Below are 91,994 nucleotides of genomic sequence, written 5' to 3'. Positions count from 1 at the left end.
GTTCGGTCCCTATCCGTCGCAGGCGCAGGAAACTTGAGGGGAGCTGTCCCTAGTACGAGAGGACCGGGATGGACAGACCGCTGGTGTACCAGCTGTTCCGCCAGGGGCACCGCTGGGTAGCCAAGTCTGGAACGGATAAGCGCTGAAAGCATCTAAGTGCGAAGCCGACCCCGAGATAAGGTTTCCCACCCGGCGCTCAACTTAACCGATCGAAGAGTGAGAAAGAGGCGGCAGACTAAGGAGCAGGAGTGAAGAAAAGGACGGGACAGCGGAAGGGACAGACATCATCCTCCATCTCACCTGGTCGGTGAAGCTGAGTGTCGGGGTAAGGCCTCTGGGAGATGACCAGGTAGATAGGCCGGGAGTGTAAGAGGGGTAACCCTTTAAGCTGACCGGTACTAATAGGCCGAGGGCTTGCAAAAGGGCGCCGCCAGCCGCCTCTGCCTGGTAAAAGGCTTTTGAAAGGCGAGGGAAGTATTTCGAGAAAGCGGTTGCAAGGAGAATCCTGGTGGCAATAGCGGAGGGGAAACACCCGTATGTTTCCGTAAGCCACACCCCTTTGAACCAATTTGGGTCGGAGGGGCTGTGTTTACGGAAACCCATTCCGAACACGGCAGTTAAGCCCTCCAGCGCCGATGGTACTGGGTTTTCCCGGGAGAGTAGGTCGCTGCCAGGAAGTTATTTTGAGGGAGCACCATAATGGTGCTCCCTCTTCGCGTCTGACGGCATTACTGCTGATAGGTTGAAAGAAACCTTCTTGTAAGCCGCCCCACTATTATCACCTCAGGGGCCGGAACGGTCAGGAGTGGCGGAGCGAACAGCACGCAGGAACGCCCAGGAAACCGGCTATAGGATCACATCGTATAGCAGGAATTACTCACCCTTAAGCGAAAGCCTTTTAAAAAAACTTGGAGTGGATAAAATTGCAGGAAAAGATATTGGTCATTCCCAGGACAGCATTGGGAAAAAAACGATTTTTTCAAGGATTTTTGAGAGATGAAAATGCCGCTTTCTTGAAACACATCCTAAACGAAAGCTTCTTCACCGGTAGAGATCAGGCAGAGTACGACAGAAGATATAAACAGCTCATTAATTATATCGTCGTGCGACACCGCGATCGCATCTTTATCTACCAAAGAATAAAGGAAACAAAGGAAAAAAGGCTTCTTAACAAATACTCATTCGGTTTAGGTGGACATATTAATCCTGCTCCTCTAAATGACTTTCGAGAACTCATCAATTTCAACTTTAAGAGAGAACTGCGAGAAGAGATCTTCTTCAAAGGTCATTACTCTTATCGCTATCTGGGCCTGTTGAATGATGAAAATACTGATGTGGGACGATATCACATCGGGATCGTCTTTTTTGTATCCTGTTCATCCCAGCTAATCACTGTTAGAGAAAAGAATAAGCTGTCCGGGGGACTGATTCCTGCAGAACGGCTGGATTTCTACAGACCTCTGTTGGAAACCTGGTCCGCCCTGCTTCTTCCAGAAATCACCTGTCTTCTCAAACAGTGAATGGTGTTGCAAATGTAAGGCAAATTGCGACGGCTATTTTTTGGTATAATAAACGGAAAGGAGTGAAACCCTTGCAGCAAAAAGATGCGAAGCTTTTTTTCATAGCCACATGGGGCTGCCAGATGAATTCACATGACTCAGAAATCATGCGGGCCATTCTCGAGAAGAACGGCTATCAATGGACCGAACGACAGGAAGAAGCGGACATTTTTATTCTCAACACCTGTTCGGTAAGGAGACATGCCGAGCAAAGGGCAATCGGTTTTCTGGGAAACCTGAAGAATCTAAAGGAAAGAAATCCAGAACTGATTATTGCCGTCGGCGGTTGTGCTCCCCAAAATCCTGAGGTAAGGGAGTACCTGGAGAAGAAGGCGCCGCACGTCGATATCATTTTTGGAACCCGCAATTATCATCGGCTTCCTGAATTTTTGAATAGGGTGATGGTGAAAAGATCCAGAGTTATTGCTCTAGACGGAGAAGATGAAGATCTTCCCGGTCTGCTACCGGCACATCATACAAGCACTGTTAAGGCATATGTAACCATCATGTACGGATGCAACAACTTTTGTTCCTACTGTATTGTCCCTTATACCCGGGGAAGGGAGAAGAGCCGTCCTCTGGAGGAGATTTATCAGGAGGTACAGGAACTGGCAGCAAAAGGGTACAAAGAAGTAATGCTTCTCGGCCAAAATGTAAATTCATACGGAAAGGATCTGCCGGGTGCAATTAATTTCGCAAAACTATTGGCTCACCTCGATAAAATACCGGGACTGGCCAGGATCCGCTACATGACCTCCCACCCCAGGGACTTCGACGATGAGCTGATTGAGACAATTGCCGCTACCCGAAAGGTATGCGAGCATTTTCACCTTCCTCTCCAGGCGGGGAGCAATAGAATTCTGCAATTGATGAACAGAGGCTATACAAGAGAAAAATACATCCAGTTGACAGATAAAATTAAAAACAAAATTCCTGGAGCGAGCATCACAACAGATATCATTGTGGGTTTTCCGGGAGAAACGGAAGATGATTTTTTAGATACGCTTGATCTGGTGCAAACTGTGCGTTTTGATGCTGCCTATACTTTTATGTATTCGCCCCGCCGGGGAACACCGGCAGCGGAGATGGAGAATCAGGTACCTTCTGAGATTAAGAAAGACCGTCTTAACCGGCTCGTTGATGTGCAGAACAGGATCACCCTTGAAAAAAACAAACTCCTGGAAGACCACGTCGTCGAAGTGCTGGTAGAGGGAAGAAGTAAAAACAATCCGGAGCGCTGGAGCGGCAGAACGAGGACCAATAAAATAGTGGTCTTTGAAGGGGAAGAAAATGAAGATTTAACTGGCCAGATAGTAGAGATTGTCATCTCCTGTGCCCAAACATGGACTCTCTTCGGGACTCTAAAAACTGTATCTGCGAAAAAGGAATCTTCTTCCCAGTCTCGAATCTAACTTATAGAAACTATGGGAGGTGGATCTTAGTGTCTGTTATCGAGAAAGCTCAGGAGTTGGGGTATGCTCTCCGGGACACGGAAGAAGCAACTATTTTACAGGCGGCGGAGATCAATCTGGAACGGGATCTGGAATCACGAAATTTGATCAGTGAATTTCAGCAGCGATTCGAAATGATCAAAAAAGCACAGGATGCCGGAGAAGAAGTCAGCGATGAAGAATGGGAGTCCTTCAATCAACTCCAGCAAAAAGTGAAGGAAAACAAAAATATTCAGGCCTATTTTGCAGCTCAGAAACGCTTCCAGTCACTGCTGCAACAGGTAAATACCATTATCAACAAGATCCTGAGAGGGGAATCCTGTTCTTCCGGTTGCTCCGGCGATTGCTCAGGCTGCATGTAATCTGTCGAGGTGTGGGAAAGTGGGCAATACAACACCCTTAATGAATCAGTATCAATCGATCAAAAATAAATACCCTGATTGCCTGCTTTTCTTCCGCCTGGGGGATTTCTATGAGCTGTTCGGAGAGGATGCCATCAAGGCATCCAAAGAACTGGAAATAGTTCTTACCAGCCGCGGCGTTTCCAAAGATAAAAAAGTGCCCATGTGCGGCGTGCCTTATCATGCGGTAGATGGTTACCTCAAGCGCCTACTGGAAAAAGGCTATAAAATAGCCATCTGTGAACAGCTGGAAGAAGCAAAGCCGGGAAAAGGAATCGTTAAGAGAGATGTCGTTCGGGTGATTACCCCTGGAACAGTTCTCGAACCGGCTTATCTCGAGCAGGGAGAAAACAATTATATTATTTCCCTATACCGGAAAAAAGAAAGCATAGGTTGTGCCTGGAGTGATATCAGTACGGGGAAATTTCAGATGACCCAGTTTTCCGAAACAGCAGCGGCTGAATATCTGCGCGACCTCCTCAGCCGTTTACAACCGGCGGAATGCATCATTCGCAGCGACCAGGCAGCGTTTTTCGAACCATTGATGGAGGACTACTGGGAAAGCAAGGGCTTGAACATAACCAGGTTGAATAAGGAAATTAACGGTCAGGTCGCTTGGGAGCTTGTCACCAGGCAGTTTGGGCAGGAGAATCTGATCGGCATCGACCGTGATGCCTTCGAAACGGGGCTGGTTTCGGCAGCAAACCTTCTTTCTTACATTATGGAAACCCAGAAAACGAGCACCCTCCCTTTTAAGGACCTGTCGGTATACACGCCCAAGAGTTGCATGTATATCGACGCCATGACCAGAAGAAATATGGAGCTTTTTAGAACTCTCCGGGATGGAAAAAGGGAGGGCAGCCTCTTTTGGGCATTGGATCGTACCTTAACCGGTATGGGAACGCGACTGTTACGATACTGGTTAGAGTCCCCCTTGCTGGATATCGAGGAGATTGAGGCAAGGCAGGAAGCTGTCGAAGAACTCGCAGGCAGCTTTTTTTTACGCAATGAGCTGCAAGAATGTCTGAAAAAGATCTATGATCTAGAACGGATCATCAGCCGGGTCGACTGGCAGCTGGCCGGCCCCAGGGATCTGTTGGGTCTGGCCAAATCTTTACAGGTAATACCCGATCTTAAAGAAATTTTGGGCCAGGCGAAGAGCAAAATGCTTCGAGAAGCTGGAGTAGAACTGGACCCCGTGGCCGACATCAAGGAAATGCTATTCTCCGCCCTGATAGATGATCCGCCAGCTAATCTGAAAAACGGTGGTATCATCAGAACGGGTTATCACCCCGAAGTTGATAAACTGCGGAATATGATCGCCGAAGGTGAAGACTGGATCCGCAAGCTGGAGGCAAGAGAGCGCGTTCGCACCGGCATCAAGTCTTTGAAAATAGATTACAACAAGGTCTTCGGTTACTATATTGAGGTGACAAAACCCAACCTGCACCTCGTCCCCGGTGATTATATCAGAAAGCAGACGCTAACTCAGGCTGAACGGTTTATCACCACGGAACTCAAGGAGCAGGAGGCGCTCTTTCTCGGTGCTACAGAGCGCCTACAGGACCTGGAATATCAAATCTTTCTAGATATCCGCCGTCAGGTAGGTGAAGCCTCCGAGAAGATCCGCAGAAACGCCGGAATCATTGCCCGTATCGACTGCCTGGTGTCATTTGCGGAAACGGCCGCGCGCTACCATTATACAAAGCCAAAAATCAACAATTCTGGAGTTATCAGAATTAAAAACGGTCGCCATCCGGTCTTGGAGCAACTCCTTCCGGAAGGCAGTTTCGTACCCAACGATCTGGAAATCGGCGAGGATGCCGACCGAATTCTGATCTTAACCGGCCCCAACATGGCCGGGAAGTCAACGTATATGCGGCAGATGGCCCTGATTGTTCTGATGGCCCAGTGCGGGTCACTCGTTCCTGCCGATGAGGCCGAAATCGGCATCGTCGATCGTGTCTTCGTGCGCGCCGGAGCATTTGATGATTTGGGAAAAGGGCAGAGCACCTTTATGATGGAGATGAACGAGGTTTCTTATATCGTCCATCATGCCACAGAGAGGAGTTTCATTGTGCTCGATGAGATCGGGCGCGGTACAGGCACCTTCGACGGTATCGGTATCGCCTGGGCGATCATAGAATACATCCATGATAAGATCGGGGCGCGGACAATCTTTGCGACCCACTACCACCAGCTGACACAACTGGCGGATATATTGCATGGGGTTGCCAATTGCTCCGTCGCCGTTCAAGAGGAGGGACAGAATATCGTTTTCCTGCATAAGGTGGTGCCCGGCGGTACAGATAAAAGCTACGGCATCCAGGTTGCCCGTCTGGCCCACCTTCCTGAGGAACTGGTCCAGCGCGCCCAGGAGGTTGCCGCCTCTATGGAGGGCGGGAGCGGTAATAAATCGGGCAAAAGGACAGAGGACGTAAGATCCGCACCGGTTCAACTGGTGCTCTTCGACGAGAGAAGTGCCATCCTTAAAGAACTACAAAACCTCAATCTAGTCCAAATGACACCATTGGAGGCGTTGAACACCCTTTCCAACTGGCAGCAACGGCTTGCTCAGACGAAAGAAACCGGCCACTTCAGAAAAAGAGGTCGCAGAGAACAATAAATAAGTTTTACAGGCGGGTGATCACAATTGCTTATCGGTCTGGATGTAGGCGGCACCTATACGGATGCTGTTCTACTTGAAGGAAGAGAAATAATCAAAAAAGTTAAAACTCCAACCGACTATGAGAAGCTGTTGAACTCTCTCCTGGCCGCTCTTGATCCCTTGCTTGAAGAAGCAAAAGGGAGGGCTATCGAGCGCATTGTCCTGAGTACTACCTTGATAACCAATTTAATCGCCACCAGGAGGATCGAACCGGTCGCCCTGGTGTTGATCCCGGGGCCAGGCCTCAATCCAGATACGTTCGACTATCAGGTTCCCCTTACCATTTCACTATCCGGAGCAATCGATTATCGTGGAAGAGAGATCGAACCCCTGAACGAACAGGAGCTTAAAGAGTGCATGGAAAAGATCAAGGATTCGGGGGTACGACGTATTGCCGTAGTAGGCAAATTTTCTCAACGCAATAATAAACATGAACAAAAAGTCGCTACTTACCTGCAGGAACATATTCCGGACCTGGAGGTCATCATGGGACACCAGGTTACAGGACGGCTCAACTATCCCCGGCGTGTTTACACTACACTCCTGACATTGGCCACCCAAAGGCGCTTTCGGGAGTTTTATTCCGAAGTGCAGGAACTGTTGCATCGGAGAGGGATTAAAGCCCCCCTTTACATCTTAAAGGCTGACGGAGGGACGCTGCCCTTAGAGCAGTCGGCAGCTAAACCGGTTGAAACCATCTTTTCCGGACCGGCAGCCAGTACAATGGGTGTACTCGCCCTTACGCCCAGAAAACAGACATCGGTAGTAATTGATATCGGCGGTACGACAACAGACCTGGCTTTGATTCTCACAGGAACTCCGCTCCTGGCTTCCAAGGGAGCGCGGATCGACGATCAACTGACACATGTCCGAGCCTTTGCAACGAAATCGGTGGCCGTCGGAGGGGACAGCTGCCTTCGGGTGCGAAACGGAAGCCTGGAGATCCTGCCTTACCGGGAGGGGCCTGCCTACTGCCTTGGCGGCCCTCAGCCGACTCCGACCGATGCCATGAGGGTAGCAGGGCTGACGGACATCGGAGATAAGGACAAGGCCATTGACGCCATGAAGATCCTCGGGAAGGACCTGGGTCTTTCGGTCAACCGGACTGCGGAGTTAACTTTAAAGATGATGGTCAGGCGTATCACAGCGGAGATCAATTCGATGTTTTTGGCCTGGGAACAGGAGCCGGCATACCGGATCTGGGAACTGCGGCAGAAAAGAAAGGTGCGTCCCCAGAACCTGGTAGGAATAGGTGCCGCCTCTCCGGCGCTGATTCCTCTTTTAAGCAAAGAAATGGATTGCCGCCCCGTGATTCCACAGCATGCAGAAGTGGCCAATGCGATTGGAGCCGCGCTGGCAAGGGTAAACCTCCGCTTGACTTTCCACTTCGATACAGAGAGAAATTTCTATTTCATTGAAGAAAACGGGGTTCAAGAAAGAATTCCGGAGCCGCTGCATTCCCTGCAGGACGCCGAAAAATTTGCGCTGGGCAGGCTCAAAGAGGAGGGTAAAAAATTGGGCATCATTACAGATGACGAACCGGAAATCATCTACAGTGAATTGTTTAACATGGTGCGCGGATGGAGAACCACAGGGCGCCTGATCGATGTTTGCGTTCAGTTTCCAACAGGTGTCCTCGTTGAGTGGGAAGAAGGAGGGAATTGAAGTGTCACGGAAAACGGGCCTTGTTTTTTTCCCTGCTTTTGATTGGGCGATAACCCCCACCCATCCCGAACGGGAGGAAAGGTTGCTCTACACCAGGGACCAACTCTTTGAAGAGGGGGTCATGGACCTTCCTGAAATCGTAGAGTATAAACCGCGGAATGCTGACTACAAGGATATAGCCAGGGTTCATTTCTGCGTTCCCGATATATCTGCGCAGATAACCGAGGCGCATTTGATCGCCGCCGGAGGCACTTTGGTTCTAGCGGACGCCTTCATGAACAAAGAGATCGACAACGGTTTTGCGCTGGTCAGGCCTCCGGGACATCACTCCATGCGCGTTGTGCACGGCAACAGGGGGTTCTGCAACATTCACAATGAGGCCATTATGATCGAGTACCTCCGTAAGAACTATGGCCTGCAAAAGATCGCCATCGTCGACACAGATGTCCACCACGGGGACGGAACCCAGGACATCTACTACCACGACCCCGATGTGCTCTTTATATCTTTTCATCAAGATGGGCGTACCCTTTACCCCGGTTCAGGGTTCTGCAATGAGCTGGGAGGCCCTACTGCTTATGGAACAACCATCAACATACCTTTACTGCCGAACACCACCGACGAGGGAATCCACTATGTTTTGGATCAGCTGGTTCTTCCACTCCTCGAAGAGTTTCAGCCCGACATCATTATCAACTCCGCCGGCCAGGATAACCATTACACAGATCCTCTGGCAAACATGCGCTTTACAGCGCGGGGATATGCCCGGTTAAACGAAAAGCTCAAACCTGACCTGGCAGTGCTCGAAGGAGGTTATGCCATAGAATCTGCCTTGCCTTATGTAAACATGGGAATTATTCTGGCGATGGCCGGGATTGATTACTCCTGGGTGCGGGAACCGGACTACCGCCCGGAAAATTTCCGAGAAACTCCTGAACATATGGCTTATCTCAAAGGTTTGGTCGAACACCTACAGGATGCCTGGCACAACCGGGAGGAAATGGCTGCTGCCGGCTTTCCCTGGGATGAAGAGTTTTTTGAGAGCAGCAGGATGATCTACTACGACACGGACAATATCAGAGAACAGCAGCAGGAAAAGATCCGGTTGTGCAAAAGATGTCCCGGGTATCAAGTCATCCGGTCGCGCGGATTGTACCCCAGCGGCCGCATCCGTACAATCCAGGCGATTGTTCTGCATCGACGGGCCTGCCCTTCCTGCCAGGAAGAGGCTCGGGAGCTATATCGAGAAAGGATAGCGGATCCAGAGGGTCTGGATATCATTTATCTACAAGATAAACCACAGGACCGCTACCACCAGTTTACCGTCTCCGGAGAATCCGAGTTGCAGTATTAGTTTAGATTCGGCAAGGTGAGATCTGTGGGAATAATCAAGCTTCTGGCGCCGGAGGTGGTCAATCAGATCGCCGCCGGTGAGGTTGTTGAAAGGCCGGTATCGGTTGTCAAAGAACTCCTGGAAAATGCCATCGATGCCGCGGCCACACAGATAACTGTTGTAATTGAAGATGCAGGCTTAAAGGAAATCAGAGTTATCGATAACGGTATGGGAATGACCGGTGAAGATGCCGAACTAGCCATCGCCAGGCATGCTACAAGTAAAATCAGAAACGCTGGGGACCTCGACCGGGTGGCAACTCTGGGTTTTCGCGGAGAAGCGCTGGCGGCCATTGCCTCCGTTTCTCGCCTTACCCTGATCACGAGAACAGCGGAGATGATAGCAGGCACCAGGATTGTGGTTGAAGGTGGGGAGAAAAAACAGGTAACTTCCATCGGATGCCCTCATGGCACCCAGGTCATAGTTCGTGACCTGTTCTTCAACAGTCCGCCACGCCGCAAGTTCTTAAAAAGCATCCAAGCTGAAAAAGCTGCAGTAGCAGATCTGCTCAGCCGTTTTGCCCTCGGCTACCCGGAGATCGCTTTGAATTTTTACTCCGGAAAAAGACTTTCCCTGGCAACTCCGGGACAGGCAGAACCGATTGAGATAGCCTGTATTCTCTACGGAAAAGAAGCAAAAGATAATTTCTTGGAGATATTTTATGAAGGGGAAGGGGTTCGGATTCGGGGTATTGTCTCTAAGCCGCAATTTACCCGAGCCAGCCGCCACTATCAAACCTTCTTCGTCAACAGGCGCCTTGTTCGCAACTATCATCTCAGTCGCGCCCTCGAGAGTGCGTATGAGGGGCTGGTTACCAGCGGCCACTATCCATGTGTCGCCATATACCTGGATCTGGAACCGAAGACGATTGATGTCAACGTTCATCCTACCAAAAGCGATATTCGCTTTGCCGACCCGGCCCTGGTTGCCAGGGCGCTGTATAGAGCGGTAAGGAACACCCTGGCTAATTATCAAACACAGCGTCGGTTGTCGCATCAGCTCCTTGTAGAACATAAAAATCACAGCAGTGTACATTCCTTACCTGGTAACGGTTTTAACAACTGGCGGAATGAAAGTGCTGTTTGTGAAAGTGCTCCCCTTTTTTATAAGCCGGAGTCTGAATGCCGGCAGCCGTTCTTTCGGGAAATGCGGCTGATCGGGCAGGCTCAGGGGTTGTATATCATCGCTGAAAAGGGCGATAACATTTTCATTATCGACCAACACGCGGCGCACGAAAGGATTCGCTATGAAGAGATCATGAAGAACATGGAGCGCAAAGAGTATTTTGCCCAAAAGTTGAGCGTTCCCCAGGAGGTGAGGCTAAGTCCGGAGGAGAGAATTATCTACCTGGACAACAAAGACCTCTTGAAAGGCGTCGGCTATGAGTTGAAAGAAGCCGGTACTAGCAGTTTTCTAATCATATCTGTCCCGCCCGGTTTAAACGATGATCCCGGGCAGCTCTTCAGGGAAATGCTTGAGGTATTACGGCAAGAACGGGGCATCCGGGAGAACCCCATGAAGTTTTACGAGAAGGTGGCGATGATGTCTGCCTGTAAAAGCGCTGTCAAAGCAGGAGATATTTTAACTACTGGAGAGATGCGCGCCATACTCCAACAATTGGATGATACTGCAAACCCGGATAACTGCCCCCACGGGAGGCCTACTTATATCAGATTAGCAAAAAGCGAACTGGACAAGAGATTTTTCCGTTGACTTGGAGATGGATATAGATGTCCACACCTCTCATTGTAATAGCCGGGCCAACGGCGGTGGGTAAATCGAAAATTGCAGTCGAGCTCGCTCTTCGATTAAACGGGGAGATAATATCTGCCGACTCGGTGCAGTTATACAAGTATTTTCGGATCGGTACTGCCAAGCTGACACCGGAAGAGCAAAGGGGTGTACCTCACCATCTTCTTGACATATTAGAGCCAGATGATAATTTTTCTGTAGCCGATTTTCAGAAGCTGGCGCGTCAAAAGATCGAGGATATCCACGGCAGAGGAAAGCTCCCCTTTCTGGTGGGAGGCACTGGTCTATACATCCAGGCAGTTATCGATCCTTATCATTTTCCCGAAATGAAGGGGCAGGAAGAAATACGCCGAAAATTGCGGACAATATGGGAGGAGGGGAAAGGTACTGAACTGTACAGGAGGCTTCAAGAGGTCGACCCTGCTGCTGCTGCTCGAATCCACCCCAATGATTTTCGTCGCATTTCCCGAGCCCTTGAAGTCTTCTACCTGACCGGAAAACCGATATCGAGTTACGCCCAGAAAAAAAACACCACCACCTCTTACCATTTGGCGATGGTGGGTTTGATCAGCAGCCGTGCGGAGCTCTACAAAAGGATTGAAAAAAGGGTCGATCAAATGTTTGCTCAAGGTCTGGTCCAGGAGGTGCAGTCGTTGCTGGCCAAGGGTTATGACCCGAGGCTAAAGCCGTTTCAATCTCTGGGCTATAAACAGGTTGTCAAATATTTAAGCGGAGTATACGATCTGAACACAGCTATTCAAGAGACCAAAAAGGCGACCAGGAATTATGCGAAAAGGCAGTTGACTTGGTTCCGCAGAGATCCACGCATCCGCTGGTTTTCGCTTCAGGGTGCGGACTACCAGAAAGTAGTCAAGAGAATAGAAGATTACATATGCAGGAGAATTCGAGTTCATGTAGAATAGCTTGTGGTAAAGAATAGAAAATGGAGGCAATTTCAAAATGGGCAAACAACAGATTATCTTGCAGGACTTCTTCTTGAATCAGATTCGTAAAGAAGGAATTCCTGTGACTATTTACCTGATCAACGGATTTCAACTAAAGGGGACACTTCGAGGCTTCGATAATTTCACCGTTATCCTGGAGAGTGAAGGAAAGCAGCAAATGGTGTACAAACACGCCATCTCCACGGTAATGCCATTAAAAGCTCTCAATCTTACATTTGATTCCGCCTCCGGTCAGGATAAAGAAGTAGTGTCCATTATGATGGTGTAAAATTGATGGCTTGAAGCAGGAGAGCCACCCCTCCCTCTGGTAGATAAGAAGTGGCTTAATCTTAATCATCAGGAGGGAGAAAAGATGGCTCACTACCAGGTTACCGTAGACTGTGATCTCTTGCAAGGATTATTTATTCGGGATGATGGATTGGCTCGGTTGGTGGAGAACATCGTGAATCAGATACTCGATGCTCAGGCTACCGAACAACTCAGGGCCAAGCCATACGAACGTACCGAAGAGCGGCAGGGGTACCGCAACGGGTATCGGGATAAGCTGCTCAAGTCTCGCGTAGGAGAACTTACGCTTATGGTTCCCCGTCTCCGGAGCGGGCACTTCTCCACGGAGCTTTTCGAGCGGTACCAGCGGAGCGAGCAGGCGCTCTTGCTGGCCATGGTCGAGATGGTCGTGAACGGCGTATCCACCAGGAAGGTAAGGGCGGTTGTTGATGAACTATGCGGCACGGAGTTCTCCAAATCCACCGTATCCAGCCTGTGCAAAAGACTGGACGACATCGTAAAGGAGTGGAACGAGCGAGATTTGAGCAGCCAGGAATACCCATTTCTCCTGGTAGATGCCATTGTCATCCGGGTGCGTAAAGGCGGCCGGGTACGGCTTTCAAGCGTACTTCTCGCTACAGGGATCAACCGGGAGGGATACCGGGAGATTTTAGGGCTTATGCTCGGGGATAGCGAATCAGAGGCTGCTTGGTCGGAGTTCTTCGGCCGGCTCAAGGAGCGCGGTCTCAAGGGAGTGGACTTGGTTGTTTCGGATGATCACAAGGGCTTGATCAATGCGATAGAAACCCACTTCCAAGGAGCGACATGGCAGCGGTGCCAGACCCACTTTATCCGGAACATCCTGGACGCCTGTCCTAAGAGCCTCCAGGGCGACCTGCACGGGCGACTGCGGTTGATCTTCGACGCGCCGGATATGGAGACGGCCAGGCGGTTGCTGAACGAAACGATAGAGGCCTTTGGCGCCCGGGCGCCAAAGGCGGTAGAGCGACTTGAAGCTGGTTTCGAGGACGCAATGGCGGTGATGGCACTACCAGGGCGCTACCGGAAGCGGCTGCGCACCACCAATGGAGTCGAGCGGCTCAACCAGGAGATCCGCCGGCGGGAGCGGGTGATCCGAATCTTCCCTAACGAGGAGTCGGCTGTGAGACTGATCGGAGCAGTGCTTGTAGAGATCGACGAGGTGTGGACCACAGGAAAGCGCTACTTTGATATGGCAGAGTATTGGGAGTGGAAGGCTAACACAGAAAAACAGCAGAAGGAGGTGAATAATGCCGATACCCAGGTAAATGTAGCTTAAAACGGGGTGATCTTATCTGCCAGAGGGAATTTACACACAAATTTGGACTTGACCGATAAAGATAAATAAACTTAAATTTTTTAATGAAAGGGTGAGGGGGGAGAACGATTGAAACTGCAGAGAATGGCGATAACCTTACTGTTGCTAGGGGCAGCAGTAATTTTTCTAATTTGCGGCTGTGCCGATGGCTCCCGCACGGAGCCACCGAGTGGGAATACAGAACAAACCCTAAAGGTAGGAATCCTCCCCAATGAGGAGATATTGCCGGTATATGTGGCCGAACAGGAGGGGATCTTTGAGAAACTGGGGCTGCAAGTTGAATTAATTAATTTTCAAAGTGCAGCCGAAAGGGATGCTGCCCTTCAGGCGGGTGCGGTCGATGGGGTAGAAGGAGATCTTCTGGCGGTTGCGCTCATCCGCCAGGGAGGCACGCCAGTAAAGGCAGTTTCCCTGGTAATGGGGGCAACGCCCGCGGAGGGCCGTTTTACCCTGCTCGCTGCACCCGGGTCAGCAATAGAGGTCAAGGACCTTAAAGGCAAGCAAATTGCAATATCCCAAAATACCATAATTGAATACGTGGCCGACCAGATGCTGCTGGCCAATGGGATAGATCCGAAGGATGTTAAGAAGGTCAATGTTGCCAAAATGCCTCTACGGATGGAAATGCTGCTTCAGAACCGGGTAGCAGCAGCGGTGCTACCCGATCCCCTGGCATCTTACGCCGAATTGAAAGGTTCTAGAGTGCTGATAGACGATACGAAAATGGAGGACAACATCTCGCAGTCAGTTTTCTTTTTCCGGGATGAGGTCATCAAAACAAAAAAGGATGCCATTAACAAGTTTTTGCGCGCCTATGCGGAAGGAGCCCGAAAAGTAACAGAAAACCCGGAACGCTATCGCGACCTTTTCAACGAAAAGGTGCAGATACCGGTAGAACTCCAAAAATCTTATCCGGTTCCGACATTTTCTCCGCTGCAGCTGCCATCCCGTGAGGACACCCAACGCGTAATTGACTGGCTGAAAGCCAAGGAGTTGTTGAAAGAGCCGTTCAGTTATGAGGATCTGGTAACCGATGAAGCAATTAAAGCTGAATAGATAAGAAGGGGCAATGATGCTTTCTTTTAACCATGTATCTCTAACTTACACCAATGGCAAAACAGAGGTACACGCCCTTGATGACATCAACCTTAAAATCGAAAAAGGAAAAAGATATGCAGTAATCGGGCCTTCGGGATGTGGAAAGACATCCCTTCTCTTTCTTATGGCCGGTTTGCTTAGCCCGACTGAGGGAGAAATCCTTCTCTACGGGAAGCAGTTGGACGGCCCTTACCGTGGCATGGCTCTGATTCTCCAGGAATACGGGCTGCTTCCCTGGAAAACGGTATGGGAGAACGCAGCCCTCGGACTAGCCCTCCGCAAAGTTCCGCAAACCGAGGTCAACTGTATTCTGGAACCGGTCTTTAAAGAACTTGATTTGACGGAGTGCCTTAACCGATATCCGAGCCAGTTGAGCGGGGGCCAAAAGCAGCGGGTAGCCCTGGCACGTGCACTGGCGCTACAGCCGGAGATTCTCCTCATGGATGAGCCCCTTTCAGCACTCGATGCCTTGACGCGAGAAAACCTTCAAAAGTTAATCCTCGAAATCATCATCAAGCATAAGATTACCTGTGTCTTGGTGACTCACAGCATTGAAGAAGCTGTATTCCTCGGGCAGGAGATCATCATTCTTTCGGCGCGCCCGGGGCACATCCGCACTGTTGTGTCCAATCCGGCCCAGGGAAGCGAAGGCTTTCGCCACGATTTGCGTTTTCATGAAAAGTGCACCGAGATTCGCTCTTTGCTGGAGGCCCCTTGCAATGACCGGCAATAATCGGAGTAACAAAAAATACTTGAATTATTTCTTTGCTGTGCTAGTTCTTCTGCTGGGCTGGGAAATTTTCGCCTTGTTGCTGCGTAATCCCGCGTTGCCGCGCCCGCTTCCAGCTCTGATTACCTTTATTCACGTTTTTCCAGAAGGACTCTGGAGGCACTTTCTGATCAGCACCTATCGGGTTCTGGTGAGCCTTCTCTTGGGACTGGCTATAGCCGTTCCCCTGGGGCTCTATATCGGGAGAAATTCCAAACTTGATCAATGGTTGGCGCCACAGTTATATCTGCTCTATCCGATTCCCAAAATAGCCCTGCTCCCGGTTGTATTTGCGATCTTTAAAATCGGCGATCTCTCCAAGATCATCCTGATTGTCCTGATCATCTTTTTTCAAATATTGGTGACCAGCAGGGATGCCGCCAAAAAAATTCCTGCCAACACCATTCTCTCTGTATTGTCCCTGGGGGCTACGACAAAGGATGTCTACCGCCACGTGATCATTCCGGGCTGTCTACCGGAAATCTTTACAGCAGTTCGCATCAGCCTGGGGACGGCAATAAGTGTTCTCTTTTTCGCGGAATCCTTTGCTACCCTGGAAGGTCTCGGTTACTTCATCTTCGACGCATGGAGTAGGGTCAATTACCCGGAGATGTTTGCGGGGATCATCGCCATCAGTCTGCAAGGCTTTATCCTTTTCCTGCTGGTGGATCTTATCCAGCGGTTCGTTTGCCCCTGGTTATACGTCTGAACACTTTCTCGCCGCTTACCGCGTATAATGTCAAAGGGAGACAAGAATGACCAGAGGTGAAAGCTGGGTGAATTTTAAGTTCCAGTTAGGAAAAGGGGGAGGAACTCTTCAGCCCCAGTCTTTTCGAACTGGCTCTAATCTGAAAAACAGACAGCCGTTGAACCAAAGTGACACCAATCAATTAAAACCGGAGCTGATCTTACAGGAACTGCATGGATTAATCGGCCTCACCGAGGTGAAAAAACTTGTTTCCGAAATATCAGCCTATGTGCAAATCCAAAAACGGAGAGAAAGGGCCAGGCTGTGCACTGAGCCTTTAGTATTGCACATGATCTTTAAAGGAAATCCGGGTACGGGGAAAACCACTGTTGCCAGGATTATGGGCAAGCTGTTCCGTTCTATGGGAGTCCTTTCTCGCGGTCACCTCGTGGAAGTGGAAAGGGCCGACCTGGTAGGGGAGTACATCGGGCACACTGCTCATAAAACCAGGGAACAGATCAAAAGAGCTCTGGGGGGGATTCTTTTTATTGACGAAGCTTACTCTCTTGCCCGTGGAGGTGAGAAAGACTTCGGTAAGGAGAGCATCGATGTACTGGTTAAGGCTATGGAGGACCAGAAAGAAAACCTGGTGCTTATCCTTGCAGGCTACAAGCGGGAAATGGAATGGTTCCTGCGCAGCAACCCGGGGCTTTACTCCCGCTTTCCCATCCATATCGTTTTCCCCGACTATACGGTGGAGGAACTACTCCAGATAGGAACTTTAATGCTCCGAAAAAGGCAATACCGGTTGCATCCTGAGGCAGAAACGGTTTTAAGGGAAATCCTTATTGAGAAGACTGGTAAGAGAAATGAAAATGAAGGGAATGCTCGCCTTGTTCGCAACATTATCGAACGGGCGATCCGCAGGCAAGCCGTAAGGCTTGTTAAAAAGGCGCACCTGACAAGGGAAGAATTGATGACTATTCGTCCTGAAGATTTTCAGTAATCATAGTAGGGTGAATTAACAATGCCGTGTTTCAGGGAATATTTACAACAACACTTTCAAATTGATCCCAGGCTGTATGAACTGGCAATACAGGCTGAGCAAGAGGCCGGCAGGGAATTTGAACATGTTGCTGGTATTACAAAATTCAATCAGATGCGCGTTCTCGAGGCCTACCGGGAAGCAGGAATCAGCGAGTACCACCTGCGGGACGGGACCGGCTATGGTTACGGAGATCCAGGCAGGGAGGGTCTGGATGAAGTCTATGCACTGACCTTTAGGGCGGAGGCCGCCCTGGTGCGCGCTCAAATAATGTCGGGAACCCATGCCATCTCTCTGGCCCTGACATCAATTTTAAGACCCGGTGATGAACTTCTTTCCGCCACCGGCCGTCCCTACGATACCCTGGCCAAAATCATCGGAATTGACCGGGAAACCCAACGCTCTTTGAGGGGACAGGGGATAGTTTACAAAGAAGCCCCACTAACCGAAGAGGGGCTACCCAACTACCAGAAAATACAGGAACTGCTGACGGACAAAACGAAACTCGTCCTGATCCAGCGGTCACGGGGTTACAGCTGGCGACCTGCTCTCTCCGTCGGGGAAATCGGAGCGCTCATCCGATTTATTAAGGGAATCAGAGAAAATATCATCTGTTTTGTCGACAATTGCTATGGAGAATTTGTAGAGGAAAGAGAACCGACATAGGAAGGAGCCGATTTTATAGCCGGCTCCCTTATTAAAAACCCAGGTGGAGGGATTTCCCCTTCAGGCGGATATTTAGTAGGAAATAAGAAGCTCATCACTGCAGCCGCGGACAGGCTGACCGCCCCCGGACTGGGCAAGGATATCGGTACCAATCTCGGGCTAGGGCGTCTTTTCTACCAAGGTTTTTTTCTAGCCCCCCAGGTGGTAGGAGAGGCGCTGAAAGGAGCAATTTTTGCCGCCCACTTCTTCAGCCTACTAGGATTTGAAACATCACCCGCACCCGGTGCCGCCCGGTCCGACATAGTTCAAGCCATCAAACTCAATGACCCTCAAATGGTAAAAGCCTTTTGCCTTGGGATCCAGAAAGCATCTCCTGTAGATTCCCGAGCGACTCCCGTCGCAAGCCTCCTGCCCGGTTACCAGGACGAAGTGATTATGGCAGCGGGCACTTTTGTTCAGGGTGCATCCATCGAATTATCTGCGGATGCCCCTATGCGGCCACCCTATATCATTTTTCTCCAGGGAGGCTTGTCTTACGCCCACACTTTCATAGGGGTCCTGCAAGCTGCTCAGGAGATGCTCAATGCGGGGATGGTTCTGTAAGATTGCTTCCCTCCGCTGTACTTCCGGCTTTTCTCCTGTGATCAACGAGGTCATCCCATACATGCTCTGGTTTTTGTTTTTATATAACAGGTAGAATATGGTATAATAAGCAGTGCACAGTTTTGTTGACAAATACTCTCGGATAGTGTAATTATATTTCTAACATTCCTGGTGAAGGCAAGTACGGAGGCCCGGCAGTGAAAATACAGATTTTAGGAACCGGTTACGCGCTACCCGACCGCATTCTCTCCAATGCTGACCTGGAAAAAATGGTTGAAACAAGTGATGATTGGATAGTCAGCCGCACAGGGATCAGGGAAAGAAGGATATCCGAAGAAGATATCGCCACATCGGATCTTGCCTATAAAGCCGCAAGCATCGCCCTGAACAACGCCGGGATTACAGCAGAGGATCTGGATCTTATTATTGTGGCTACAATAACCCCTGATATGCCGATGCCGGCCACCGCCTGTTTTTTACAAGATCTGTTGGGGGCTACCGGAGCGGCTGCCTTTGATCTGTCTGCTGCGTGCACTGGATTTATCTATGCAATAACGACTGCAGAGCATTTTTTGCTAGGGAATGATTATCGCTATGCTCTGGTGGTTGGAGCAGAGATTTTATCAAGGGTTACAGACTATACGGATCGCAGCACCTGCATCCTCTTCGGTGACGGAGCTGGGGCAATGGTTCTTGGTAAGGGGGAAGGAGAGAACGGGATCCTGGCAACTTACCTGGGCTCAAATGGAGCGGGAACTTCCCTCCTCTATATTCCCGCAGGTGGTACCCGCCATCCGGCTTCTCAGGAAACCGTCGCCAAACGCATGCACTGTATGCGGATGCAGGGACATGAAATCTTTAAATTCGCCGTCAAAACCATACCCGAGTGTGCATCTCAGGTGCTCAGGCGGGCTTCTCTCAGTATTGACGATGTAGATCACATCGTATTCCATCAGGCCAATCTGAGAATCATGAAGGCGGCGGCCGCAAAAATGAAGGTACCTTGGGAAAGAGTGCTGGTCAATATCGAAAAATGCGGCAACATATCCGCCGCTTCCATTCCTGTAGTCGTTGCGGAAGCGGTGGAACAGGGGAAAATCCAATCCGGAGATCTGGTGCTCATGGTAGGATTCGGTGCGGGGTTGACTATGGGCGCAGCTTTGGTGCGCTGGGGCAGGTGATTGATCTAATGATTACAACGAGATTGACTAAACTGCTGGGGATAAAATACCCGCTCTTCCAGGGAGGAATGGCCTGGATAGCTACAGGAAAGCTGGCAGGGGCTGTTTCTGCAGCAGGCGGCCTGGGGATCATCGGAGCTGGTTCCGCTGATGCCGGATGGCTGCAAAAGGAAATCGAAGCCGTGCGGGCGGTGACGAACAGGCCCTTCGGCGTTAACTTGATGCTTCTCTCGCCCCATATCGAGAAGATCATCGAGGTCGTCATTAAGGAAAAAGTTCCCGTAGTGACCACCGGTGCCGGGAACCCCGGAAAGTACATGACCCTGCTGAAAGAAGCGGGCTGCAAGGTCATTCCTGTGGTCGCCTCCGTTGCCCTGGCCCGTCGCCTCTCTCGCCAGGGGGCAGATGCCGTTATTGCTGAGGGGATGGAAGCCGGGGGGCATATCGGAGAGATAACAACCATGTGTCTGGTACCCATGATCGTCGATGCTGTGGATGTCCCCGTAATTGCTGCCGGAGGAATTGCTGACGGGCGAGGCGCTGCTGCTGCCTTCGCTTTGGGGGCGGAGGGAGTGCAGATGGGAACGCGATTCATCTGTGCCGAGGAATGCCCTGCCCACCCCGATTATCAAGAGAAGATTATTCAAGCCAGAGACCGGGATACAGTGGTCTGCGGAACCTCCACCGGACACCCGGTCAGGGTGATTCAGAACCGTTTTTCCCGAATGTACCTGGCCAAAGAGAAGGAAGGGTGGAGTTCTGAAGAACTAGACAGGCTGGCGGTAGGGAAATACCCGGCAGCAGCTCTTCATGGTGCAGTCGAGGACGGCTCTCTTCTGGCCGGCCAGATTGCAGGGATGGTCAATAAAAGGGAGCCGGCTGCGGCCATCGTTGAGGAGGTCATGACCGAAGCTGAGCAAATTCTCAAGAGGTTAGGGTGTGAGCTATGCTCAGATTAGCCTTTGTCTTTCCTGGACAGGGTGCACAATTTGTGGGAATGGGTAAAGACCTGGCAGAAGAGTTTAACGAGGTGCGTAAGGTTTACGATCTGGCAGATGAGGTAATGGGATTCCCTCTCAGCAAGATCTGTTTCGAGGGCCCCCCGGAGGTGCTGAACAAAACAGAAATAACCCAGCCTGCTGTTCTGACGACCAGTATTGCCATTTACGAGTTGTTGCGTGACCACGGCATTAACCCGGTTATGGCCGCCGGCCTAAGCCTGGGAGAATACAGCGCCTTGGTATCAAGTGGGGTTCTCCGTTTTGAAGACGCCTTGAGAATTGTAAGCAGGCGCGGGCGGATCATGCAGGAAGCCGTTCCTGAGGGGAAGGGAATGATGGCGGCAGTTCTGGGTTTAGATAACGCCACAATAGAAAGGACCTGTCAGGAAGCGGCCTGCAAAGGCATCGTGAATATAGCTAACTATAACTGTCCGGGTCAGATCGTAATCTCCGGTGAGCGGGAGGCGGTATTAGAAGCAATAAAGTTGTTAAAGGATAAGGGAGCAAAAGCGGTACCCCTTGCCGTCAGCGTACCCTCACATTCCAGATTGATGGAAGGGGCTGCCGCCGCCTTGCGAAAGGAGCTGAATGGTATCAACTGGTCTTCACCGGCTTTTCCGGTCATCAGCAATACTGAAGCTCGGGAGATACAGCCGTCCGACTTGCCGGAAATACTGGTAAAACAGATCTACAGCCCAATTAAGTGGGAACAGTCGGTCATCTTGATGGCCGATAAGATTGACTTCTTTTTAGAGGTCGGCCCTGGGAAAGTGCTATCCGGCCTGATCAAAAAAACTGCCCGCAGCAAACCGGTGGGCAATGTTGGGGATACAGCTTCTTTTAAGAGAACACTGGCGCAATTGAAGGAGGCAGAGCAATGAAGGACGAAGTGGCCCTTGTTACCGGAAGTGCTAGGGGAATCGGCCGGGCGATTGCCCTCCGCCTAGCCCGGGAGGGGTATAAAGTGGTAATATCTGATATGGTGGCCGATGAGTCCTGTGAAGTTGTTGAGGAAATCCGCACACAAGGCGGCACCGCCATTGCAGTAGAATGTGATGTCACAGTTTCCGAAATGGTTAAAGAGATGATCGATCATATCCTAGACACCTATGGTAGGCTGGATGTTTTGGTCAACAATGCAGGAATCGCCAAAGACAACTTGCTCCTCCGTATTTCCAACGATGAATGGGAACAAACGATAAATACGAATTTGACAGGTACCTTCTTGTGCACGCGGGCAGCCATCCGGCCGATGATGAAACAGAGGCATGGGCATATTATCAACATCTCTTCTGTGGTAGGGCTACAGGGTAATGTCGGCCAGGCCCACTATGCAGCATCAAAAGCAGGTATTATCGGTTTTACTCTCTCCGTCGCCAAAGAGTACGGGTCCCGCGGAATAACGGCTAATGTAGTTGCCCCCGGTTACATCGAAACCCCTATGACGGCTAACATCCTCAGTGAAAGAAGAAAAGAGATCGTAGGACGAATTCCTTTAGGAAGGCCGGGAACACCTGAGGATATCGCAGGTGTAGTAGCTTTTCTCGCCTCTCCTGATGCCGATTATGTCAACGGCCAGGTCATTGTAGTTGATGGAGGCATGCGTTAACACTTCTTTAGAGAAAGGCGGGTTTAAGGATTGGGCAAGAGGAAAGTCGTTGTTACAGGCCTGGGAGTTATCTGCCCGCTGGGTAATGACATTAACACTTTCTGGAATAATTTGATCAGGGGAAAAAGCGGAGTAAGCTACATTGAAGAGTTTGATGTCTCTGATTACCCTACAAAAATTGCAGCAAAGGTGCGGAACTTTGACCCGCTCGATTACTTGGACCACAAAGAAGCACGTCGAATGGACAGGTTTATGCTTTTTGCCTGTGCAGCTGCCCGCCAGGCTCTGGAGGATGCCGAGCTGGTAATCGACTATCGGAATGCCGGTCGCGTCGGTGTTTGGGTGGGTTCCGGCATCGGCGGATTGGCAACCTGCGAAAAGCAGCATGTTAACCTCCTGAAAAAAGGAGCAGGGAGTGTCAGCCCATTTTTAATCCCCATGATGATTCCCAATATGGCGGCAGGGCAGATATCAATTTTATGCGGAGCCAAAGGCCCCAACGGCTGTTCGGTTACCGCCTGTGCAACGGGAACCCACTCCATCGGGGATGCCTTCAGGTTGATCCAGCGTGGAGATGCCGACGTCATGATCACCGGGGGAGCAGAAGCCTGTATTACCCCGCTGGCCGTTGCCGGCTTCTGCGCTATGAAGGCATTGTCAACGCGCAACAGCGATCCCCACAGGGCAAGCCGACCGTTCGATGCCGGGAGGGATGGCTTTGTTATGGGGGAAGGGGCGGGAATTGTGGTTCTCGAAGAAATAAATCACGCCCTGAATCGTGGGGCAAAAATATACGCCGAAGTAGCAGGGTACGGCGCTACCGGTGATGCCTATCATATTGTCCAGCCCGACCCGGAGGGTGAAGGAGCAGCCCGCGCCTTCACAATGGCTCTTGAGGATGCAGGGGTCAGCCCTGAGGAAGTGGATTATATTAATGCTCATGGTACAAGCACAGTGATCAATGACGCCATGGAAACAAAAGCCATTAAAAGAGCGTTGAAAGATCATGCCTACCGCGTTTCCGTTAGTTCTATCAAGAGCATGACCGGTCATATGCTCGGAGCTGCAGGTGCAGTTGAATTTATCGCTACAACTCTATCATGTCAAAACAACCTGATACCTCCGACGATCAATTATGACGACCCCGATCCTGAATGTGACCTCGATTATGTACCAAACACCTCCCAGGAAAAAGAGGTCAATGTAGCCATAACCGATTCTCTGGGATTCGGAGGTCATAACGCAGCGCTGGTTGTCAAAAAATTTCACGGGTAAGGTGATTTCCTTGTTACATGCCAGAGATATAATGAGCACCATCCCGCATCGCTATCCCTTCCTGCTGGTGGATCGCTTGCTGGAGTTAGAACCGGGGAAGAGAGCGGTCGGGATCAAAAACGTGAGCATCAATGAACCCTTCTTTCAGGGACACTTCCCCGGAATTCCGATCATGCCCGGTGTTTTAGTCCTGGAAGCACTGGCCCAGGTAGGAGCTTGTGCTCTGTTGAGCCAGGTAGAACACCGGGGAAAGCTGGTGTACTTCGCCGGTGTAGATAAATTCCGGTTTAAGAAAATGGTCACTCCTGGTGATCAGTTACTGCTCGAGGTTGAGCTGATTAAAATAAAAGGAAATATCGGCAAGGCCTTGGGGAAGGCAAGCCTTAACGGGGAATTGGCAGCAGGAGGAGAATTGATCTTCGCTTTAGAGGAAAGGGAAGGGAAATAAAAGAAGATGTTTTTAAAAGACCTTTTCAACCCTAAGCCCAGGAAAAAATACATCACTCTCCCTGCCCGAGCGGGAGATTCATCACCTCTCGAAGTGCCGACAGTAAAACCCTGCCCGGGTTGTGGCAATCGAATTCAAGAGGAGAAACTTGAACTCAACCTCAAGGTATGCCCCGAATGCGGTTACCATCATCCACTTACTGCCGGTGAGAGGATCTGGATCATCACGGACGAGAATAGTTTTACCGAGCTGGATTCCGAGCTCACATCCTGCGATCCGTTAAATTTTCCCGGCTACTCTGAAAGACTGCAAAAAGCTCAAGAGGAAACCGGCCTCAAAGAGGCCGTAATAACAGGCACGGCAAGCATCAACGGGGAAAAAATCGTCATCGGGGTGATGGACAGCCATTTTCTGATGGGAAGTATGGGTTCGGTGGTTGGAGAGAAGATCGCCAGGGCGTTTGAAACCGCCCGCCGGGAAAGGCTGCCGGTGATTATCTTCACTGCTTCTGGAGGGGCACGAATGCAGGAGGGAATGTACTCTTTAATGCAGATGGCAAAAACCAGTGCTGCTGCCGCTCGCTTTCAGGAGGAAGGACTCTTATATGTAGCAGTGCTGACGCACCCCACCACAGGAGGGGTGACCGCCAGCTTCGCCACACTTGCCGATATCATAATTGCCGAGCCAGGTTCCCTGGTTTGCTTTACCGGACCGCGGGTCATTGAACAAACCATCCGCCAGAAATTACCTCCAGGCTTTCAAAAGGCGGAGTTCCTGCTAGAGCATGGGATGATCGATAAAATTGTCCATCGCAAAGAAATGAAAGACTTTCTCGGCAGGATCATAGCCCTTCATAGATGGAGAGAATAAAGATGGGATATAACCACTTATTGGATTTAGAGAAAGATTACCAGGAAATAAAAAAGAAGTTAAATGAGTTTAAAGAACTGTCTGAGAGAATAGATATGGATCTTAGCGCCGAGATTGCCGCGCTGGAAAGGAAGTTGGCCTTGGCTAAAGAAGAGAAATACCGGGCATTATCTGCCTGGCAAAAGGTGCAGCTGGCCCGGCATGTCGGGAGGCCAACAACACTTGATTATATCAGAGAAATATTCAATGATTTTATAGAATTGCACGGCGACAGGTACTATCATGACGACCCGGCGATAGTGGGCGGCATTGCCCTCTTTCGTGGGATCCCAGTTACAGTTATCGGCCACCAGAAGGGTAAAGATACAAATCAAAACCTAAAAAGGAATTTTGGTATGCCCCACCCTGAAGGTTATCGTAAAGCCTGCCGCCTGATGAAGCAGGCTGAAAAGTTTAAGCGAACGGTAATTTGCTTTATTGATACTCAAGGGGCTTATCCCGGTATTGGAGCCGAGGAACGGGGCCAGGGATGGGCCATCTCCAGGTCCCTCTACCAGATGTCCCTCTTAAAGACCCCTGTAATCAGCCTGGTAATTGGGGAGGGGGGGAGTGGTGGAGCGCTGGCCCTGGGAGTCGCCGATTGTATTCTCATGCTTTCCAATGCCATCTATTCGGTGATCTCCCCAGAAGGGTGTGCCTCTATTCTGCGGAAGGATGTTACCAAGGCTCCGGAGATGGCCGAATATTTAAAACTAACTGCCGCCGATCTGGAGGCGATGGGTATTATCGATGAAATTATACCGGAACCACTGGAGGGTGCGCATAGCAACACAGCCCAGGTTTACAAAAAGGTGGAGGAGAGGTTATTCCATCATCTCACGAAACTTATATCAATGGATCTTCACGAGTTGATTGAAAGGCGATATGAGCGACTCAGAAAAATAGGAGTTTATAATGAATAAAAGATATAGTTATGTCAACCGGGGAGCGGAGCGTTTCTATGAGCGATGCAATCCTGATTATAACCATTGTCTTCTTGATAATTGGTCTTATCATGACGCTAATCCCATTTCTTCCGGGAATTCCGCTGATCTTTGGCACCCTATTAATTTTCGCAATAATTGATGATTTCCAGCGGGTGACTCCGCTGTTTTTACTAAGCATGTTGACTATAACGGTAGCCTCTTTTTTTATCGATAATCTGGTGGGATGGATCGGAGCCAAGAAATTCGGCGCCAGCAAGGCCGGTCTATGGGGAGCAATTTTAGGCGGGGTAGGGGGAGTACTCATCAATCCTGTCGTAGGCATCCTGGTGGGGCCCTTCGGGGGTGCTGTCGCAGCAGAATTACTCGTTTCCCGCCGTAATTTAAAGGACGCTTTGAGAGTCGGCATTGGCACGATCGTTGGTTTCCTGGGGGGAAGCGTCTTTAAATTAGTTTTAGCCCTTTTTATGGTAGCTTCTTTTATAACAAAGATATATTAAAGGATATAGGATATATATTAAGGTGATTAATCCAACTTTCTTATGACTCCGATGACTTTTCCGAGAATTTTAACATGCTTGCTGCGGATCGGTTCATAACAATCGTTTTCCGGCTGGAGCCGGATGCAGCCTGCCTCTCGATAAAAACGCTTAACGGTAGCCTCCTCATCGTCCATAAGGGCAACAACGATGTCCCCATCTTCTGCCGTCTGCTGCTGCCTGACGATCAGATAATCTCCATCAAAAATCCCGGCATTTATCATACTGTCCCCTTTCGTAGTTAACATAAAAATATTGTCGCTCGAACCGACAAAACTGGCTGAAAGAGGAAAGACACCTTCAATATTCTCCACGGCCAGAATGGGTGTCCCTGCAGCAACGCGGCCGACTACGGGCACGCGTACAACCGCAGAGTTGTTGTTTACAATCTCAATGGCCCGGGGTTTGGTAGGGTCACGGCGAATATATCCTTTCTTTTCAAGCTTAACCAGGTGTGTATGAACGGTTGAGCTCGATTTGAGCCCCACAGCGTCACCTATTTCCCTTACCGAAGGTGGATAACCGCGCGCATCAATGGTCTTTTGAATGAAATTAAGGATCATCTCTTGACGCCTAGATAAATTCTTTTTCATGTTTTCGATTCCCCTTTATAAAATTAATCAACTAAAACAGACGTATGATTAAAAACCTCAGGCAAATTTTATCAGGTAAATGTTTGCTTAGTATTTTACCAAAGAAATGGATATAGAACAAGAGTTCTTTTTTGCGAACTCAATGGTTTTATATTTAACTTCTTATAATAAGAATTATGTTAACAAATCTTTTTTACTGGTCTTCTCAATGTTCTTCATGTTTTTCTCCACCAGCCGGGTTTATCAGACCTTTCTCTTAAGGAGCTTCTGCTGCCCACCCCCTTGGGTGAGAACGTAGAAAAGGTTTTCGAAGGCCTGAAAGGCGTTGATTTTGTAATTACTGACGACCACAACGGCCTTGAATGCTGTGCCAGGTATTTTCAAGGAACAACATGGCAGCGATGCCAGACTCATTTCACGCAACATTTTAGACAACTGTCCTAAACGCCCCTAACAGGCCAGGCTCCTAAAGGTGTTTTTATCACGTCCTTATAACAATGCCTCTGGTTCCCATCGGAAAATGAAACAGGGGTATCTTGAGTTCGTTTCGTACACCGCTCCTGCTTTGGCCGTATCAGAAGAGCAGTCGTGCAGGAAAATGTTACTTTTTAGCGAAAGCTACAGGTGTACTGTAATATTCTCCCCCATCCTCTTTAATGCAAAATCATGAGCACCATATTCTTGTTTTTAAAAAAATCAATATTTACAAATCACAGCACCTACCTGTACAACCGAATATGTATGTAAATAGAACTTTTGTATGTAGATAGATCTTTTATCTTTCACAAGGAATCACTATTAAGAGTATTGGCCGAAATGAGACAAGGAGGCGTTTTCGATGCTCCGTCTGGTAAATGTCATGGAAATCCTGGTGGAAGAAACCATTGAAGATATTATGAAGTCTCACCCCGATTTTTGCACTTGTGAACGTTGTCGATATGACGTTGCGGCAATTGCTTTGAATAAACTGCCTCCTTCTTATGTTGTAACAATGGAGGGCGAGGCTATATTGCGGGCGAATTCACTAAAGCAGCAGGTCAGGGTGGATCTCATCCGTGCGGTAACCGAAGCAATGATAATTGTGGGCAAAAATCCGCATCACGCAGAAAATCGGGGTTGAAGGCGTATTCTTCCTGGTTTTGCTAATCAGATCGGCCATTCTAAAAATGATTTGTTGATACCGGCTGCCAGCGCCTTCACCAGAGCTTTTTGACAGAAGAAAGTGGGAGTATCTACTTCCCCACATTTATAGTCCCTGAAGACTTCTATATGCAGACCGAAGATGCGCCTGTTGTTTAGCTGCTCATCTCTTATCCTCTGAAACAGATAGGTTTTCGTAGCCTTCATCACCACATCGTCATCCAACGGGAATACGCCGATAGACGGGCGGGGAAGGATGAAGTTCTTTTGCCATTCCCGTTCAAGTTCCCTGTTTACTGCGCTTTGCAGCACAAAGAGTCGGGATCTTAGTTCCCTGTCAAAGGCAATATCAGGGTCGATGACAAAGCCACAGGATATTTCCACATCATAGTGACCGTTTACATGCCCGTGAATCTCTATAAACAGTTTAATAGGTTCTGCCAGGGCAAGCTGCTGGTATCTGCAACAGAGGCTTCTGGCTTCCGGTGTCGGAGCCAAACGGGGATCCTTATTGAGATCAACCTGCGGCCGCATGTTTTCCGCCACGAATAGCGTGGCTCCGAGATATTCCGCCAGCATAGAGGCAACCTCTTTGGTGTAATAATCACAGCGCTGTATATAGCCGTGGTGTGGTGCTGCTACGATAACATCTTTTCGTTCACCAGTTTGATAAATGATCTTCGGCTCAACCCGGGTCACTGCTTTCACTCCTGACTGATTTAATCTCATATTTGAACGACATAAACCTTGTTTACAAATTCAAATTACTACCCACCGATTCCAATGGGCAATGCCCAGGCCCGGCTCATCAAACCTCCCTTTAGCAGGTAAACAGCCTGATCTCTACATCTTAATTCGACACGTACCTGTTAAAACCTGCCATAGCGGCTATCGCTGCCTTCACCATGAAAAATAACCCAAAGGACTGGGTTATTTTTTTATTTCGCACCTTATCTAGATTCCGTATTATCCAATCTCATCGAGGGTTCCAAAGGAATAACCTTGAGCCTTGAGGTCTCGGATAATGTTCCCGAGCGCTCCCGCATTACTCTGAGAGACTGCTCCTGCCCTGTTTTCTCTTTATATGCTTTACTCAATTCCTCAATTTCATTTTTCAACTTCTGATCATCGCGTACATCAGGTAGGCTGGGATGATTTACGGTGTGATTACCCACTATGTGTCCTTCACGGATCATCCTTTCCACCAGATCGGGATTTTTTTGAAGATAGGGCATTGTGATAAAGAATGCCGCTCGAACACTGTTTTCCTTGAGGATATCCAGTATTACCGCTGTATACCCGTTTTCATACCCCTCATCAAAAGTCAGATAGACTACCTTTCGGGAGGTATCCCCCAGGTAGATTGCATTGTATTTATCTGCTAGTTCGACGAGCTTTTCTCCTGTTGCCGGAGGCAGATGATCATTTCTTTTGATCAAATACCAGGCGTATTTTGTGTTATCATAGCGGTCGTTAACCAGGTTCGGCGACGGTTTTGTTTCCTCCTTACCAGGATCGGGTTCAGGTTTGTTATCAATGCCGCCATTATTGCCATCGCTCTTTTGCCCAGATTCATTTTGTATAAAGGATGGTGTTTCCTTTTTTGTATTCCCGCCTGAATAATTTTTGCTCTCCCTGCAACCCCACAAGAATAAACAAGCGATAATGACTAAAGCAGCCAGCCGCGGGTATCGAAAGCATCTTATAGCCACCCCCTTATCTGTTAAACTCAACTTAGTGGCAGGAATACCTGCCTAAGTTGGCAAAGATAGTTCAAAGGTTTCCGGGAAAAGGATTCCACCTCCTGGCAGTTCGACTGCTTTCGGAAGAGTTACCTTTCCCGGACTAAATTTGCAGACTGCGGTTCATAGAAGGGTTGTGCTTCGAGCACCGCCGTTAGATAAGGCCCACTGCCAGTCTGCAGCAAAATTCTTTCTGTGGAGGTTCTAAACATGTACTTTGTAGGAATTGACTGGGCTGACTTGCATCATGACGTAGCCGTGCTTGATGAAAAAGGCCAAGAGCTAAAATACTTCACCGTTCCCCATAATAGGGAAGGCTTAGAGCAGTTGAAACAAACACTATTGGGCATCAACCCCGATCCAGAGAGCTTCGCCTGTCTGGTGGAAACCAAAAACGGCCTTTTAGTGCAGTTTCTTTTGGAAGCCGGTTTCCCGGTTTACCCCTTGAACCCGAAGGTTGTGGATTACCGGCGTAAGCCCTCAGGGGCGAAGAGCGACCCCATCGATGCCCGTCTTCTGGCTAGCATCGGCCGGTCCGATCTGGCGCAGCTAAAGAGGCTAAAGCCGGATACTGAACTGGTCTGCGAGCTAAAGATATTGACCAGGGATCAGGACAGCCTGATCCAGGAATCCACCCGCCTGAACAACAAGCTCATTGCCTGCTTGAAGGAATATTACCCGGCGGCCCTCGAATTCTTCTCAAAACCAACCCTACCGGTAGCTCTGGAGTTTTACAAGCGCTATCCAACCCCGGAGCTGGTAAGGGAAGCTACCGTTCCGGAGATAGCCGCTTTTCTGAAAAAGCATAAGCATCCCAGACCCAACCAAACGGCCATCTCCATCTGGCAGAAGGCACAGGAACCACAGCTTAATGCCAGCGCTCCCACCGTGCGGGCAAAGTGCCGCTTGATGCTCGCCCTGGTGGGCCAGCTGGAGGTGGTTAAGGAGCAGATAGCCGCTTATGATAAGGAGATCGACCGCCTTTTTCAGCAGCACTCCGACAGCAAAATCTTCGCTAGCCTTCCTGGAGCGGCCAGAAGACTGGCGCCAAGACTGCTGGCGGAGTGGGGCGACGAACGTGACCGTTACGAGAACGCAGCTGTGGTTCAGGCTTTAGCGGGCACCTCGCCTGTGCTCTTTCAGAGCGGCAAGTACCGATTTGCCAGACAGCGCAAGTCCTGCGTCAAACCTTTCCGGCGGGTAATGCATCTCTTTTCCTTCCAGAGCATCAGGTGGGTTCCCTGGGCAAGGGAGTATTACTATGCGAAGAGATGCCAGGGGAAAACTCACCACGAAGCTTTGCGGGCTCTGGCGAACATCTGGGTCAGGATTATCTTTGCCATGTGGAAAAACCGCACTTGCTACGACGAAGCTGCATTCATTGCCGCCCGCTCCAGGCATTTTAACCGGGTAGCGTGAGGTCTGGTATTTAGTTGTCAATGTTCTAAAGCCGCCAGCGGGACAGGGTTTGAACCAACCCACGCTAGGCGCAAGGGGATGCTTTGTCCTTTAAAGGCTGTAAATGTTTATACTAACAGTGAAAAAATTTAATTTTCTCATTGACATAGAAGGTCTTCTTCGATTTATTGGCAGATTTTTCGACAAATTCTTGTGTGGAAAGTTTTCTTTTATTATCTGTCAGCTCCTGCTTTCTGAAGTTTATTAAATATTTCTATGAATGTTATTAACAGGGTGCTCCCGGCAGGGAGTCTCGTAATTCAGAGCGGGAACTATTGCACCCGGCAAACAGGATTTAACTAACTACATGTACAAGGAACCCCGTCTATGCCGGGCGCACATAAAAGTCCACGCTGAAATAGAGCGTGGACTTAACCATCATCCATTGCACTTATATTGCAGAGTCTAACCTCTTCAGGTAGGTCTCCTGATTCGGAGACCACGCCTTAGCCCCTATTCCCGTAGGGAGCAGTATCTCCAGTCATTCCTCTTCACAGCGGCGGTTCGTCCGGGATTTTCCCCCGGTTCTCCCCTATTCTCACTTGCAAGCCCTCAAAAAGCGGAACCTATTCCTTTCTCCTGCCATTATTAGTTTTTTTGATTTTCCGTAAACAGGGATTATATCCCCCAATTATTTCGATCAAACTTTCTCAGCGGCGGCATTTAAACCGGCGATGCGACCAAATGTCAAAGCACGCCCATGGCTAAGCCCCGGGCAGATTACGGGATAATCATTAGCGAAGAAATCGCCCGTCACGTTTCCTGCTGCATAAAGCCCCGGAATGATTTTCCCTTTGGTATCCAGTACCTGCATCTTAGTATTCACCTTGAATCCACCCAGGACCACCAGAAGCGCTGTCGGTATCTTGGCGGCGTAAAAAGGCGGCTGCTCAATGGTGGTAAGCATCCTGGGATTCTTCCCGAAATCGAGGTCTACTCCCATCTTCGCCAACTGGTTGTATCTCTCCACGGTGGCTCGGAAGCTCTCCACAGGAACACCCATCTTTTGGGCCAGATCCTCGATGGTGTCGGCCTTAACTGCCGTTTTGTTGCCAATAGCCTTTTCCAAAGCTTTAAGCGTCTCCTGCGTAACCATCGGTTCTCGTGCAAATCCTCCGCCCATCTTTGGGGCATCATCTGCAAACTTTCCATCAAATACCACCCAAGCGATATTGCGCGGTTGTCGGGAGATGGCGTTACAAATATAGGGCACCGGCACATCCTCATTCTGGTAGCGCTCACCCAGGGCATTAACACGGAGGAACGGATTGGAGGTCATTGGTGCGCCACCAAGGTTGTGGATCATGGGCGCATGGGGTTCCTCCTCCTGCAGGGCCGCCCCGATCCAGAGCCCCATTTTATGGCCGTCTCCGGTGTTCAAAGCAGGGGCATAAACATTCATATCTACATCCAGCGCCTTGGGACAGAACCTCTCCAGCATCTCCTTGTTGTTCCCATAATCTCCGGTGCAGAGCACCACAGCCTTTCTTGCGTTAAATAACGTGTAATTGCCTTCCTCGCCAGCGATAACTCCGGTAACACGGCCGCCTTCTTTCCGGATCAGCTGCACTGCTGGTGTCTTGTAATAGATATCCCCGCCCTTTTGTCGGATCTTCTTCTCCAACATACCGGCCAGATTGGCTTCGTTCATACCACCGAACATATGGGCCGTCACATACTCGGTGTAGTACTTATCACTGCTTCCACTGTTAAACATGGTGACTTCCATGCCTTCAGCCTCGGCCATATCTATCAGGTAGTCCATAACTTCCCCGCTCTTATCTGCCCAAAGCATGATCAGTCGCTCATCAACCTTAGTTCCGGCCCATCTTACCAGATCCCTGACCACTTGCGCCTTGTCAATTTCAATCCCTAGCTTCTTCTGCAGCTTGCTGCCGATGGCCCCGTTATGGCCACCGCGGGCCGTAAAAGAGGAATGTTTTTCAATGAGCACAGTTTTAACATTCGACTCTACTGCCGCTAAGGCCGCCATCAAGCCCGACACCCCCGCCCCGATTACCACTACGTCCGAGGTAACCGTCTTCTTGATCTCTTTCTCGGGGATCGGCTCCGGCGGCACCTCCCAGCTGTATCCTGTTTGTTTTTCAGCATTAGAGTCAGGATGGGGTTTCTCCTGCTGTCCGCAGCCGGCCAAAGCTCCTGCCGCGGCTATGCCTGCCGCACCTACCGCCACCCCTTTCAGGAAACTTCTGCGTGAAATTCCCTTTTTCTCTTTCTCCATTTTCTGTCCATCCTCCCCATGTTTTCCAAAAGTATACTTCGAATATTACATCACACAACAACGCCTTTTACACAGCGCGGCCCACATCGTTTCCGGCGCGGATTGCCATAGCAATGTTATACGGTTCATTGCAGTCGCCGATTGCGTATTTCTCTTTCACTGAAATACCTTCAAGCAAAGACTTGTTCGGCAACAAGTCGGCGGCGTTGATGATTGAGTCTGCGGGGATGACGGTCTCAACACCGGTATCTGTTACAATGGTGATCTGGCCGTCGCCGATTTCCTTGATCTTGGATCCCGGATAGACTTTTACACCCAGAGAATAGAGCGCTGTGGTCATAAATCGTTTGGCGTGCTGAGACTGCTGCTTGTCGAGCTCCTCGTTGGGGTTCGGCGTCACAATGGTGACTTTCTTCTTGCGCACCGTCAGCCACAAAGCGCAGTCAAAGGCCTGGGCGTTTGAGCCGAATACCACGACGTTATTGCCGGTGTCCTTGCTCATAAATTGGTCATACTCGATAATCGGCACGTTACCGCCACTCACGCCCACCTTGCCCGGCAAAGCGCCGACTGCAAGGATTACGACATCGGGGGCTTCACTGTTAATAAACTCGGCGTCGACTTCCTTATTCAAAACAACCTTCACCCCGTTAATCTCCAGTTGTCTGATCAGGTAAGCCTTAAGGTCGTCAAGGTTTTCGTGAGGTCCTTTGACCATGCTGGCAAAGGTGAGCTTGCCTCCGAGCGTACCTTTCTTTTCATAGAGCGTGACTTTGTGACCACGGGCGGCTGCGATGCGGGCAGCTTCCATACCGGCAGGGCCGCCGCCGATAACCATGACCTTCTTTGGAGTTGCAGCCGGTTCGAGCTCATAGGTCTTCGGGCCCTTGTCGGTCATTACGCGTTGCGTCAGGGCGTTAACGCGGCAATAGGCCATCTCGCGGTTCATCTCGTTTGAGCCAACGTGGCAGTGTAAACAACGCGTGCAGGGGGCGATTTCGTCGATGCGCCCCTTTTTCAGTTTATTGACGTATTCGGGGTCAACGGTAAGCGGGCGGTTCATCATATAGAAGTCGACCTTGCCGTCGGCGAGTGCCTTCTCGAAATAAGCCGGGGCATGGGCCGGATCCATGTAGGTGACGGCGCCGCAAGGAATGCTGAGCGCTTTTTTGTAGCGCGCGACAATGTTGAGCGTCATGCCGGCGCCACTGTGGTTGCCGATCAACTGGCCTTGCCAATGCCTTGAGAAATCCCACTGGGTACCAAAACCGGTTGCGCCCTCTATACCGTTTAAGATAAAGTAAAGGTCGCCGGCGAATTGACAAGGATGGTTGTCGAGAGGACCTAAGCGCAGATGCATCGAATCGCAACCAGCAGCCTCGAACAACTTGGCAATTTCGATGCCTTCTTCAATAGTCATTACTCTATTGTGCGGTGTGGTAACATCTTTATCTAACGTCGCCAAGGTAGCGTTGTTGGTGAGGTTGTCGTTTTCTTCGATGCAGTTCATCAATACTTGAACGATAAAGTCTTTGCCACAGGCTTTTTTGATTTTTTCGATGCATTCGGTCACGAAGCGAGCACGATTTTCCAGACTGCCTGCACCGTATTTGTCAGTGCGGTTGTTGTGGAAACGCGAAAGGAAATGCGCGCCGAGGTTAAAGCCGGCGGCGTTGATCTCCAAACCTACAAAGCCCATTTGCTGAATTAACTTAGCGATGGCCACAATACGGGCTTGGGCCCCGGCGATGTCTTCGGACGTCATTTCGCCAACCGGTTTCGGTGGGGGCCCATATGTCTGATAACCGAGCTTGGCGCCGTATTTGCCGCACTCCTTAACGAGTTTCTTGCCGAATTCAACATTTTCCCGGGGTACTGCGCTGCCGTCTGCAGGTGGCTCTAACCAAGGAATTTTTTCTACCCAGATTAACTCAACACCGCCTTTGGCAAACTGTATATAGTACTGGAGCAACTCATCAGTAGGTCCAGCCAAATAAGTGGCCGATCCGGCAGCGGATTTAATCATGCGGTGGTTGAGTTTAAGCGGGCCGATCTTCAAGGGCGAAAACAGCGTCTTGAAGTCGGTGGTTTTTTGACGGTAGTTATAATCTTGCGGATTGACATAGGCCGCCGCTATCAGCTCTCTTTTATCTGCGCCACTGGGTGTCGCAGCACCAGTACTTTCTGATGGCTGCTCTTTTCCGCCGCAACCAGCTAACAATCCGCCTGAAGCTACTCCGGCCGCGCCGACAACTGCTCCTTTAAGAAATGTCCTGCGTGAGATGCCTGTTTTTGGTTTCTCATCATTAGCCATGTTCGTCTCTCCTTTCGAATGTTCTATTCCATTGTCTTAAATCTTTAAAAAACCTAAGAATGTTTCCCTTAAGAATGTTTCCCTTATGGCTATTTTCGGCGGCTCACCGGGACAAAGTCTCCCCTCCCTCTCCCCTACAGGAGGAATTGTGCGGATTAGAATTTTGAACTGGGCTACCATTCCCTTTCCCCAACCACAACACAACCTTTTGCTTCGGTAACTATATAACTACGCGGCCTTATATAACATTGTGAACATTCGAAGAAATTCCTTTGTTTTTCTTTACAATTTTTCTACGAATATTTTTGTTTAATACAACAATTACCAATCTGAAAAGCCACCTATTTCGAAAAACCCAATGTTGAAGTCCCTTTCTACCAGTGCCATCTTTGCTTACGGGTTGTCTTCCCGCAGGTTAGTTGGCATGGGTTTCTTCCAACCCACCTACCAGCTCAGCAGCCGAGCCACGGGAAACAAAAAATAACCGTGGACGAGCGTCATTCATCCACGGCTTTTTGGGGGAATGTTTTATCTTCTAATTGCGGATTCCATTCTCCGGTGTGAGGTAATAACTATAGTTGGTCTCCAACAGTTTTCCATGCTGATTGGAGATGTCAATCTTATTGCTAATCAGTGCACCGAATGTTCCGGCTCCCGCCAAATCCCCTTGTAAGATTGCTCCCAGAAGGCGTCCTTCTTTGTAAATAACCTTCTTAGTAATAGTCAGGGAAAATGTCTATTTCCACACTGCAGCCGTCTTCAGGAGGTTCAGGCCACCCGAAGGAAATTGTGGGAAGACCGAAGAATGACATCGTATACTGGTGGGCAAAAGTACCATCAATTTCAACGGTTTTCCCTACCATGTTCATTCCTGCTACCCGTCCCTGCTGGAGCAACCATACAGGCAAACTGACAGTTTTTACAGCCCATGCATAAATCAGGGCGTACGACTATGGTCTTCAAACCTGCCACCCCCTTATATTTTCAAGGCTGTTCTCTTTTGGGAGATGATCTCCACCAGCTGTGCCGCTGCTGATTTCACGTCTCCGTCTATAATCACCTTGCCTCCGGTGAGCTCTACCAGGTTCTCGGTGAGAACCCTGGTAACCAATTCGCTTCCCGTTATAAAAGGCGGTAGAGAAAGATGAAGCGGCAATCCGAGAGCCAGGGCGAAGCACCCGTCGGCCAGGGCCTGCTCTTCAAGCCACTGCGGTGCGGATAACACCAGCGGCAGTTGCGGTAGATCTACATTCAGCGCCCGGGCCAAAGCGGTGGCCACCTCCTCCAGTCGGCCGATTCCCAGGCAGGGGCCGAAGTTTAAAACCGGAGGTATATTGAGTGACTGACAGACCTGGCGTAAATTATTTCCGGCCGATTCTGCGGCCTGCGGTGACATGAAGCCCAGATTAGCCAGCCCGCCGCTGGTACATCCGGCGGAGAGCACCAGGATATCGTTCTCGATCAGTTCTTTGGTCAACCCGGCGGTGAAAACGTCATGGCCTCCTGCGGCCAGATTGGAACAACCGACGATCGCGGCCACTCCTTTAATCTTGCCGTCTACGATCAGTTTGAGAAGAGGTTCGTAGTTGCCGCCGAGGAAGGAGCGCAGGTTTTTCTCGCCGAATCCGGTCAGGGAATTATCGTAACCGTGCTCAGGTAAATCAATATTTACCCGTTTGCGGCGCTTCTCATAGCTGGCGGCAGCTTCTTCGGCTACCTGCCGGGCAATGTCCACGCCGTTATCAAAGGTAGAGGGAAGCAAAGTGGCGTTCTTCTTTTTGGCCACATCATCCAGGCAGAACTGTTTGACCAGGAATTTGCTGCAGATATCTTCAATCCCCGGCAAAGTGCAGTTGAACTCACTGAGTTTTTTAACATTTTCCCGGGCCGAAGGTAAGTTCCTCGGTGCCGGATGTCTTCGGTAGCATACCAGGATTCGCCATCGCGCTTCAGGAAAGCCCGACAGAAAAAATGATCGACTGAGAAAAACGACCTCCCCGACCGCCGCCATAACAATGCATAATGGGGCAATTCTCTGAGTGTGCTGTAACAGTTGACCCTGCAGATAAAACTGCAGATAAATTTCTAAATTCGGACCCTGCTATATCTCAAGCTGCTTTGATTTTCGTTAGACAGAAACGGAAAGGCTGAGGGTATTTGTGTAATTGTGAATTGGTATATTATCGGAGTGGGTTCCGGAGGTAATCGGGCTTTCCCGATGATCCTTCCTAGTCAACAGCAAGCTATATCCGGATCGGGTTCGTCAAACCCGAGGTTATTATGCTGGTTGAAGACGGCGCATCCCCCACGGCACAGTTCCCGAACCGGACAGCGACTACACTTCCCCTTCAGAATAGACGCTCTATCCCGGAATCCCTTCCAGAGCTCATTTTTCTTCCATAGCTCTGGGAGGTCTTCGACGACACCAACGGTAAAATCAAGATGGCTGCAGGGGTGAATAAGCCCGGACGTATCCACGGTTACCAGCAGTTGTCCGGCAATACACCCATAACCTCCCAGAAGCTTCAGAGTTTTCATGGGAAGCCCGGAATTCAGCATAAGTGGTGCCAAAGCACAATCCAGATGAAAGGGAAGTTGATACCTGTTTCCCAGTTCCAGCAGCATGGGTAGTAATTCCCTTTGCTTACTGGAAGCACCATGTCCCGCTTTTTCCAGGGCATTACTTCTTCCCGGTATTTCCTCAGGCCGGCCTCCAGCTCTTTTTCCAATCCACCCAGCAAGATGAAGCTGAGCAAGGAATAGGGCATAAAAAACAAGGCGCCCCATAAGATCCCGTGCCCGCTGGAGTTGGGGTTAATCCCCATCCGCACCTGAAGAATTTTACCCTTTGATCCTTTCTCTTCCATATTTATTGATCTCTCCCTCGCAATTATGGCGTTCGTCCCCCTGCAGAGGATTCTTTTCCCTATTTAACCACTTTCTCGAGAACTCACCCCCTCCAGAAGCGATGGCCGGTTACCCATCTGAGGCAGAAAGGCCTATGAGCTAAGTAAACGCTCATTCCTCCGGCTGGCACTATCAGTAAACACAGGCGGGGTCTGATGGGGAATTGTTTGCGACCGGCTCCTGCAAGCATCTGACATCAATATCTCAGGTAAGTTTCTCCATATATCGGGAATCCAAGCTCTTTTCGGACATCTTTTGATCCATCGCTAGATAAAAACGGGAACAATCAACCAAGATTGTTCCCTGTTTCCTGCCTCTTCAAGCGAATACTGACCAGGCCAACCCTCAGTTACTTTGTTCAGATATATTCTCTCCTGGTTGAGGGATCATGTCAGCTATGTTTCGGGCATTACTGACATCAGGGGCGACGAAGGGCTCTCCGAAATCACTCATTTTGTAGCTTCCATCGATCTCCATACTTACATAAACTTCCTCAGGAAGCTTTTCGGATTCCGCCGGCAGTCCAAACTGCTCCAGGTCTTCCTTTGTCAAGTTCAGATCCATCCGCATGCAAAGTTCCAGGATTTCAGAGATTAAAGTGTCCTTATTGATGTAAAGCTTGTAATTACAATCAAATATTGCAACTTTGGCCAGCAGTTGCTCCATCTGTTGAATGATCTCCGGAGGAAGATCCTGCGGCATACCCTGCGCCATCTGCTGCATCAGATTCAAGTAAGTCTGCTGAAACTTGTTAGGATCCAGATAGGCGTTGATTACATAATAATCCTTCCCGTCCAGTGATACATCATCTCCGAAGCTGAGGATCATACCTGTCTCCCGGATATAGGCCGCTGCTCTGAGAGGATCAGATTGAATATCCCGCTGTTCTTTCCAGAATTCTTCCGGCAAAGGAAGATCTTGAACAAACCAATCCTCTCCGTTAGGCCTGATATAGATTTTATCTCCGGTAATATAGCTCTCCGTAACCATACTTTCCTGAGAAGCATCCGTTTCCATCTTCGAAGTAATGTTCTGCTTAATGTAAACTTGCAACGGTTCAATCTGCACAGATCCTTGCTGCTTGACGGAAAGGGCCAGCGGAGTGGGCAGAACCCTTTCCCCGTCAACCAGAGCATCTATCTTCATGTTCGTGATACCGTCCAGGGAGCAAGTGTTGACGCTCTCGCTGGCAAGATTGGAATTAACCAACAGTTCTGTCGGGTTCATCCCATTTCTTTTTTCATCGTTTATTACTAAAACTGTTTTATCTGCGGCGTTCCAATCAACACGACAGCCAAAGGTTTCGCATAAGAAACGCAGCGGGACTTCTACAACGCTTCCGTTGCGGATAGGGGCACGGGGAAGAACAACCTTGTTGCCATCCAGCAAGGCATCTCGTTCTCCCATCGTCAGAAGCAACGTCTTGCCATTTTTGGAGATCTGAATAACGTCTTGTTCCGTCCATACCACAGTAGCACCGGTAATCCGGCTGAAGTCATCAATTGAGAATCTGGAAATTCCCTCTTCGACAAGGACGTTGATGGACGGAATCCCTTTTCCGTTTACATTCAGATTTACTTCTGTAGCTGCTAAAGCTGAAAAAGCCCCTGCCGCAACCATGATCAGCGCCAGGGTCAACGTCAATAAGGCCTTCCTCATGAAAACACCTCCTATGGGTTTGATATAATACTTACATTCAACAAGGATGGTTATATTCCTTCCGGAAGAGATAATTTTTACCCAAATAACCACTTATTGCCCAAGATGGTATATTGTGTTTCCGTTCAAAAGTATAAAATAAGCCGGTTTCCCGGCTTGTTAATTGATCCAATCCGTAAAAGCGCCGTACTGTAAGAGCTAGCCTGCCCCTTCTCCCGTTACCTCTTCCAGTTTAATTGTCACCGCAAACCTGCTCTGCGGCGAACAGGAGGCCATCAAGGCCAGCGCTTCTATCCTTTTTTGAACTTCCGAAGCAGGGAAAACTCCCTCCAGGGAGAAGAAGAACCCCCGGGCATCTTTTTGTTCCTCCACTTGAGCGGGAACCCTGATCTCCGGTAGCTGCATTTTCTCTTCAAAGACGGCTGCAGCAACCACTCTTTTGCGCGGCCTGTAAACAGGCGGCCACTTATCACTCAGAATATCGGCATTAGCAACAACCGATCCGCTGTGGTCCTTGCGGATTCCCAAAATGTGTCGTATCTTCCTAATGAAGCTTGTGTGTACATTCCACTCTGAGGCCAGTTCCTGGTCGCTCATCTTGCTCAACTCGAGCATGACATCCTTCGCTTGAGCATCGGAAAGTTTTAAAAATTCGTTTAAAGAGATTGCCTTTCCCATTTCGTCAAACGCCTCCGCATACTTATAAATTATTACCGGCCCCGGTTTGCGATAATTTCTTCTGGTTGCTGCATCCCCGAGATCGCCCGGCATTAAAATTTTTTTAGGCTTTTTCTTTCCTACAGGCATTTTTATATATCTGAAGTATCTCCTTCCGGTAATATTTATATTAGCTATCTATAAACAGTATTCCTAAATATCATCGATCTATAACTTAATACAAATTTTTTTTACAACCCCCTCCCCTACTTTTGAAGTTATAGAAAACCAAAAACTTTTAGCATCACTCATTTGTTGTCCATCTTTGATTATACCCGGCCGTTTAAAAGCTTTTCATTACTGCCATTTATTCCGTCCACTCACCACTCTTAATTTTATTGTTAATTTGTCGGTGCCGGTAAAAAATTATGCACCTGAATCCGTGACAACCTAACAACAAAATATCAGGATATGGCTCAAAAAATAATGTATAATAGGCTGGACGGCAAACGGATCCATCTTCACCTGCGAGGTGCAGCCATGATAGATTTGTCCTCCTTACCGGGCAATAGCCTTGCTTCTAAGGAGCGCGGCTCCAGGCTCGAAGTCAGCATTGGCGAACAACAACAGAGCGTTTATTATAACGGCAATCTGCATAGAACCTTTACCGTCTCTACTGGAGTTAATAACTCGACCCACCTCGGACACTTCATCATCCAGAACAGGGGTGAATGGTTCTTCAGTGAAAAATATCAACAGGGAGCCATGTGGTGGGTATCTTTTAAAAACTGGGGCGTTTACCTCTTTCACAGCGTACCAATGGATCGCCAAAAAATATTATTCAAGAGGAAGCGGAAAAGCTGGGAAGCCCGGCATCACACGGGTGTGTCCATCTGCAAGTCGAGCAGGGCAAAATGGATCTATGAGAACATTCCCGAGGGTACACCTGTTCACATTTATTAACTATGCAGAATCTTTTTGATAACCCGCATTCTCCAGGGGGCACGGTGAAATAATAAAAAGAAAAATACAAGGTAAGGTGATCAGATGGCGGGTCGCATTTCGGATGAGGAGCTTAAAGAGCGCGTTCGCTCTCTGCTGCAAGTGGACAAAGACCTGCGGGGATACGGGTTGAATGCCGACGTGGTTCAGGGTGAAGTGCAGCTGCAGGGTATTGTGGATACGCTTAAAGAAAAGGAGCGAGCAGAAAAGCTGGCAAGCAGTATTCCGGGTGTAAAAGGGGTGGCCAACGCCATCTCCGTCAGCACCGACGGGGCTATTCGAAACCGTGATGTGGCCACGGAAGTCACGGAAGAGCTGGCAACGAACCACCGGGTTGATTTGCGGCGGATCGGCGTCGCAGCTGTTGACAGAGGAACAGTTGTGCTGAAGGGGCACACAGATGACACCCGGGAAATTGAGGCTGCCAGAACGGCGGCAGCCAGCGCACGCGGCGTGACCGATGTCGTCACAGATGTAAAGCCTGAGAAAAAAGAACCAACCCTGAAGGATATCTTTCATAACCAGGTAAGAAACGATAAAGAAGAAGGTTAGTAGTTGCTCCACTGAAACCTGCAGTCCGGACAGCCTTTTCCGGCCCAGAACCTCTCCTTTTCCTCTTCACTAAAAATCGACATGACAACCGACAACTGCCAGAGCACTCCGCAGGCAGAGCAGATTACAGCTCCGGAAGCTCTAGGAGCGTCCGGAGTTCTTTCTGGGTCGGGGGGGCCGCCTGTAATGATCATTTATTTCACCACCTTCAGTTGTCAGGGAACGGCTTTTTTACTCACCAAAAACCTTGATTATCAGCCTCTTGCGGCGCTGGCCGTCAAACTCGGCATAGAAAATTTGCTGCCAGGGGCCGATATCCAGCTTCCCATCGGTCACCGGTACAACGACCTGATGGTGAAAAAGAATGCTTTTCAGATGAGCATCTCCGTTGCTCTCCCCTGTTTTGTGATGTTCATAGTCATCCTTGTAGGGAGCCAGCTTTTCCGCCCATTCCATCATATCCTTTTTGATACCATCCTCTTCATCATTGACATAAACCCCGGAGGTGATATGCATTGCACTTACGAGAACCATCCCCTCGTTGATACCGGCCTTTTTGACCGCCTGGGCAACAAGGTCGGTGATGTTAATGAATTCCCTTTTCTGCCTGGTATGAAACCAGTGGTATTCGGTATGCCACTTCATGAAGATTTCACCTCGTGATCGTTATTATTCAATGGCCGGATGCCCTCCTGCCGCAAAGGCTTTACACCGGTAGCTGTGATTTATTATCATATAACAAAAGATCACCATGAAAAGGAGCCGCATTCATGATAGGAGTAATCGAGTTTCCGGTAAGAACCACCAAGCGGGTTGAGATGGTGGAGATCACCCCCACGATCAATAATATCTGCAAAGAAAGGGGAGTAAATGAGGGCCTTTGCTGCATCTTCGTACCCCATACCACCTGCGGCATTATGGTCAATGAACACGCCGATCCCAGCGTTGTTCACGATATTGCCGGCACCCTAGAGAAACTGATCCCTTTTGAAGCCGACTACAGGCATACGGAAGGAAATTCAGCAGCCCATATCAAGGCGGCTTTAACCGGGGTATCTCTTACAATCCCCGTATCGGGAGGCAGGCTTCTGCTCGGCACCTGGCAGGGGGTATTCTTATGTGAGTTCGACGGCCCGCGCCAGCGCCGGGTCTGCCTGAAAATATGTAAATGCTGATCCAACACAGCTCCGAATTATCCTCTCAGAAGCTCGTTTAGCTTAACAAAACAGGCTGCAGATTTGCATGTTGGCTACGGCATTTTTCCGAATTACCTCCTGCCCTTTTGCCCGCATCCAATCCAAAGGATGCAGCACCTCTTCTCCACATAAATCCACTCCGCAGATCTGCTTGCTGGAGGCAAGGCTCCGGAGCGCAACGAGCAGCTCTTGAAGGGTCATCTCCCCCTGATCCCAGTTGGTCAGGGCGTCCTCCTTGCAAAGAACATCTTTATCTATGCTGATATAAACGTCATCTGTGGGGATCTTCTCAATCACCTCTCTGATGACCGAAGCGATACCTTGTTCCTCAATCGGCGCTATGCTTTCGGGAAGAGCTGCTGTTTCCAGATTGCCCGGCGAGTACGGCGCATACAGTACCTTTTGTAAAGCCCGACAATCTGCCCCTAAAAAGGAATCGGGTCGAGCACCAATGATAACTATTTTCACCAAGTACTGAAGCTCTGCCGCTCTGGCAACCCAGGAACCGCAGGAAAGAAGTGTTCTCTCCGGCGACTGCCGGAGGTCAGCATGATTGTCAAAAAGAACGAGCGTAAAAGGTTGAACCATTTCTGCGAGTAAGATATATGAAACGTAATGGTAATCTGCACATCCGATAAGTACAACTCGATCCTTTTCCCGGTTCTGCAACAGTCGGGTGAGCAGCAGCAGGGAGCGCTCTTCGCAGAACAGTTTGGTCCCCCTGATCTCTTTGCACTCGATCACCCGAAAGGGTAAACAATAATACCTGGTCTGTGGAATCAGGGTGTCATCAAAATTTAGCACCGTAATCACAAAACAACACCTCCCCCGGATAGGGGAGCTTATTTTCTTGGAGCTTATTTTTTTTCTGATGCAGCCGGACCGTCAGGTTGATTGCGCAGCAACACAGAACTTCCGAGAGGAACACCGAGATGGCCGGCAACCACCGGACATTTGGCACGAAGAAGGAAAAATGTCTTCTCCCCGGCAAAAACTGTTCCCTCAAGGGTTTCATAATTGGCCTGCCCTTTTGCCAGAACCAGTCCGGCCCGCCCCATTAGATCACGGAATTCCTCACTACACAGCTCGGGTATTACACCAAGGTAGTTGCTCCCTGTTGTCACCACCTCTGCCAGTAGGTGTATTCCGGCTTCCTCGGCATCATCCCGGGTGGCATCATTTAAAATAGGACCCTCCTTGACAACATAAAAAAGCTTGTCGTTGAAGTCACGCAAACAGGCGAGCAGCAGGTAGTCAAAGACAATCTCTCCGCTATTATCTCCGATGATGACCACAGGGCTTTGACTGTTTAAAAGCTCCCGGAAAGCATCCAGATCGCAGAGTTTGAATTCCCGCTCCAGCTCCTGTTGGATGCTGGCATTGACATCGAAGTCAGGGTTGATTCCCATGTCGATGACATTACCCGCAACCGAGACCTTAATGGCCGTCAGAAGAGGGTCCTCGCTATAGGAAATAATCTTTTCCAGGGAGGAGAGATAAGTGCACGCCAGGCGGTTGGATGCCGCTTTAGCTTCACTGTAGGGGTCGTCAGAACCCATCAGCCGATACGCTTCGAAAAGCACCACCGAAGAATTTTCCGCCGGTGTTTTTGCCGGATCAAGAGCGGCGATGGTATCAAAAAGGGCTGTTAAAATACGCCTCTGGTCAGCTTCCTCCACCTCGGCTACCCTCATGGTTGATATTACCTGTTTTAAATAGCAGGGAATACAGTCAACAGCAGTCTGCATTTATTGAACCTCCTACAAAGCTGCGCTGATAAACCACGGTGCCTCCGGAGACCGCCATCAGAGGATAAAATCCTCTCAAAAAGGCTTGATGGCTGGTCTTACAATTGGGCCGCCACCATAATCTTATTCACGGCAGATTTCGGGCAATCTTCTCCAAAACCTCAGCCGTGCTTTCTACATCGAGCTTTAACGTAGCGGCGTAGTCGAGAGCGGTAGGACCCTTATTGATGATAATCATGGTCCTATCCCCTGTGCAGTATTCACTTACGAACCCGGCAAGGGGATAAACGGTCAATGATGAACCGATCACCAGCAACACCTGGGCAGCCAGAATTGTATCCCTGGCCAGGCGGTGGTTCTGAATCGGCTCTCCAAAAAGGACGACATCGGGCCTCAGAATGTTCCCGCATTCGGGGCACTTGGGCACGAGATCCGGGTAGTCCCTGACATACCCGGCATCGGATTCGAACCGGCACCCGATTCCGGTGCACAGAAAACGATCCGCCCTCCCGTGGACGGGGATAACCCGTTTACTGCCGGCCATTTGATGCAGATTATCGATATTTTGCGTTACAACCGCTTTGATTATACCTTTCTTTTCCAGATCGGCCAGAAGTAGGTGGGCACGGCTCGGTTTTACCTCTGGCAGCAGAAAGTAGCGGCGATAAAATTCGTAAAATTCGCGAGGTCTTTTTCGGAAGGCATTGATATTGAGCAGCGCTGTCACTTTCTGCTCGCCGAGGGTGCGGTAAATTCCTTTTTCTCCTCGAAAATCGGGAATGCCGGCCTCGGTGCTGATACCCGCCCCTGTTACCACAACAGTATTTCGTGAAGAGGCAAGGAGTTCGGCAACTCTCGTTAATTTTTGCTCCTCGTTCATAAACCGCCCCTCCTGTTACTCCGGAAGCCGCCTCTGGAGTTCCTCTTGAAAAACCTCCAGGGCATCCCTCCCGAAAAGACAAAAAACAATCCTCTTCAAATCAGTAGTTCCCTGCAGGTAGGTGATAACAGTTTCCAGCATGATCTTTGCACAGCGATCGAGGGGAAAACCGAAGATGCCGGTGCTGATGGCCGGGAAGGAGATGCTTTCCAGATGGTTCTGTTCGGCAACCCTGAGGCTGTTCAAAGTGGCACTTCTCAGCTTCTCGTCTTCGTTCCCCTCACCCATCCTCGGGCCTACGGCATGGATCACCTTTTTCGCTTTAAGTCTGCCTGCCCCTGTAATCACCGCTCCTCCTACAGGGCAATAGCCGATTTGATCGGACTCCCTCTGAATCTCCTGGCCCCCCTTCCTGACAATTGCCCCGGCCACCCCGCCGCCGTGTTTCAGGTAGGAATTGGCGGCGTTGACGATGGCATCGGTATCCATCTCCGTGATATCCCCTTCGATGAGTTCCAGCACGGCATTCTTAATCTTTCTTTTCAAAACCACTCCCTCCTTTTTGCATTCCGGGTCAAAGATCTACCTCTCAACAATTTTACCGATCGCCTCAAGCCTTTATTAGGAACCCTCAGAATGGTGATTGGTATTGTCTGTTTACTCTTGCCCCGGGAAAGCATCCCTGGGTGGATTCATGATGCCGCTCCCCGGAGAACAGGGTACGGCTATCATCTCTCCGGGATAGGGGTGCAGCAGCCTCTTTACCTCCGCGATTCTCCTTTCCTGAAGCCACGTTTGCTGGTAGTCATCATCCGCCAGGATCACCGGCATCCGGTTATGAACCTCCTTTAAATAATCATTGGAGTCGGTGGTCAGGATGCTGCAGGATAAAATCCTTCTTCCATCTTCAGCCACCCAGCAATCCCAGATGCCCGCCAGGGAAAACAATCGCTTCCCCGGCAGGTTGATGCGGAAGGGGATCTTCCTTCCGGCAACCTTTTTCCATTCATAAAAGGCATCGGCCGGAATCAAACAGCGCCTCTTCAAAAACGGTTCTCGAAAAGCGGGTTTTCTGTCTACCGTTTCTGCCCTGGCATTGAACATCCGGTAACCCTTTGCCGGTTCTCTGCTCCAGCGTGGAATTAGCCCCCAACGCATCATGAACGCCTCCCTCCGGGGGCCGCCGGTGATCACAGGTATGTACTGCCCCGGAGCGATGTTGCTGTTCGGCTCAAAGATAATGTTCCCCGCATCAACACGGTAATAGCGGCACAGCGCTTCTCCATCCACAGTAAGGCTGAAACGCCCGCACATGGTCTGCCTCCAGGTAATTACTAAACTAACCCTTTATGGAAAGCTTCTTTATTTAAATATAACATAACAAAGAATACCGGCACTTCTAACAGGATGGCCTGGCTATGCAATTATCCCCTTTTTTGTGCTGCATCCCCCGTTGCTGCCGCAACAAACGGCTTTAAAGAAATCTTGAATTGCCGTACGGCATTTGCCAGGTGTGTATGGTCAATTTCTTAGCAAATAAAGAGATGAAGATTATTTTAATTCGACGATGGTAACCCCCGTCCCCCCCTCGTAGTAATTCCCGTTGCGGTAGGAAGCCACGAAGGGATGTTTGGAAAGGTACTGTCTTACAGCCTCCCTTAAGGCCCCTGTTCCTTTCCCATGGATGAGAGAAACCCTGTTTATTCCCGCCAGATAGGCCGCGTCCAGGTATTTATCAATCTCTTTGAGGCTTTCCTCCACCCGCATTCCCCGAAAGTCAAACTCCGGAGACACCTGTGCATGTTCCTTGATGGTTCTACCACCGGATCTACTGCCCGTCGCTGTCAATTCTTTCTTTTGTTTATCCCGTTTCAGACTGCGGCGCAGCTCCTTGATGGGGAGATGGAGCTTGAGCGCACCGACCTGAACCAGCACCTCTCCATCCGGACCGGGGGGAGAAATAACATATCCTTCCTGATGGAAGCGGGGTATGGCTACAACATCCCCGGGCTTCAGCGTATCCGGAATATCGCCGGCAAAGGCGGATTCCTCCGTAGCCGCAGCCCTTTCTTCGATTCGACCGGACAGATCACCTAGCTTCTGCCGCACTGCCTGAGCCTCCTCCAGAGCAATGCGGGCATCCTCTTGGCGCATCTTCTCCCTCAGGAAGCGGATCAACTGCTCGGCTTCCCGCCTGGCGGTGCGTACCAGCTCCCGTGCCTCCTCATGGGCCATGGACAGGATCTCCTGCTGCTTATTCCGCAGCCTTTCCTCCTCCCGCCGTAACTTCTCCTTTAATTTTTCGACTTCTGCTCGCTCAAGCTCGGCCTCAGCCCGAGCCGAACTGGCTGCGAACTGGTCCTCTTTAAGGTGCTTGATCAAATCGGAAAGTTCCCGCTGCTCGGGGCGCAAGAAGGATCTCGCCCGCTCTACCACTTCAGAATCGAGTCCCAGCCTTGCGGCGATCTCAAAGGCATTGCTCTCTCCGGGAACACCGATGGAAAGGCGGTAGGTGGGCTGGAGGGTCCTGCTGTCGAACTCCACAGAAGCATTTTCCGCCCGCTGCCTGGTATGGGCAAAGATTTTCAGCTCGCTGAAATGGGTAGTAGCGATGATCAGAGCGCCTTTGTTGATCAGCCTATCCAGTATTGCCATCCCCAAAGCGGCTCCCTGCTCGGGATCGGTGCCCGCCCCCAATTCATCCAGGAGCACCAGGCTTCCCTCCCCGACCTGATCCAGGATGCGCACAATATTTTTCATATGGCCGGAGAAGGTGCTCAATGATTGTTCAATGCTCTGCTCATCCCCGATATCGGCAAAAACATTCTGGAGAACGGGAAGCACAGTCCTCTCCCCGGCAGGAATATGGAGCCCGGCCTGAGCCATTACCACCAGCAGGCCGACTGTTTTCAAAGCGACCGTTTTTCCTCCGGTATTCGGCCCCGTAATGATCAGGCAGTCAAAATCTCTTCCCAGGTGGAGATCCAGGGGAACCACCTTCCCTCTGAGGAGCGGGTGGCGCCCCGACTTCAGCACTAAACATCTCCCATCGCCGAAGCGGGGAGGGTTCCCTTTGAGTTTACTGCTGAGATGCCCCTTTGCCAGAATAAAATCCAGTTCACCGAGGATCCTCAGATTCTCCTGAATTGCGTCGTGAAAAGCCGCCACCATCTTGGTCAGTTCCTCCAGGATGCGCTGCTCTTCCCGGTGAGCGGCGGTGCGCTTTGCCATCAGTTCATTCATCGGGCCCACCAGCGGCAGGGGCTCCATGAAAACGGTCGCTCCACTTCCGGACAAATCGTGAACGAGGCCGGGGAACTGGCTGCGGTGTTCCTGCTTGACGGGAACTACATAACGGTCCCCTCGCACAGTGTAAATGGGCTCCTGCAGATATCTGTTCCACTCCGGTTTAGACAGGATCTCATCCAGCAAGCCGCGAATCCGAACCTGCAGTGTTCGGATCTGCTGCCGCAGTCTGGCCAGTTCCGGTGAGGCGCTGTCGGATATTTCTCCGTCCGGCTGTATGCAGAGGTTGATCTTCTCCTGCAGTGTCCGGCACTCCTGGATCCTGCGGGCTCTCGCCTGCAGGCGCGGCAGTTCCCTGCCGGCGCTCAGGAGGGCCTTCTTCAACCGCTCTCCTGCCTGCAGGGTATCGCGGCAGCTCAGCAAATCTTGAGGCTCCAGCACCCCTCCGATGAGGGCGCGCCGCAGCAGTGGTGCCAGGTCGGCGACCCCATCAAAGGACAGTTCGGGGCAGAGCCTCCAGGCATGGCAGGCCTCGGTAGTTTCCGCCTGGCGAGCGAGGATCTCCTCGACTTCCGTCGCCGGCTCCAGTTCCCGCACATAGGGAACACCCAGAGGAGTGCTGCAGCATCCTTCCAGCATCTCTTTGATCTTGTGAAACTCCAGCTTCTTCAATGAAAATCTATCCATTTAAAGCCCCCTCCTTTCTCTCCTCTGCCCGGAGAACACCGCGCAGGTAGTGACCGCGCGTCAGGCCGAGTGGAGAGATAACGGAAAGCTTCTCCCAGGCATGCCTTGCCCGCTCCCGGCTCCAGCATCCGGAAACAACTGCGTCAACAGCACTGCGGTAAATGGAGGTGATCTCTTTAACCTCCCGGGCCTGTGAATAACGGAGCTCCAGCCTGAGATGATCATAACCTTCCTCTATTATTTCGGCAAGGTGTTCGATTAAACAGAGTTCCCGGGCGTTGTAAATGGTCATCCGACAGCGCTCATCCTGAACTACAGGAAACAGGTAGCCACAGCGATCTTTAAGGTAACAACGGTTTTGAGAGCAGATCCTCATGCACCGCCCCCCCTCCCCCGTTACCGCTCCGGTGACGCAGTGCTCGCTGATCATCAGGGGTATTGCTCCGTGCACCGGCAGTTCCAGTACCTCCGACCCCCTGTAAGTAAGGCGCATCAATTGCTCCCGATTCAATTCCGGAGATAAAGTAGCGCGACTCACCCCTGCTTCCAGCAAGGAAAAGATCGCCGAATCGTTGAAAACAGGCACCGAGAAATCGGTCACCACACTGAGGTCTTTTTTCAAAGCCAGATAACAACCGCCCAGGTCACCGACCAGTACCCCGGCAACAGATAAGAGAAGCGCCTCTTCGAGCATTCGGAGTACCCTATCCCCTTCCCGCTCCTGCCAGATGCGTGGGATGATGAGATAGGGCTGCACCCCTCGCCCCAGGCAATCTTCAATACCACGCCGCAATGCCTCATCGGTCCAGGGCGCCCTCCCTTTGAGAGAATATCCGCCGAAGTAAATGATGTCCGCCCCCCCTGCAGCGGCCGCCTGCAGGCTCGGCAAATCACTTACGGCGACGGCAAGGGAGGGACGCCTTATAACCTTTTGCACATCTCGCGCCCTTGCCTGCAGCCCTGACCAGTATCCCTCTTCCCGTTTCGTAAGATCCTGAGGTAGACGGCGCCGGTACTTTTGCAGGTGCTTTTCCTCCAGAGCGGCCGTCAGACTGCGGCGCACGGCGTTGATTTCGCTGAGGGGCAACATCACCCCCGGTTCGAGCTCACACTCCAGCTTTTTCAGTTGAAAGGGGGTATTCCCCAACCGATCCAGCTGAGCTCTGAGGATCTCTGGAGTAAGTTCGTGCTTGCGCGCCTTCTCACCGCAGATATTTCCACGGGATTCCGCCCGGCAGCCGTCCGCATCCCATCCGACAAGGTAAAAAGGCTCGCCAATACGGGCGACGGCCCTGAGGGTGATGGGAGTGCGGCGCCGGGAGGGCCCCGTGAAGCTCTCCCGTGCTTTTTCAATCAGCACCCGATCATGGGTTTTAAAAACGCGATCACCGGGGCTCACATGGAAGGGAACAGTAATCTGTACATCACTGCCCGGAGGGGCCTCTTCCACCTCTCTGTCCTTGACTGTCATTCCTTGTACAGTTAAGCCATGCCGCCCTGAACCGGTCCAGAACTCGATCCCATCCCCCGTTCTCAAAGGGAGACGGTTCTGCAAGACGGCATGGCGGTGCCCTTTTTTCACCACACGCCCCAGATAAAGGCCGCGGTTGTTGGGTCTGGTATAACCTATCAGGCCACGCCCGGGATTACCGTAAAAGTATCCTGTAGTGAAGCCACGGTTGAAGATCTGGGAGAGTTCCCGTACTTCCCGATCGCTCGCCGTATAGTGCTCCGGGTCCTCCCAGGCCCTGTCCAGTGCTTCCCGATAAATCCGGACGACCGTTGCCACATACTCCGGTCGCTTCATGCGGCCCTCAATCTTCAGAGCGGCAACGCCAACCCGGCAGAGGTCTGGCAGCTCCCTCAAGAGCAGCAGATCCCTGGGGCTCAAGAGATGCTCCCCCGGAACAGAGTCACTCAATTCCCGCCCCTTTTCATCTACCAGGGAGTAAGGGAGCCTGCAGGGCTGGGCACACCTCCCCCGGTTTCCGCTCCTACCCCCGATCATGCTGCTGAACAGACACTGACCTGAGTAACAGATGCACAGCGCCCCGTGGACAAAGACCTCCAGTTCCAGGGAGGAATGTTTCCGGATCTCCTGGAGATCGGAATAGGTTGTCTCCCGGGCAAGGATGACCCTCTGGAACCCCGCCTCGGCGAGGAACCTGGCACCGGCGGCGTTGTGCACCGTCATCTGAGTGCTCCCGTGCAGCCGGAAGTCGGGAAGCACCGCCCTGATGTACCCGGCCACCCCTACATCCTGAACAATGAGGGCATCAACGCCCTCCCGGTATAAAAAAAACAGGTAATCGGTCAATTCTCCGAATTCCCTGTTATCCACCAGGGTATTGACTGTTACATAAATCCGCACCCCGCGGCCGTGGGCGTAGCTCAGGGCGGAGGCCAGATCCTCTTCAGTAAAGTTTTCCGCAAAGGCGCGCGCCCCGAACATCTTCCCCCCCAGATAGACGGCGTCGGCACCGTTCTCCACCGCAGCGCGCAAGGCCAGCGGGTTTCCCGCAGGTGCCAGGAGTTCCGGTTTTTTCCGTTCTGTCATGCCTTTACTTAACAACCTCCACAACGGATATGGTGATTAACCCCTTTTTGACCATTTTCCTGATTACTGGCAGTGCACCTCTGATCTTCTCCTCACAATCTACAACCTCGATAACCACGGGAAGATCCACAGAAAGATCGAGGACCCTGCTGGTACGCAGCCTGTTTTCCGGGCCGTAGCCTTCCACGCCTCGATAGACAGTGGCTCCTGCCAGCCCGAGTTCCCGGAATTTTAATACCAAAGCGTGATACAGTGCCTTGTGCCCCCACTGCTCCTTCTCTCCGGTATATATTCTGAGCAAAAGAGCCGGTTTTTGTTCGGGCAAGGTGAATACCTCCTCCCTGGTTAAAGCATATTTCCCGTCAAATACCCCAGCCAACCGAAAGTAAGACCGAAGAAAACTGTGCTGCAGGTGTAGCCTATTGCGGTTAGTTTCTCATTATCCTCAAGCAGTTTTACTACCTCATAAGCAAAAGTCGAAAAGGTTGTATATGCCCCGAGAAACCCTGTTGTCAAAGCAGATTTCAGCACAGGTGAGAAAGTAACGCCATGAGATAGATATGCCAAGAGAAAACAGAGGATATAAGCACCGCTTATATTAATCAGAAACGTCCCCAGGGGATAGGTTCCTTTCCATTTTTCCATTATCAGCCGCCCGAGAAAATAACGCCCCACGGCTCCCAACATGCCACCCAAGCCGATTCCCAGCAGAACAATCATCTAACTCCTCATTTCCCGGGATCAGTCCCGATCTTCCCCGAGCCTGAGGGGTCTTTTCTCCAGCAGGGAATAAGATAATCTCCCCAGGACGATACCCAGCCAGACTCCGGCAAGACATAAAACCGTTGTTCCCGACACATACAGCAACGCTTCCGGAAACAGATTACTATCAAGGAGATCCAGGCTTTCTTTTGTAAAGGTGGAAAAAGTTGTGTACGCCCCACAAAAACCAACCCCCAGAAAAAGACGGGAACGGGGGCTCAGAATCAATCCCTCCAGGACCAGTGCCTGGATTAGACCCAGGAGGATACTCCCGGTAATATTAGTGATCAATGTGCCCCAGGGAAATGTCGCACTCCAGTGCAGGAATGCTCTCCAGACACCATAACGGGCGAGGGCACCTAGAAGACCGCCCAGACCCACCCAAATTAGGTCCATCAAATTGCAATCCCCCTCAATTAAACGCGGCTGACACGCAGCAGGCCGGAGCAGGGTATGATCTCCACCCCCCACCGGGCCAGCTCATCCAGGAAGAGGTTCAGCCCAAGGGAATCGCTGGCCATGTGTCCGGCGATCACCACATTGATGTGGTGCTTTTCCGCCTCCTTGCGGTGGTCCTCGGTCATGTGCATTCCCACAATCGTCCCGACACCGGCTACCGCCATTTTCTCATAGGCATCCTTGGAACCGCTGGTACCTCCGGTCATGTCCACAAAGATCTTCCCGGCGCGGCCCTTCTCCTTTCCGACGATGATCTTCGGGCCGGCATTGCGTTTGACCGCCTCCCGGTATTCAGGCAGTTCCTTCAAAGCCTTCACCACATCACCAACCGTCTCCGGGGACTTTCTCTCAAAGTAACGGGTCAAGAATTCCTGTACCAGATTATCCGCCGGGGTGTGCACGCACATGAAGGGAATCCCCAACAGAGAAGCAGCATCTACCGCCCGGTTGTGATTGACAGGCATCAGGCGCCGTTCTACTTCGGCGATCCTGCCCGCCAGAAGGCCTTCGGCAACATTAATCGGTACGCCGAGCTGATAGAGCACATCCTCCTGGATGTGCATTACCTCATGCAGGGCAGCCAGGGCCTTTCCCTCCGGATGGTGGGAAATGATCAGGTCGATTCTCCTTCCTTTCTCGCGCAGACGATCGGCCAGCAGCACCTCTCCGACCTCGATGTCGATTCCCGCCAGCACACCGCGCACATCATCCTTTGGGTCTCCATATAAAATTCTGGTATCGTTGTATGGATTGACAAGACTTTCTCCATCAAAATCAATTTTTTCGCTTTCTTTATATTCTTCGAACTCCTTCTTGCGCTTGGCCAACTCCCTTTTGATCTGATTTTCCCCACGCGGGTCGGCTTTTACCCCCATGCGGACAGCCAGTTCATAAATGTCTCCGATCCTCAATCTTCTTCTCCCCCTTATTCATCTTCACCGACTTTTATTCTGCAACCACTTTCTCAACTCGGAAAGGGGCATTGTGTTGATTATATCTTCCTTTTCCGCCCATCCACGTCTAGCAGTGAGCACCCCATAGCGCATATCCGCCAGGCAGTGCCTGCCATGGGCATCCGTATTGATGGAAAACCGTACCCCCCGCTCCTTGCCCAACCTGATGTAGCGATCATTCAGGTCAAGGCGATCCGGTGAGGCGTTGATTTCCAGTGCGGTACCGGTTTCTGCCGCGGCATCCAGCACCCGTTCCATATCGATCTGATAAGGACCTCTTCTCCCAAGCAGGCGCCCTGAAGGATGGCCGATGATATCCACATGCTCATTACGGATGGCGGTGATGATCCGGGAGGTAAGGGTGTCCCGGTCTTGCTTGAACCCGGAGTGAATAGAAGCGATGACCACATCCATTTCCTCCAGGATATCGTCATCAAAATCAAGGCTGCCGTCGGGAAGAATATCCACTTCAATCCCCGCCAGCAACTGAAAGTCATCAAACATCCGGTTGACGCTTTCAATCTCCAGCCGCTGCTGGCGGAGTTTTTCTTCGTCGAGACCGCGCGCTACACGCAGAGAACGGGAGTGATCGGTGATGGCCAGATAGCTATAACCCCTTTCCCGGGCTGCCAGAGCGATTTCCTCAATGCTGTTGGCTCCATCACTCCAGTTGCTGTGAACGTGAAGATCCCCTTTGATATCTCCGATGTCAACGAGCACCGGTAGGTTCCCCGCAAGGGCGGCCTCGATCTCCCCCTGTCCCTCCCGGAGTTCCGGCGGGATGTAGGGCATCTCCAACAATTGATAGAGATCTTCCTCCGATTTTGGAGTGACGATCCTTTTCCCGAGATCTACACCGTACTTATCGAGCTTCCACCCACGCTTCCGTGCTATTCCCTGCAGGCATTTATTATGCGCCCGGGAGCCCGTCAGGTATTGCAGAGCAGAGGCGAACTGCTCGGGCCGAACTGCCAGGAGATTTGCCTGTATCCCCCACTTCGTTGTTACCGCGGTTGGAGCTTTTCCGGCCACCACCTCCTGAACGAAGGGAGCTCTGATAAAGGCTAAAGCAACATCTTCCGGATCCGTTCCGGAGGCAACAAAGTCAAGGGCTTCTACCATTTCTCTCCCCCGCCGGAGGCTGCCGGCAGCACTCACTTCGACGACGCCGGGAATCCCGTTTAAAAAGGAAGCAACTTCACCTGCTGCCGCAAAGGCGAAGTTGAGGAGCCATTTCGGCCGTTCACCAACCAATTCCTTCAGCCCCTGTAAGATCGCTTCCTTTGTTTTTTCTCCGATCCCCGGCAAACCCTGCAAGCGCTGTTCCCGAGCGGCCTCCTCAAGCTCCTCAAGGCTGGTAATGTTCAATTCCCGGAACAAAAGCCGGGCGGTTTTTACCCCAACTCCGGGAATCATCAGCAGCTGGCGGGTTGAAGGAGGGATCCTCTCTTTTAACTCCTCATAATAATTGAGCCTTCCCGTTTCCACCAGTTCCTTGATTTTCTTGGCGAGGGCGTCCCCGATACCAGGTACCTCCTGAAGGCGGCCTTCTGTGCTGAGTTCAGCAATATCAAGCAGGGTGCTCTCAAGAATGTGGGCAGCCTTACGATAGGCCCTGGCTTTGAAGGGGTTCTCCCCCAGGATATCCAGAAGATCGGCAATTTCATAAAATATCTGAGCAATTTCCCACTTATTCATCCTTCACTGACCCAGTTTTTTAATGTCCTCCAGTTGTTTAACAAGGCTGTCGTAATCATCCTGGAGCCTGGCCATGTCTTCTGCGATATTAAGAGCGGCAAGGACTGCCAGCTTGCTTAGGCTCAAGTTCGGGTTTTTCTGTCCGATCAGGCGCATCTTTCTATCAACATATGCTGCTATCTTTTCGATAAACGCGGGATCGGCGTTACCCCTGATTACATACTCTTCCCCGTAAATCTTAACCGCAACCCTCGACTTTTCATTGTTTTTCTCCGGCTTTGGAATCGGGTTCATTTGAGGTGAAGCAACCGTCTCTTGGTGCCGGAAAGCGGCTCTGTCGTCGCTCATCGCTCACTCCTCCCCGCTTATTACGGCTACACTAGGATTCTCCATTGAAGGAATTATCTCCTGCCAGTTGTCTTTCCCGGGCTATCTCTGGCGCGCCCCTAAATTCCGGATGAGGCTTTTCACAATAGTTGAGTATACTTCCGCAACCTCTTCATCCGTCAGGGTACGATCGGACGACTGAAAGAGCAACGAATAGGCCAGGCTGCGGTATCCTTCCGGTACCTGCTCACCTTGATAGACGTCAAAAAGCCGGCACTCTCTCAGCAGCGGCCCACCGCTGCTGTAAATAGCCTTTTCAACCTGATCCGCCCGTACGGACAACGGAACAAGCACAGCCAAATCCCTGGTGACCCCGGGATAGCGGGGAATCTGGCGGTACATTGCTTTAAGATTCATAACCGCGGTGAGCTCCTCCAGGTCTATCTCACAGACGACAACCCTCAGGTTAAGTTCACAGTCAGAGAGTACATCGGGATGCAGCTCCCCGAGGAAACCGAGTTCCCGGCTGCCTGCCAGGATGCGCGCCGCCCGCCCCGGGTGCAGGGTTGGTATCTTTGAAGTCGGCTCATAAATTACATCTGCAACCCCGGCAAGTTCGAGCAGTCCTTCCACAATCCCCTTCACATAATAGAAGTCAACCTCCTCGTCCCTCAGCTGCCAGCCCTTGACGACCTTGCCGCAGGCGGCAATCCCCAGGTGCAGCCGCTCTTTCGGCAGTCCGCCCTCCTCCTGCGGGATGAAGACGTTCCCTACCTCAAAGAAACCGAGATCCGCCAATTTGCGGTTATAATTGTAAATAACGGTATCCAAAAGGCCGGGCAGAAGGGTAGTGCGCATTATGCTCTGCTCTTCGCTAAGCGGATTTTGGATGCGCAATGCTTTGCGCAGCGGGCTATCTGCAGGAACACGCAGCCTGTTCAAAGCGCTTTCCCCGATAAAACTATAGGTGATGACCTCATCAAGGCCAAAAGTTATCATGGCATCGGTGATAAAATCCTTCAGTGAAAAGCCCCGCTCCTTCCCCGGTGGAGCCAGCATTCCGACAGGTGAGGTGGTGGGAATGCGGTCATAGCCGTAGAGGCGGGCAACCTCTTCAATCAAGTCGATCTCTCCGTTAATGTCCACACGGTGCGGAGGCACACCTACCAGCAGGGCATCCCGGCCGCAAATCTCGCAGGGGAAATCAAGCCTACCCAGAATTTCCTGAATCTCCCCGCGGGAAAGGCTTGTTCCCAGGACCCGGTTCGTCCTGGAAAGGCGCAAGCGGATCGACCTGGGCACGACAGGCCTGACATACTCATCCACATCACCTTGGGTGACATCTCCTGCTCCCAACTCCTCGATAAGCTGCGCCGCCCTGTGAAGGGCCGGCAAGACCCCCTCTGGGTTGATCCCCTTTTCAAAGCGCTGCGAGGCTTCGGTCCGCATCCCGAGTCTGCTTGCCGTCATCCTGATACTCAAAGGGTCGAACCATGCTGATTCTAAAAGAACGGTATGGGTTTTCTCCGTCACTTCGCTGGGCAGGCCGCCCATGACCCCGGCGATTGCCACCGGTTCCTCCCGGTCGGCGATCACCAGCATATCCGAAGAAAGGCTTCTGGTTTCACCATCCAGCGTTACCATTTTTTCATCCTGCCGGGCTCTCCTGACGATGATCTCCCCGCCTTTCAGCCTCTCATAATCAAAGGCGTGAAGAGGCTGTCCGAACTCCAGCATCACATAGTTGGTCACATCAACGATATTGTTGATCGGCCGCAGCCCTGCGGAGCGGAGTCTGTACTGCATCCAGGATGGGGAGGGGGCTATCCTGATATTGCGCACGATTCGACAGGCATAGCGGCGGCAGAGGTCGGGAGCTTTAATCTTCACCCTTACCGCGTCCCCGGTGTGTTCATCCAGTTCCCGAGCTAAAGTGATCTCGGGTAGCTTGAGTTCCGCCCCGGTCAGCGCCCGGACCTCCCTGGCAATATTGATCACGGCCAGACAATCCCCCCTGTTAGGCGTCAAATCCAGTTCCAAGATGCGGTCATTCAATCCCAGGGCTTCATCAAGCCTTGTGCCAGGGGCAACACCTTCCGGGAGAATTAAAATGCCCTGATCATCACCGTAACCCCACTCGTCGGTGCCGAGCTCCGCACCGGAGCAAATCATACCTTGAGAGATTTGACCGCGTATTTTCCTCGCCTCTACCTTCATTCCTCCGGGCAGGGTTGTTCCCGGAAGGGCCACCGGCACGCAGACTCCGGCTCTCACATTCGGCGCTCCGCAGATTATCTGGACAACATCCGAGCCCGTATCAACCCGGCACAGCATAAGGTGGTCGGAATCGGGATGTCTGTCAACATCCAGGATCTTGCCTACCAGGATCTTCTCTAGGCCTTCTACCGGAGGAACGACCGCCTCCACGGCAATTCCTGCCATCGTCAGCCTTTCAGCCAGATCCTCAGGGCTTATATCGATATTCACATAATCACGCAGCCACTGATAAGAAACACGCATTAATAACTCCCTCCCCCGAACTGCCGGATAAATCTGACATCATTTTCGAAAAAGAGGCGCAGATCGTTAATGCCGTACTTCAGCATAGCAATCCTTTCCACTCCCATACCGAAGGCAAAACCGGTAACCTCTTCCGGATCATAGCCGGAATTAACCAGCACATTCGGGTGAACCATACCACAGCCCAATATCTCCAGCCATCCTGTCCCCGAACACACCCGGCATCCCGAACCCTTGCAGCTGATACAGGAGATATCGACCTCGGCGCTCGGCTCGGTGAAGGGAAAGAAGCTCGGGCGCAGCCGGATCTCCCGATCGCGGCCGAACATCTGACGGGCGAAGGTCAAGAGCACGCCCTTCAGATCTCCAAGCGTGCATTGCCTGTCAACAAGAAGCCCCTCCACCTGGTGAAACATCGGGGAGTGAGTGGCGTCATCATCCCTGCGGTAAACCTTTCCTGGAGCAATGATCCTGACGGGAAGATCAGGCACCATCCTTTTCATCGTTCGTATCTGCACCGGTGAGGTATGGGTTCGCAGAAGTATTTCCGGGCCGATATAAAAAGAATCCTGCATATCCCGGGCGGGGTGCCCTTTAGGAATATTCAGGGCTTCAAAATTATAGTAATCCGTTTCCACCTCCGGCCCCTCGGCAACCTCAAAACCCATGGCAATGAAAATTTCCTTGATTTCACAGAGAATCAAAGTCAACGGGTGCCTGTGCCCGCGGCGAACGGGTCGCCCCGGGAGCGTTACATCTATGGCTTCATTGACAAGCCTTTCTTTCTTCTCTTGCTCGAGAATAGCGGACAGTTTCTCCTCCAGCCTCTCTTCCAGAAGCTGTCGCACCTCATTGGCGAGATGACCAAGGCTGGGGCGCAGATCCGCCGGAACACTTCCCATCCCCCGCAGGACCTTCGTGAGCAGGCCCTTCTTCCCCAGATACTTCACCTTCAAGTCTTGCAGTTCTTCACGCTTCCCGGCGGTTTCCAGTTCCCTCAAAGCGTTCTCTTTAATCCTTAAAATTTCCTCTTTCAATCTTACGGAACACCCCTTTTCTAGACTAAAAAACAAACCCCCGTTCATAAGGGACGGGGGTTCTACTAACCCGCGCGGTACCACCCTTCTTGGCCGCAGAGGCCCTCTCTTAGGGTAACCAAATGCTCTAACTCTAACAGGTTAACCGGCACCGCCTAATAGCCTTAAGGCGTTCAGCGGTGCAGCTTACGGGCGAACTTCAGAAGAGGGTTCTGGTCGCACTCTCAGTCTGCGGCATGACCTCCCTGAAAGAACCCTTTACCCTTCCTACTCCTCCCGGTCATCGCCTTTACTGTATTCAGGATGTATGGATAAACCGGATTAATGCATGAGAAATCTCCTGTAAAGGAGAAATGCCCGCGGTGACCCGGTATACTTGAAGATCATCCAACAGAAGCGAGCCGATAGAGACACTTGCCTCACGCTCCTTTACGGAGACGAATTAAATACCTCAGATGCATTATATCATAAGGCCTTTCTTTCGACAATAGCAAGCCCTCCGGGCCATACCGGAACCAGCTGCCCAAAAATCCCCTACTTTTGTATTCGCCTTAAATCTTCGATCGTGTCCCGCTGGCGGAGAACCTCAAAGAGGATCAATGCCGCTGCCACTGCAGCATTTAAAGATTCAACATCCTCCTTAAGGGGTATGCGGACTTTGAGGTCGGCCAGCTCCAGGAGCGCCGGGCTGATACCGCGGCTTTCATTCCCGATTACAATCAGGAAGCGCCCTCTGCGAAAATCAGCCTGATAATACTTGATATCCGCACGTGGGTCTGCAGCTACAACAAAAAATCCCCTCTCGCGCAGTTTCCGGATCAGTTGCAGCAGTTCGGTTTTGGGGAAAGCGGGTACACGGAAGACGGACCCCATCGTTGACCGCAGAACCTTGGGGTTGTAGATATCAACCGTTCCTCCCCCCAGAAAAATACCGTTAACCCCTACCCCGTCGCCGGACCGGATAATCGTTCCCAGATTCCCCGGGTCCTGTATGCCGTCGAGTGCCAGGAGTAGAGCTTCTTCAGCAGCGATCACCTCATTTTCGTCCCATACCGGCTTAGGCGCGATAGCAAGCACTCCCTGGGGGGTTTCGGTATCGGCCAGCCTGTCCAGGATTTCCTCTTTAACGAAGAAAAAAGGAATTTCCCGGGAAAGGGCGTGCTGCAGAATAATCCTGCCTTTTTCTCGTTGCCGGACTCTCTCCGTCATCAGCAAGCAGTCAATAGCTGCCCCCCCCTGGAGGGCATCCCCTACAAAGTTGATCCCCTCAATGAGAAAACGCCCCGTAGCTTCCCGGTGTCTTCTTCTCTTTAATTCACGCGCCAAGCGTACTGCCTGTTTTACGGTATTAATCGTTAAAGGAGTCACCGCTACCCCCTTGGTTCACCGACATGTAATTAGCACAACTCCCTCGGAAAATGGAGGTGGCGTCCCCGGTTCAGCTGAACAAAAAAGTATGGTCTGAAGAAACCATACTTTTCCTACGCCGCTAATCCTACGCCATTTCCTGTTTTGCCGTCGGCCAGTAAAAACACCACTTCTTACGGATACACCGCGTGCCTCTTGGAAGAAACTCCCCTTAGCTCTCCAGCTTTTGTCTGGCGAGTTCCACCAGTTTTCCAAATGCCTGAATATCGTTGACCGCAAGTTCTGCCAGCATCTTCCTGTTGACGGCTACCCCGGCCTTTTTCAAACCGTTCATAAACTTATTATAGGAGAGTCCGTACATGCGGGCCGCGGCATTGATCCGGGTAATCCAAAGCTTCCGAAAATCTCGCTTCCTCAGTTTCCGGTGTATATAGGCATAATTCAGGGACTTCATCACCTGCTGGTTAGCCACGCGGAAGAGTTTACTCTTGGCACCGCGATAACCCCTCGCCAGCTTCAAAACCTTTTTATGACGGCGCCTGGTTACGGGTCCGCCCTTTACTCTAGCCATGAACAACAACCTCCTTCACTGTTACAGGTAAGGCAGTAGCCGCTTTAGTCTCCCTTGGTCGGCCGCACTCACGAGCCCCGGTCGGCGGAGGCGGCGCTTACGGTCTTGGGGCTTATGGGCCAAAAGGTGGCTCTTATAGGCTTTGGCACGCTTCCAGAGCCCGCTTCCAGTTCGTTTAAACCTTTTGGCTGCACCCCGGTGCGTTTTCATCTTCGGCATTTCTTAGTCTCCTTTCACCTGTTCCTGGGGTCTCGGCGCCAGGATCATAATCATATTTCTTCCTTCAACCCTCGGCTCTTTCTCCATGATAGCCTGCTTTTCCAGCTGCTGATAAAACCTCATGCAAAGGTTATGCCCTAACTCGGCGTGCGAGATCTCCCGCCCCCTGAACATCAAGGTCACTTTAACTTTGTCACCGTCGCTTAAAAATCGTTGAGCACTTCGCACTTTTACTTGAAAGTCATGCTCCTCAATGCCGGGTCTGATCTTTAGTTCTTTAATATTAATAACCCGCTGCTTCTTCCGGGCATCCCGTTCTCTTTTACTTTGTTCATATTTATATTTACCGTAATCCATGATCCGGCATACCGGGGGTTTTGCATGGGGCGCTACTTCGACAAGGTCAAGGCCCTGTTCCATTGCAATGCGAAGGCCTTCTTTGACTGGCATAATTCCCAGCTGCTGGCCGTCACTGCCAACTATTCGAGCCTCCCGGGCACGGATCTCTTCATTGACCCGCAGATCTTTGTTAATTATCCGCCACCTCCTCAAGGTCTCCCAAACACCTAAAGGCGGATGGTATGGCCCACCCGCCTTACATATCCAAAACAATCCCTCATCATTACCCTGGTAGCAGTTCTCGCCCCAGGGTGAGAAGCGAGTGGCTTCTGCTTGCGTTAAAGAGTATAACACATGCCTTTTTTTAGTGTCAATAACCCACACAACCGTGTCCACGACCGTATCCACTGGAATGTGATTGTCACGGTAAAATTGACTATCCTCCGTTCTGTCGTAGAATAACTTTTCAGAGGGAAAACCTTAAATATTCCCGGAACACCCTCGGCAGCAGTCATCACGAACTTTAAGAAATAAACATGCGCACTGCCGTGATCAATAGAAGAACAGCAAATAATTTCCGGATCACTTCGCCGGATATATAAGAGGTAGTCAAAGCCCCGAAATAGGCACCGACCACCGCTCCCATGGCCAAAAGCAAGGCAAATTTTAAATTTACATGATTTAAATTATAATGTTTCCAGGCACCCACAACAGCAGTCGGGATGATTACCATCAATGATGTACCCACTGCCTGTTGTACCGGAATTTTTAACAGGTATACCATTGCCGGAATTAAAATAACACCACCGCCGATGCCGAGAAGAGCGCTTAACCACCCGGTCGCCAGACCGGTAATTAACGTAATAAAATGCATTGTAATCAACTCTCTTCCTTGCTTTGAGTATTCTAAATTTTTCATTATTTGGTTGCTTTACTGTTCAATTATTATAAAATGTCAATACCCGTTTTTTTTTATAATCTTCAAAAACCTGACCATAATACTATTCAGGTTCAGTCATGAGGTGAAGCAGTGCGGAGTAAGGTATTCGTTTTTTTGTTTATTGTAATTTTTCTCCTCATCCTTTGTCACGTGTCGAAAAAAATAGAAAACTACTACCAAACAAAGGGTGAATATCCTCCCTTGTGGATACAGCTGCTTGCTTCTGCAGGGAGAGGCCATTTCGGCACCGGGAATTTCGGGGGCACCCCGAATAATCTGGATTTATCTTTGCTCGAACCCGGGGATATTCTTCTCGGAGGAAATCCCGGTGGTTCCTATGGGCGTTATACACATGCCGGTTTATACATCGGCAACAACCAGGTTGTCACCATGTATACAGCCAGCGGAATTTACCTGGAACCCCCCACCGCCTATCAGCATTACCAGTGGGCAGCGATTCTCAGAGTAAAAGCAAGCCCTGCCCAGAAACAAGCAGCAGTCTCTTACTGCCGCTCTCAGGTAGGTGGAGCTTTCTTCATCCTGACCCCGAAAACGGAAAACGGCCTCTGGTACTGCTCTAAGCTGATCTGGCTTGCCTATCTCAAACAGGGGATTGATCTCGATCCCTTTAACTTTTACTGGGTTCTCCCCGATGCTTTTATTCACAGCCCCAATGTAGAGATCATCGCCGTATCGGAGGTACAGCAATAAATGAGGCAGACAGCACGTCCACTTCCGGACTTAATTAAGAAGTTGTTCGGGCTCCACATTTGTTTTATCTTGATTACTCCCCTGCTCCTGACGTTCAACCGCTTCTCCATCGGCGGACCTCTCGCTTATGCGGCTATCCTTTTCTGGGTGGGTTTTCGCCGAACCGAAAAGTTTCTCAAACCGCTCCGCACAACCCTGTTGGCCGGTTATTTCAGCCAGCTTCCCGGGATCATAATTACACTTATTATTATGGCAGGAAACAGGTTGCCCTTTGCCAACGATGCCTTCGACTTTCTCATTCAGATCTGGCAAACCCCCCTTTCCCCCATCTACCCCCTGCTACCACGCACCAGCTTGCTGGGAATACCCCTCTATTTCTGTCTCACCCTGACGGCTTCTTTCTTGCTCCCGCTGATTCCGGCTGGAGGCGCTTATCTATCTCAAAAACTCAAAAAATCGGACCAAGCTACAGTCTGAGCCGCTTTCAAAGGCTACTTCAGCAAGATATTCTTCCCACCGGCCAGGAGAAGCCCCCAGATACTGCGGTGCTTCTTAAAGATATCATCCAGGGCTTCCAATAGATAGTCAAGCTGCTCCCGAGAGACTATCAAAGGTGGCTCAAACCGGATGACATTAGGATTGTTGAGTGTGTAAGCAGTAATAATATGATATCTATTCATCAACTCCCCCGCCACCAGGGCGGCCAGATATTCATCAACGATCTTCTCGAGCCTGCCTCCGGTAACCCTGTTCAGAATTCCCCCTGAAAAGCGGTTGAATTCCACGCCGATCAACAGCCCTCTTCCTCGCACCTCCTTGATAAAGGAGGGATACTTTTGCTGCAATTCTTTCATGCCCTGCATCAGGTAGGCACCCTTCTCCCGCGCCTCGGCGTCCAGCTTATCCTCAAGCATAACCTGGATGGCGGCAATTCCCGCGGCACAGGCGCGAGCATTACCCCCGAAAGTAGAAGTATGAAGGGTACACCTCTCAAATCCTCCAAATGCCCGGTCCCAGATTTCCTCCGTGGTTGTAAAGGCAGATATGGGCATGATACCTCCGCCAAGCGATTTTCCGAGGCACATGATGTCGGGCACGACCCCTTCTTGCTCACAGGCAAAGAGCGTACCTGTGCGGGCGAAGCCGGTTTGAATTTCATCGATTATTAATAGTGTTCCGTAGCGGCTACATATTTCTCTGGCCCTTTTCAAATACCCTGGCTCCGGTACGTAAACACCTCCCTCCCCTTGAATGGGTTCAACGATGAAGGCTGCTGCATCTCCATCCTTCAGTTTATCTTCCAGAGCCTCAGCGCTACCGTACGGGACAGACTCACACCCGGGAATAAGAGGACGAAAAGGGTCCTGGTATTTACCCTTGCCCGTAACCGAGAGAGCACCAAGAGTTTTTCCGTGGAAGGAGCCCTCACAGTAAATGATCCTCTTCCTTCCGGTAGCCGCCCTCGCCAGCTTTAAAGCACCCTCAACCGCTTCTGCTCCGCTGTTTCCAAAAAAGGAGCGGGAAAGCTCTCCGGGAGTTATCTGGGCCAGGTTGTGGGCAAGCGCGGCGTAGAGGGTACCCAATGCTGCCTGCAGAAGATTCGGAAGTTCCGCAGCCTGCTGCACAGCCTCGACGATGCGGGGATGGTTGTGCCCAAAGTTAAGGGCACCGTAACCGCCTAAAAAGTCCAGATATTCATCCCCTTTATCATCCCAGACACGCACCCCTTCAGCGCGCACGAACTTCTTGTCGAAGTTAATCAAGCCCAGCATCGTGGCCAGGCCGGGATTTGCATATTGCTTGTAGAGACTGCTTATTTTTTTGCGCTCCAGTTGCAGTGCTTCTTGAAGACCAATCAATTTGGTTTCCCCTGCTTTCATTAATTGTTCCTCCTGAAGCTGATAATGTTTAGGGGTAGCCTTATAGCTACCCTTATTCTCACTCCTTCTTTTTAATGTTGCTCCCCCCACAAGATCCACACTTTTTAGGTTTACACCGGGTGTCCTTTTCCCATCCGCAGTCCCCGCACTTCCAAATTGCCATCGTTGAATCTCCTCCTCAGCATTTGTATTATAAGCTTTCTTTTTACACATCACTTAGGTAATTACCGGGAACATTTCTATAGGTCCTGACCGGATCTGACGGCACCAAAACGTAAAAAGGTTGGGCTCAAGAAAAGGCTTGTCTTGGCATTAAAACCTGTCCGTTCAAGGCCAAGCTCGCTGAAGATCCGCTCTGCCCACTCGGAGATATCCTTCCCCCGTCTCCACAACATATACTGGCGCATCAGGCTATCCCGGGCACAGAGAAAGGTGCGCACATCCACGGCATGCCCGATGATTTCTTTATGTCCATCATAAACATCAACTGCGAGGGATATAGCAGTATGGATCCTCTCCCCGGCCTCCACAGGCTGGGAGGTGAAAAACTTCAATCCCGAATTTAGCCTCACCAGAAACCACCCCGCACCACTTCTGACATTAACGGCACGGTCATGCACATAAAAAGTGGGTTCAGGGTTTTCGTTTCCATGAGGCTCCAAGAAATCAAGACGCTCCACTTCAGCCGGAGTCGGTACTGCCTCGAGTCTGGCATCGATCTCGATCCACCGGGCCCGGTCCTCAGGCTGCAGCTGGCTCCTGGCAATATCGTTCAAGGTGTCCCTTACGAGGTGTAAATTTGCATAGTCGATTGAAAATCCCGCAGCAAGCTTATGCCCACCGAAGGCCTTTAAGGCTTTAGTGCGAGACTGGCATTCCTCCAAAGCCGCAGTCAGGTTAAATTCTCCGATGGAACGCGCCGAAAAACGAACAATTTTTCCGCAAATGACGCCAACTGCCGCCGGCCTGAGCACAGCCTCAACCAGCCTCCCGGCCGCAATGCCGATAACCCCTTCAGGCCAGTCCGGTGACGCAATCAGGGGAAAGGCCGAGCCGTCGCACCTGGCAAGACATTCTTTGCTGACTGCTTCAACCATATTCTTGCGTTCGGCATTGATCCTCTTTAGCTCTCTGGCGAGTGGTTCCGCCTCCTCCACCGTCCGGGCTGAAAGCAGTCGATAGGCCAGAAGGGGGTTACCGTACCTCCCTGCCGAGTTAATAAGCGGCCCCAAAATCCAGCTTAAGGTTCGCCCGGTAATTGGGAGTCCTTTTCCCCCATTCAGCAGAGCCTGCAATCCTGGGCGCAGATTGGCCCGCATCTGGAGAAGGCCACGGCGCGCTAGAGAAAAATTTTCACCAGTAAGAGGGCAAACATCTACAACCGTAGCCAGAGCAACAAGATCGAGATACTCTTCTGGAGCAGGAACACCCAATATTCTGGCAACAGCCCAGCATGTAAGATAGGCAATTCCTGTTCCCGAATACTCCCGGTAACAGACGGAGCCAGGCAGTTTTGGGTCGACAATCGGCACATCTGGAAGCTTTCCCTGAGGCTCATGATGGTCTGTAACGACGAGATCGATTCCAAGCGCTCGCGCAGTCTCCGCTGCCTGAAAGGCCGAGATGCCGTTGTCAACGGTCACAATAAGATCAAACTCATTGTCCACGGCACGCCGCACATGAGAGGGTTGAATCCCATACCCTTCATCCTGGCGTGCCGGTATATATGGGCGCGCATTCGCACCACATCGCGTGAGAAAACGGGTCATAATCAGGGTTCCGCATACCCCATCGCAATCGGAATCCCCTACAACCAGCACCTTTTCTCTCTTTGCGGCCGCCCTGGCCAGCCTGCGCGCCACAGCATCCATACCCGGGAGATGAAAAGGTGAAACAGGATATACCTGTAGGTCATCTCTGCGGAGGCCTCTGGCAGCGAGAACACATTCTAAAAGACCGCGATCAGTATATGATATTGATGTATTGCGAAATTTCCATACAGGCATGGTAAGAACTACGACGGCATAGCGACCGCCTCTATCACCTCCCTAATAATAATTCGCAAAAAAAAGGCAACTTCCTTTTTTGGAAATTGCCTTTTTCGTGTGCGCCCGGCATGGGCGCTGTCTCTAGGGTGCAAGTCCCGAATGGCGAAGGTAGCAGTAGCCGTAGCTTAAGGCAAGGGTGTCCGTCGCGAGGCGGAATCTGAAGGTAGCCGGCGGCAAACCTCCGGCCCAAAGCATCGTCAAGCTTGGTGAACCGCCGTATACCGAACGGTACGTACGGTGGTGTGAGAGGACGGGGGCTAGCCGCCCCCTCCTACTCGATAGATACTTTCCCTAAAGCCATCAGCTAGAGTGAAGCGAAGAATATTAAACCGGAACCGACCAATTCACCATTCTTCTCTGGCAACCCTTTCCACAGCCCGGGCAACCGCAAGCTGTACCCTTCGATCAAGAACCGAAGGGATAATATAGTCTTCGTTCAATTCATCGGGCTTGATAAGGCTCGCCAGGGCTTGAGCGGCAGCAATTTCCATCCCCCTGGTAATCCTTCTCACCCGGGCGTTTAAAAGCCCTCTAAAGAATCCGGGAAAACACAAGACATTATTGATCTGATTAGGGTAATCCGATCTTCCAGTAGCCACCACCCTGGCATAGGGCTGTGCCTCTTCCGGAGATATCTCCGGTACCGGATTGGCCAGAGCAAAAACAATTGGGTTTTTGGCCATCTTGATAATATCTTTTCTTGTTAAAAGGCCTCCGACCGAAACTCCAAGGAAAACATCGGCGCCTTCAACGGCATCATGAATAGTACCGGTCACCTTCTTTGGATTGGTGATCGCGGCCAGTTCCTGTTTGTATTTATCCATCCCATCGGGACGGCCCTCGTAGATGATGCCCCAGTTATCAGCGATAATTATTTTTTTGGGATTCGCACCGGCGCTGATCAGCAATTTGACACAGGCAATTCCGGCGGCCCCGGCACCAGATACGGCAATTTTAATCTCTCCGAGGTCTTTTTTAACGATTTTTAAAGCGTTGTAAAGAGCTGCCAGAACAACAACGGCTGTTCCATGCTGGTCGTCATGAAAAACCGGTATATCCAACCCCTCACGCAGTCTTTCCTCGATTTCAAAACAACGGGGCGCAGAAATATCTTCAAGATTGATGCCGCCGAAAACAGGGGAGATATTTTTAACAATGCTAACGATCTCATCAGGGTCCTTAGTGTCCAGACAGATAGGAAAGGCATTGATACCGGCGAACTCTTTGAAGAGCATAGCTTTACCTTCCATCACCGGTAGTGCCGCCAATGGGCCCATCTCACCTAACCCCAGAACAGCGGTGCCGTCGGTAACAATAGCGATCGTGTTACCTTTTATGGTATAGTTGTAAACGTGTTTGGGATTTTCATGTATCTCCCGGCAAACCCGGGCTACTCCGGGGGTATAGACAAGGGAAAGGTCATCCCGGTTGTTGATGGGATACTTTATCTTGGTCTCAATTTTTCCACCATGATGTACGGCAAATATTCTATCTGTTACCTGTTTGATCGTAATATGGGGAATTTTTTTGATCTCTTTTACAATCTGGTGAATGTGTTCGGTACCGGCGGCATAAAAGTTGATGTCTCTTGTGATCAGATTGCGGTCGATAGAGACGATATCAATGGACCCCAGATCCCCGCCGGCCATTCCGATGGCTGATGTCACCTTGCCCAGCATTCCCACTGTATTCGGGTATTCGATCCTTACCGTTGCGCTGTATCCTGCTGTTGGTTTGGTATCCATAGGCATTCCCCTCATCTTGTTTAATAATATATTCAATTCAATATTCAAAGCAGGCGACTCCACAGTAGAAAATCTGTTACTCCCGGGAAAACTAATTATCTCCTCTCTCAGGAAATCATACTGGTAACCACCAATCTCACATTCTCCAGCATCTTTTTGCGCTCCTCGTCGGAAACCAAAGGTACCGCGTAATAACCCCTAAAAACCACTTCATCAAAACCGCAGTACTTTCCAAAACCATTGATCAGCGATATTCTTAAAGCATCAATCATGCCGGTTTCCCGGGCAGTCTGTTCATCGGCGCCTAAAGTGGTGATAAAAAGCGCCCTCTTGCCTTGCATCAGCCCACGTGCTCCCTGATCTGTCTCCTCATAGGCGAATCCAAGGCTCATCACCCGCTCGATATATCCCTTCATTATTGCGGTAACAGAATACCACCAGACCGGGCTGATAAAGATCAACAAGTCGGCCCAGGAAACATCCTCCTGCTCCCTGGCAATGTCATCGGGTACCATACCAGCCGCCATCTGCTCCAAATCGAAGTTGCTTAATACCGGATTCCAGTTCATGGCATAAAGGTCCTTAACTTTTACCGAAACATCCCTTCTGGCGAGCTCATCCTTTACTACCCCTAAAATAGCCGAATTAAAACTCGCCGGATTCGGATGGGAGTATATTACCAGAACATTCATGAAAAACACTCCTTTATAAAATTTATTATTAATCTACCCCGTTATTCGCTAAGTAGACATTCTCTCAGGAGACAAGGAAATCCTTCCAAAAGAGCTTAAAGTCACAGATTCCGGTATGGATTTAGAATAGTTTTTAGATACAATAAGGGGAGAGAAATCCGGAAAGGAGTAACAATGGTCGCAGTCGAGTGCGCTGGACTCGATTATAAAAAAGCGATCGGATGAATATGGGTTACCTTGAACTCTATCAGACCGGCGAGTTGGCCCGGCGAACTGCTGATTTCAAGAAGCTACTGGAGCCTTGCAGGCTCTGTCCGAGAAAATGCGGCGCATCCAGAATATCCGGCGAGCGCGGTGAGTGCGGTGCCGGAAGGAATGCGGAAATCTCAGATTATGGGCCGCATTTCGGCGAAGAGCCCCCACTTGTCGGAAAAGGAGGCTCCGGAACGATCTTTTTCGCCTTCTGCAGCCTGCGCTGCGTCTTCTGCCAGAACTTCGAAACCAGCAGGGGAAAGTACAAATATACCGTCAATACTGGCAAGCTTGCAGAAATAATGCTCGAACTCCAGAGGATAGGGTGCGTTAACATCAACCTTGTTACTCCAACTCATTACATCCCGCAAATATTAGATGCTCTGCTTGTAGCCTGTGAGCGCGGCCTCAATTTACCCCTGGTCTATAACTGCAGCGGATATGAAAGACTAGAGGTGCTGCGGAAGCTAGATCAAATTGTAGACATCTATCTTCCGGACATTAAGTATGCCGATGAAAAAATAGCGCTTAAGTACTCCCGGATATCCGATTACCCGCAGGTTGCCAAGGATGCTCTCAAGGAAATGCACCGTCAGGTAGGAGAATTGGTGCTGGATGAAAAAGGTGTTGCCTTGAAAGGACTGCTTATCCGTCACCTGGTAATGCCGGGTGGAGTAGCAGGCACAGCAGATTTAATGAAGTTTATTGCCCAAGAGGTCTCCCCCAATTCATGGATTAACATTATGAAGCAGTACTATCCCACCTATCTCGCCCATCGCTACCCTGAAATTGATAGAAGGATCACCCGAAAGGAATTCCTTGAAGCCCTAGAAGCAGCAAGGAAGGCCAGTTCTGACTTCCATCTGCTCTGATAGTGACTATTTCAACCAAAAATTGAAAGAGTCTCCTTCAGGAGACTCTGTTCTATACTGGTGGACGTGACGGGATTCGAACCCGTGACCTCCTGAATGCGAGTCAGGTGCTCTCCCAACTGAGCTACACGCCCATCACTTATTTAATCTTATCCCGAACCTGCAGGTAATGTCAAGACCATAAAAGTGTTCGTGTGCAGAACAACCAGAGTAAATTCAGTCTCTAGAGCGCCTGATATTTTCAACGATTTTTTCCCTGATGCCTCTTCTGACGAGCTGCTCCACATCCTTAAACTCGAGATGAGGAAATGCTTCCAATAATTCCTTGCCGATCATCGTCCCTTCCGTTAAAAGACCGGCTTTCTCCAGCATCTCCAGAGTATGCCGGTCGGTTTTCCCTGTTTTCATAAAGTCATCATACAGCTCCAGAAGCTCGATCCAAAAACTGCGCTGCAGTCTTCCCTGCTCTTTCACAAAAATACCCCTTTCTTAATATTAGCTTAAGCCTCTAAACTTTTGTTTAGACAAGGCAGCATAAACTATTATCGCAACGGAATTCGACAGGTTCAGGCATCTCGCTGCAGGAACCATAGGAATGCGGACGCATAATTCGCTGTTGTCAGCCAAGAGCTTTTCCGGCAACCCCTTTGTCTCGCTCCCAAAAACAAAAAAGTCACCCGGCTCGTAATCAAAGTAGGTATAAAACCTTTTCCCCTTGGTCGTTACATAAAAAAATCTTCCTTTGGAGTGTTTAGCTTTCAGGTCATCAAAACAGTCGTAATAATAAACATCAACCATATCCCAGTAATCAAGCCCCGCCCTCTTCAAATAGCGATTCTGCAGAGAGAAACCAAGAGGACCGATAAGGTGCAGACGACACCCGGTCGCTGCGCAGAGCCGGGCAATGTTTCCTGTATTTTGAGGTATTTCTGGTTCGTAAAGAACTACGTTGAACATTTCACAATCCCCTTCACGACAGCATTATAACCGTATGCTTAAGTGTTTGTCCACAAACTTTTCGCAATCCCTCATTATGCATATTTATGCAAAGCTGTATATTAACCGCCTGAGGATGGTTATTTATACATATCTGTATAGTTATTCATAAGGGCCAATTGTGATGACCGGAAGTAAAGATGAATAGAACGTTTGCGGGGAATGGTGAAAATATTTTACCCAGGCATGAGCCAGGTTTTATGCTGCTTGTGGGTATGGGCAAACGGCGTTTTGGTAAAATTGACCCCAAAGAAGAAGAACAAAGGAACGGCGAAAAGTAACGAGAAATAAGCTGTTTACACTGAAGTTAAAAAATGTTACAGCGCAAATAGCTCCCATAAATAATGATATTGGCATGTTCAAAGTCAACCGGATATAATAGTTGAGTGACGCGGCAGATGGAGGGATAACTATTGGCAAAGAAGCGGTTTCACGACTCTCTTTGGAAGCCTGTTGGACGGGCCATTAGCGATTACCATATGATTCAAGAAGGAGATAGAATAGCCGCCGGCATTTCCGGCGGCAAGGACAGCCTCACGCTGCTCTACGCCTTAAGCGAAATTCGAAAGTTTTCCCCGGTCAAGTTCGATCTGTACGCCATTACCGTAGACCTCGGCTACGATGTTTCCCTCGATCCGATCAGGGATTTTTGCCGGGAGATCAATGTCAACTGGTCACAAGTACACACACAGATCGGTCCTATTGTTTTCGATTACCGCAAAGAACCAAACCCCTGCTCTCTTTGCAGTAAGATGCGCAATGGAGCCCTGCACATGGCGGCACAACAAATGGGATGCAACAAGGTAGCCCTGGCCCATAACCTGGACGATGCTATCGAAACCTTTTTTCTCTGTCTTTTTTACGAGCGTCGGATAAAAACCTTCCAGCCAGTCAGCTACCTGTCACGCAGAAATCTGATGCTGATCCGGCCTTTAATATACGTGCATGAAAAAACAGTGACCAACTTCGCCCTGTTTTTTAAGTTGCCGGTCGTAGAAAACCCCTGCCCTGCCAACCATCACACAGAGCGTGATGAAATGAAGAAGGTTATTTCTTTTCTGGAAAAGAAATTCCCGGGTGTGCGCGAACGTATTCTCACGGCACTAAAGAATGCACAACCGAATCATCTCTGGAAATAATGCAGAAAAAAATTCAAAGCCGTTTTTCCCATTACCTCGTAGCCGTCCCTGTTGGGGTGAACTCCATCAATATACAGTTCTTCTCGAATGGCTCCCTGCTCGTTGTAAAAAGGCGCTGCAAAATCCAGCAGGCTCAATCGCAGTTCTTCGGACAGCCGGCGCGCATCAGAAACAATGCGCTGCAACTTAGCGTTAACGGCATCATCATCGGCAACCGGGATTGGTGTGGCAACTACCGGTCGAATGCCGTCTTTCAGGGCGCTGACAATTATTTTACCAAGACAATAAATGGCCTGATCACAGGATATTTCGCTGCAGTGGGCATCATTGGTGCCGCCCAGGATGACCACAGCATCAGGGCGGTGACGCCTGACGTCCCCTTCGTACCTCCCTACCATGTCTTCGAAGGTATTACCGTTGACACCGGCATTGACGAGTTCAAAGGAAGAATTCCGGGAAACATAATTCACCCATGATGCCTCCAACCCGTACGGATAGCCGTAGGTAAGGCTGTCCCCCAGGCAGACAATTTTTCTAACGCACTGCATAGTAAATGCTCTCCTTTTCAGCGGACCTCCAGGCTCCGCAATCTGTTAATCGCTGCAGCAATTTCATAACGCCGCGGCAGAGCATAATCCCCTGCCCTGCCCTCTCTGAACGGCGAGATCACATCTAAACCATATTTATCTAGATCTTCTTCTATCTGCCTGATGGCATCACTCAAAGAACGGCGGCCGTTAAAGTACTTTTTCCAAGCATAATAGATGATATCCGCAATTGCCCGCGTCTGGCTGGGATCTACCAGCTGTTCGACATCATCAAGCTCGATTTGATAGTGGCCGAACTGGACAACATCCAGCCCTTTTGCCCCCACCTTTGTTTTTCTCCCCCGCTGCGGATCAAAACTGCCAGGAAGGGGAATGCGCGGCTTCAGCTTTCCAAAACCTTCTCCTCGCTCCGGAACCCTGCGCGCCGGGTACTGACTGCAGATGGCCTCGGCTTCTTTGGTGACATCTACCGGACTGTACTCGTTCATCATGATAACGTGGTCGGCCACATCCAGATAGTCCCCAGAGCCTCCAATTACCAGCACAGAAGAAACACCCAGCTCCTCATATAAGGGGCGCACCTGATCCAGGAAGGGCGTGATAGGCTCCCTATCTTTGGTCACCAGAGCCTGCATTCGCCCGTCCCTAATCATGAAGTTGGTAGCGCTTGTATCTTCATCTATCAATAATAACTTGCAACCCATTTCCAGAGCTTCGATTATATTCGCCGCCTGAGAGGTGCTTCCACTGGCGTTATCTGTGGAAAACTGTTGCGTATCCTGACCAAAGGGGAGATTGTTGATAAAAGGGGTGATATCCACCTTTTCCACTCTTCTCCCCTCCTCCGCCCGGATTTTGACGGCATCTCGGACGGTAATGACCCATTCCCGGCCATCGCCGGGTATATGGTTGTATACCCCCCGCTCCAAGGCATGGAGTAATGTAGACTTGCCATGAAAGCCCCCTCCAACAATCAAGGTAACGCCCTGGGGGATCCCCATCCCTCTGATCTCACCGTGATTGGGGGTATTAAAAGACACCTCAAGAGATGCAGGGCTCTGAAAGGATATTACTTTTGGACCGGTTAAAGGAAGATCGCTGATGCCGCTGCGGCGCGGTAGAACGGAACCATTGGCTATAAAGGCCACCAAACCCTGTTCGGATAGGGATTCCCTGATGTACTCCTGGTCCTCGGCCAGATTGACATACTCAAGAAGCTCCCCGTGGTTGAGTTTTTCGTAGTAAAGGCTGGCCTCAACGATTTCGGGTATTTCCTGAAAGAACATCTTTTCAGCCACATTGCTCAGAACTGTGCGTCCCCTGGCCGGGAGTCCGCAGAAGAAACGCGCCTCTACAAAGCTCTCGTTAATCACCACCGCACTGCGCTCTAAAATTTCCTGCTTCCCGGAATCGATAAAAATCAGACCGCTCTTTCCGGTACCCCTAATCCCCCCGCAATATTTTTTCACCGCTTGGGAGAAGCATCTGGCCAGATAGTCGCAGAGAGCAATACGCCTCGGCTTTTTTTGAAAAAGGGAGGCGGGAAATTTGGCCCGATCCTGATAAACCCGGACACTAACACGCGAAGGGGCGGCAAAGGGGTCACCTTGAACATGGTCCACGAACAAACGATAACGTCCAAAGTCGTACTCTCCCTGAAGTTCCTGATAGGCCTTATAACCTCGGTTGTTAATTCTGTTGAGCTTCGAACTAAATGTCCTGCTGTCCTGCAATAGCTACACCTCTTTAAACAATAATATATTGCGCTAAAACATAAAATCTTGGACGCTCAGCTCAAGAACATTCATCATGTGCCAGAGCCCAGGCCTCCTCAACAAAGAGGGAAACAAGCTCTGCAAAGGTGATTCCCGCCGCTTTTGCCGAGTCCGGCAACAGACTGGTTTCGGTCATCCCGGGGATGGTATTCACCTCCAGCACAAAGGGTGTGTCTTCACGGTCGATCATAAAATCCACCCGGGCAAACTGCCGGCACCCCAGAGCCCGGTAAGATCGCAGGGCCAGTTCCTCTACTCTCTCGGCAACATCCTGAGGGATGCGGGCAGGAATAATATGCTGGCTCATTCCCGGACTGTACTTGGCCGTATAATCGTAGAACCCTGTCGCCGGCACTATCTCAAGAAGAGGAAGAACTCGCGGATTCTTTGTGCCGATAATGGATGCTGTCACTTCGACGCCGTCAATGAACTTTTCCGCAAAAACCGTTTGATCATAACGAAAAGCATCGGTAATGGCCTTTTCCAGCTCCTCTGCTTTTCTGGCTACCGAAACGCCGATGGTCGAGCCCTGCCTCGAAGGCTTCACCACCAACGGCAGCCCGAGTTCTTCTATCAGCCTGTCGGCCGTCTCCGTTCGCTGTCGCTCCTGACACTCCCCTGCCGTAATAATTCGAAAAGGAGGGGTGGAAATCCCTTCATAGAGAAGAACTTTTTTCGCCATTACTTTATCCATACACAGGGCGCTGGCCAGAACCCCCGACCCAGTATAAGGGTATCCAAGAACTTCCAGCAACCCCTGAATCGTCCCGTCCTCACCATACCTTCCATGAAGGGCAATAAAAACCACATCGGGGCGGAAATCGTTGAGACTCTTAATGAAATCCCCTTTAGGATCAACATCTAGGACTTTATAACCTACCTCCGCCAGGGCAGAGGATATCCGTCTCCCAGTCTTAAGCGATATCTCCCGTTCAGGAGAACGCCCGCCCATCAACACCACGACTTTACGCGGTTTTTTGCCGGCCACACCTTTCACCTCTGTACAGTTATTTTGACTCTCCTCTTCTAGATATTCTCTCTTAATTAATAAAATAACTCAAATCGTTTTTCAACCTTCTGACAAAGCTCAGACACATGTGGAACAGGTAAGGGGATAGAGGGGGAGGGAGTAGACAAAAGGGTGCGGGGATCATTATCCTTGGTTTTGAGAAAGAGACACAAGGATAGAAAGGAGGATCCCCACACCCAATATGAAGCTTAGCGCATCCAGTGAAAAAAGTCTACAGGTTCATGGGACAGGGGCTTCCATGAGGGTTGTCAATATTTATCCTTCATAAGCTATTTGCGCTGTAAACATTTTTTAACTTCGGTGTAAACAGCAAACACCAACCACTGCGGTTTTTTGAGCAAAAATGCAGCACTTTCAAACCGATATTAAACATTATTTCCACGAAAAGGGCATACTTACCCCTTGGTGCATCATCCATTTGTTTTTTTGTTTTTCTAGAGTGCCGGCGTCAGGCCGCCTTCACCAGGCTCCTCATATTCATTCCTTGTTTTTCCTGTATCCGGCCCACCGCCATGGCCAGCATTATGGTTAGCGCTAACGCACAGCACAGCTTCATTTTTTGCAGGCCCCGGATGAAGTGTTTTTCAAATCCAAAGGCCTCGTCCAGGCGGGCGTTCACTCTTTCCACGGCTGTACGCTTCTTGTAGGTTCTCTTCCACTTGTAGCTGGACCGCGCCAAGGGGGTGAAGATCCGCCGGTCTTCAGCAAGAGGAACGCGTACACCGCAAGCTGCGGGGCATCGCTCCATCCCCTGACATTCCACCCCGTAGTGCCGGGCCGGACAGCGATACTTCAGAGTTTCCCTGCCCTTTTCAAAACCCCCAAAGGCCATCTCCCGGCGCTTGTTGGTTTCGGGACAGTAGCAATAGACCGTTCCCCTGCAGTCGTAAACGATATTGTCTTTCCCTGTTAAAAGCCGTGTGTCTTCACCGTCCCGCCACATGTCGCGGATGTCAATCACCGGCTTGATCTGGTGTTCGTCCCACAGGTTCACGATTAGTTTCGTGTCGTCGTACCCTTTATCCGCTGTTAGCACTTCACAACGTTCTATAATCTCCGGCTGTTGTTCTTCTAGTCGCGCAATCAGTTGATGCCCCTCTTGGATATCGCTGGCAGATGCTTTCGTTACTGAAAAGCTTACGGGTAATTCATAGACAGCATCAACTATAAGATGAAGCTTATAGCCAAACCATGAAACTACTTTCTCCCACAGTGTTCCGTCTTTTCTTCGCCCCCGGTACGTTTTCTTGCCAAAGTCGGCATCGGTGTCGCGGCGCCCATCGGGCTTTCGGGGCTTTTCTTCTTCGTCCTTTTTTCTGCCCCGGGCCAGACTATTTATGGGTTTGCTGTCCATTGCCAAAACCCGCCCGAAATCCGGCAGCAGTGTGCTCACTTTTTCCACCAGCCGGTCAAACATTCTTTCTATTTCGCCGGAGTACCACATAAGTTTCCCCAGAAAGCGGCTGTATACGTAAGCCGGTGGAACTGCCCGCTCTCCCAAACACGGGTCGAAGCCACAAATGTCCCGCAGTTGGGCGTTGCGGGCCAGTTCCCGCCGCAGGCTCTCAATGGATGGGTGTTGGAAGACTACCCCCGCCACTACCGAGTTCCAGACAGCACGGATCGGGTAATCATTTCGGCCTTTTGCCCGTTCCCGCTCCAGTTTGCACATCAGCTCTTCATCAGGCAGATGACGGAGTACCAATGCCAGGCGCTCCAGATCGCCCAGTTCATCTATTTCTCGCCACCCAAAGAGGCGTTGTTGTGGTATAATTGCCATAAGGGAAACCTCCTTTGGTTCTTTTTTGGCTATTAAGAAGAATTCGCTATAAAGAGAGGCTCTTTTTATTTCCCGTTATTTCTCTCCATTCCTTCGTTTTTCTTCTGTGGGGTCAATTTTGCCAAAAGACCGTTTGCTCATACCCACAACCAGCATAAAACCTGGATCGCACCGGGGTAAATTTTTTTCGCCATTGCCCTCAAACGTCCTATTCATCTTTACTTCCGGTCATCGCAATTGGCTCTTCATCAGTGAGAAGGCTCTCGAAGGTTAAAGAGATATCGAGAGAAGCGAAAGTTAGGCTTAAGTTTTTGGAATTTGGGCGGGAACATCCTGTAACTGTGACGTGCAGGCGATTTGGGATATCCAGGTCGACATACTACAGGTGGAAGAAGAGATTTAACCCAAACAACCTCGGGAGTCTTGAGAATAGGAGTAGGAGGCCTAAGAACGTTAGGAAGCCGACATGGTCAGTGAGATTGGTTGAGAGGATTCGGGAATTAAGGGAAGAATATCCTCAGCGAAACTATATGAGCCCCGCCCAATTCTTGCAACAGTATGCATCCTCTTAGTGTTTCACATGTATTGAACTATTAGGCCGCGTAAAATTTCAGTAGGCAAAAGAAGGGGAAGGCAAATAAAAAAAGAATGAGACCTCGGGGAAAAATCAACAACACAAAAAAGGAGTATGAGGTCTCATGTTGGATATTCGACACATAGTAGGAGCAGTCCTTCTATTTGTAAAAGGATTAGTCGAAATAATAGAGGGATGTAGGGACTTTTACGAACTTGAGAAAAGGGTTCAAGAACTTAGTCGGGCTGTATGCAACCGTCTAGTCACCTGGGCATTAGAAGAAATAGAACACGACTGATGAAAGAGCGAGACCGGAAGAAATGGGAGGTAATTGGCTTTCGGAAGAAGACGATAATCAGCGCCTCTGGGGAATTCAACATAAAGAGGCGGCTGTACAGGAACAGAGAGACAGGGGAGGCCAAATACTTACTGGACGAAGCGGTTGGGTGGCCGGACGGGCGAAAGTCACTCCTTACTTAAGGGAACTGGCGGTGAAGCTGAGCGTAGAACTACCCTTTAGGCGGGCGGCGGAGGTTTTGAATTACTTAGTACCCGACCTAAGCGCCATGACCATCTGGCGGGTGACGCAAGAAGCGGGGGAAGCGGCGCGGCAGGAAGGAGAAGAAAAGAGGAGTGCGATATTTGAGGACGGAGAGATACCTGAAGGGAAAGAAGTAGTAGAAGAACTGCACTTCGAAGGAGACGGGATAGTAGTCAACCTTCAACGGGAGAAAGAGAAACGGGGTGAAGTGAAACACATAGTAAGCTACAGGGGGAAAAGACAAATCAGCCGGGGGCGGAATATCTTACAAGACAAACAAGTAACAAGCACCATGGAGGAATGGCGGAAGGCATGGGAAGAGAGCTATGCTCGGAACGGAGAAAAAATTGATTTAGAAAAAGTAGGAACCATCTACATTGGTGGTGATGGAGCGCAGCAGGTCAAAGAGGGACTGGAATACTTTCCCCGTGCCATCTACTGCTTAGACCGCTACCATATAAACAGGCATCTAATCGAAGCCCTTCACCACGATGAAGAAGCATATAAAGAGACCTGCGCAGCCATAACTGAAGGAAACTGGGTCAAAATCCAGGCAGCAATAACGGAAGCGAGCAAAAAGACAAAAGGCAACCGCAAAAAGAGGCTCATCAAACTGTTAGATTATCTTAGGAAAAACTGGGAAGGGATTGTCAACTCAGAGGAAGCAAAACGTCTAGGAGCCATTGAAGGGCAGAACAGCACAACATAGCACGGCGGATGAAGCGTCTAGGAGCTCAATGGACTATAGAAGGGGGGGACCGGATGGCCCGTCTGCTGGCTGCCAGAGCGAATGGAGAGCTCAGCAAGTACACAGTGCGCTGGTCGGTAGAACACAAAAAACTGAAGGAGGCAGTGCAGCTAGAAACAATAAAGCTAAAAACAGAAAGTTCTTCAGAAGGAAAAATAGCCGGGGATATAGGGGAATGGTTGCAGGCAAGCGTACCGGCATTAAGAGGGCCTTTTGCCGGTCGTCCTTGGATAAAACATGTTCTCAGAGAACTGACCCGACCAGAGTTTGCTGCCCTCGTTTGCTAGGGGTTACTTGCTAAGTAACGCTGAGTTAATACCGCGTAGTACTCTCTGCTTATTCCTTGAGTGGATCCGAGGTCTCTTAAGATAAAGTTGCCTACTAGATCTTGACGCGGACGAACTATTACACCTTCTTTACACAAAGCCCATTTTCGGCTATAATAAAACTGCAGATTATACAGGGGTGTAGCTCAATTGGTAGAGTAGCGGACTCCAAATCCGTTGGTTGCGGGTTCGAATCCTGCCACCCCTGCCAGAGAAACCAAAAAATTCAAGGATTGACGGGGTTATTAAGTCCCGTCATTTAGTTTGATTGAGCCATACTTTGCATGGTTTCCAAAAGCGGGGCGACAAATGGCCCACAAAATATTACCCCTTTTCGGGGTGTTATTTTTTTAGCTCGATTCCAATTGTAAGTCTCGTCGTTATAATCATTATTTTAAGAATATACCCAGCTAGCAATCTCTCTTGCGTTTGTTGTTCTTGATAACTTCAAAATCGTCTTCAAAGTCCTCACATTCACCCCAGGGCTGTCGATCCGGCGGGACCTTGGTTTCTGAGCAGCAATCTCTCAGCCAGAGGTAAATCCAGGCCTCAACCCTTTCCCCTGACTCCAGCTCAACCTCCGCTTTTTCTCGCCGGTATAAAAACCCGTTCTCCTCAAGACGGTCAAGGCAGTCCATGTGGTCCTTAGGAATTTCGTAGACCTCTCCCAACACACTTTCCCCCTCTTCCTTGACAGCGCCCGGATAATAAGGGGTCACATTGTAAAGAGCAAATCCGTTTGCGCGGCCTTTGCCTAAAAATTTCACTTCTTTCTTCTCCATGTAAAAATGATTGCAACGACCGCTCATCAGCGTGCCATACACAAAAACTTTCTCCGACATTGCTCGCACTCCCCTCCCTTACAATCTTTAACAGATATAAATCGGAGTGAAGGATGAACCATCCTCGGATCACTCAAGCCCCCACCATTACTCAACAGGGTAGAGGCTCGGCGTGCATCTACAGTTGCATATGTTCTCTCGGCGGTTCACGAAAAAGGTCACAAAGAAAATATAGCATACTTTGCGCATGACTCTTAAAGTTGATCAGCAACGCAAGCGCTGCGCCAGTAGGAGGTTTGCAGTTGGCCGCGATTCACTATTTAAAAAGGGAAGCCCTGGACTGGCTACATGTGGGAAAAAAGAATGCCCATCGAGTTTAATTTTAACTCATAGGCATTCTCAACTCAGGTACTGCACCGTCATTCAAAGATTGCTTCACAGTTTCGACCTGCTGCTGCAGGCTGATATCTTTATCGATTCTGTCATCAATGGTAATATTCGTGATCACCCGACTGGCCGCCCTGCCTAGAGCGTTTTGATGAATTTCTTTCGCCACTTCCATTAACTCTTCGAGATCTCCTTCAATAACGGTTGCCGTAGGAGTAATCTGATAGTTTAAACCTCTTCTTTCGATGGTTCGCACGGCATCGGTCACTGAGGAACTAAAGCTCGGTTGCCCGGTTCCAACAGGCACCACGCTTATTTCAAGCAAAGGCACTTTATCGCCCTCCCTTCTTTTTAAAATTTGCTCAAAAATACTAAAGCATACGCGCTACTTAGCGCAATAAAAGCCGTAGAATTCAGTACGCGGAGTACGTTCTTGCCTAACCAAATACAACCTCTACATATTCAGTGCGGGGATACCCCTCGCTATCACACTGAAAGGCATAACAGATAAAGTCAGCGACACTGTCGAATAATGCACCATCCTCGGTTCTTACAATCGCCCTTTCTCGACTGTTGTAACGGAAGGTCTCCGGTTCCCCCGAAAAAGGGATGGCAGAAAAAATAAGCTCCTCTTCTTCCGCATTCTCGAGGTAATCCTGCAGTTCATCAGGTTTTCGGAAACGGATGCGGAAAGCAGCCCCTGCGTCAAGGCCATACCTTCCCGGATTGCTGTCTGTTGCTCTTGTTTTGACGGGTTTCTTATCCACGTTAATCCCTCCTGCCTTTAGGATATCCAGTTGCGTGTAAGAACAACCCCGATCCCCCAAAAAGCTCTGAGATTGCCAACAGGTTAGCGATTAGATAGAATGAAAATGTAGATATTGTCTTAGAATAACAATATTAGAAATAGATTCTTATATTGGGGGAATGATGGAGTGACTAAAGACGTTATGGATGCCATCAAAGAGAGAAGTAGCATACGCAAGTTTAAAACCGATCCGGTGCCTCAGGCAACGGTTGGGCGCCTGCTCGAGGCAGCGCAGCTGGCGCCCAGCGCCGGCAATCTACAGCCCTGGCTTTTTGTGGTCGTCCTGAACGAAGACTTGCGCCGAAAACTGGCTAAAGCCGCCGGACAACCCTTTATTGCAGGAGCACCGATCTGCATTGTCGTATGTGCAGAGCCAGAGCGCTCGGCCTTTGAGTACGGCCGACGCGGCAGGGAACTTTACTGCATCCAGGACACCGCTGCGGCAATTGAGAACATCCTATTGGCGGCAACCGGTTACGGCCTGGGAGCGTGCTGGGTTGGAGCATTCGATGAAGAGGAAACGGCCAGAATCTTAGAGCTGGAACCGGGTTTTAGGCCCGTTGCGCTCGTACCCATAGGCTACCCGGACCAGGAAAGAAGAGCTGTACCGCGCCGTCCGTTGGATGAAGTTGTTCGGATAATCAACTAATTCGGTTAAAAACCGATATATTTTGTAAAGCCTGCACTGGCCAGGAGGATGCTTTTGATGAAGGAGACCGCGTTTACTGACATCGAAGGAATTAAGGTCGGCCATGCACAAAACATGGAGGCCGCGACCGGTTGCACTGCGGTTTTATGCGAGGAGGGAGCAGCAGCCGGCGTCGACGTAAGGGGAGGAGCACCGGGAACCAGGGAGACAGATTTGCTAAATCCCGTTAATTTGGTAGAAAAAATTCATGCGGCCATCATCTGCGGCGGGAGCGCATTCGGCCTCGATGCCGCATCTGGCGTCATGCAGTATCTTGAGGAAAGAGGTATCGGTTTCGACGTGCAGGTTACGAAAGTGCCTATCGTCTGCGGAGCGGTGTTGTTTGATCTGGCAATAGGCGATCCCAGCGTCAGACCGGACAAAGAGATGGGGTATCAAGCCTGTCTGAATGCGACCAACAGAGAATGTCCCGAGGGGAACGTCGGCGCCGGAACAGGGGCTACCGTCGGAAAGATACTAGGGATGGAAAGGGCGATGAAAGGAGGGCTCGGGGTCTGCTGCTTTCAAGTTGGGGAGCTGAAAGTAGGAGCCTTAGTCGCCGTTAACTGCATGGGAGATGTCATAGAACCGGCGACAGGAGAAATATTGGCCGGCGCCTTGAGTGATAACAGAAGAACCTTCGCCGACACCGAGAAGGTGATGATGCTGGAGTACGCAAAGCAGAAAAACTATTTCGCTGGTAATACAACAGTGGGAGTGGTGGCCACCAACGGCTCTTTCAATAAAGCGCAGATGAACAAGGTAGCATCAATGGCTCACAACGGATTGGGTAGGGTCATAAGACCCGCTCATTCCATGGTCGACGGCGATACTATCTTTGCGCTGGCCACCGGAAAGGTTGAAGCGGACATCAACGTTGCAGGCCTGTTAGCTGCCAGGGCCGTTGAAAGGGCCATCGTGAGAGCAGTTAAACAGGCTTCATCTCTTCACGGCTTCATAGCCTATCGAGATTTAAATGAGCATTGAAGATTTGCCATTAGCGGGAGTATGTCAAAAACTTCTCTCAAAGCCCAAAGCAGGGGGTGCCCCTCCTGCTTCTCCCAGTAACTCATTTAGGTCCGGTTTAATCGCGGCGTTCACCTGTGGATTCAAGGACTGACTCTGGAGTGAATATTTCCGGGTTGTACGGCAGATTGGGCTCGATCCCTGCCTTTTGCATAAGGCGGCAGAAAACACAAACCTCGGAGGTGGTGGGGTGGTGGCAAATTCGACACTCCTTCATTTCGAGGGAGGTTATGACAAATCTTTTTCGTTCTTCCTTCAAGAAACCAAAAAGAAAACGGTGTTTGGTCCCGGGCATCTCCTCTTCCAGTTCTTCGATGATCCGCTTATAGACCAAGGAAGAAGCTCCCCTGGCAAACGGACACCTGCCTTCATAATAATTCAATCCCCTCAACCTACAATAAGATAATATCTCTCTTTCGCTCAGGCGTACCAAAGGCTTTATCCGAGCGGGGAAATAACGCCCATAGGCAGGAAGGTGCGGATGCTGGCGAGCCAAGTAACCTGTCTGCCAATTCAAGATATTGCCCAAAAGCGCCGCTGCCTCGTCGTCCAGGTTGTGCCCAGTAGCCACTACCCGATGACCGGTCGCTTCGGCCAGAATGTTCATCAGGTGACGCCTTATCACCCCACAAACCGAACAGTTGGGCAAGCGGGCATTGCGTGCTATCTCAGCAATACTTTTTCGGGTGTTTGCCGGAAAAGAAACGACGTAGAGTTTGGTTCCATTATTCCGAGCAAACTGCAAACAGGCATCTCTGGAAGCCTCAGAATATTCTCCCAGGCCCAGGTCTATGTGAAGACCCTCAGCTTCATAGCCCAACGACAAGATGGCATCCCATAAAACGATGCTGTCCTTTCCTCCAGAAACCGCAACCAATACCTTCTGACCGGGGGATAACATCTTAAACTTTTTTACCGCCCGCTCCACCTGTCTCAAGAAATACTCTAAAAAGTGTTCGGAACAGAAACCGACCTTGGGTGACCTAAGCCTTACTTCGGCCTCTTTTTTACACTTTATACACCGCACCCCACATCAACTCCTGTTCCAAAAGTAGTTTTAACCGCTTCTTGGCGATCTTTTACCGCAGAGAAAGACTGTTTCCGAAAGCTTGAGGCCCCCTTCAAGGCGATTTAACGTTTTCCACAAGCATTGAAGATAAAGCCAATTACTGCTTCTGCACCTCATCTAATAAGTATATTTTCCTGGTCGCCTGACCGCAAGGCTTATGCCCAACAGTCCTCGAGAAAAGACATTTCTCCACGATGCCCATATCTTCAGTTATTTGAAGTATCCGAGGTGTGCCCGGTCGAAAACGCATTCCCCATCTGTTAATTGCGGATTCATAAAAAGAGCCATAGCTTAACGCTAAGAGAAAAGGCGGTACAGAGACAGATGGGAATCCCACCTTGAAACGAACATGTGTTTGCAATATAATATAGAAAACACATGTTCGGGAGGCGCCAGGTATTTTATGGAACGTGCCATTCTTCTCGCCGATATGAACTCCTTTTTCGCCAGTGTCCACCAGGCACTTAATCCGGAACTGCGAGGCAAACCCGTAATTGTTGCCGGGGATCCTGAAAAACGCCACGGGATAGTCCTTACGGCCAGTTACGAAGCCAAGAAAAAAGGGATTAAAACCGGGATGGGCGTATGGGAGGCCCGGCACCGCTGCCCGGAGGGGATCTTTATTAAACCCCAGTACCACCTTTATGTGGACTTTTCCATCCGTATCCTGCGCATTATGAATGACTTCACACCCCTTGTAGAGCCATTTTCAATAGATGAAGCCTTCCTGGACGTCACCGGCTCCCAAAAGCTTTTTGGTTCCCCTATCGATATTGCCCGGCGCTTAAAGGAGCGTATCCGCCGGGAGATCGGCATCACCTGCAGCATCGGTGTCGGCCCCAATAAACTGCTGGCCAAAATGGCCGCCGGCATGCAAAAGCCCGACGGCTTGACAGTTATCAACCATGAGGACATCCCCTTATCCCTCTGGCCGCTACCGGTGCGGGAGCTTTTCGGCGTTGGCCCCAACTACGAGCGTCACCTCCACAGACTAAATATTCATACCATTGGGGACCTCGCCAAATACCCAAGCACCATCCTCAGGAAAAAGTTTGGCCTTTACGGGGAAACCTTGTGGTTGAGCGCCAACGGCATCGACTTCAGTCCGGTAGATCCGGACAGCCTCAACCGGGTGAAAAGCATCGGACAGCAGATCACCCTCCCCCGCGATTACCGAGGGGAGGAAATCAAAACGGTGATCCTGGAGCTGGCCGATCTGGTTGCCTACCGAGCGCGAACCGGAGAACACCTGGGAAAAACAGTAGCCCTCACCCTCAGGGACCCCAATTTCCGTTGGGTTTCCCGAATGCAAACCCTTAGAGAACCAACCAACCTTGCCGCCGATATAGCTACAGCTGCCTTTGAGCTTTTACAGAGGCACTGGTCCTTTGATTGGCCAGTGCGCCTGGTCGGTATCACCCTCGCCAATCTTTTTCCCTTTCGCCTCAGGCAGGTAACGCTTTTCGGCAACAGGGAGAAGATCTGGGAAATTGAAAAAGCCTGCGACAGAGTTCGCGACCGCTATGGACAAACGACCGTTTTTCGAGCAGTTTCCCTAAAAGAAGGGTGCTTGGAGCACATGCGTTATCTTTAAATTTTCTCGTCAAAAAACCGTTCGTCTGGAATTTTCTCGACATTAAACAATCTCGCCTGGAGGTTTGATTGCTGTGGGTATTTACCGTAATAACAAACTCTGGGAAGGTCACCGGGTACTCCTTCCGGAGTTTCGGGAAAAGGCAACAGGTAAGTGTCGGGAGTGCCGGTACTATGTGCTGATCGAGGGAAAGGAAGAGGTGCGTTCCGGTTGCATCGAAAAATTCAAAGATTTATGGTACGGAAATCCCCCAGAGAAGATCCACGTCCGAGAAGTGTTGAAAGCGGTAGGAAGAGAAGGGCTGGGAGAAATAGTGAGCAGATGCAATCCCAACGCCCTGGCCTGCGGGTATTTCCGGTGTAAACTACACGGGAAACCGGTATCAACCCTTCGCCAAAAACTGTGATCTTCCCGAATCCGGATAAGATAAGCCCCTATCTGCAACTTGCAGTACAGGGATAGGGGCGCGTAACGAAGAAAGCCGGGGTTTATCCAGCAAACCCCGGCACCACCTGGAAAGAACAGTTATCACTTCAGCCCAACTTAAAACTCGAGGATTTGTTCAACCTGTTCTTTGTTGAGATCCATGATGTATGGAATCCCGCTGACCTCACTTGCTTCCCGTGTGAGAGCTGCGATATCATTTCTGTCGATGTAATTAAGCGCAAACTTTCGAGCCCCACACATTAACTGCCGCAATCCCTGCATGAGCCGATCAAAATAGGTATAAAGCCCAATAGCACCGGTCGGCAGCTTGTCAAAATCATTCTGGAAGCGGGCCTTCAATTCGCTGCTGGTGATAAAGATCTGTTCAATAGTATCCCCGTATTTGCTGTGTTCGCTGGAGAGCTTGCCGGCAGCGGCATCCCGGCCGATCTTGTTCCCAACCATCACCGCGGTCAGAGGAGCACGGGCCATGCCGATTGCCTTCACATAAGGTGCTCCTAAAGCAAACCCTTTAAAGAGATGGTCTTCTAGAGAAAAACCACCTGCAACGGCAACACTGGGGATAAAATCTCCGCGCTCTGACAGACAGTCCAGATACTGACGCAAGAGAGATATAATGTAGACGGTCGGGATTCCCCATTCGTTCATCATCCGCCAGGGACTCATCCCTGTGCCGCCGCCTGCTCCGTCCACCGTAAGGAGATCCAGGCGAGCCAGGGAGGAAAGTCTGACGGCCCGGGCAAGGTCAACCGGCCGATATGCTCCCGTCTTGAGGAAAACATACCTTGCACCCAGCTTGCGGAGCCGATCAACCCTTTCCAGGAATGCCTCTTCATCCACCATTCCGATGCGGGAGTGGCGTTCAAATTCGCGAAAAACTCCCTTCCGAAAAGCTTCCTGTACGGCAGGATCCGTAGGATCGGGAAGTACGACATATCCGCGTTCCTTCAACTGCAGGGCGCTTTCCAGGGAGTTCAGCTTAACCTCACCCCCGATGTCTTTTGCACCCTGCCCCCACTTTATTTCAACAGCATCAACGCCAAGCTTCTCAATGGCATATTCCAGAACACCCAGACGGGTATCCTCTACATTAGCCTGCACCGCTACCGTTCCATAGCCGTCATACCAATCACGAAAAACCTTGACACGCCTTTCCAGTTCCGGTGAACGGACAACTCGTCCGTTCCTGATCTCTACCTTAGGGTCCATCCCACAAACATTTTCCCCGATAACAATCACAGAACCGGTAATGGCTGCCCCTGCGGCTAGCCCTTCCCAGTGAATCCGGGCAATTTCAGTGGATCCCATGCCTGCTATAATGATGGGAACTTTCATCTTAATCTTGGCAGTGCCGCCAATTTCAGTAGAGACATCCACCGCGGGGAAGATAGCTTCATCGCTATCTGCCTTGACTCCCCAGGCACCGGAAGCACGCCCCATAATATTAAAGTGCGAAAGGTCGATCGGGTAATCTTTTTCCGAAGCAGAGGTGTTCTTCCCGAAAGGCTGGGGATAAAGGACTTCTTTCCCTCGATAGGCAGATTTGCCGACCTCGCAGAGACCGGCGCATCCATCCACACAGGTGGCACAGAGACCGCTAAAGGGGCAAACATTCTTTGTGCGGTTCTTGGTTAAAGTGGCCACGCTAGCATTTGGTTTACTGAGTGACATTTTATTACCTCCTTGTATTGTCCCCCTGCACCCCATTGCACAGGAATTTCTTTTCCACACGCCATCGCATGGGCTTTTTTCGCGTTAGATCATAACTCTCCGTTGTTCGTTGTCAAGCAAGATTTTTTATGTATACATGTATACTTGCTGAAAAACCTGGCCGTTCGGTAGCACAAATGGTAGAGATTCCCCATAAACTATAAACCACGCCCCCTTTCCCTACTCTCCCAGTCTGTTAAAAAATTGTTGACATCTAAAAACACCAAGTGCATAATACAAGTGGAAATAAAAATCCCTCGCGGGATCCCAAAGGCGGGAAACGGTTATGAACGGGCAAAGGTGTCCTTGAGGAGGGTTATACTACCCTTTAAAGGACATTTTTCTTTTTGCGCGACTGCGGAGTGTGAACCAGATGGATCGGCCAAGGATTCTGATTGTTGTAGGAAAAGCCCACCAAACACTGCGTTGTACATTGAAACAGCTGCTCAATAGGGGCGGTTACCACTTAATCGCAGAAGCGGAAGAAGGGCTCCAAGCGCTGCGTTATGCCCGCAACTACCAACCGGATCTGATAATCGCAGAAACAAACTTGCAAGGAATTAACGCTCTCGAGTTGGGACGGGTTCTTTTTGAGGATCGAATTGCCCCCATACTTATCATCGTCAACGGCTCATCCCGCCCGACATTTGTTGACCCGATCCAGGAATCCTACCCGTTCAGCTATGTTATCGAGCCATTAAGTGATGATAAATTGTTTCCTGCCATTGCCACATCCATCAGTTACTACAGGCACATTCGGGAACTCGAGTCCCAGGTAAAAAGTCTCCATGAAAAAATCGAAACCAGAAAGCTGACCGAAAAGGCCAAAGGCATCTTAATGAAACAAATGAACATTTCCGAAGCCGAGGCATACAGAATCTTACAGAAACAGAGCATGGACAGGTGTATCCCTCTACGAAAGGTAGCTGAAGCAGTCATCATCAATAATGACTTAAAAGAAATCCCACGGAAGGACAACATTAAATGACCAAGATGCTGGATATGAGGAGGAGGTAAACTTGGTGTCGCGTCTAGCACATTCCAAGGAAGATGTCCTGAAACTGGCAGAAGAAAACGGAGTTAAATTTATTAGGCTTCAATTCACAGACATTTTCGGGGTGCTCAAAAACGTTTCCATTACTGTAAAACAACTGGAGAAAGCCCTCAACTGCGGTGTTATGTTCGACGGCTCATCAATCGAGGGGTTCGTCAGGATTGAAGAATCGGATATGTACCTGGTTCCCGATCCGGCAACCTTCACGATCTTTCCCTGGCACTCTCGTGATGGAGTTGAAGCCCGCCTAATCTGCGACATCTTCAATACCGACGGCACTCCCTTCGCTGGATGCCCTCGTTACGCTCTGAAGAGAGTGCTGAAAGAAGCCCGAGAAATGGGATACACCATCTGCGTTGGCCCGGAAGCTGAATTCTTTTTATTTCACACTGATAGCAACGGCTATCCGACAACATCCACCCACGATGAGGCGGGCTACTTTGATTTAAATCCTCTTGATCGCGGCGAAGACACACGCCGTGATATCGTCTCAACATTAGAAAAAATGGGGTTTGAAGTGGAGGCATCCCATCATGAAGTTGCTCCTGGGCAGCACGAGATCGATTTTAAGTATGACGATGCTCTGACAACAGCAGACAATGTTGTCACCTTCAAATATGTAGTACGCGCCATCGCCCAGCTGCACGGTTTGCATGCCACCTTTATGCCAAAGCCTGTGTTCGGCATTGCAGGCTCCGGAATGCACGTTAACCAGTCCCTATTCAAAAATGGTAAGAACGCCTTTT

At 50.4% G+C, this 91,994-nt stretch carries 88 protein-coding genes, 2 tRNA genes, 2 rRNA genes, 3 pseudogenes and 1 riboswitch (2 of these 96 only partly in view); of the genes and pseudogenes, 46 read left to right on the top strand and 49 right to left on the bottom strand.

Annotation, left to right across the window (positions count from 1 at the left end):
• The 26 genes and pseudogenes from TPH_RS06980 to TPH_RS06855 form a co-directional block, all read left to right on the top strand.
• A 23S ribosomal RNA gene (locus tag TPH_RS06980) occupies positions 1-422 on the top strand; it begins 2,696 nt to the left of the window's first position.
• Positions 423-504: 82 nt separating this feature from the next.
• Positions 505-676 (top strand): 5S ribosomal RNA (rrf, locus tag TPH_RS06975).
• 247 nt (positions 677-923) lie between these two features.
• A complete protein-coding gene (locus tag TPH_RS06970; protein ID WP_015050488.1) occupies positions 924-1,520 on the top strand; it encodes a hypothetical protein in 597 nt (198 codons plus the stop codon).
• Between the two features lie 62 nt (positions 1,521-1,582).
• Positions 1,583-2,971 (top strand): tRNA (N6-isopentenyl adenosine(37)-C2)-methylthiotransferase MiaB, encoded by a 1,389-nt coding sequence (miaB, locus tag TPH_RS06965; RefSeq protein ID WP_037999024.1) that lies wholly within the window; start codon positions 1,583-1,585, stop codon positions 2,969-2,971.
• A 29-nt stretch (positions 2,972-3,000) separates the two neighbouring features.
• Positions 3,001-3,372, top strand: coding sequence for a YlbF family regulator (locus tag TPH_RS06960; protein ID WP_015050486.1), 372 nt, complete (start codon positions 3,001-3,003; stop codon positions 3,370-3,372).
• 19 nt (positions 3,373-3,391) lie between these two features.
• The gene (mutS, locus tag TPH_RS06955) at positions 3,392-6,037 is read left to right on the top strand and encodes a DNA mismatch repair protein MutS (RefSeq protein WP_015050485.1); all 2,646 of its coding nucleotides are present in this window, start codon (positions 3,392-3,394) and stop codon (positions 6,035-6,037) included.
• Between the two features lie 27 nt (positions 6,038-6,064).
• Positions 6,065-7,744, top strand: coding sequence for a hydantoinase/oxoprolinase family protein (locus TPH_RS06950; RefSeq protein ID WP_015050484.1), 1,680 nt, complete (start codon positions 6,065-6,067; stop codon positions 7,742-7,744).
• 1 nt (position 7,745) lies between these two features.
• A complete protein-coding gene (locus TPH_RS06945; RefSeq protein WP_015050483.1) occupies positions 7,746-9,098 on the top strand; it encodes a histone deacetylase family protein in 1,353 nt (450 codons plus the stop codon).
• A gap of 24 nt (positions 9,099-9,122) precedes the next feature.
• Entirely contained in the window at positions 9,123-10,850 is a 1,728-nt protein-coding gene (gene mutL, locus TPH_RS06940) for a DNA mismatch repair endonuclease MutL (protein WP_015050482.1), read from the top strand.
• A 17-nt stretch (positions 10,851-10,867) separates the two neighbouring features.
• Positions 10,868-11,812 (top strand): tRNA (adenosine(37)-N6)-dimethylallyltransferase MiaA, encoded by a 945-nt coding sequence (gene miaA, locus TPH_RS06935; protein WP_015050481.1) that lies wholly within the window; start codon positions 10,868-10,870, stop codon positions 11,810-11,812.
• 37 nt (positions 11,813-11,849) lie between these two features.
• Positions 11,850-12,122, top strand: a complete 273-nt coding sequence (gene hfq / locus TPH_RS06930) for an RNA chaperone Hfq (RefSeq protein WP_015050480.1) — start codon at positions 11,850-11,852, stop codon at positions 12,120-12,122.
• An 84-nt stretch (positions 12,123-12,206) separates the two neighbouring features.
• Positions 12,207-13,439 (top strand): IS256 family transposase, encoded by a 1,233-nt coding sequence (locus TPH_RS06925; protein ID WP_014162180.1) that lies wholly within the window; start codon positions 12,207-12,209, stop codon positions 13,437-13,439.
• Positions 13,440-13,547: 108 nt separating this feature from the next.
• Entirely contained in the window at positions 13,548-14,534 is a 987-nt protein-coding gene (locus TPH_RS06920; protein ID WP_015050479.1) for an ABC transporter substrate-binding protein, read from the top strand.
• A 13-nt stretch (positions 14,535-14,547) separates the two neighbouring features.
• The gene (locus tag TPH_RS06915; RefSeq protein ID WP_236608833.1) at positions 14,548-15,309 is read left to right on the top strand and encodes an ABC transporter ATP-binding protein; all 762 of its coding nucleotides are present in this window, start codon (positions 14,548-14,550) and stop codon (positions 15,307-15,309) included.
• Positions 15,296-16,054, top strand: a complete 759-nt coding sequence (locus TPH_RS06910) for an ABC transporter permease (protein WP_015050477.1) — start codon at positions 15,296-15,298, stop codon at positions 16,052-16,054. The genes TPH_RS06915 and TPH_RS06910 overlap by 14 nt, the downstream gene beginning before the upstream one ends.
• 46 nt (positions 16,055-16,100) lie before the next feature.
• A complete protein-coding gene (locus TPH_RS06905) occupies positions 16,101-17,039 on the top strand; it encodes an AAA family ATPase (protein ID WP_015050476.1) in 939 nt (312 codons plus the stop codon).
• Positions 17,040-17,060: 21 nt separating this feature from the next.
• Positions 17,061-18,347, top strand: a pseudogene (locus TPH_RS06900) (methionine gamma-lyase family protein).
• Positions 18,348-18,544: 197 nt separating this feature from the next.
• The gene (locus TPH_RS06895; protein WP_015050473.1) at positions 18,545-19,528 is read left to right on the top strand and encodes a beta-ketoacyl-ACP synthase III; all 984 of its coding nucleotides are present in this window, start codon (positions 18,545-18,547) and stop codon (positions 19,526-19,528) included.
• An 8-nt stretch (positions 19,529-19,536) separates the two neighbouring features.
• Positions 19,537-20,487, top strand: coding sequence for an enoyl-[acyl-carrier-protein] reductase FabK (gene fabK / locus TPH_RS06890; RefSeq protein ID WP_028990992.1), 951 nt, complete (start codon positions 19,537-19,539; stop codon positions 20,485-20,487).
• Positions 20,475-21,410 (top strand): ACP S-malonyltransferase, encoded by a 936-nt coding sequence (gene fabD, locus TPH_RS06885; protein WP_015050471.1) that lies wholly within the window; start codon positions 20,475-20,477, stop codon positions 21,408-21,410. Before fabK ends, fabD begins: the two co-directional genes overlap by 13 nt.
• On the top strand, positions 21,407-22,138 hold the full coding sequence (gene fabG, locus TPH_RS06880) for a 3-oxoacyl-[acyl-carrier-protein] reductase (RefSeq protein ID WP_015050470.1): 732 nt from the start codon (positions 21,407-21,409) through the stop codon (positions 22,136-22,138). Before fabD ends, fabG begins: the two co-directional genes overlap by 4 nt.
• Before the next feature lie 30 nt (positions 22,139-22,168).
• Positions 22,169-23,413, top strand: a complete 1,245-nt coding sequence (gene fabF, locus TPH_RS06875) for a beta-ketoacyl-ACP synthase II (RefSeq protein ID WP_015050469.1) — start codon at positions 22,169-22,171, stop codon at positions 23,411-23,413.
• 10 nt (positions 23,414-23,423) lie between these two features.
• Entirely contained in the window at positions 23,424-23,861 is a 438-nt protein-coding gene (gene fabZ / locus TPH_RS06870; protein WP_028990993.1) for a 3-hydroxyacyl-ACP dehydratase FabZ, read from the top strand.
• Positions 23,862-23,954: 93 nt separating this feature from the next.
• Positions 23,955-24,731, top strand: coding sequence for an acetyl-CoA carboxylase, carboxyltransferase subunit beta (gene accD / locus TPH_RS06865; RefSeq protein ID WP_330216583.1), 777 nt, complete (start codon positions 23,955-23,957; stop codon positions 24,729-24,731).
• Positions 24,732-24,733: 2 nt separating this feature from the next.
• A complete protein-coding gene (locus TPH_RS06860) occupies positions 24,734-25,693 on the top strand; it encodes an acetyl-CoA carboxylase carboxyltransferase subunit alpha (protein ID WP_015050466.1) in 960 nt (319 codons plus the stop codon).
• A gap of 38 nt (positions 25,694-25,731) precedes the next feature.
• Positions 25,732-26,214 (top strand): DUF456 domain-containing protein, encoded by a 483-nt coding sequence (locus TPH_RS06855; protein ID WP_015050465.1) that lies wholly within the window; start codon positions 25,732-25,734, stop codon positions 26,212-26,214.
• Positions 26,215-26,240: 26 nt separating this feature from the next.
• On the opposite strand, the gene lexA is transcribed toward TPH_RS06855, so the two are convergent.
• Positions 26,241-26,846 (bottom strand): transcriptional repressor LexA, encoded by a 606-nt coding sequence (lexA, locus tag TPH_RS06850; protein WP_015050464.1) that lies wholly within the window; start codon positions 26,844-26,846, stop codon positions 26,241-26,243.
• 315 nt (positions 26,847-27,161) lie between these two features.
• On the opposite strand from lexA, the pseudogene TPH_RS16505 reads away from it, so the two are divergent.
• Together TPH_RS16505 and TPH_RS06840 are read left to right on the top strand one after the other, a co-directional pair.
• Positions 27,162-27,291, top strand: a pseudogene (locus TPH_RS16505) (transposase); the annotation flags it as partial.
• 393 nt (positions 27,292-27,684) lie between these two features.
• On the top strand, positions 27,685-27,966 hold the full coding sequence (locus tag TPH_RS06840) for a late competence development ComFB family protein (protein WP_015050462.1): 282 nt from the start codon (positions 27,685-27,687) through the stop codon (positions 27,964-27,966).
• 26 nt (positions 27,967-27,992) lie between these two features.
• On the opposite strand, the gene TPH_RS06835 is transcribed toward TPH_RS06840, so the two are convergent.
• Complete coding sequence (locus TPH_RS06835) at positions 27,993-28,685, bottom strand: hypothetical protein (protein WP_015050461.1); 693 nt, start codon at positions 28,683-28,685, stop codon at positions 27,993-27,995.
• Between the two features lie 251 nt (positions 28,686-28,936).
• Complete coding sequence (locus TPH_RS06830) at positions 28,937-29,698, bottom strand: polysaccharide deacetylase family protein (RefSeq protein WP_049886091.1); 762 nt, start codon at positions 29,696-29,698, stop codon at positions 28,937-28,939.
• 240 nt (positions 29,699-29,938) lie between these two features.
• On the opposite strand from TPH_RS06830, the gene TPH_RS06825 reads away from it, so the two are divergent.
• A complete protein-coding gene (locus TPH_RS06825) occupies positions 29,939-31,147 on the top strand; it encodes an IS110 family RNA-guided transposase (RefSeq protein WP_015050459.1) in 1,209 nt (402 codons plus the stop codon).
• Between the two features lie 439 nt (positions 31,148-31,586).
• Positions 31,587-31,756, bottom strand: a riboswitch (cobalamin riboswitch).
• A 70-nt stretch (positions 31,757-31,826) separates the two neighbouring features.
• Here TPH_RS06825 and TPH_RS06820 read toward each other — a convergent pair.
• The 7 genes from TPH_RS06820 to TPH_RS06795 form a co-directional block, all read right to left on the bottom strand.
• Positions 31,827-33,428 carry an FAD-dependent oxidoreductase gene (locus tag TPH_RS06820; RefSeq protein ID WP_015050458.1) on the bottom strand — a complete coding sequence of 534 codons (1,602 nt, stop codon included), beginning with the start codon at positions 33,426-33,428 and terminating at the stop codon, positions 31,827-31,829.
• A 67-nt stretch (positions 33,429-33,495) separates the two neighbouring features.
• On the bottom strand, positions 33,496-35,742 hold the full coding sequence (locus TPH_RS06815; protein WP_015050457.1) for an oxidoreductase: 2,247 nt from the start codon (positions 35,740-35,742) through the stop codon (positions 33,496-33,498).
• 976 nt (positions 35,743-36,718) lie between these two features.
• Entirely contained in the window at positions 36,719-37,753 is a 1,035-nt protein-coding gene (locus TPH_RS06810; RefSeq protein WP_049886090.1) for a hypothetical protein, read from the bottom strand.
• 221 nt (positions 37,754-37,974) lie between these two features.
• Positions 37,975-38,280, bottom strand: a complete 306-nt coding sequence (locus tag TPH_RS15425; protein ID WP_158502669.1) for an SPASM domain-containing protein — start codon at positions 38,278-38,280, stop codon at positions 37,975-37,977.
• Between the two features lie 14 nt (positions 38,281-38,294).
• On the bottom strand, positions 38,295-38,609 hold the full coding sequence (locus TPH_RS15420; RefSeq protein ID WP_015050454.1) for a hypothetical protein: 315 nt from the start codon (positions 38,607-38,609) through the stop codon (positions 38,295-38,297).
• A gap of 385 nt (positions 38,610-38,994) precedes the next feature.
• Entirely contained in the window at positions 38,995-40,308 is a 1,314-nt protein-coding gene (locus tag TPH_RS06800) for a DUF6612 family protein (RefSeq protein ID WP_015050453.1), read from the bottom strand.
• A 198-nt stretch (positions 40,309-40,506) separates the two neighbouring features.
• Positions 40,507-40,986, bottom strand: coding sequence for a hypothetical protein (locus tag TPH_RS06795; RefSeq protein ID WP_015050452.1), 480 nt, complete (start codon positions 40,984-40,986; stop codon positions 40,507-40,509).
• A 519-nt stretch (positions 40,987-41,505) separates the two neighbouring features.
• On the opposite strand from TPH_RS06795, the gene TPH_RS06790 reads away from it, so the two are divergent.
• Both TPH_RS06790 and TPH_RS06785 read left to right on the top strand, forming a co-directional pair.
• Positions 41,506-41,928, top strand: coding sequence for a L,D-transpeptidase (locus TPH_RS06790; RefSeq protein ID WP_015050451.1), 423 nt, complete (start codon positions 41,506-41,508; stop codon positions 41,926-41,928).
• 84 nt (positions 41,929-42,012) lie between these two features.
• Positions 42,013-42,519 (top strand): BON domain-containing protein, encoded by a 507-nt coding sequence (locus TPH_RS06785; RefSeq protein ID WP_015050450.1) that lies wholly within the window; start codon positions 42,013-42,015, stop codon positions 42,517-42,519.
• Here the strand turns inward: TPH_RS06785 and TPH_RS06780 are convergent.
• Positions 42,516-42,713: a hypothetical protein gene (locus tag TPH_RS06780; protein ID WP_015050449.1), complete on the bottom strand. Its 198-nt coding sequence runs from the start codon at positions 42,711-42,713 to the stop codon at positions 42,516-42,518. The genes TPH_RS06785 and TPH_RS06780 overlap by 4 nt on opposite strands.
• Positions 42,714-42,750: 37 nt before the next feature.
• Complete coding sequence (locus TPH_RS06775) at positions 42,751-43,164, bottom strand: secondary thiamine-phosphate synthase enzyme YjbQ (RefSeq protein WP_015050448.1); 414 nt, start codon at positions 43,162-43,164, stop codon at positions 42,751-42,753.
• Between the two features lie 125 nt (positions 43,165-43,289).
• On the opposite strand from TPH_RS06775, the gene TPH_RS06770 reads away from it, so the two are divergent.
• Positions 43,290-43,694, top strand: coding sequence for a secondary thiamine-phosphate synthase enzyme YjbQ (locus TPH_RS06770; protein WP_015050447.1), 405 nt, complete (start codon positions 43,290-43,292; stop codon positions 43,692-43,694).
• A gap of 42 nt (positions 43,695-43,736) precedes the next feature.
• Here the strand turns inward: TPH_RS06770 and TPH_RS06765 are convergent, their stop codons facing one another.
• The 20 genes from TPH_RS06765 to TPH_RS06670 form a co-directional block, all read right to left on the bottom strand.
• On the bottom strand, positions 43,737-44,528 hold the full coding sequence (locus TPH_RS06765) for an arginase family protein (RefSeq protein ID WP_015050446.1): 792 nt from the start codon (positions 44,526-44,528) through the stop codon (positions 43,737-43,739).
• Between the two features lie 44 nt (positions 44,529-44,572).
• The gene (locus tag TPH_RS06760) at positions 44,573-45,463 is read right to left on the bottom strand and encodes a damage-control phosphatase ARMT1 family protein (protein ID WP_015050445.1); all 891 of its coding nucleotides are present in this window, start codon (positions 45,461-45,463) and stop codon (positions 44,573-44,575) included.
• Between the two features lie 127 nt (positions 45,464-45,590).
• Positions 45,591-46,343, bottom strand: coding sequence for an SIR2 family NAD-dependent protein deacylase (locus tag TPH_RS06755; RefSeq protein ID WP_015050444.1), 753 nt, complete (start codon positions 46,341-46,343; stop codon positions 45,591-45,593).
• Between the two features lie 15 nt (positions 46,344-46,358).
• A complete protein-coding gene (locus TPH_RS06750; protein WP_015050443.1) occupies positions 46,359-46,889 on the bottom strand; it encodes a macro domain-containing protein in 531 nt (176 codons plus the stop codon).
• A 111-nt stretch (positions 46,890-47,000) separates the two neighbouring features.
• A complete protein-coding gene (locus tag TPH_RS06745; protein ID WP_015050442.1) occupies positions 47,001-47,657 on the bottom strand; it encodes an SOS response-associated peptidase in 657 nt (218 codons plus the stop codon).
• A 237-nt stretch (positions 47,658-47,894) separates the two neighbouring features.
• On the bottom strand, positions 47,895-50,276 hold the full coding sequence (locus TPH_RS06740; RefSeq protein ID WP_015050441.1) for an endonuclease MutS2: 2,382 nt from the start codon (positions 50,274-50,276) through the stop codon (positions 47,895-47,897).
• Positions 50,269-52,848: a DUF3656 domain-containing U32 family peptidase gene (locus TPH_RS06735; protein ID WP_201764509.1), complete on the bottom strand. Its 2,580-nt coding sequence runs from the start codon at positions 52,846-52,848 to the stop codon at positions 50,269-50,271. The genes TPH_RS06740 and TPH_RS06735 overlap by 8 nt, the downstream gene beginning before the upstream one ends.
• A complete protein-coding gene (locus TPH_RS06730; protein ID WP_015050439.1) occupies positions 52,838-53,158 on the bottom strand; it encodes a DUF190 domain-containing protein in 321 nt (106 codons plus the stop codon). Before TPH_RS06730 ends, TPH_RS06735 begins: the two co-directional genes overlap by 11 nt.
• A gap of 20 nt (positions 53,159-53,178) precedes the next feature.
• A complete protein-coding gene (gene crcB, locus TPH_RS06725) occupies positions 53,179-53,553 on the bottom strand; it encodes a fluoride efflux transporter CrcB (protein WP_015050438.1) in 375 nt (124 codons plus the stop codon).
• 21 nt (positions 53,554-53,574) lie between these two features.
• A complete protein-coding gene (crcB, locus tag TPH_RS06720; protein ID WP_015050437.1) occupies positions 53,575-53,991 on the bottom strand; it encodes a fluoride efflux transporter CrcB in 417 nt (138 codons plus the stop codon).
• 20 nt (positions 53,992-54,011) lie between these two features.
• On the bottom strand, positions 54,012-54,965 hold the full coding sequence (locus TPH_RS06715) for an NIF3 (NGG1p interacting factor 3)-like protein (RefSeq protein WP_015050436.1): 954 nt from the start codon (positions 54,963-54,965) through the stop codon (positions 54,012-54,014).
• A gap of 24 nt (positions 54,966-54,989) precedes the next feature.
• Complete coding sequence (polX, locus tag TPH_RS06710; RefSeq protein WP_015050435.1) at positions 54,990-56,705, bottom strand: DNA polymerase/3'-5' exonuclease PolX; 1,716 nt, start codon at positions 56,703-56,705, stop codon at positions 54,990-54,992.
• Positions 56,706-56,708: 3 nt separating this feature from the next.
• Entirely contained in the window at positions 56,709-57,053 is a 345-nt protein-coding gene (zapA, locus tag TPH_RS06705) for a cell division protein ZapA (RefSeq protein WP_015050434.1), read from the bottom strand.
• Between the two features lie 81 nt (positions 57,054-57,134).
• Complete coding sequence (gene pheT, locus TPH_RS06700) at positions 57,135-59,552, bottom strand: phenylalanine--tRNA ligase subunit beta (protein WP_015050433.1); 2,418 nt, start codon at positions 59,550-59,552, stop codon at positions 57,135-57,137.
• Positions 59,552-60,589, bottom strand: a complete 1,038-nt coding sequence (pheS, locus tag TPH_RS06695) for a phenylalanine--tRNA ligase subunit alpha (RefSeq protein WP_028990998.1) — start codon at positions 60,587-60,589, stop codon at positions 59,552-59,554. Before pheS ends, pheT begins: the two co-directional genes overlap by 1 nt.
• Positions 60,590-61,123: 534 nt before the next feature.
• The gene (locus TPH_RS06690) at positions 61,124-61,915 is read right to left on the bottom strand and encodes a TrmH family RNA methyltransferase (RefSeq protein WP_158502667.1); all 792 of its coding nucleotides are present in this window, start codon (positions 61,913-61,915) and stop codon (positions 61,124-61,126) included.
• A gap of 253 nt (positions 61,916-62,168) precedes the next feature.
• Complete coding sequence (gene rplT / locus TPH_RS06685) at positions 62,169-62,528, bottom strand: 50S ribosomal protein L20 (RefSeq protein ID WP_015050430.1); 360 nt, start codon at positions 62,526-62,528, stop codon at positions 62,169-62,171.
• A 21-nt stretch (positions 62,529-62,549) separates the two neighbouring features.
• On the bottom strand, positions 62,550-62,747 hold the full coding sequence (gene rpmI / locus TPH_RS06680) for a 50S ribosomal protein L35 (protein ID WP_015050429.1): 198 nt from the start codon (positions 62,745-62,747) through the stop codon (positions 62,550-62,552).
• Positions 62,748-62,750: 3 nt separating this feature from the next.
• Positions 62,751-63,299 (bottom strand): translation initiation factor IF-3, encoded by a 549-nt coding sequence (gene infC / locus TPH_RS06675; RefSeq protein ID WP_028990999.1) that lies wholly within the window; start codon positions 63,297-63,299, stop codon positions 62,751-62,753.
• Positions 63,300-63,609: 310 nt separating this feature from the next.
• Positions 63,610-64,005, bottom strand: a complete 396-nt coding sequence (locus TPH_RS06670; protein WP_081578623.1) for a sulfite exporter TauE/SafE family protein — start codon at positions 64,003-64,005, stop codon at positions 63,610-63,612.
• Positions 64,006-64,227: 222 nt separating this feature from the next.
• Between TPH_RS06670 and TPH_RS06665 the strand changes: the two genes are divergently transcribed.
• Together TPH_RS06665 and TPH_RS06660 are read left to right on the top strand one after the other, a co-directional pair.
• Entirely contained in the window at positions 64,228-64,737 is a 510-nt protein-coding gene (locus TPH_RS06665) for a YiiX/YebB-like N1pC/P60 family cysteine hydrolase (protein ID WP_148275871.1), read from the top strand.
• Entirely contained in the window at positions 64,738-65,214 is a 477-nt protein-coding gene (locus TPH_RS06660) for a hypothetical protein (RefSeq protein ID WP_015050425.1), read from the top strand. It begins immediately after the preceding gene.
• Between the two features lie 14 nt (positions 65,215-65,228).
• Here TPH_RS06660 and TPH_RS06655 read toward each other — a convergent pair whose 3' ends face one another.
• From TPH_RS06655 to TPH_RS06640, 5 genes are all read right to left on the bottom strand, one after another.
• A complete protein-coding gene (locus TPH_RS06655; protein ID WP_015050424.1) occupies positions 65,229-66,617 on the bottom strand; it encodes an aspartate aminotransferase family protein in 1,389 nt (462 codons plus the stop codon).
• A 58-nt stretch (positions 66,618-66,675) separates the two neighbouring features.
• Positions 66,676-66,780, bottom strand: a complete 105-nt coding sequence (locus tag TPH_RS16500) for an RCKP-type rubredoxin-like domain-containing protein (protein ID WP_015050423.1) — start codon at positions 66,778-66,780, stop codon at positions 66,676-66,678.
• Between the two features lie 76 nt (positions 66,781-66,856).
• Positions 66,857-68,479 (bottom strand): single-stranded-DNA-specific exonuclease RecJ, encoded by a 1,623-nt coding sequence (locus tag TPH_RS06650; protein WP_028991000.1) that lies wholly within the window; start codon positions 68,477-68,479, stop codon positions 66,857-66,859.
• A 530-nt stretch (positions 68,480-69,009) separates the two neighbouring features.
• A complete protein-coding gene (locus TPH_RS06645) occupies positions 69,010-70,410 on the bottom strand; it encodes an NAD-dependent malic enzyme (protein WP_015050421.1) in 1,401 nt (466 codons plus the stop codon).
• Between the two features lie 107 nt (positions 70,411-70,517).
• Positions 70,518-71,102 (bottom strand): NAD(P)H-dependent oxidoreductase, encoded by a 585-nt coding sequence (locus TPH_RS06640; RefSeq protein ID WP_015050420.1) that lies wholly within the window; start codon positions 71,100-71,102, stop codon positions 70,518-70,520.
• A 227-nt stretch (positions 71,103-71,329) separates the two neighbouring features.
• On the opposite strand from TPH_RS06640, the gene TPH_RS06635 reads away from it, so the two are divergent.
• A complete protein-coding gene (locus TPH_RS06635; RefSeq protein ID WP_015050419.1) occupies positions 71,330-72,226 on the top strand; it encodes a radical SAM protein in 897 nt (298 codons plus the stop codon).
• Between the two features lie 58 nt (positions 72,227-72,284).
• On the opposite strand, the gene TPH_RS06630 is transcribed toward TPH_RS06635, so the two are convergent.
• The 3 genes from TPH_RS06630 to trmL form a co-directional block, all read right to left on the bottom strand.
• Positions 72,285-72,360, bottom strand: a tRNA-Ala gene (locus TPH_RS06630).
• 82 nt (positions 72,361-72,442) lie between these two features.
• Positions 72,443-72,700, bottom strand: a complete 258-nt coding sequence (locus TPH_RS06625; protein ID WP_015050418.1) for a hypothetical protein — start codon at positions 72,698-72,700, stop codon at positions 72,443-72,445.
• A gap of 21 nt (positions 72,701-72,721) precedes the next feature.
• Entirely contained in the window at positions 72,722-73,183 is a 462-nt protein-coding gene (gene trmL, locus TPH_RS06620) for a tRNA (uridine(34)/cytosine(34)/5-carboxymethylaminomethyluridine(34)-2'-O)-methyltransferase TrmL (protein WP_015050417.1), read from the bottom strand.
• 179 nt (positions 73,184-73,362) lie between these two features.
• Here trmL and TPH_RS15415 point away from each other — a divergent pair, with 179 nt between their 5' ends.
• Together TPH_RS15415 and TPH_RS06615 are read left to right on the top strand one after the other, a co-directional pair.
• Complete coding sequence (locus TPH_RS15415) at positions 73,363-73,503, top strand: hypothetical protein (RefSeq protein ID WP_155990779.1); 141 nt, start codon at positions 73,363-73,365, stop codon at positions 73,501-73,503.
• A gap of 132 nt (positions 73,504-73,635) precedes the next feature.
• Positions 73,636-74,361 carry a tRNA lysidine(34) synthetase gene (locus tag TPH_RS06615; protein WP_015050416.1) on the top strand — a complete coding sequence of 242 codons (726 nt, stop codon included), beginning with the start codon at positions 73,636-73,638 and terminating at the stop codon, positions 74,359-74,361.
• Here the strand turns inward: TPH_RS06615 and TPH_RS06610 are convergent.
• The 4 genes from TPH_RS06610 to TPH_RS06595 form a co-directional block, all read right to left on the bottom strand.
• Positions 74,346-74,909 (bottom strand): GDSL-type esterase/lipase family protein, encoded by a 564-nt coding sequence (locus tag TPH_RS06610; RefSeq protein WP_015050415.1) that lies wholly within the window; start codon positions 74,907-74,909, stop codon positions 74,346-74,348. The genes TPH_RS06615 and TPH_RS06610 overlap by 16 nt on opposite strands.
• Positions 74,910-74,926: 17 nt before the next feature.
• Complete coding sequence (locus tag TPH_RS06605) at positions 74,927-76,642, bottom strand: ABC-ATPase domain-containing protein (protein WP_015050414.1); 1,716 nt, start codon at positions 76,640-76,642, stop codon at positions 74,927-74,929.
• Positions 76,643-76,703: 61 nt separating this feature from the next.
• The gene (locus TPH_RS06600; RefSeq protein ID WP_015050413.1) at positions 76,704-77,672 is read right to left on the bottom strand and encodes a D-alanine--D-alanine ligase; all 969 of its coding nucleotides are present in this window, start codon (positions 77,670-77,672) and stop codon (positions 76,704-76,706) included.
• A 490-nt stretch (positions 77,673-78,162) separates the two neighbouring features.
• Positions 78,163-79,494 carry a transposase gene (locus TPH_RS06595; protein WP_015050412.1) on the bottom strand — a complete coding sequence of 444 codons (1,332 nt, stop codon included), beginning with the start codon at positions 79,492-79,494 and terminating at the stop codon, positions 78,163-78,165.
• A 251-nt stretch (positions 79,495-79,745) separates the two neighbouring features.
• Here TPH_RS06595 and TPH_RS16495 point away from each other — a divergent pair, with 251 nt between their 5' ends.
• The 3 genes and pseudogenes from TPH_RS16495 to TPH_RS06575 all read left to right on the top strand — a co-directional run bounded on the left by TPH_RS16495 (position 79,746) and on the right by TPH_RS06575 (position 81,894).
• On the top strand, positions 79,746-80,066 hold the full coding sequence (locus TPH_RS16495) for a helix-turn-helix domain-containing protein (protein WP_158502666.1): 321 nt from the start codon (positions 79,746-79,748) through the stop codon (positions 80,064-80,066).
• Positions 80,067-80,192: 126 nt separating this feature from the next.
• A pseudogene (locus TPH_RS14735) lies at positions 80,193-81,644 on the top strand (ISLre2 family transposase).
• A 174-nt stretch (positions 81,645-81,818) separates the two neighbouring features.
• Positions 81,819-81,894 (top strand) — tRNA-Trp (locus tag TPH_RS06575).
• 199 nt (positions 81,895-82,093) lie between these two features.
• On the opposite strand, the gene TPH_RS06570 is transcribed toward TPH_RS06575, so the two are convergent.
• The 3 genes from TPH_RS06570 to TPH_RS06560 all read right to left on the bottom strand — a co-directional run bounded on the left by TPH_RS06570 (position 82,094) and on the right by TPH_RS06560 (position 83,619).
• Complete coding sequence (locus TPH_RS06570; protein WP_015050411.1) at positions 82,094-82,525, bottom strand: gamma-glutamylcyclotransferase family protein; 432 nt, start codon at positions 82,523-82,525, stop codon at positions 82,094-82,096.
• 322 nt (positions 82,526-82,847) lie between these two features.
• Positions 82,848-83,183, bottom strand: coding sequence for an MTH1187 family thiamine-binding protein (locus TPH_RS06565; protein WP_015050410.1), 336 nt, complete (start codon positions 83,181-83,183; stop codon positions 82,848-82,850).
• Positions 83,184-83,289: 106 nt separating this feature from the next.
• Positions 83,290-83,619, bottom strand: a complete 330-nt coding sequence (locus TPH_RS06560) for a hypothetical protein (protein WP_015050409.1) — start codon at positions 83,617-83,619, stop codon at positions 83,290-83,292.
• Positions 83,620-83,787: 168 nt separating this feature from the next.
• Between TPH_RS06560 and TPH_RS06555 the strand changes: the two genes are divergently transcribed.
• Both TPH_RS06555 and TPH_RS06550 read left to right on the top strand, forming a co-directional pair.
• Complete coding sequence (locus tag TPH_RS06555) at positions 83,788-84,309, top strand: nitroreductase family protein (RefSeq protein WP_015050408.1); 522 nt, start codon at positions 83,788-83,790, stop codon at positions 84,307-84,309.
• Positions 84,310-84,366: 57 nt separating this feature from the next.
• On the top strand, positions 84,367-85,335 hold the full coding sequence (locus TPH_RS06550) for a P1 family peptidase (protein WP_015050407.1): 969 nt from the start codon (positions 84,367-84,369) through the stop codon (positions 85,333-85,335).
• Positions 85,336-85,432: 97 nt separating this feature from the next.
• Here TPH_RS06550 and TPH_RS06545 read toward each other — a convergent pair whose 3' ends face one another.
• The gene (locus TPH_RS06545) at positions 85,433-86,401 is read right to left on the bottom strand and encodes an ATP-binding protein (protein ID WP_015050406.1); all 969 of its coding nucleotides are present in this window, start codon (positions 86,399-86,401) and stop codon (positions 85,433-85,435) included.
• Between the two features lie 445 nt (positions 86,402-86,846).
• Between TPH_RS06545 and dinB the strand changes: the two genes are divergently transcribed.
• Positions 86,847-88,037: a DNA polymerase IV gene (dinB, locus tag TPH_RS06540; protein ID WP_015050405.1), complete on the top strand. Its 1,191-nt coding sequence runs from the start codon at positions 86,847-86,849 to the stop codon at positions 88,035-88,037.
• A 73-nt stretch (positions 88,038-88,110) separates the two neighbouring features.
• Positions 88,111-88,443 (top strand): hypothetical protein, encoded by a 333-nt coding sequence (locus TPH_RS06535; protein ID WP_015050404.1) that lies wholly within the window; start codon positions 88,111-88,113, stop codon positions 88,441-88,443.
• A 137-nt stretch (positions 88,444-88,580) separates the two neighbouring features.
• Here the strand turns inward: TPH_RS06535 and TPH_RS06530 are convergent, their stop codons facing one another.
• Positions 88,581-90,155: an FMN-binding glutamate synthase family protein gene (locus tag TPH_RS06530; RefSeq protein ID WP_015050403.1), complete on the bottom strand. Its 1,575-nt coding sequence runs from the start codon at positions 90,153-90,155 to the stop codon at positions 88,581-88,583.
• A gap of 412 nt (positions 90,156-90,567) precedes the next feature.
• Between TPH_RS06530 and TPH_RS06525 the strand changes: the two genes are divergently transcribed.
• Both TPH_RS06525 and glnA read left to right on the top strand, forming a co-directional pair.
• Positions 90,568-91,182 carry an ANTAR domain-containing response regulator gene (locus TPH_RS06525; RefSeq protein ID WP_015050402.1) on the top strand — a complete coding sequence of 205 codons (615 nt, stop codon included), beginning with the start codon at positions 90,568-90,570 and terminating at the stop codon, positions 91,180-91,182.
• A gap of 34 nt (positions 91,183-91,216) precedes the next feature.
• Positions 91,217-91,994 carry the 5' portion of a type I glutamate--ammonia ligase gene (gene glnA / locus TPH_RS06520; RefSeq protein WP_015050401.1) on the top strand. Its footprint extends 560 nt past the window's final position, so the window shows 778 of its 1,338 coding nt (coding positions 1-778); its start codon is at positions 91,217-91,219; its stop codon lies beyond the right edge, outside the window.

The organism is Thermacetogenium phaeum DSM 12270 (assembly GCF_000305935.1).
In the GTDB taxonomy this organism is placed as follows: domain Bacteria; phylum Bacillota; class DSM-12270; order Thermacetogeniales; family Thermacetogeniaceae; genus Thermacetogenium; species Thermacetogenium phaeum.
Note: the sequence above shows the minus strand (reverse complement) of the source record. Positions and strands in the feature narration are given on the sequence as shown.

What these genes read in the sequence shown, in the direction of transcription:
- miaA (WP_015050481.1), top strand. Translation starts at nt 10,868, where the DNA reads ATGTCCACACCTCTCATTGTAATAGCCGGGCCAACGGCGGTGGGTAAA.
- hfq (WP_015050480.1), top strand. Translation starts at nt 11,850, where the DNA reads ATGGGCAAACAACAGATTATCTTGCAGGACTTCTTCTTGAATCAGATT.
- TPH_RS06925 (WP_014162180.1), top strand. Translation starts at nt 12,207, where the DNA reads ATGGCTCACTACCAGGTTACCGTAGACTGTGATCTCTTGCAAGGATTA.
- TPH_RS06915 (WP_236608833.1), top strand. Translation starts at nt 14,548, where the DNA reads ATGATGCTTTCTTTTAACCATGTATCTCTAACTTACACCAATGGCAAA.
- TPH_RS06910 (WP_015050477.1), top strand. Translation starts at nt 15,296, where the DNA reads ATGACCGGCAATAATCGGAGTAACAAAAAATACTTGAATTATTTCTTT.
- TPH_RS06905 (WP_015050476.1), top strand. Translation starts at nt 16,101, where the DNA reads ATGACCAGAGGTGAAAGCTGGGTGAATTTTAAGTTCCAGTTAGGAAAA.
- fabK (WP_028990992.1), top strand. Translation starts at nt 19,537, where the DNA reads ATGATTACAACGAGATTGACTAAACTGCTGGGGATAAAATACCCGCTC.
- fabD (WP_015050471.1), top strand. Translation starts at nt 20,475, where the DNA reads ATGCTCAGATTAGCCTTTGTCTTTCCTGGACAGGGTGCACAATTTGTG.
- fabG (WP_015050470.1), top strand. Translation starts at nt 21,407, where the DNA reads ATGAAGGACGAAGTGGCCCTTGTTACCGGAAGTGCTAGGGGAATCGGC.
- TPH_RS06860 (WP_015050466.1), top strand. Translation starts at nt 24,734, where the DNA reads ATGGGATATAACCACTTATTGGATTTAGAGAAAGATTACCAGGAAATA.
- TPH_RS06855 (WP_015050465.1), top strand. Translation starts at nt 25,732, where the DNA reads ATGAGCGATGCAATCCTGATTATAACCATTGTCTTCTTGATAATTGGT.
- lexA (WP_015050464.1), bottom strand. Translation starts at nt 26,846, where the DNA reads ATGAAAAAGAATTTATCTAGGCGTCAAGAGATGATCCTTAATTTCATT.
- TPH_RS06840 (WP_015050462.1), top strand. Translation starts at nt 27,685, where the DNA reads ATGCTCCGTCTGGTAAATGTCATGGAAATCCTGGTGGAAGAAACCATT.
- TPH_RS06825 (WP_015050459.1), top strand. Translation starts at nt 29,939, where the DNA reads ATGTACTTTGTAGGAATTGACTGGGCTGACTTGCATCATGACGTAGCC.
- TPH_RS06820 (WP_015050458.1), bottom strand. Translation starts at nt 33,428, where the DNA reads ATGGAGAAAGAGAAAAAGGGAATTTCACGCAGAAGTTTCCTGAAAGGG.
- TPH_RS06815 (WP_015050457.1), bottom strand. Translation starts at nt 35,742, where the DNA reads ATGGCTAATGATGAGAAACCAAAAACAGGCATCTCACGCAGGACATTT.
- TPH_RS06810 (WP_049886090.1), bottom strand. Translation starts at nt 37,753, where the DNA reads ATGGCGGCGGTCGGGGAGGTCGTTTTTCTCAGTCGATCATTTTTTCTG.
- TPH_RS15425 (WP_158502669.1), bottom strand. Translation starts at nt 38,280, where the DNA reads ATGAAAACTCTGAAGCTTCTGGGAGGTTATGGGTGTATTGCCGGACAA.
- TPH_RS15420 (WP_015050454.1), bottom strand. Translation starts at nt 38,609, where the DNA reads ATGGAAGAGAAAGGATCAAAGGGTAAAATTCTTCAGGTGCGGATGGGG.
- TPH_RS06800 (WP_015050453.1), bottom strand. Translation starts at nt 40,308, where the DNA reads ATGAGGAAGGCCTTATTGACGTTGACCCTGGCGCTGATCATGGTTGCG.
- TPH_RS06795 (WP_015050452.1), bottom strand. Translation starts at nt 40,986, where the DNA reads ATGGGAAAGGCAATCTCTTTAAACGAATTTTTAAAACTTTCCGATGCT.
- TPH_RS06790 (WP_015050451.1), top strand. Translation starts at nt 41,506, where the DNA reads ATGATAGATTTGTCCTCCTTACCGGGCAATAGCCTTGCTTCTAAGGAG.
- TPH_RS06785 (WP_015050450.1), top strand. Translation starts at nt 42,013, where the DNA reads ATGGCGGGTCGCATTTCGGATGAGGAGCTTAAAGAGCGCGTTCGCTCT.
- TPH_RS06780 (WP_015050449.1), bottom strand. Translation starts at nt 42,713, where the DNA reads ATGATCATTACAGGCGGCCCCCCCGACCCAGAAAGAACTCCGGACGCT.
- TPH_RS06775 (WP_015050448.1), bottom strand. Translation starts at nt 43,164, where the DNA reads ATGAAGTGGCATACCGAATACCACTGGTTTCATACCAGGCAGAAAAGG.
- TPH_RS06770 (WP_015050447.1), top strand. Translation starts at nt 43,290, where the DNA reads ATGATAGGAGTAATCGAGTTTCCGGTAAGAACCACCAAGCGGGTTGAG.
- TPH_RS06760 (WP_015050445.1), bottom strand. Translation starts at nt 45,463, where the DNA reads ATGCAGACTGCTGTTGACTGTATTCCCTGCTATTTAAAACAGGTAATA.
- TPH_RS06755 (WP_015050444.1), bottom strand. Translation starts at nt 46,343, where the DNA reads ATGAACGAGGAGCAAAAATTAACGAGAGTTGCCGAACTCCTTGCCTCT.
- TPH_RS06745 (WP_015050442.1), bottom strand. Translation starts at nt 47,657, where the DNA reads ATGTGCGGGCGTTTCAGCCTTACTGTGGATGGAGAAGCGCTGTGCCGC.
- TPH_RS06740 (WP_015050441.1), bottom strand. Translation starts at nt 50,276, where the DNA reads ATGGATAGATTTTCATTGAAGAAGCTGGAGTTTCACAAGATCAAAGAG.
- crcB (WP_015050438.1), bottom strand. Translation starts at nt 53,553, where the DNA reads ATGATTGTTCTGCTGGGAATCGGCTTGGGTGGCATGTTGGGAGCCGTG.
- crcB (WP_015050437.1), bottom strand. Translation starts at nt 53,991, where the DNA reads ATGGACCTAATTTGGGTGGGTCTGGGCGGTCTTCTAGGTGCCCTCGCC.
- polX (WP_015050435.1), bottom strand. Translation starts at nt 56,705, where the DNA reads ATGAATAAGTGGGAAATTGCTCAGATATTTTATGAAATTGCCGATCTT.
- zapA (WP_015050434.1), bottom strand. Translation starts at nt 57,053, where the DNA reads ATGAGCGACGACAGAGCCGCTTTCCGGCACCAAGAGACGGTTGCTTCA.
- pheT (WP_015050433.1), bottom strand. Translation starts at nt 59,552, where the DNA reads ATGCGTGTTTCTTATCAGTGGCTGCGTGATTATGTGAATATCGATATA.
- rplT (WP_015050430.1), bottom strand. Translation starts at nt 62,528, where the DNA reads ATGGCTAGAGTAAAGGGCGGACCCGTAACCAGGCGCCGTCATAAAAAG.
- rpmI (WP_015050429.1), bottom strand. Translation starts at nt 62,747, where the DNA reads ATGCCGAAGATGAAAACGCACCGGGGTGCAGCCAAAAGGTTTAAACGA.
- TPH_RS06670 (WP_081578623.1), bottom strand. Translation starts at nt 64,005, where the DNA reads ATGAAAAATTTAGAATACTCAAAGCAAGGAAGAGAGTTGATTACAATG.
- TPH_RS06660 (WP_015050425.1), top strand. Translation starts at nt 64,738, where the DNA reads ATGAGGCAGACAGCACGTCCACTTCCGGACTTAATTAAGAAGTTGTTC.
- TPH_RS06655 (WP_015050424.1), bottom strand. Translation starts at nt 66,617, where the DNA reads ATGAAAGCAGGGGAAACCAAATTGATTGGTCTTCAAGAAGCACTGCAA.
- TPH_RS16500 (WP_015050423.1), bottom strand. Translation starts at nt 66,780, where the DNA reads ATGGCAATTTGGAAGTGCGGGGACTGCGGATGGGAAAAGGACACCCGG.
- TPH_RS06645 (WP_015050421.1), bottom strand. Translation starts at nt 70,410, where the DNA reads ATGGATACCAAACCAACAGCAGGATACAGCGCAACGGTAAGGATCGAA.
- TPH_RS06640 (WP_015050420.1), bottom strand. Translation starts at nt 71,102, where the DNA reads ATGAATGTTCTGGTAATATACTCCCATCCGAATCCGGCGAGTTTTAAT.
- TPH_RS06635 (WP_015050419.1), top strand. Translation starts at nt 71,330, where the DNA reads ATGGGTTACCTTGAACTCTATCAGACCGGCGAGTTGGCCCGGCGAACT.
- trmL (WP_015050417.1), bottom strand. Translation starts at nt 73,183, where the DNA reads ATGTTCAACGTAGTTCTTTACGAACCAGAAATACCTCAAAATACAGGA.
- TPH_RS15415 (WP_155990779.1), top strand. Translation starts at nt 73,363, where the DNA reads ATGAATAGAACGTTTGCGGGGAATGGTGAAAATATTTTACCCAGGCAT.
- TPH_RS06610 (WP_015050415.1), bottom strand. Translation starts at nt 74,909, where the DNA reads ATGCAGTGCGTTAGAAAAATTGTCTGCCTGGGGGACAGCCTTACCTAC.
- TPH_RS06595 (WP_015050412.1), bottom strand. Translation starts at nt 79,494, where the DNA reads ATGGCAATTATACCACAACAACGCCTCTTTGGGTGGCGAGAAATAGAT.
- TPH_RS06570 (WP_015050411.1), bottom strand. Translation starts at nt 82,525, where the DNA reads ATGTCGGAGAAAGTTTTTGTGTATGGCACGCTGATGAGCGGTCGTTGC.
- TPH_RS06550 (WP_015050407.1), top strand. Translation starts at nt 84,367, where the DNA reads ATGAAGGAGACCGCGTTTACTGACATCGAAGGAATTAAGGTCGGCCAT.
- dinB (WP_015050405.1), top strand. Translation starts at nt 86,847, where the DNA reads ATGGAACGTGCCATTCTTCTCGCCGATATGAACTCCTTTTTCGCCAGT.
- TPH_RS06530 (WP_015050403.1), bottom strand. Translation starts at nt 90,155, where the DNA reads ATGTCACTCAGTAAACCAAATGCTAGCGTGGCCACTTTAACCAAGAAC.
- TPH_RS06525 (WP_015050402.1), top strand. Translation starts at nt 90,568, where the DNA reads ATGGATCGGCCAAGGATTCTGATTGTTGTAGGAAAAGCCCACCAAACA.